Raw genomic sequence first — 115343 nt, 5'->3', positions numbered from 1 at the left:
TACGTTGTATTTCGATCAGGGCACTACGTTTAGTTACGCGCCGTTACGTCCGAGTAAAAATTTGTTATATATGCCAGACGCTTCGGCGGCGTTGTATCTTGATGGTGCTACCTTATTTTCAACGACAACGGGCCTGAGTTTGTCTAATGGAACGTTATATTTGGATAATGATATTACTTTGAGTACCCAAGCCCGTAATTCTGGAGAGGCAATGATTTTAAATAATAATTTAACTATTAATATTTTTAGTGATGCGGTTTTAGATGTTTATGGATTTATTCGCTATTCGTAAGAAAAATTTGCGGTAAATAAAGTGTTTTTTGAAATTAAAGTGAAATTGTTGACCTTGTTTTTAAGAGATCGATATAGTAATTGAAGTTATCTTTTTCACGAAGCTTCGGAAAAGGGGAGAGTAGTGGGTACGTTTTACTTACGTATTTTGACTTTTTTACTTATTTTGTCACACATATCAGAACCGCTTGTTGCGAATATAAATTTTTCTAGCAGATCTTCTACTTTCAGGATTAATACTGGTGGGCGCTTTCGCGTTGATACCGCCTTGACCGGATGGAATGGTACGCTTGACCAGCGTGGCAACGTCCTTGGCTCAACGGTTGGCTTTACCGATGGGATTTTAGAATCTCTCTACACGCCTGCTTATTTGCAAGGTACGTATGATGGTGATGCTACCCAGCAAATTGCGTTGAATGGTAGCAAAATTTTACGCGTGAATCCTGGACAATTTAATAATAAAATTTTGGTTAACAGCACTGGCAATCGCTTGGAAGGCCAGCCACTTTTTCCTGCTGACACAACCGCGGCGCCTAATATTACCTTGCTTAACAATCGAGCGGCACTGACTATTGCAATGCAGGGCAAGTTGAATAGTTTTATTGCGCTGAACAATGGGTCGGTAACGCTTGATGATGATCTTCATTTTACTGACGATAAAACTTTTTCTGGTTCAGGTACCGTCAATTTCAATAATAAACGAGTTACCTTTGGTGGTAGCGATTTTAATTATACGCATTCAGTTTATTGGAATGATGCAACTGACCTTATTTTGCATGGGCGTACTAATCTTTCAGGTCGATGGATTTTTGGTGCGTCAGGGACAGAAAAAGAAGCTCATTTGATTGGGAATGGTAATGTTCTTGACTTGGGAACGACCGGAACTTTGTGGGTTAAAGCGGGTGTAACGCTTTATTTAACCGACATTACGCTCAAGGGTTTGGGAAATGGTAAAGGTAGTATCGTTTTTGAAAATGATAGCTCACGAATTCGTCTTTCAGATTCTACCATTATTCTTTCAAATAATTATTCGGTGACGCAGGGTGGTTTTTATGTTGAAGGTAATACAAAAATTGTTACCGGCAACAATAAAATGTTTTTCTATCTTAATGGTACCATGACGGTCGATGGTGTAACGGCACTTTACGATACGCTTACTTTTAATGATAGTAAAAATATTGTTCCTGCGAATATTGGTGCTTCAACAGCAAATATTACCTTGCTCAATAATGGACAGATTCAAAATATGGTAGGGACGCTTGCTATTAACAATAGTAATGCATTGGTAAGTCTTCAAAGATTTGTGAGAACCGATAGTAATGCGCTAACAAGTCTGCAAACATTTGTGAGAACAGACAGTAATGCATTAATAAATCTTCAAAGATTTGTAAGGACAGGTAGCAACGCGTTGAGCGCGGTATTGCCATTAATTCGCACAACAAGTAATGCGGTTAATGCGCTTAATTTGACGAATTTAACAACATTACTTCGCACAACAAGTAACGCGTTTGTATACAATTTGAGAACAAGTAGCAATGCAATAAATAGTTTGGCAGTATTTGCACGGACAGGCAGTAATGCATTAATAAGTCTTCAAAGGTTTGTAAGAACCGATAGTAACGCGTTGACTGCTTTGTTGCCGCTGATAAAACAAAGCAGTAATGCGATCAATGGTCTTTATCCGTTAGTTAAGCAAAATAGTAGTGCGATAGTAAGTCTGAAAAATTTTGCAAGAACGGATAGTAACGCGTTGGCAAGCCTTGCAACGTTGGTAAGAACAAATAGCAATGCAGCAAATGCATCAAATGTGACAGTAACTACCTTGCTTCGAACGACAAGTAACGTGGTAAATGTGGTAACGCCGCTGGTTAAACAAAACAGCAGCGCAATCATTAGTTTGAAGAACTTTGCAAGAACGGACAGCAATGCGTTGGTAAGCCTTCAAAACTTTGTAAGAACGAGTAGCAACGCGTTGAACGTCAAGTGCAAAGACATTATGAATAATAGCAATGCGATAATAAATATAGAAAATCAAATAAGAACGAATAGCAACGCAGCAAATGCATCTAATGCGACGATAACAACCTTGCTTCGAACGACAAGCAACTTGGTAAATGTGGTAACGCCGCTGGTTAAACAAAACAGCAGCGCAATAATCAGTTTGAAGAACTTTGCAAGAACGGACAGCAATGCGTTGGTAAGCCTTCAAAACTTTGTAAGAACTGGTAGCAACGCATTGAACGTCAAGTGCGAACAAATTATGCAAAATAGCAACGCGATAATAAATATAGAAAATCAAATAAGAACGAATAGCAACGCAGCAAATGCATCGAATGCGGCGGTAACAACATTGCTTCGCACAACAAGCAACTTGGTAAATGTGGTAACGCCGCTGGTTAAAGAAAATAGCAGTGCAATTATTAGCTTGAAGAACTTTGCAAGAACGAGTAGCAACGCGTTGAACGTCAAGTGCAAAGACATTATGAATAATAGCAATGCGATTATAAACATAGAAAATCAAATAAGAACGAATAGCAACGCAGCAAATGCATCGAATGCTAGCCTGTCAGCCTTGGTAGCTCAAAATAGTAACGCCCTGGTTTATGGCATAACCAATAACTCAAGTGCGATTGTAAGTCTGAAGAACTTTGCAAGAACGGACAGTAATGCGTTGGTAAGCCTTCAAAACTTTGTAAGAACGAGTAGCAACGCGTTGAACGTCAAGTGCAAAGACATTATGAACAACAGCAATGCGATAATAAATATAGAAAATCAAATAAGAACAAATAGCAATGCAGCAAATGCTTCTAATGCGACAGTAACTACCTTGCTTCGAACGACAAGTAACGTGGTAAATGTGGTAACGCCGCTGGTTAAACAAAACAGCAGTGCAATTATTAGCTTGAAGAACTTTGCAAGAACGGACAGCAATGCGTTGGTAAGCCTTCAAAACTTTGTAAGAACGAGTAGCAACGCGTTGAACGTCAAGTGCAAAGACATTATGAATAATAGCAATGCGATTATAAACATAGAAAATCAAATAAGAACGAATAGCAACGCAGCAAATGCATCGAATGCGGCGGTAACAACATTGCTTCGCACAACAAGCAACTTGGTAAATGTGGTAACGCCGCTAGTTAAACAAAATAGCAGCGCAATAATCAGTTTGAAGAACTTTGCAAGAACGGACAGCAATGCGTTGGTAAGTCTTCAAAACTTAGTCAGAACCGATAGCAACGCATTGAACGTCAAGTGCAAAGACATTATGAATAATAGCAATGCGATTATAAACATAGAAAATCAAATAAGAACCAACAGTAACGCGGCAAATGCATCAAATGCGACAGTAACTACCTTGCTTCGAACGACAAGTAACTTGGTAAATGTGGTAACGCCGCTAGTTCAACAAAATAGCAGTGCAATTATTAGCTTGAAGAACTTTGCAAGAACGGACAGCAACGCGCTGGTAAGCCTTGCAAACTTAGTCAGAACCGATAGCAACGCATTGAACGTCAAGTGCAAAGACATTATGAATAATAGCAATGCGATTATAAACATAGAAAATCAAATAAGAACCAACAGTAACGCGGCAAATGCATCAAATGCGACAGTAACTACCTTGCTTCGAACGACAAGTAACTTGGTAAATGTGGTAACGCCGCTGGTTAAACAAAACAGCAGCGCAATCATTAGTTTGAAGAACTTTGTAAGAACGAGTAGCAACGCGTTGAATGTTAAGTGCGAACAAATTATGCAAAATAGCAATGCGATAATAAATATAGAAAATCAAATAAGAACCAATAGCAACGCAGTAAATGCTTCTAATGCGGCGGTAACAACATTGCTTCGCACAACAAGTAACGTGGTAAACGTGGTAACGCCGCTAGTTCAACAAAATAGCAGTGCAATTATTAGCTTGAAGAACTTTGCAAGAACGGACAGCAATGCGTTGATAAGTCTTCAAAACTTTGTAAGAACGAGTAGCAACGCGTTGAACGTCAAGTGCGAACAAATTATGAACAATAGCAATGCGATAATAAACATAGAAAATCAAATAAGAACCAATAGTAACGCAGCAAATGCTTCTAATGCGACAGTAACTACCTTGCTTCGCACAACAAGTAACGTGGTAACGTGGTAACGCCGCTAGTTAAACAAAATAGCAGCGCAATAATCAGTTTGAAGAACTTTGCAAGAACGGACAGCAATGCGTTGGTAAGTCTTCAAAACTTTGTAAGAACGAGTAGCAACGCGTTGAACGTCAAGTGCGAACAAATTATGCAAAATAGCAATGCGATAATAAACATAGAAAATCAAATAAGAACCAATAGTAACGCAGCAAATGCATCAAATGCGACAGTAACTACCTTGCTTCGAACGACAAGTAACTTGGTAAATGTGGTAACGCCGCTAGTTCAACAAAATAGCAGTGCAATTATTAGCTTGAAGAACTTTGCAAGAACGGACAGCAATGCGTTGATAAGTCTTCAAAACTTTGTAAGAACGAGTAGCAACGCGTTGAACGTCAAGTGCGAACAAATTATGAACAATAGCAATGCGATAATAAACATAGAAAATCAAATAAGAACCAATAGTAACGCAGCAAATGCTTCTAATGCGACAGTAACTACCTTGCTTCGCACAACAAGTAACGTGGTAAACGTGGTAACGCCGCTAGTTAAACAAAATAGCAGCGCAATAATCAGTTTGAAGAACTTTGCAAGAACGGACAGCAATGCGTTGGTAAGTCTTCAAAACTTTGTAAGAACGAGTAGCAACGCGTTGAACGTCAAGTGCGAACAAATTATGCAAAATAGCAATGCGATAATAAACATAGAAAATCAAATAAGAACCAATAGTAACGCAGCAAATGCATCAAATGCGACAGTAACTACCTTGCTTCGAACGACAAGTAACTTGGTAAATGTGGTAACGCCGCTAGTTCAACAAAATAGCAGTGCAATTATTAGCTTGAAGAACTTTGCAAGAACGGACAGCAACGCGCTGGTAAGCCTTGCAAACTTAGTCAGAACCGATAGCAACGCATTGAACGTCAAGTGCAAAGACATTATGAATAATAGCAATGCGATTATAAACATAGAAAATCAAATAAGAACCAACAGTAACGCGGCAAATGCATCAAATGCGACAGTAACTACCTTGCTTCGAACGACAAGTAACGTGGTAAATGTGGTAACGCCGCTGGTTAAACAAAACAGCAGCGCAATCATTAGTTTGAAGAACTTTGCAAGAACGGACAGTAACGCATTGGTAAGTCTTCAAAACTTTGTAAGAACGAGTAGCAACGCGTTGAATGTTAAGTGCGAACAAATTATGCAAAATAGCAATGCGATAATAAATATAGAAAATCAAATAAGAACCAATAGCAACGCAGTAAATGCTTCTAATGCGGCGGTAACAACATTGCTTCGCACAACAAGTAACGTGGTAAACGTGGTAACGCCGCTAGTTAAACAAAATAGCAGCGCAATAATCAGTTTGAAGAACTTTGCAAGAACGGACAGTAATGCGTTGGTAAGCCTTCAAAACTTTGTAAGAACGAGTAGCAACGCGTTGAACGTCAAGTGCAAAGACATTATGAATAATAGCAGCGCGATAATAAACATAGAAAATCAAATAAGAACGAATAGTAATGCAGTAAATGCTTCTAATGCGGCGGTAACAACATTGCTTCGCACAACAAGTAACGTGGTAAATGTGGTAACGCCGCTAGTTCAACAAAATAGCAACGCGATAATCAGTTTGAAGAACTTTGCAAGAACGGACAGCAACGCGCTGGTCAGCCTTCAAAATTTTGTAAGAACTGGTAGCAACGCATTGAACGTCAAGTGCGAACAAATTATGCAAAATAGCAATGCGATTATAAACATAGAAAATCAAATAAGAACCAATAGTAACGCAGCAAATGCATCAAATGTGACAGTAACTACCTTGCTTCGAACGACAAGTAACGTGGTAAATGTGGTAACGCCGCTGGTTAAACAAAACAGCAGCGCAATAATCAGTTTGAAGAACTTTGCAAGAACGGACAGTAATGCGTTGGTCAACTTGGCAAGCTTGGTAAGAACAACAAGTAATGCATTGGCCGGCGATATGAAGCTTTCAGTTCAAAATAGCAATGCGCTAGTGGTTAAATGCAAAGAAATTATGAATAACAGCAGTGCAATTATTAGCTTGAAGAACTTTGCAAGAACAGATAGTAACGCGTTGGTCAACTTGGCAAGCTTGGTAAGAACAACAAGTAATGCATTGGCCGGCGATATGAAGCTTTCAGTTCAAAATAGCAATGCGCTAGTGGTTAAATGCAAAGAAATTATGAATAACAGCAGTGCAATTATTAGCTTGAAGAACTTTGCAAGAACCGATAGTAATGCGTTGGTAAGCTTGGCAAACCTGGTCAGAGTGACCAGTAATGCTGTTACGAGTGGCTCGGCATCTTCAACATTGTCAATGCAAAATAGTAATGCGATTGTATATGGCTTGCGCACTAGCAGTAATGCACTGTTGGCTAAATGCCAAGAAATTATGAACAACAGCAATGCGATAATAAATATAGAAAATCAAATAAGAACGAATAGCAACGCAGTCAATGCATCAAATGCATCGATAACAACATTGTTACGAACAACAAGTAACGTGGTAAATGTCGTAACGCCGCTGGTAAAACAAAATAGCAGTGCAATTATTAGCTTGAAGAACTTTGCAAGAACGGACAGCAACGCGCTGGTCAACTTGGCAAGCCTGGTCAGAACGACGAGCAATGCATTAGCGGGCGATATGCAGCTATCAGTTCAAAATAGCAATGCGCTTGTAGTTAAATGCAAAGAAATTATGAATAACAGCAGTGCAATTATTAGCTTGAAGAACTTTGCAAGAACAGATAGTAACGCGTTGGTAAGTCTTCAAAACTTTGTGAGAACAGGCAGCAACGCATTGAACGTCAAGTGCCAACAAATTATGCACAACAGCAACGCAATTATAAATATCGAAAATCAAATTAGAACGAATAGCAACGCAGCCAATGCATCAAATGCATCGATAACAACATTGTTACGAACAACAAGTAACGTGGTAAATGTTGTGACGCCGCTGGTAAAACAAAACAGCAGTGCAATTATTAGCTTGAAGAACTTTGCAAGAACAGATAGTAACGCGTTGGTAAGTCTTCAAAACTTTGTGCGAACAGGTAGCAACGCATTGAACGTCAAGTGCCAACAAATTATGAACAACAGCAACGCAATAATAAATATAGAAAATCAAATTAGAACAAATAGTAACGCAGCTGCTGCATCGAATACGACAGTAACAACATTGCTTCGTACAACCAGTAACTTGATAAATGTGGTTACGCCGCTGGTAAAACAAAATAGCAGTGCAATTATTAGCTTGAAGAACTTTGCAAGAACGGACAGCAACGCGCTGGTCAACTTGGCAAGCCTGGTCAGAACGACGAGCAATGCATTAGCGGGCGATATGCAGCTATCAGTTCAAAATAGCAATGCGCTTGTAGTTAAATGCAAAGAAATTATGAATAACAGCAGTGCAATTATTAGCTTGAAGAACTTTGCAAGAACAGATAGTAACGCGTTGGTAAGTCTTCAAAACTTTGTGAGAACAGGCAGCAACGCATTGAACGTCAAGTGCCAACAAATTATGCACAACAGCAACGCAATTATAAATATCGAAAATCAAATTAGAACGAATAGCAACGCAGCCAATGCATCAAATGCATCGATAACAACATTGTTACGAACAACAAGTAACGTGGTAAATGTTGTGACGCCGCTGGTAAAACAAAACAGCAGTGCAATTATTAGCTTGAAGAACTTTGCAAGAACAGATAGTAACGCGTTGGTAAGTCTTCAAAACTTTGTGAGAACAGGCAGCAACGCATTGAACGTCAAGTGCCAACAAATTATGCACAACAGCAACGCAATTATAAATATCGAAAATCAAATTAGAACAAACAGTAACGCAGCTGCTGCATCAAATGCAATGGTAACAACATTGCTGCGCACAACAAGTAACGTGGTAAATGTCGTAACGCCGCTGGTTCAACAAAATAGCAGTGCAATCATCAGTTTGAAGAACTTTGCAAGAACAGATAGCAACGCGTTGGTAAGTCTTCAAAGCTTTGTACGAACAGGTAGCAACGCATTGAACGTCAAGTGCCAACAAATTATGCACAACAGCAACGCAATTATAAATATCGAAAATCAAATTAGAACAAACAGTAACGCAGCTGCTGCATCAAATGCAATGGTAACAACATTGCTGCGCACAACAAGTAACGTGGTAAACGTGGTAACGCCGCTAGTTAAACAAAATAGCAGCGCAATAATCAGTTTGAAGAACTTTGCAAGAACGGACAGTAATGCGTTGGTAAGCCTTCAAAACTTTGTAAGAACGAGTAGCAACGCGTTGAACGTCAAGTGCAAAGACATTATGAATAATAGCAGCGCGATAATAAACATAGAAAATCAAATAAGAACGAATAGTAATGCAGTAAATGCTTCTAATGCGGCGGTAACAACATTGCTTCGCACAACAAGTAACGTGGTAAATGTGGTAACGCCGCTAGTTCAACAAAATAGCAGCGCAATCATTAGTTTGAAGAACTTTGCAAGAACGGACAGTAACGCATTGGTAAGTCTTCAAAACTTTGTAAGAACGAGTAGCAACGCGTTGAATGTTAAGTGCGAACAAATTATGCAAAATAGCAATGCGATAATAAATATAGAAAATCAAATAAGAACCAATAGCAACGCAGTAAATGCTTCTAATGCGGCGGTAACAACATTGCTTCGCACAACAAGTAACGTGGTAAACGTGGTAACGCCGCTAGTTAAACAAAATAGCAGCGCAATAATCAGTTTGAAGAACTTTGCAAGAACGGACAGTAATGCGTTGGTAAGCCTTCAAAACTTTGTAAGAACGAGTAGCAACGCGTTGAACGTCAAGTGCAAAGACATTATGAATAATAGCAGCGCGATAATAAACATAGAAAATCAAATAAGAACGAATAGTAATGCAGTAAATGCTTCTAATGCGGCGGTAACAACATTGCTTCGCACAACAAGTAACGTGGTAAATGTGGTAACGCCGCTAGTTCAACAAAATAGCAACGCGATAATCAGTTTGAAGAACTTTGCAAGAACGGACAGCAACGCGCTGGTCAGCCTTCAAAATTTTGTAAGAACTGGTAGCAACGCATTGAACGTCAAGTGCGAACAAATTATGCAAAATAGCAATGCGATTATAAACATAGAAAATCAAATAAGAACCAATAGTAACGCAGCAAATGCATCAAATGTGACAGTAACTACCTTGCTTCGAACGACAAGTAACGTGGTAAATGTGGTAACGCCGCTGGTTAAACAAAACAGCAGCGCAATAATCAGTTTGAAGAACTTTGCAAGAACGGACAGTAATGCGTTGGTCAACTTGGCAAGCTTGGTAAGAACAACAAGTAATGCATTGGCCGGGATATGAAGCTTTCAGTTCAAAATAGCAATGCGCTAGTGGTTAAATGCAAAGAAATTATGAATAACAGCAGTGCAATTATTAGCTTGAAGAACTTTGCAAGAACAGATAGTAACGCGTTGGTCAACTTGGCAAGCTTGGTAAGAACAACAAGTAATGCATTGGCCGGCGATATGAAGCTTTCAGTTCAAAATAGCAATGCGCTAGTGGTTAAATGCAAAGAAATTATGAATAACAGCAGTGCAATTATTAGCTTGAAGAACTTTGCAAGAACCGATAGTAATGCGTTGGTAAGCTTGCAAACCTGGTCAGAGTGACCAGTAATGCTGTTACGAGTGGCTCGGCATCTTCAACATTGTCAATGCAAAATAGTAATGCGATTGTATATGGCTTGCGCACTAGCAGTAATGCACTGTTGGCTAAATGCCAAGAAATTATGAACAACAGCAATGCGATAATAAATATAGAAAATCAAATAAGAACGAATAGCAACGCAGTCAATGCATCAAATGCATCGATAACAACATTGTTACGAACAACAAGTAACGTGGTAAATGTCGTAACGCCGCTGGTAAAACAAAATAGCAGTGCAATTATTAGCTTGAAGAACTTTGCAAGAACGGACAGCAACGCGCTGGTCAACTTGGCAAGCCTGGTCAGAACGACGAGCAATGCATTAGCGGGCGATATGCAGCTATCAGTTCAAAATAGCAATACACTTGTAATTAAATGCAAAGAAATTATGAATAACAGCAGTGCAATTATTAGCTGAAGAACTTTGCAAGAACAGATAGTAACGCGTTGGTAAGTCTTCAAAACTTTGTGAGAACAGGCAGCAACGCATTGAACGTCAAGTGCCAACAAATTATGCACAACAGCAACGCAATTATAAATATCGAAAATCAAATTAGAACGAATAGCAACGCAGCCAATGCATCAAATGCATCGATAACAACATTGTTACGAACAACAAGTAACGTGGTAAATGTTGTGACGCCGCTGGTAAAACAAAACAGCAGTGCAATTATTAGCTTGAAGAACTTTGCAAGAACAGATAGTAACGCGTTGGTAAGTCTTCAAAACTTTGTGCGAACAGGTAGCAACGCATTGAACGTCAAGTGCCAACAAATTATGAACAACAGCAACGCAATAATAAATATAGAAAATCAAATTAGAACAAATAGTAACGCAGCTGCTGCATCGAATACGACAGTAACAACATTGCTTCGTACAACCAGTAACTTGATAAATGTGGTTACGCCGCTGGTAAAACAAAATAGCAGTGCAATTATTAGCTTGAAGAACTTTGCAAGAACGGACAGCAACGCGCTGGTCAACAAGCCTGGTCAGAACGACGAGCAATGCATTAGCGGGCGATATGCAGCTATCAGTTCAAAATAGCAATGCGCTTGTAGTTAAATGCAAAGAAATTATGAATAACAGCAGTGCAATTATTAGCTTGAAGAACTTTGCAAGAACAGATAGTAACGCGTTGGTAAGTCTTCAAAACTTTGTGAGAACAGGCAGCAACGCATTGAACGTCAAGTGCCAACAAATTATGCACAACAGCAACGCAATTATAAATATCGAAAATCAAATTAGAACGAATAGCAACGCAGCCAATGCATCAAATGCATCGATAACAACATTGTTACGAACAACAAGTAACGTGGTAAATGTTGTGACGCCGCTGGTAAAACAAAACAGCAGTGCAATTATTAGCTTGAAGAACTTTGCAAGAACAGATAGTAACGCGTTGGTAAGTCTTCAAAACTTTGTGAGAACAGGCAGCAACGCATTGAACGTCAAGTGCCAACAAATTATGCACAACAGCAACGCAATTATAAATATCGAAAATCAAATTAGAACAAACAGTAACGCAGCTGCTGCATCAAATGCAATGGTAACAACATTGCTGCGCACAACAAGTAACGTGGTAAATGTCGTAACGCCGCTGGTTCAACAAAATAGCAGTGCAATCATCAGTTTGAAGAACTTTGCAAGAACAGATAGCAACGCGTTGGTAAGTCTTCAAAGCTTTGTACGAACAGGTAGCAACGCATTGAACGTCAAGTGCCAACAAATTATGCACAACAGCAACGCAATTATAAATATCGAAAATCAAATTAGAACAAACAGTAACGCAGCTGCTGCATCAAATGCAATGGTAACAACATTGCTGCGCACAACAAGTAACGTGGTAAATGTCGTAACGCCGCTGGTTCAACAAAATAGCAGTGCAATCATCAGTTTGAAGAACTTTGCAAGAACAGATAGCAACGCGTTGGTAAGTCTTCAAAGCTTTGTACGAACAGGTAGCAACGCATTGAACGTCAAGTGCCAAGACATTATGAATAATAGCAACGCAATAATAAATATAGAAAATCAAATTAGAACGAATAGCAACGCACTGGTATCAAGCATTATGAACAATAGCGTTGCGTTGACTGGTCTTTCTAATTTGGTCAGACAAAATAGTAACGCTTTGGTTTATGGCATAACGAATAACTCAAGTGCAATTGTAAGCCTTCAGAATCTTGTGCGAGCGGATAGTAATGCAATTGTTGCTCTTGCTTCAGTATCAACGCAATTGGTTGTGGAAAATAGTAATGCGATTGTAGCTCTTGCCGGTATGTCAACTCAATTGATTGTAGAAAATAGTAATGCAATTGTAGCTCTTGCTGGTGCTACAACGCAGTTGAGTGTTAACAACAGCAATGCGATTCTTGCATTGATATCACCACAAAATATAACGATTAATATTACCGATTCTGTCATAACGTTCTCGAGCGAAATCTATCTGCATCAACAACGTGATACACGTAGAATTGTTGCGTTTACCAGTGGTACTATTAATGCTGACAATAACGTTATTCGTTTCTCAAGTGATGATAACTTGATAGAAGTTGCTGATGGTGCGACATTAGTTATAGAAAATGCGGTACTTAAAGACTTCTCGCCATCGCATGTCAACCTTAACAGCACGGGTCAATTGATCTTTGGAGCTGGAACACAACTTCGCTTGGCGCCAACGGCCAGTGATTGTTTAGCCAAAGGTATTTACTTGAATGATACCTGGACCTTTGCGGGAGATGGTTGCATGATGATTGATGGTGGCGGTAATGAGTTGATATTAAATAATGTTGATGCATTGAGTTTGAATACGACATCATCATTGACGATCAAAAATATTCGCATTCAAGGTCTTGCTGGCAATAACATACGTTGTCTAAACCGTCTTGGTACAATTTGTGTAAGAAATGCTGACTTGATAATGTCAAGCAATTATAGCTTTACCAACGGTTATATGGGCTTTTTTGATGATGTAACAGTCCAAGGTATTGGCAACACCTTTGCGTATGAATCAGATCGACCAGGTATGGTTAATAATTATGCAGTATTGATGTTTGATTATGGTACGACATTTGCATATAACCCAGTTATTAATTCGAAGACGCTCTTTGGATTGGCAAGTGATGCAACATTATTCTTTAGAGGTTCAGTATTACATTCAGGAACAACAGGCTTACGCTTGACGCAGGGTCATCTTTTTATTGAAGATGAAGTTGTATTTGTGAGTGATGCAATAAATAATACACAAGCACCTGAAATTCAAGATGCCGTTGATGTTCATGTGTTGTCTGGAGCAAACCTTGATCTCTTTGGTATTTGGAGCCTTGTGCCATAAAAATGAGTAAAGATGCCTTACATTTTAGATGGGAGATTGTAGTGAAGATTGGTGTAAAGATAGTAATTTTGGCAATGATGTTGATCAGTAATGTATCAGCTAACATTACCTTCTCTAATCAATCATCAAGTATTACGGTTAACTCGAGTGCCATTTTTAATCTTCATCAGATTGTGCCTGGGTGGTCTGGAACGCTTACGCAAAAAGATGGTGCAACAATTGCGGGGCCTGGTATTGAGTTTGATAATGGTGTTTTAAATTACCAAGATTCTAATTCTGTTGTTACCGGCTTTTATGATGTAACAGTTGGCGCAATTGATTTACAAGGCAACAATAGCGTGCGATTTGAACCTGGGCAGTTTGTTCCTGGTATTAACGTGAGTGGTACTAACAATCTTATTGAAGGGCAGCCGTTTTTGCTCAAGCCTATTGTATTTGATGGTAATCCACTGACTTCGTTAACGATAAGTATACAAAGTCCTTTATCGCAATCAATCAATTTGGCGAGTGGGACTCTCACGTTACAGGATGATCTTGTTTTTTGTGGGACAGGTACTTTTGTGGGGCCTGGTTTAGTTACTGGTCCATCGAAATATATTCGACTTTCGGAACAAAATGCTGTTTTTTCGCAAGAGGTTAGTTTTGATGGTTATGTTGGTATTGAGCTCAATGCAAGCACGCAATTAAAAAATAAGTGGCGTTTTTTAGGCAACAATACTCTTAATGGCAACGGTAATGTTTTTGAGCTTGCTAATAACGGCCGTTTTTCAATTGCTGATGGTGCAACGCTTTATATTTCAGACGCGTATATCAAAGGTTTGACTGAAGATCGGATTAAATTTTTAGGACCAAATGCGACGTTGGTTTTATCAAATGTTACGATTGAATTTGCTGCTGATCTTGGTGTTACGAATGGTAAATTTATTATTAATGGCCCAACGACATTTGTATTATTTGATAAAAACATAACATTTTTAAATCAAGGTCGTTTGACTGTTGATAATACGGTTTTGTGGCTTGATGTGACGAATAACATTCTTAATACGCCGGCAGGGGCATTGGGGGTTCCAAATCCTTATTTTGTAAATCATCAGCCTTCTGGACCTAATATTGCCCAAGGTATCACTCTTGGACATCTTGCTTTGCCAAATAATGGTTTGATTCGAGAAGTTATTGCAGAAGAATTGCAGGCTGGCGCTGGCGATATGGCGCTCACAGGTACTGGTGGGATTTCTGGCGATGTGACTTTGGGGCAAAGTCGTTTTATTCAACCAGGGCAATCAATTCATGTGATTAATGATGCAACGATACACGGTAGTGGTAGCGTTTTAGTTTTTTCAAAAAGTAAAACGCCGCAATTTATTATAGACCCTGGTGTTACGCTGCGCCTTGAAAATCTTACGCTTTCAAGAATTTATGCAAATACCTTTCAATTTGGTGCTGGCTCAATCATTGAAATTGGCAAAAATGTTACCTTTGAATTGGAAGAAGATCAGTCGTGGACGCTGGGACAATTTAATCTTATTGGCTCTATGAGCAATCCACATGTTTTTACCATTCGTGGGCTTGGTGGTGTAAGGCAATTAAATTTAAATCCATTTTCAATAGATGCTGTCATGTTTAATCTTGGTTTACAGACATTGTTGTTACAAGAAATTGAACTAATTGGTTATGAAAATATCAGCGCTGTCAAAAAAATATTGCGTGATGCGGTAGTTTTGGCTGGTGTTATTGCGCTTGGCGGCAATGTGAATATTGAAATTAACAGTGATCCGCAAGTGAGTTTTTTTGTCGAAGATGAGAACAATAAATTGATATTTGTGGAAAACAATTTGACTATCCAATCATCAATTATTTTCGGTGATTTTTTAAATAATAGTTTAAACATCGATGTTCGTATTCTTGGTGATCCGCGCGTTAAGCCATCATTAAAGTTGGCTAACAATGCCATACACTTAACATCAGATCTTGGTCGTGCATCAATGATTTTTGATAATCAATTACTTGATCTTGAAAATTTTAACGCTAGTTCATTTGTTACGGGGCCTCATGCATTGATTGGTGGTAACAATATTCGAGTTCTTACGTTTCCTATCAAGCAGTTAGATCCCGATTTGATCCTTGATTCGTCCATTAATTTACAAAGTAATGTTTCGAATGCACTTGATTTTTCAATGGTGCGCAGTCTACCAGCGCGTCCAATTATTACAGCTTTGCAACGGATTAGAGAAACTCAAAAAGAACAAGCCATTATTGAAAAAAATAAGTACGACGCAATGCAACAAGCGCTGGCAAAAGAAGAAGCACAAAAGCCTAAAAAACCAAATCATGCCGGCAGAATAAAAAAGAAAAAAGATCAGCGTGATATTGAATCCAGCCAAGAAGACAATTACGATTACAAAAAAATGCTTCATGCGTATGAGCTACGCGTAATACCACCAGATTTATTACCAGCTTTTCAAATGCCAGATTGTCCTAATATTTTTGGTTGTCTTCAATTGGCTAGTGCTGGGGGCAGTATCATTGTTAATACAGGCGGCAAAATTACTAATTTTGGCGTTGGTACTGATCAGCTGTATCTTTTTATGCGTGGTAACGCAACGCTTGACCAAGGCAATGCATTTGCTCCAGCGGCAGACAGTATAGCAGCTCAAGACACAACGATTAAAGAAGAAGATACGCTTTTTGTTGATGGCACCAATAACAAGATCATTGTGCTGAAAAATTTTACGATTAATGGTGCATTACGTTTTGATCAAAACGCTGAACTTACCTTTTGTTTTGATGATCGTTTAGGCCAACCGACGGTGTATTTAAATAGTGATATTACACTACCAGCCGGCACGCGGCTTACCTTTCGCGGTAATGGGACCGTTGTTTTTGGAGATGGGCTTAGAATTACGCTTGAAAGCACACCGCCTCAATTCCAATTTATCGATAACTGCACGCCACCAGAAGAAATTAGTGACGAGATGAATCGCTCGTCGTTGCTGTTTACCGATTTGTGTGATGCAACGATTGTTGATGGTGGGATAGTAAGTATGGTGGGGCATGGCGATATTCGTGTTGATGGCGGCGCCGCATTCAGAATTAATAGTGATCAACATTTGATTATTGGTGATTCGATTGATGATGACATTACGCTGACCATTGGCAATGGGCGTCTCAATGTAGAAAGTATTCCATTTTCATTAAAAGGCCCAATATCACAAGCTCGGTTGTCGTGTCAAAAAGCTGCGCTTGATATTACTGTTGGGCAAAATGGTTTTATTCATGTTGGACAAAATGGTGTTTTTGAAATGAATGCATTGAATGGTAGCGTTCAAGCTGGTCAGTTACGGTTGTTTACTATTGGCCGCGGCGGTACGGTTGAGGTGGAAAGTACTGGCGAAATTATTTTTGGTAAAAATCGTGCGGTTGGTACTTATCGCCAACCACTTCTTTCGACCTTTGATTTTTCTGGTGGTTTTTTCCATGGTGATGGTTTTATTACTTTTGCTCAAACAGAACTTTCTGGTCGGTTGCAAGAAGATGCTGTGCTTGAAAATTATTTTACCATCAACGATGATCCATTGACCGGAACAATTACAACTTCACCATTCAATATAGTAAAAATATTGATTAATAAAGTGCCGACACTTACGCAGGCGGTAGTATTTGATGCTCAAAATGGCCATCAAAAAGTGCGCTTCCCTAATGGCAATTTCTTTGAGTTATTTGATACTGATGTCATAACATCCGAAGATGCTGCGGTAGGTACGATTATGGGAACAAATCAAGGTAATTTAGTGGTGATATATCAAGGTGCTGTTGGCGGGATGCCAATTCGTCAGTAAGTGGTTTGTTTGGTTTTTTTAAATTAAAAAGTAAATGTTCCGGGCTTGGGATAAAAAAGGATAAAAAAATGAAAAGAGAGCAAATAGTAATCATAGCAATGAGTATGGTCATTTTAGGGTTGGGTGTTTCTATCTATGCTTACCAAAAAGGTTATTTAAATACCAATATAGGTAAAGGTTTTTTTGAAAAAATTACGAATGTTTTTAAATCGAAACAAGTTGGTGTGTCAAGATCCGGAGTTTCTCAACCTGTTGAAAAAGAAAATCCTGATGTATCGGCAAAGAGTGAAACGTTTAAAGCTTTGCGAGAGCCGGTTAAGCTGGCTAATTTAGATGAGACATTGTACAAGCAAGTGAAAGCACAAGTAGCAGAAGAGGGAGAACGAGTCCGTCAATTTGTTGATAATCAATTGACCATGACGCTTGCCCTTATTAATCGGCAGCTTGACGAACATAAAAAGCATGTAGCTGAAGAAGCGGCGCAGGTAAAAGCGGTGGTGCATCAATCACATAAAAAGACTCTCGATCATGTCGAAGGTGTTATCAAGCAATCTGATACAACCGACGTTATTAATAAAAATATTGATCAAGCAGTTAAAGGTATTGAGAATCGTATTCAGTCTCTCAAACAAGAAACTGAAGAATTGCATCATAAACGTTATAAAGAAAAGAAAGCTCGTTTCAGAAGAAAAATTGCTGCATCGCAAGCGAGCGTAGCGGATCGTATTCGTGATGAAGTAAAAAAACAATTGACGGTTGAATAAAACACGTATTTTAACGTGCTTTATTACGACCTGAAGTTTAATGAGTGGGTGAGAAACATGATGCACACAATGAGACAAAATAAAGATTATAAAGTTTGGTTTTTGAGTTTGTTGATTGCCAGTTTGCCGAGCTTGTTGTTTGGAGGGAGCTTTTTTTCTGAGCAGCCAAAAACTAAAAAACAACAAGATCCGCGTGAGCAACAAATAGAAAGAGATATTCAGCGACGTGTAGCGCGTGAAGTTAAGAAAGAAAAATTTAGACAATCGCAACGGACTATCAAAGATCTGATCTATCCAACTAAAGAACAAGAAGAAAAGCTCAGTAAATTGGCAACTTTTGTGCATAAAGTACCAAGCTGGCCATTTATGTCGTTGTTTTTTGAACAACGAGACTTTTTCCAAGTTGATCTTCATGCTAGTACGGCGTCGCAATCGTATGCTTCGCATGGCGGCTCACGTGATTATTCAAGACTTGTTTTTGGTGAACAAGATATCACCATCGCCGACATCTTGCTGGTGAGTAAGTTGGCGGCAGCGCCAGGTAATATTTTTGTAGCTATGGGTGATCAAGCAGATTTCAAAGCATTGGCGCCGCAGCCGTTGATTTTTGATGCTTCAACGGCGCAGGTTGGTGGCTCAATAAATTATGCTCGTCACTTTTGTCAAGGCGCGGTAGCGCTTGGTTTTCAAATTCCGTTTGTTTTTAAAAAACATTCATTACATTTGACTAATGACATGAAACCTGAAATTCGTGCAATACTTGCTCCCGCTGGTAATTATAAAGATTTGACTTTGCGAGAATTGCTTGACGAAATTTTAGAAGCAAAAGGGACTAATTTTCAAAACAACAGTACAGAAGCTGGGGTTGGGGATTTAAATGCTTTCTTGCATTATGAATTTACAACCAGCGCCATGGAGCGGTTCTTGATTGGTGTGCACGGTGTATTTCCAACTGGTCGTTTGCTGAATACACAAAACTTGTGGTCACCAGAACTTGGTAATGGTGGTTTTACTCAAGTTGGTGGCTTTGCTTCAATGTTGTGGGGTTATTCCTGGTGGTTAAATCCGTATTTGCATACACGCTTTTTATACAGCATTAAAGCAAATGTTAATCGTCGTGTGCCAGAGACCGTAAGTTATGCAACTGGTAAGGCGCCTAAAGATTTAATGGTTTTGGCTCAAAATGTTACCTTTAACGGTACCCCAACTTTTAGTGAACAAGATGCAACGGTGCGTTACTTTGCAGACAATGCGCGCCGCACTAAAATACAACCAGGCCTTGAGTTTGACGTAAAATTTGGTAACGTTTTTGAGCGTGTTATTTGGAATCGTGCATTCTTAGATCTTTATTATGAACTCAAAATTAAAGGTCGTGATTATCTTGGTTTTAGACGCAGTGACGATATTTTTGATGCTTCTATTTGGACACACAATACGCATCAAATGCATCATCGCCTTGGCGCTGAGTATGCCTATCAATTTAATAACTTTTATCGCTTAGCGGTGGGTGTTGATTATATTGTTGCAGGCCGCAATGTTCCTAAAACTTTGGCTGGACGAATTCTGTTTAACGCTGAATTTTAGTGTGTTTGCTTCACCTTCTGGGTTGTTCAGGCTATACTGAGCAAACGGTGTGTTTATTAACTACTTTTTGCCATATGGATAGCTTTGAAGCGTTTGTTTAATGTTGCCAATATTTTAACACTTTTTCGTATCGCACTGACGCCTATCTTTCTGTGGCTTTTTTTTTCCGAGCATGGTTATCTTGGTGTGTCTATCGTAGTTTTTTCAATTGCTGCATTTACTGACTTGTGTGACGGTTATATTGCTCGGCGCTACGACCACACCACAGAGCTGGGCAGCTTTCTAGATCCCATTGCCGATAAGGCATTAATTGGTGCAGTATTTTTTGCTTTTTACCGAGTTGGGTTAGTGCCTCTCTGGTTCTTAGGCGTCTTAGTAGTGCGCGATGTTATGGTTACTGGTTTACGCATGGTGCTTTCGCAACGTCGTCGCTCATTGGTTACTTCTCAGCTCGCCAAATGGAAAACCTTTTTGCAATTTATGACCATTTATGTTTTATTTGCGTACTTGATGGCGTTGCTTAATGATTCAGATTCAACCATTGCTTTAGTGCTCAATTTGTTTATTGATCCGATGCTGTACGCATTGGCCGGATTGACCGTTTATTCTGCCGTTGAGTATGTGATTGATTTGAGTGATTATGCTGCCTATCTTGTTGCAAGTTGTTGCCATCTTGGTGGTGTTGGTATTATGCCGGGGACCGTTGGTAGCATGGCAGCATTGCTCGTTTTTTACGGATTAAACATAGAAAATATTGTTGCTTTGAGCATACTGCTTTTGCTGATTTTTTTTGTTGGGGTGCGCAGTTGTAGTGTACTGATCAGTTCCGCCGTTCGTCCTGAGCTTATCGAAGGATTTGAACGGCACCATGTCGAGCAGTACCAAGATCCATCGTGGATAGTTATTGACGAATTTTTTGGCATGGGCGTTGCGCTTTTTTTATTGCCGCACACATTTATGGCGTATGGTATTGCTTTCGTTCTGTTTCGTTTTTTTGACATAGTGAAACCATTTCCCATCAATCGGATTGACGCGGCGCCATGGGGTGGTTGGAGCGTGATGTTGGATGATTTTCTTGCAGGTATTTTTGCATGTGCATTAACACATGGAATCTTATGGTTTCAAGAAATATTTTTTATCATGTGATATTTTCTGCTTGTGATTTTTTATGACGCTTTTGCCAAAATAAAAGGGCCGATTCTTGCTTTAAAAAGCAAAGCAGAGTATGATTACACAAGGTCTTATTTTGGGACGTTTTAGTCTTGTTAACAATTTCAGATAGTTTTAAAAAATACTTTATCAGGAGGGGTAACGCATGCCTACAAGTAATAATGGTAATGACGGAAAAATTATTCCTGGTGTCTCGCCTCTTTCTATTGAAAAAGAGCTGAAGACGTCATTTCTAGACTATGCAATGTCAGTTATTGTTAGTCGTGCTCTTCCTGACGTTCGTGATGGTTTGAAACCGGTTCATCGTCGTATTTTGTATGCTATGCATAAACTTGGTTACTATAATGATAAACCATATCGTAAATCAGCAACCGTCGTGGGTGAAGTGATGGGTAATTACCATCCACATGGCGACGGTGCAATTTATCAAACCGTTGTTGGTTTAGTGCAAGAATTTTCTAAGCGGTATCCGCTACTTGATGGTCAAGGAAATTGGGGTTCTGTTGACGGTGATAATGCGGCAGCAATGCGTTATACCGAAGTGCGTATGGCAAAAATTGCGCGCGACATCTTAGCAGATATTGAAAAAGAAACCGTACCATTTGTTCCTAACTTTGACGAATCTCGTTTAGAACCAACCTTGTTGCCAGCAAAAATTCCAAGCTTGTTGGTTAACGGTTCATCAGGGATTGCGGTTGGTATGGCAACATCGGTACCGCCCCACAACTTGCGCGAAATTGTTGATGCTTGTATTGAACTTTTAAAAAATCCAGACATGTCTGAAGATCGTTTGTTCCAAATTGTTCCTGCGCCAGATTTTCCAACGGGCGGTATTATTTGTGGTCGAGCTGGCATTGTTAAAGCGTATCGTACTGGTCATGGCCGTGTGGTGGTGCGTGGTGTTGTTGATGTTGAAGAAGATAAGCGCCGCAATGCGTTAATTATCAGAGAAATTCCTTACCAAGTTAACAAAGCTGATTTGATTACCAAAATAGCTGACTTGGTTAAAAATAAAGTTATTGAAAGCATTTCTGATATTCGCGATGAATCTGACCGTACCGGTATGCGGGTGGTTATCGAAATTAAGCGTGGCGAAAATGCGCAAGTCACCTTGAATCAATTGTACAAACACACGGCGTTACAATCTTCAATGTCGATCATTTTGTTGGCGTTGTACCAAAACCGTCCGGTATTGTTTACGTTGCGTGAAATGCTTGATCATTTCATTCTCTTTCGCAAAGAAATTATCACCAAACGTACTGAATTCGATTTATCAAAGAGCAAAGCGCGCGAGCATATTTTGCTTGGCTTACTCTTGGCGCTCGAAAATATCGATCAAGTTGTTGCATTGGTTAAGAGTGCACAAACGGCAAGCGAAGCGATGCTGCTGCTTAATCAAAATTTCAAATTGAGTGAAGAACAGGCTAAGGCGATTCTTGAAATGCGTTTGCAACGCTTGACTGGTCTTGAGCAAGATAAGATTCATTTAGAAATTAGTGAACTTCATAAGTTGATTTCAAAATTGGAATTGATATTAAAAGACGAGCTTGTATTAAAGCAAGAAGTTGTTGAAGAACTTGAAATTATTAAAAAACAGTATGGCGATGAGCGCAGGACAAAGATTGGCCCAGCAATTGATATTTTGAGCGAAGCTGACTTGATTCCAGACGAGGATGTTGTGGTAACGTTGACGCGCAAGGGTTACATTAAACGTGTGCCATTGTCGTTGTACGCAATGCAACATCGTGGCGGTAAGGGTAAGAAAGGCATGGCCGACTTAACCGATGCTGATGATGTGATGGAAGATGCGTACGTAACGCAAACGCATGATGAGTTGTTGTTCTTTACCAACACTGGTCGTTTGTTTACCATGACGGTATTCCAAGTGCCAGAAGGTTCACGTACTGCTCGTGGTCGTGCAATTGTTAACGTGTTAAATCTGCCGCCTGAAGAAAAAGTAGTTAAATTGCTGTGTACCAGAGACATGAAAGATAAATTCATTGTGATGGTAACTAAGCAAGGTAAAATTAAAAAAACTGACGCTATGGCATTTGTTAAAGTGCGTAGTACCGGTATTCGTGCACTCAACCTCAATGAAGGCGATGAGTTGGCATTCTGTGGTATCAGTAACGGGAGCGATTCCATTATTATTGCAACCAACAATGGCCAAGGTATTCACTTCAAAGAAACTGAAGTTCGTCCAATGGGCCGTCAAGCTGCCGGTGTCCGTGGTATTAGTTTGCGTAAGAACGACTTTGTGGTTGGAATGGTTATCATTCACGCTGAAGGAGCGGTCTTGTTTGCAACGTCAATGGGTTATGGTAAGCGCGTTAAAGTTGCCGATTTCCGTGTTGCGCACCGTGGTGGTGTTGGCGTGAGAACAATTCCAACGGGTGGTCGTAACGGCATGGTTATCGGCTTGGTAAGTGTTACCGACCAATCTGAATTGTTGTTGATTGATACTAACGGTAAAGTAATTCGTCTGTCACCACAAGAGGTTCGCACCATGGGGCGTCAAGCCAAGGGCGTGCGCTTAGTTCGTCTTGATGAAGGACAAAATCTTTCAGCATTGTTGGCTTTTGAGCCGCAAGAGGGCGAGCAAGACGATGAGGCCAATGGGCAGCAAAGTCCTGAAGCCGGAGATGCGCCAAAAGTGTCGCATAGCCCTGTGTTAGAAGAAGATGATGTCATGGAAGATGATGGACTTCTTGAAGAGGATTTCCTTGATGATATTGAGGAAGAAGAAGAGCCTGTCATTGACGATGAAGATGACGAAGAGGACAATTAAGTAATTTAACGGTTTGATGGATGTAGGGCTTTTGGGGGCAGACATTGATTCATGAAAAAAATAGGCAGGTGCTTTTGCACCTGCTTTTGCTTTCTGGCATAGGTCCAGTAGGTATTTTAAAAATACTTTCGTATTTTACGCAGCAACAATCGCCTGATCAGTGGTGTGACGATTATATCGATCGCTTGCCAACAACCTTATTTGATTTAGAAAATCTTTATCATTTGAGTGTGGCAGATTTTTTGCATATGGGTTTGTCTGCCAAAGTTGCACACGCGTTGTGTGATGGATTAGCCGACAGAACATTACTCGAAAAAGAACTGCAATCGCTTGAAAAAATCGATGTTCGTTTAATCACGCTGCTCGATGCAGACTATCCAATGTTGCTGCGGCATATTCATGTTCCGCCAACGGTGTTGTATGTTCAAGGCTCTTTGCCTGAGCCAGTAGGCCCACGCCTTGCGTTTGTTGGTGCGCGTTTGGCAGATTCTTATGGCCAGCGTGCTGTGTCGTTGCTCGTGCCGCAATTGGTGCAGACTGGTTTTGAGACGGTGAGCGGTGGTGCGCGCGGTATCGATACGATGGTGCATCAAGAAACATTAAACGCTGGTGGCAAGACGTTTGTTGTTCTTGGTTCAGGGTTGTTAGACTTGTACCCGCAAGAAAACGAACGGCTATTCAAACAAGTGTGTGAGCGCGGTGGGGCACTTATATCGCCATTTCCGTTGCATTCTGGTCCTGATCGTGGCAATTTCCCAGCGCGTAATCGCATTATTGCCGGCATGTCGCAAGGTTGTGTAGTGGTGCAAGCGGCGGAAAAAAGCGGTGCACTTATTACCGCTCATTTTGCGCTTGAGCAAGGCAGGCAAGTTTTTGCAGTGCCGGGTTCAATTTTTAGCGAATTAAGTTTTGGCTGCAACAGGCTCATCGCGCAAGGGGCCAAAAGTGTTCACAACGTTCATGCCATTCTTGAAGAATTTGGGCATGTGCCACAACAAGAAAATCAAGATAAAATTATAGTGCCCGCCAAGCGAGTAGTTGCTGAGCCGCGGATGGGACAAAAAACAATAGAAACAGTTGTGCAAAAAAATCCTGAGCCCGTCGGAGAGCTTGATCCGATTTTGGTCTGTTTGCAAAGGCCGCAGACGCTTGACGAGTTGTGCGTGGCTACCGGTTTATCGTTAGACGAAGTACAAAATAAATTGTTTGAATTGCATCTTGAAGGTAAAGTTAAACAAAATTTTTCAGGAACGTGGCAAGCCGCATAAAATTTTTTAGTGAAAGAGTTTAGTATGAACCGCGATATTTTGTATTTGGCATCACAATCATTTTCTCGCCGTGAGTTATTAAATTATTCAGGTATTAATTATAAAACCATTGAACATTCAAGTGATGAAGTTGTGGCATTGCGAGAATATGATTTTCATGGTTATGTTTTATCAATTGCGCAGCATAAAATGGATGCTGTTGTTTTGCCTGCACCACAAAAAGATGGTGATGTTTGTTTTGTTTTAACAGCTGATTCGTTAGTTTTTACACCTCAAAGTCAGCATGTTTTGGGCAAACCTCTTGATAGGGCTGATGCTTCTCGTATGCTGGCGTTGATGCGTGACGAGCCGGTTGAAGTAGTTACCGCTTGTTGTTTGCACAAAAAAATAGTGCGAGCTGGAGCGTGGGAATTGGCAGAAGAACTTGCATGGACAACATCGGCGGTTATTGAATTTTATGTCGATCAAGATTTAGAAGATTGGTACTTTTTGCAGATGCCGCGTGCATTGCAGGCTTGTGGTGCCGGCATTATTGAAGGCTTTGGGTCAAATTTCCTTAAATCAGTGAGCGGTTCGTATACCGCTGTTCAGGGGCTGCCGTTATTTGAATTGCGACAAGCGCTTAAAAAGCTTGGTTTTAGATTTTAATTAAAAAGGGCTGTTTTTTCCGAGCAGCCCTTTTTAATTGTTATAGTTAAATCTTATTTAATTAATCGATTCGTTGAGCGATGGTTTCCAATTTTTGATAATATTTTTGAGCAAAATGGCGGCCGCTCTTTCAGTATTATCAAAGTCTATATCGTTTGCTTGGGCATTGAGTGTTTGATCAAGATCGGCAGTAGCGTCTTCAGCCGTGGTTGGACTTTTGGCTGACAATTCATCTTTTGTTTGCTGCATGCTGGTTCTGACGGTATTAACGTCTAGTGCGTCAAGGTCTACCTTGCGCAAGGCAGCAAGCATTGCTTTTTCAGTTTTGGTATCAATTTGTAAGTTGTCCATATTATTCAGCAGTGAATCTTCCATGAAATTCAAAAAATCTATGAGCGTGTTATAGAGCTGCTCATTTACTTTTGAATGATCTTGGGGGTTGATTGCATTGAGCTCTTGACCCAGTCCCTTGTTGATGGCGCCTTTGATGAGTGCGTTGAGTGCTTGCTTCTCATTTTTCAAAAGCCAGCCGATGAGATAAATGAGTTCGAACGACAGAGAAAGGCTTGTATTCATGATCATCCTTTCTAAATAATAATGTTTAGCGCATATGTGTTTTTGTCGAATAATAGGAACTTTTCCTATTGAATAACAGTATAAATTATTTTTGATTAAATTTAAAAGAAAAGAAGCATTTTTAGGTATTTTGTAGGTGTATTAATGATTTTTCTGTGTTTGCGATGTCCCAGAATACTGCTGAATGGTGTGCGCAAGGTGGCGAGCAAGTGACTTGTGGTCTTTTTCGGGCAACACGAAATCATGATTATTGTCATGAAAAGTTATAGCAAGATGTAGCAGCATAAAGGGGGTTTTGTGTGGCGATATCAATGAGAACTGGCTCAAAGAGTGCCGCATGTTTTGGTTATGATGAAATGTCCGAGAAATGTTGTGGTGAATAGTTGTTGCAATTTTTTGGCATACCTCGGTGGTAAAAATTGGTAATTCATGTAGCAATGACAAAAAATTGCCTGGTGGCATGTTGAGCGACCAAAAGCCGTGATGTGTTTGTAATGAGATTGGACCGGCGCTATAACTGGTTTGAATAATAGTTTCTGGCTGAACTGCTCTTTTTTGGTGATTAATAGCTACAATAATTAATAAATCAGCGTTTAGTTGTTGTGCCAGATCAACATGCTCGAGCAGTGAAAGTGCTTGGCCATCTTGACGGGCAGCAATAACGCGAAAGCCTGCTTGTGTTAGAAATTTTTGTGCCTGAGTGGTGAGTTGAGTGCTTAAATTGTGCCTGACCTGATGCGAAACGTTTTTCGCCGAGTAGCATGCATTAAGCATTACGCGCAAAGCGCCAGGCTTGGTTGCTGGGCGTTGATCTTTCTGTCGCATGATTAGTGCGCTTGGCGTGCAGTAGGACCGAGTTTTTTGCTTTAATTTTTTCAAGTGATTCAACAGAAAATATATCGAGAATAAGTTGGTTTGGCTCTTCCGTTTGGCTCCATTTAATCAATAATCTGTTTTGTTTTTTATTAGGTATTTGGCTTTCTGTATTGTTTTTGTTGGTGTCATAGTGTGTGCGGAATTCGGTAAATTTAAGTGTGAGCATCACATTTGGGATTGCTTTATCTTTTTCATTAATTTCTATTGTATCGATTAATCCTGTGGTTTTGAGTTGATTGATTTTGTCCATTACGTGTTGTGGATTGAAGTTTTTAAGATTCATACCAGGAAACCACAATTTTAAGGTGCGCTGTGCTTCGTTGAGTTTTTGCTTGAAATAAATTGGTTGTGAAAAATCAAATGTAATTTGAGTTGAGAGCTCATTGTGAGTAACCGCTACCTTCTTGAGTTGGTTAAATGCAGGGCTGATAAGATAGCCAGGTTCGTTCTTTTGTTTGTCTGCTTGCGCAATGGTTGTTAAGAAGGCGATGAGTAAAAAAGAAAGTTTTATTGTTTTCATGGTATTTCCCCCGAAAATGATCCCTTTAAAATTTATCTAACCTATTTGTATTGTAGCAATTTTAATTTCTGTGTGGCAATAATTTTTTAAACAGGTGCCATTAATATAGTCAAATAAGTGATTATTTGAAAATAATTTCTTGTTAGGATTATTGGTAGCGGGTTCATGGCTCGTGGGTAGGGCATGGACGAAGTGACAAAATCTGCCATACTATCCCTCAAATTATTATCATTTTGCAGCAATAGGATTTTTTAATGAAGATTTTGTCCGCCATTTCATTGAGCGATAAAAATTGGTTTCAAACGGGTGGTTGTGCTCAGTATTTTGCCCAGCCCACCACGGCTGAAGAGTTTCAGCAAGCGCTTGCTTTTGCCAACGAGCAGCACCTGCCCATAACCATGTTGGGCCAAGGAGCCAACGTGTTGATTAGCGATCAGGGAGTTGTGGGGCTGGTGATTAGGCCGCGGATTGGTCACTTGATTATTGATTGCGAGCAGGGCCTGGTTACCGCTGGGGCGGGGCTTGATATGCAGGAAGTTATTGATGCGGCTTTAGATCAGGGCTTGCATGGCTTGGAAGATTTTAGTGGTATTCCCGGATCAATTGGTGGGTGTGTTTATATCAACATTCATTATTTTCAGTATTTATTGAGCAACTTTTTGGTCAGCGCGCAGGTAGTGAATCGTATCACGGGAGCACTTGAAATTGTTGATGCGGCATGGTTTTGTTTTGGTTATAACGAATCGATTTTGCAGCAGAGAGATTATTATTTGGTTGAAGCAACATTTAAACTGACGCCGGTCAGTTGCGAGCAAGCTTGGTATCATAAAGGGCGTCGTGATGAAATTGTGCGTCATCGAGCGCAACGCTATCCGCATGCTCGAACCTGTGGTAGTTTTTTTAGAAATTTTCGAGATTACGAACTGTTGCCATTGGTTGCTGGCAAACGCGTGCCATTTGTAGCGTACTATTTAGACAAAATTGGCGTGAAGGGTGCGCTCCAGATTGGTGGAGCTATTGTGTCGTATCAGCATGCTAATATGTTGGTAACGCAGCAGGGCGCCACATCACACGATGTGGTTTTGTTGGCGCGCACCATGCAGATACGTGTCTTTGAAAACTTTGGTGTGCTGATTGAACCAGAATGCCAATTTCTTGGTTTTAGCGAATATCCACTTATTAAATCTGATCACGTAAAATTTGCTCGCGATAGTGTTGCATCAACCGCACCATAAAATGAAGATTGTGAATAGTTGCCAGCGTAAACGCCGTTAATTCATTTGCTTTGAAAAGATGGCTGAGATACGCAAGTGTATAGTTTTGGCAGGTAAAGCACGTGCAATCATCTTCAATTGGTCTGTGTTGTGTAGCATTGCCACTTTTTGCGACGCGGACCATTCCTTTGTTGGTAAATAAAAGGCCATGTCGTGCTGCTTTGGTTGGGTGTGAGCTGTCGAACGTATCAATGCCGAGAGGAATAGATGCTTCAAGTGAAGCCACATCGCCGATCCCGAGCAAGTGATTTGGTTTTTCTATTGGCAAGTGAGGCATTGTTGTTTCGAGCATGATGATCATTTCTTGTAAATTTTTACCAACACTGCCGCCAATTGAGTAACCGTCAAATGGCATGTTTGTTAAAATAGCACAACTTTTTTTTCGCAATACTGGGTCAATGCCGCCATGAATAACGGCGTACAAGGCTTGTTTGTTAACATTTTTTAAATGTTCGTTGAGTGAGCGTTCTTCCCAGCGATGCGTGCGATCGAACGATTCTTTAAGTTTGTACGGCGAAATGTGGTAGGGCGGAAGCTCATCAAAACTGATCATAATGTCGGCGCCAATATCTTTTTGTGCTTGTATTGAACGTTCTGGGGTGAGTAAAATTTTTTGGCCATCGCGATACGACCTAAAAGTTACCCCTTCTTCGGTAATTTTTAAAACGCTGCCGCCGTGTTTTTTTGTGCCTTTGCTTTTAATTTCGCAAGCAACGCCGCCGTAAGTTAAGCTAAAAACTTGAAAGCCTCCAGAGTCGGTGATGATGGGCATTTGGCGGTTGATAAACGAATGCAGGCCGCCTGCTTGTTTAATAATGTCGGTGCCCGGTTGCAACATGAGATGGTAGGTGTTACAAAACATTAATTGCAAACCGATTTCCTGAACCGTTTTGTTGTCGAGTGCTTTGAGTGAGCCATTAGTGCCTACTCCAACAAAATTGGGTGTGTCGATAATGCCGTGTGGTGTGTGAATACGGCCGACGCGTGCGCGAGATTTTTTTGATTGATGAATAATTTCAAATTTAAAGAATGGCATTCTGATTCCTCATGAGTCGGTGAGCAAGAGAGGTAAACGGCGAAGTGAGGGCGATGGTAATAATTTTTATAGCAAGGCTGACTAAGATTATGTTGGTAATAGAGCCAACAATACCATAAAGACCTAGAAAGCTAAACATGACTGTATCAAGCGTTTGGCTGCAGCTGAGCGAAACAAGATTGCGCAGCAATGGATAGCGGCCGTTCATTAATAATTTGAGTGTACTGTAAAGCTGAGCATCAAGAAGTTGTACGATAATATAAGTAAAAATTGAAGCAATAATAATGCGTGGCATTAAGTTGAGTAGTGCTACAAAGTGCTGTTGAGTTGTATCAAAATTGTTAGGCAGGTAAGCAAGGTGGAGCTGTGTCATGAATAAATAAAAAATGACAATAAAAAAGCTAATGGCGATGGTGGTATACACATACTTTTTACCAAAAAATTCTTGCAGCAAGTTGAGACCAAAAAGGGCGCCAACCATGTAAACATCGCTGCAGGTTACATCAAAACCGAAGAGCGTCATCTGTTTGGTAACAAAAAGATTTGCTAAAATACTTTGCACGCAAATAAACGATATGAGCGCTTCTTTGCCAAGTTTAAGAGCGGTCAATGTAAAGAGACTCATCAAAAAAGTGTGAGCAAGAAAAATAACCTCGTTCATAACTATTAGGTCTTTCTTAAGAAATATGGTATTTTAGTTAACCAAACAAATGATGTGAGTTTCGAATTGTAGTGACACGCTGTTCTATAATTGTATACCATAATTATTTATTTTAATCAAACAGAAGTAATATTGCTTGATAATTATTGCTTCTTTTACTATTTGAAAAATTTACTAATAGAGTTGTATGTGTGCATCGGGTTTTATTCAACGGGGATTTTTTATGATCAATCGTATTAAAAGTAGATTTTTGCTGATTAGTGTTGTTACACTCGTGGTAACGTGGGGCGTGACATTATCACATAAAAAAATCATGGAGCGTTGTATGTCGTTTGTAAACAAAAAGCAGGGCACAGCTCAAAGCCAGATGGGCATTGGGAAAGACGTTCAAACGCCGTATGGTATTTTTACCGTACAAGAACAAGTGATTTTGGACATTATTGAAAGTCCGGTTATGCAGCGCATTAAGAAGGTTAATCAGTTTGGGGTACCTCAAATTGTTAAAGGGATGAAGCAATATTCTCGTTATGACCATTGCCTTGGCGTGTGGGCGTTGTTGCGACATTTTGGTGCTGGCATTGAAGAACAAATTGCTGGTCTTTTGCATGATGCTTCTCATACGGTTTTTTCGCACGTTGCCGATTTCATGTTTAATACTGAAGGTAATAAAGATGCTTATCAAGATACGATTCATGAATGGTATCTGACTCAAAGTACTATTCCTTCGGTATTGGCAAAGCATGGCATGGTGTTGGGCGATATTATGCACAAGAGTGGGGATCATGTAGCTCTTGAACAATGTCTCCCGGATTTGTGTGCCGATCGTATTGACTATAATTTGCAAGAAGGCCTCTTGCTGAGCATTATTGACGAGCAAGATGTTAGCGTTATTTTGAATGATTTGGTGTTTAGTGATGGCCATTGGTTCTTTAAGACAGTAAAAACGGCGCGTCTTTTTGCACGCATTCCGTTGTATTTAACCCAACATTCATGGGGTGGGCCAGAAAATTTCTTGGTTAACATTTGGACGGTACAAGCATTACAACGTGCTATGGATATTAAGCTGCTGACCAAAGATGATTTTCATTTTTCAACTGACGATGTTGTGTGGGCAAAATTAGTTTCTTCTGATGATTCAATCATTAAGAATGCTATTAGAAAAATTAGAACATACAAAACATCGTTTACGTTGGTATCAAAAAATGATGATCATGATTATATAATTTGTTCTAAATTCCGCGGTGTTAATCCGCTGGTGAGGGATAAGGGTCAACTTAAACGCTTAACCGAGATTGACAAGACCTATGCGGCTGAGTACGCTCAAGTGCGTCAAGTTATGGCTCAGGGATGGGCGGTCAAACTTGTTGGTTATGCAGCCCAAGATAAACAGGTCAAAGAAGATAAGTAAATCGCTTAAAGTTTGATTATGAAAAAAAGTTGTTCGCTTTTTTCAAAAATGTCTCAAGATCGCCGATGGGTTAATGTGTCTAACGCATTAACCTTTCTGCGTATTATTTTGGCACCGCTGGTGGTGTGTGGCGTGCTTTTTCAGGCATGGCGGGCGACTTTTTTAATTTTTTTAGTTGCATCGGTTAGTGATGTTCTTGACGGTTACTGTGCGCGTTTGTTAAATGAAAAAACAGCACTTGGTGAGATTTTAGATCCCATTGCCGATAAATTTTTTTTATTGTGTAGTTTTGGTTCGCTGGCATTTCTTGCAACTCCATCATTTTCGATTCCAATTTGGTTTGTGATTTTATTTTGTGTTCGCGAACTTATTATTTTGGGCGGCACCTATATTTTGATGCGGATTAATCGGAACTTTCAGGTTGAGCCGACCGTTTGGGGAAAACTTACAACGCTTTTTCAGTTGTTATTTATTGGGTGGCTTTTTGTATGCTACTTTTTACATTGGGCGCCAACGCGAACGTACGCCGTTGTAGTCATTTTATTGGCGTTGTTTTCTGTGCTTTCGTTGATGCAATACATGCGTATTGGTCTTGCCTATTTATGTGGTTTTTCAAAGCGTGATCATAACTAGCGTGAATGTTGTATTTTGCAATTGATCACAAGTTGATTTTTTGGAAAAAATTATCATACTCTATCTCGATCGAGAATTCTTTAGACTAGAAAATAAAAATTGCTTTTTATTTGTTATGGTATTTTGTTGTGAGTAGTTTGTTTTATCGGGAGATTTTTATGTCAAAGAAATTAGTTGCTTTAGCCTTTTCTTTTAGTTTGATTTGTTCAAGCATGAACGTAGCGGCAGAAGTAGTTTCTGCTGATCAATTTGATGTTGTTATTGAAGAGCAGGACGTTGCATTGATTGAAACCGTTGTTCAAGATGTTGTTCAAGAAATTATTGAAAAAGTTGAAAAAATGAAAGAAGCTGGCGCAACTGAAGAAGAAGTTGTTGAACAGGTTACGCAAGAAGTGCAAGCAGTTGCAGACACAATCGCTGAGCATGGTTTTGCTGGTTTGAGAAATAAAGAAAAAGGTCTTTATTTTGCGGCTGGTGTGGCAACAACCTTAATTGTAGCAGGTGTTGTGTTTGGTGTTAAAAAGTATTTCTTCGATAAGAAAAGCACTGGCAATGCTGGTACGGCTGGAACAACTGGTAATGCTGGTGCGGCTACTGGTAATGCGGCAAATGGCGCAAGCTCTACAAGTAATGCATCCACTGCAGATGCAGGTGGTGTTGCTTCAAGTTCTGCTAGCAACTAATTGTTTTAAAGAAATATGAAAAATAAAGGCGTGCCCTTGTGGCGCGCCTTTTTACCATGATAAGGTTTTTTATGATGCAAAAAATTTTAGGTTTTGCTTTAACGCTGACGATTGGTCTTCATGCGGTAACACACGCAGCTGTGCAGCTTGACCAACAAGATATGGTGGCTTTTGCTGCGCGCTACGTTCAAACGCAACGTGAAGCAGGTTTTTCTGATGAACAAATTTTGAAAGCGGCATTTGCTGCAGTTGAAGCACAGAACGCGTTGATAGAAGAAGCACCGGTGACGTTAAGAACTACGCAAGACAATCAACAACGCATTATATATTTTGTTGCTGGGGTTGCTTCAACAATGGTGGCTGGTGTGCTTGTTTATTATATTATTGAGCTTTTGAAAGAAAAACCTGAAGAAGAAAAACCAAAATTGCCAGTTCCTAACTTGCCTACAAAGCCACAAAATGGAACGACATCTGGAAGCGAAAATAATGTTGCTGATCAGCAACCGACTTGCTCGCGTAATGTTGACGCGGTGAGATCCATGGGTTCTGGCGATGACCATGGTAATAGTGCCAATAGTGTTTCTGGTGATGATGATGGTTATAATACTGAAGTTTATCTGGATGGTTATGATGACAAAACGAATAAAGCTCCAAGCGATCCGCATGCATTACCTGCAAATAGAGAACCTATCGTCTTTAGATTTAATGGATCAAAGAATGATAAAATTGCTAAAGAAAGAATGAAAAAAAAGAAAGAAATTGCTAAAAAACTAGGAAATGAAGCTCTTGCTCAAAAGAAAAATTCAGACTTTACCAAGGCAGCAGATCATGAATTGCCAGGTTCGGATGTGTTTTCAAGTGCACCAGAAGCACCAGCGCCACAACTTGTAGCAACGCCAAATTTTGATCAAAGAAGAGCTGAAAACGGCGAATTTATACCAGGGGAAGAAGGCTTTATTTCGGCTTCGGAAAGCGTCGGGCCATCTGAAGATTCTTCATCAATTCAAGTGTCACTATCCGTTGACGCATCTTCATTGACGTCATCGGTGGTAGATTACTCAGATAGCGATAGTGATACAACTGAGAAAGCTGAAAAATCTGAATAGCAAGCGCTTTTTAAGTTTTTAAAAACTCACAAAAAAAGGGGACAGTCGAATGTGCTGCCCCCTTTTTTTGTGAAAAAACGATAGTGCTAATGCAGTAAACCCTTGCTTTGTTTTCTCTTTCTTTTATGCTGCAGCAAGTAAAGAATGAGTTTTTTTTGATGAGCAAAGGGGTTATAGATCATCATGTTAAAAAAAATAATAAAGGTATCTATTTTTTGTATGGGGCTTGCAAGTGTACCTGCTTTGGCTGAATCACAAGATTTTGTTATTAAAAAAGAAGAGCCGGCGTCGCCTTTAATTGGCATGTCAAAAAATGCGCTCAAGGAGCATTTGGGTCAACTTACGCGTCGTGTGTTTGGCCAAACAATATCGTTGGACTGTACGCTTGGTGCGGTGCAGCAACGGTTGGCGCGCTTGTGTGTGACCGTGCGTGAAGAAATAAAAAACAATAACGATGCACACCATTCGCTGACGCTTTCAGCAAAATTGCATGGCGCTATCGGGACGTTGCTGATTGAAAAATCAACGGTTCAGAACAAGTTGTCGGCCGTTGTTGAAAATCTTATTGAAAATCAAGGGCCGTTCAAATCGGCCAGCCGCAAAGATTTGCGCGCGAGTGCGACGATAGTTGAAGACTTGAATAAAAATTTGGCTGATCGCGTGGTGGCACTGGAAAAAATTAATGAAGACATGCAAAAAGATCTTGATGCGGTTGCCTACAAAGCGCTGATTGAGCGGTTAGGCAAAGCGATTAATAACAACGTTTGTTTACTCAAAGAAGTGCGAACGCAATTTTCTAGCGATGGGTGTTTGAAAAAATTATGAAAAAAATCTTTATAGTTGCGGGCGAGCTTTCCGGTGATAAAACAGCAGCGTGGTATATTAATCGTTTACAGCAATCAGATGTTTATTATGAAGCGGTGGGTGGGGATTATCTGCAGCAGGCGGGTGCGCATCTTTTTGAACGATTTGAAAAGCTGAATGTCGTTGGTATTGTTGAAATCGTGCGTCATCTGCGTCGGCTTCTTGCGTTTCTTACAAAAATTACCGACCACATTGTTGAACAAAAATTTGATGAAGTGGTACTGGTAGACTTTCCTGGTTTTAATTTGCGTTTAGCAAAAAAATTAAAAAAACGTTGTTCTGATATTAAAATTACCTATTTGTCCCCGCCGCAGCTGTGGTGCTGGGGGGCATGGCGTATTAAAACGATTCGTCGTTATTGCGACCAGGTTGTGGTGCTGTATCCGTTTGAAGTGGCGTGGTACGAAGCACGTGGCGTGCAGGCTTTTTGGCTTGGTTGTCCTGTTTACGATCGTGTGCAGCCATATTTTGAAAATATGCATGCCAAAAAGCCAACCGTAGCCTTGATTGCCGGTTCGCGTTCAAGTGAGTTGGTAACGTTATTTCCCATAGTTGCCGATGTTGCCGCACGATTAGCTCAACAGTTTCCCGAAATGAAATTTGTTATTCCGCAAGCAGAATCTTTGTCGATGAACGATCTTTGTGTCGCTATTGAGCGCTCGGCGCTTAAAAATTATCAAGCGCGAGTGGTGGTGGTGCCGGGCAATGAAAGCTTGGCGGCCTTGAGTGCTTGTTCGCTTGCTATCAGTAAGCCGGGGACGATTACGCTTGAGCTGGTGCTTTTAAATATTCCAACCGTCGTGCTCTTTAAAATTTCGTGGTTGAGTTATTGGCTGGCGCGTATGGTGGTGAAAGTTAAAAGCATGTCCCTGCCCAATTTGCTGAGTGCTGATATAATTTGTAAAGAATTTATTCAGCAAGATTGTCAGCCAGCTGTCATTGCGCAATATGCCGCACATTTGTACAAAAAGTCAGTGCGTGCAAATTATGCACATCCGCAGCACGATCAAGTTTTTGGCGCGTTGCGGCAACAGTTGTCGCCGCCACAAAGCTGACATTGTGTTTGCTGGGATTTGTGGTAACATCGTTCTTGTTTTAGTAAAAAAATATAGTTGAATTGAAAGGCAAAAAGTTATGGCAAGTTATAATCGAATTATTATGATGGGCAACCTGACGCGCGATCCGGAATACAAACAAGTTGGTTCAGGCCAAGGCGTTTGCCGTTTTGGTTTAGCATCTAATCGCCAATTTAAAAACAAACAAACTGGTACCATGGTTCAAGAAGTTTGTTTTATTGATATTGATGTTTGGGGCGCTCAAGCAGAAAGTTGCAACCAGTACCTTCAAAAAGGTCGTGCGGTTTTGGTTGAAGGCCGTTTAAAACTTGATTCATGGCAAGATCAAGAAGGTAACAAGCGCAGCAAACATTCAATCGTTGCTGATCGTGTTACGTTCTTGGCAGCTGCATCGCAAGCTGAAGATGTTGAGTTTGATGCTGAAGGCATGAGTGCTATTGCGCCAGCGCCAGCAAGCAAAGTAAGTTTTGACGATCAATTTGCACCAGCAAAAGAAGCAGCGCCAAAACGCGCAGCAAAACCAAAAGCTGCGGTTGATTCAGCGCCAAACAGTGGCGAAATTGCTTTTAATGACCAAAAGCCTTTTGAAGACGATTTGCCATTCTAGCGATATAAAAAAATGTAAAAAAGGGCTGTAAGATTTGCGGCCCTTTTTTTGTGTTTATTTTTCATTATTAAAAAGTCAAATAATAAATTATTTATACGTTGTCGTGGTTGATGCGTAATTATTGCGATTGATTAAAGTGCCCGAAGTGAAATTTTGAGGGATGGCGATGGCTGAACTTGTTGAAAAAATAAATCAAGGTTAGCATTTATCATTCATTGTTGTTAAGCTGGCGAGTGAGTTGAGGACTTAGTTTTCTGATTAAGTTTATACGAAGAGATAAGGTTGGCAGTTATGAAGAAACTTTTATTAAAAGCGTGTGTTATTGGTATTTTTGCAACAACGCGGTTGGTCGCTATTGATTTGCCGGTCTTTTATCGAGCACCTCTTTTTCAAGGTACGCCAGATTGGCTTGTGCGCGATAGAGCTTCAAATTTTACCATCAGTTACATGGCTGGTAGTGGTTCGCAAGCTCGCAATAACGACGGTTCACGCGAAGAACTTTTGGGTGTTTATGGTGCGGTAGATATTGAGCGGTTGGGTTTGTATGTTGAAAATCCAGGTGCTACGACAGCCAGCCTATGGTCAGATCCGAGTTTGGCGGGGGGTGGCGCTCCGATGCCAGAATTTAATGGCTCTGTGGTGGATGCCGCAGATAGTCCCAATGGTAAAGTTGTTTATAAAGGCAAAATTAATACTTATCAAGTTGGCTTAACATTCAAGCAATCAATTTTTTCTGGTCTTTATGGCATGGTCCATGCGCCCATTCGTCATGCAAAAATTTATAATGTTACGCATAAAAATTTAGGCAATCCGGAAGTTAATGGAAAGAATGTTGAAGACTTTTTAAATAATGACTTGCCGGTTGTTTTGAAAGAAAATGGCTTTGATAATATTAACGATCAGTTTAGCAAAACCGAAGTGCCAGAAATGTTATTAGCGCTTGGCTGGGAAGGTGCGAGTGCTTTGCTTTTCAGTAAAGATCTTAAATATCTGCGAGGCTTTATACAAATTGGTGGACTTATTCCATTGTCATCTCGTAAACGCGAAGATACGTTAATTGCCATTCCGCTTGGTTACAACAGCCATTGGGCTATTGATGCGCGCACAACAGCTGAACTTGGTGTTTTTGAAAAATTTTCTGTTGGTGTTGGTGCGAGTGCAACGATATTTTTTAACGAAGATCGGGTTGTGCGTTTAAAAACTGATATGAATCAATCAGGTTTTGCGATGATGGGTAAGGCAAATACTGAGGTTGATCAAGCAAATTTGTGGCATATGTTTGGGTACGTAAAAGCTGAAAAAGTTTATCAAGGTTTTTCGGCTTTGGTGGGCTATTCATATACTCACAAAGAAAAAGCACGCTTGCGTGTAAAAGATGAAAAATTTCTTGCAACCTATCAAATGCAGCAAGCAGCGCGTATGCCAGATCCGTTTTACATTTCTAAAGATGAGATTATTAACACCGACCAGCGTTATAAAGGCTGGCAAACCCAGGTTGTGCATTTCTGGGCTGAATATGATTGTAAGGTTCATGTTGCCCAAAATGCGTGGGGACCGGTTGTTGCTTTTGAATATGCCCTGCCAATACAGAGCGAAAGCAAAAATGCCTTTTCGATAAGTATGGTTGGCGGGACCGCCTCGTTCCATGTGGGCTGGGTATTCTAGGGCGGTTTTTTCAGTGCTTTTCAATATTCTTAATCCCTGCTAAACTGGGCATCATTACTGTTTGGCACACACATGTTTTGCGTAACGAGAGTGTAACTCCATGAATATAATTAAGTCGTTAAAAAAAGAAATTATTGCTGTTATTCAAAAGTCTTTGAATTTAAGCCCAGCACAATGTGCGTCGATTGAGGTCACGCTCAATGTGGACAAAGATGCTGCATTTGGAGATATGAGCTGCAATGCGGCCATGGTGTTGGCGCGTGTGTTGCAACAAAACCCACGCCAAGTAGCACAGCGAGTACAACATGATTTGCAAGAAATTAAACAAGGGTTGCTGGCTGAATATTTAGAAAGCGTGACCATTGCTGGTCCTGGTTTCTTGAATATTGCTTTTAAACAACCATTGTGGGAGCTTGTGGCAGCGCAATTACTTGCCGCTCCAAAAGAATTTTTTAAGCTTGTAGAAGAGCCGCTTAAAAAATATTTAGTTGAGTATGTCAGCGCCAACCCGACCGGTCCGCCACATCTTGGTACTGGCCGTGGCGGTATTATTGGCGATGTACTTTCTAACGTTCTTTCGTTTCTTGGGCATACTGTTCATCGTGAATATTATATTAACGATGCCGGTAATCAAATCCATTTGCTGGGCCAATCGTTGCAAGTTCGCTGTAAACAACAGTTGGGCATTGCCGAAGAGCTGCCGGAAGGCGGGTATCAGGGCGAGTATATTAATGATATTGCGCAAGAATGTTTACTAGAATTTGGTGATGATGTTGCGCTTAAGCCCGATGAATTTTTTGAAGACTATGCAAAAAATCATTTACTGCAAATTATTAAAGAAGATTTAATTTTGTACGGCATTCATTTTGATGAATGGTTTTCTGAAAAAAAATTGCATGATAATGGGGCCTTTGATGCGGCGCTTAAAAAATTAATACAGGCCAATCTTGCGTATGAAAAAGATGGTGCTTTGTGGTTTAAGTCAACAGAATTTGGCGATGAAAAAGATCGTGTGGTCAAAAAATCTACCGGCGAAATGACCTACATTGCTGGGGACATTGCCTATCACCAAAATAAATTTGCGCGTGGCTACGACCATTTAATTAATATTTTTGGTCAAGATCATCATGGCTACGTGATGCGTTTGAAAGCAACATTGCAAGCAATGGGTTATGACGCCGACAGGCTTGATGTCATTTTGTATCAATTGGTTAGCATTAAAAACGGCGATGAAGCGGTCAGGATGTCTAAGCGTTCTGGTAATTTTACGACGTTGCGCGATGTTGTTGATGCGGTAGGGACCGACGTTGCGCGTTTCTTTTATTTGAATCGTAAAGCGGAGGCGCACCTTGAGCTTGATTTAAGCATTGCATTGAAAAAGAGCAATGAAAATCCGGTGTTTTATATTCAATATGCCTACGTGCGTATCATGAGTGTTTTGGAAAAAGCGGCACAGGACTCTGCGTTGGCTGTGTTTGTAAAACAGCTTGAAACTGGTGCCAACGGGACAGGCCTTCAGAATATTTTTGAGCATGCGAGTGCAGCAGAAATTGAACTCTTGAAAAAAATAGTTTCGTTGCAAGATATTTTGGCAACGATTGAAAAAAGCTATCAAACGCATTTGTTGGCATATTACTCGTGGGAACTTGCGAATAAGTTTCATAATTTTTATACCAATAATCGTATCATTGAGACAGATAATCACGAAGCGACCCGCAGAAGGTTGTTCTTGATTGTTCTTGTTCGTAACACGTTGCACACTTGTTTGACACTCCTTGGCGTTAGCCGACCAGAGAAGATGTAATTATGGATATCCGTTCGCTTCCTTCTTTTAATCTTGAAAATTTTAAGACTAAACATATTCGCAATTTTTCTATTATTGCGCATATTGACCATGGCAAATCAACGCTTGCTGATCGCTTGCTCGAAATTACCGGGACTATTTCTGATCGTGTAAAACACGAACAAGTGCTTGACAAACTGCAAGTTGAAAAAGAGCGTGGGATTACCGTTAAAGCACAAACCGCATCGCTTTTTTATGAATATCAGGGCGAAGTGTATTTGCTGAATTTGATTGATACGCCCGGTCACGTAGATTTTAGTTACGAAGTTTCACGTTCGTTGGCAGCATGCCAAGGTGCGTTATTGCTCGTTGATGCGGTGCAAGGCGTGCAAGCGCAAACGATGGCCAACTTTTATTTGGCGTTTGATGCCGACCTTTCTATCATTCCGGTCATTAATAAAATTGATATGCAAGCGGCAGATCCAGAGCGTGTGAGCAAGGAAATGGCGAAAGTTTTTGACTTGCAATGGAAAGATACCGTGTTGATTTCAGCTAAAACGGGTCTCAACGTTGATCATCTTTTTCCAGCAATTATCAACAACATTAAGTCGCCAGCTGGTGATGAAAACAAGCATTTCAAAGCGTTGCTGTTTGACTCGTGGTATGACGAATATCGTGGCGTTGTTTGTTTGATTGAAGTACTTGATGGTATGATCCGCAAGGGCGACAACATTGTGGCAGCACATACTGGCCAAGCATACGAAGTGCTTGATATCGGTCTGATGTATCCAAATCCGTTGTCTATGCCAGCGTTGTATACCGGCCAAGTGGGCTATTTAATTAGCGGTATGAAAACGGTGAAAGAAGCGCGGATTGGTGATACGTTCTTTCATAAAAAATATCCTGTCACGCCATTGCCAGGTTTTAAGCCGGCAAAATCAATGGTGTTTGCGGGTATTTATCCGGTTGAAACATCAGAATTTGAAGTGGTGCGCGACGCTATTGAAAAATTAACCTTGAATGATCCGAGCGTGCATGTTGAAAAAGAAAGTTCTGCGGCACTTGGAATTGGGTTTCGTTGCGGCTTTTTGGGCTTGTTGCACATGGACGTTTTTAAACAACGCCTTGAACAAGAACATAATGTTTCAATTATTGCAACGTCGCCAACCGTTTCGTATCGCGTGGTGTTGACTGACGGGGAAGAAGCGGTTATTGATAATCCGTCAAAATTTCCTGAACAAGTTAAAATTGAAGAAATTTTAGAACCAATGATTAAGGCAACTATTATCACGCCAAAAGATTATTTGGGCGGTGTTTTAAAGCTATGCCAAGAGCGTCGTGGTGAGCAAAAGTCGATGACTTATTTGGACGAAAACCGTCTGGTGCTAGTTTACAGTATGCCGCTTAACGAAATCGTTACCGATTTTTATGATAAATTAAAATCGCTCAGTGCGGGCTATGCAAGCTTTGATTATGAAGAAGCGGGCTACCAGCCAGCCGATTTGGTCAAAATGAATATTTTGCTGAACGGTAAGCCGGTTGATGCGCTTTCAGTAATTGTGCACAACGATAAAGCGTTTTATGTTGGGCGTCAATTGACGGCCAAGTTAAAGACCGTTATCCCGCGCCAAATGTTTGATGTGGCAATTCAGGCGGCAATCGGTGCTAAAATTATTGCACGCGAATCTGTTTCTGCGTTGCGTAAAAACGTTACCGCTAAATGTTATGGCGGCGATATAACGCGTAAACGTAAGTTGCTTGAAAAGCAAAAAGAAGGTAAAAAGAAGATGAAGCAAGTTGGTAACGTTGAGTTGCCACAAGAAGCGTTCTTGACCATTCTTGAAAGTGAAACCAGTAAATAAAAAAAAGGAAACCACGCTATGAAGATGAGGTCCCAATGAAGAAAAAGAAGGGATTTTACTCCATATCCGTTGTTGCAGAAATGTTCTCTGTTCATCAGCAGACCATTCGCATGTACGAAAAAGAAGGCTTATTAACGCCTAAACGGTCTGTTGGCAACACACGACTTTTTGCAGAAGAGGATATTGAGCGCTTGGAAGAAATTATCAATTTGACGCACAAGATGGGCGTTAATTTGGCCGGCGTTGAAATCATTTTAAAGTTGCAAAAGAAGATTAAAAAGCTGCAGGGCAACGTTAATAAGTTGTTTGATGAGGCACAAGGCCAGCTTGAAGAGCAGACGACCGCTTATAAAAACGAAACGAAACAACAAGCTCAACGCTTGGTTGAAATGAAAAAAGAAAACGTTAAGCTGACCGAGCGTCAACAAACAATTGACATTGTCGATCCGTTGGAAAAAGAGGCCGATGAAGCTCAAGCCAAGGTTGATGATTGGGAAATTGAGTACGATCAGGATTAAGCTTCTTTTGATATGATTATTAAGTTATCGGTAATTTATTGGCAAGTTTCTTTCTGAACTTATGCCGATAAGTTGCCGATAAACTATCGATAAAATTTTTTATATTCAGCTTTTTCAAAACATATCATCTAAAATATCACTAAAAATTATACCGGAAAGGACTGTGCATGTTTTTAAATTCACTTAAAACTGCTGCACTTTTGGCAGGGCTTAGTAGCATACTGTTGGTGATGGGCCATTGGATTGGTGGCAACAGCGGCGTTGCGTTTGCGTTTATTTTCTCATTGCTCTTAAACTTTTTAACCTACTTTTTTTCAGACAAATTAGTACTAGCCATGTACGGCGCCAAGCCACTTGATCAAGCACGCTTTCAGTATATTTACGACATGGTTGGCGATTTGTGTGAAAACGCTAACATGCCGATGCCAAAATTGTGGTATCTGTCAACCAACATGACCAACGCATTTGCAACTGGCCGCAACCCGCAGCATGCATCGGTGGCGGTTACGCAGGGCATTTTGGATATTTTAACGGAAGATGAATTGCGTGGCGTGCTCGCGCATGAAATTTCTCACATTAAAAATCGCGATATTTTAATTGGCACGATTGCCGCGACCATTGCGACAGCCATCGGCTACCTTGCCAACATGCTTCAATGGGCGGTATTTTTGGGCTATGGCGGTCGTTCTCGTGACGATCGCAACAACGGCCTTGCAGCGCTTGTCGTTGCAATTGTCATGCCATTTGCCGCCATGCTCATTCAGTTGGCGGTCTCGCGATCTCGTGAGTATCAAGCGGACGAATCAGGCGCGCATTATTGCCACGATCCGTTGGCACTTGCTTCCGCACTTGAAAAATTGCATGGCGCTGGCAAGCACCAGCACGCCCAGCCAAGCTCGCCTGCACAAGCGGCATCAGCAAGTTTGTTTATTGTTTATCCGTTTTCGGCAAAAGGCATGTTGAGTTTGTTTTCAACTCATCCGCCAATGGAAAAGCGGATTGAGCGGTTAAGAAAGATGGCGGGAAGACGATAGAGATTTATTAAGAAAAGAGAGCAGGGCGGGTTTGTTTAACAAACCCGCCCTGCTCTTTCTATTTATGGTTTTGCTTCTGTGACAATTGTTTTGAGTTGACCTTTTAATAAATTGAAGAAAGCTTTGTTTTCGTTAAAATGTGCTTTGATGAATTTTTTGAGTGGTTCTGTGTTTGCATCCTGGGCATTTTTTTCCATTAATTTTCTAAGAGCTGGTTCTGCTTTTGCTAGAGCAAACATATTTCCTTGTGCGCTCACCAACGCCGTCCATGCTTTTTCTAGCTCATCATACACCGGATCGTTTGCTGGTTGTCCAGAGCTGCTGTCTGATGGCTCAGAACTGTCGGTTGCTTGTTGGTTAGCTGCAAGTGTTTTTTTCGATATGAGTAAGAAGGTTTTGAAGATCTTTTTTATAAGTTGCTTTGTTTGCTTCTTTTTCAGCTGCAAATGTTCTTAGTCCGTCAAGGCCATTATTATTTGGGTCGGCATATTTATTTATTAAAGTTTTGAGCGGTTTAATTTTTATGCCAATAGCCATGCCTGCGGCGTTTTCTACCTCTGTCCAAGCATCGTTCAACTCATTGTAAACCACTTGTTGATCGGCGGACAAATCGGCGTATGGTGTTGCGGTGCTTGGATTTGGATTTGGGTTGCCTTTAGGTCCATGGTCTCGAGGAGGCGTCATTGGTCCAATTTCCCATGGTGGTTTGCCGTCAATTGCTCTAATTATTTTTTCAATAAGAGTTTTAAGGGCGTCGTTTGTTGGAAATAATTGGTCTGGGCTAAGGGCATTTTTTGCTGCCGGGTCTGTGATTATTTCATCAGAATCGAGTATTCCATTGTACAAATTAGCAAAAAATATTTCCGCGTTTTTGTCTTCATTGTATCCCTGACCGATGAACGTTTTAAGACCTTCATGATCTGCCCGGTTGGCGTATTCTTGCATTTTTTCGGCAAGGCCTTGCGGGCTGCCGCCTTTAGCAAGGCTTTTTAAGATAATAAAATAGGTCTTTTGCCCTGGCGATAATTCATCAACGGGAGTATATTTTTGATTTATTTTTCCAAGCGCTTGAGCAAGCGTTACCAGTTTAGTTTTAAGTACCTCGAGGGAGGTTTGTAACTCGGCAATCGATGCAGCCGCGTGTGTCGGCTCTGTCTGTATGAGCAGAGTAAGCCCAACGAAAAGTATTAGTTTGTTTTTTTTCATCTTACGGTCTCCTTTTTACTTTTATAACGATTCAGTTAATGTCTTCTTCTTTTGAGTGGTTGATTTTTTTGGTGATCCTTTGCCTGTTTTTTTATTTCCTTGAGGGCTGCCTGGTTGTGGAGTTTTTGGCAATGGTCCGCGGGGTTTTTTAACTGGCTGCGGCTTTTGAGTTTTTTCTTTTTTTTCTTTTTCTGGGTTATTTGGTTTGTTTGGGCGTGGTGAGTGTTCATGATCTAATGAATCAATAAACTCTTTGAGAACAGAATCAGAAGAAGAAATTACAGCAAAAAGTTCCTGTATGATTGCTAGATCGATATTTGAGTCAAATCTGAGCGAATATAAAATCTTATTTAAATACTTGCGCAATTTCGTATTACCTAAAAATTCTGGATGTTTTTCGAAAAGCTCTTTGATGTTGACTGTTTTACTAATGGTTTCTGCTGATTCTGACCTACCTGCTTTTTTGTGTGCTTTAATTTGCTTATACATTTTGTACAAGATTATTTTTCGATCCTTGATTTCTGCGGGAGTTAGTTCTTGATGATGAATTTCTTGAGGCCGCGCAGATTCTTTTTGGGGCGCTTGAGATTCGGCTCCGGCCGGTTCTGGCTGTTTGAGCGTTTGCTTGGCCCTGGCTGGGCCGGTAGATCTGGTTTTTGATTTTGAGCTGCAGGCGTTGAAGGTGCACTTGTTGATTCCAGGGCATGCTTAACTTCTTGAATAACTTTAATGATTTCTTCATGCTCTGGCTTATTACCTTCAACGATTTGATCAAACCACACCGCGTTGTCATTGTATTTTTGAAAGATAAACGTTTCAAGGGCTTTGTGAGGGGTCTTTTTTGCCTCGTGCTGCATGCGGCTTATGAGGGCGTCGCCTGGTATTTCCAGTTTGCTTAAATCATCAAATATTTTTTTACCGGCGGTTATTAGTTGATCGTAGCTTAAAATTTTTATAGGTGCTGGTGTTGGTGCTGGTGTTGGTTGTCCAGGTCTGTCTGGCAATGGTGGTTTTTGTGGCGTTACAGAAGCCAACTTCTCAATATGTGTTTTGATTTCTGCTGGAGCTTCGGCAAAAATAGCAGCCAGTTTTTCTTGTGAAAATTTGCCTTTGCCATGTACAAGTTTGGAAAGCTCATCTTGTAAATATTTAAGCAATTCAGGGATCGTTACAATGTCTGAAAGTTGATAGGTTGCTTCAACTTCAGTGGGGTTGTTGAAGAAGTGATGAAGTTCTTCAGGATTTTGTATATTTTCATGGGCAATCCATTCAGCCATTGCATCAATATCAGCTTTTGAATCTATCATCTGTTGTTCAGTTGGTTTTGGTCGTTGAGTTGGTTTTAATTGAGCAATTAGCTTTGATTGTGCATCAATTTTTTCAATGAGTTTTGCGAGTGGCAGTTTTGGCTCAGTAAGTACATTAAGGTCATCGGTGAGGTCTTTTAGTTCTGTGTTAAGTTTTTGAAGTTTTTTTGGATTTGTTTCCTGTACTATATCTTTCTGTATTTCAATAATTTGCTCTTCTAGATCAGGAATTTCTTTCTGTATGCGCTCTAACTGAGTTCTTAGGCTTTTTAACTGCTGCGCATCGGTAATGCCTGAAACCCCAAGGTTTTCCATGCCGACTGATTTATTTTCTGGAAAACTTATTAAGTAAGCGTTTATATCTGTCGGCGTTGCTTGTTTGCTTTTGATTTTGTTCAATAAAATGCTTAAACGGGCGGGGTCCATAATTGAACCTCTGGATACTTTGGGCTCAGATGATGGGGATGATGGTGTGTTGAAAAAGGATTTATCTGGTTTTTTACATTCAAATTCACTTCTTTGGAAATAAAAGTTACTTGGATCATTAAAAAAGAACTGGCGAACTTTGTTTAAAGTATCAGAAATTTGATCTTTAAGTATTCTTTCAAATTTGTTTTTTTCTTTTGCAAAAATATATAAAAATCCTGCTGCATAAATTGGTTCTAGCGCAGCATAAAATTGTTTATAGTTTTGTGCAGTTTGTTTATGAAAATGAGTTAAGGTACGCTTGTAAAAATCTTGAATTTCTTGTGGAGTTGGGTTATCTGGGGTTCCCTTGTTGGCAGTGCTGATTAATGCTTTTATTTTTTTTTGTAGGATTGATTCGTCTTTGTTTATTTGATTCTGAAAAACAAGGCTTTTAGCTATGATCGCCTGATTTTCGCTGTCTGTTGTTATAAGATTTTGCCATATTTCTGGAGCTATTTCTCCTTGGTCTAGCCCTTGAGCTTTGCCTGGTAGTTGCGTAAAAGAATCTAAGGTAGAACTATTAAGCCCATCGCGTTCTAGGTAAAGCATTACCAAGTAAGCTAAATTTTGTGTGATTGTTTGTACGGTACTTGCTTTAAGAGAGGTAATAGTTTGGTTGATTCCTTTTAGTACAGAGTCAATAGTATCTTGAAATTCTTGAGGATTTGTTGCTAAATTAGATGGCGAAACTGCTTTGAAAAAATCACTCGTAGGATACGGAGAGCCTTGTTGTAATGCGTTCTTTGTTTCTGTGATGGCTTTTTCGAGCCCTTGTAATGTCTCAAAATTTAAATTTTGAAGGCTGAAAAAAGGCGCATAGTTTCGTAATAAAGTTGGATCAATTGTTGCGGACGTTTGTATTTCTGATTTTTTAGTCCTAAGTTTTTCGAGTTCAGTTTGTATTGGTCCATATTTTTGATTAAGTGTATCGATTCCTTGCTTAAGTGTATCGATTTCTTGTTTTAATGTGGTAGAGTCGAGTTTTAGTTGACTAATTTTTGAATCGGCTAAATTCTTTTTTGCTAATTCTTCTTGCTTGCGTTGCAATGTGGTCGTCTTGATGGCAATTTCTTTTCTTTTCTCCATGGCTTCTGTATCCAGGCGCGCCTTGTTCTCTTTAAGTTCGAGTATCCTTTTTTCATCTGTCTGCATAAAGTTATCAAGTTTTTTTTGACCTTCCTCAATTTTCTTTTGAAGGTCTTGTTGTGCTTTGATAATAATTGTTGTTGCGTCTTCGCTTTCATGCATCGTTGCATCAGCCGTTATTCTAGCGATCAAAGCAGTTTTAATTTTTTCTAATTTTGATATCTCAGCTGCGGTTAACGGCTGCACAACAGGCGGGTTTGCAAGTTCATGCAATGCCGTTCCTAGTTGGCCGAGTTTGCTTTTTAGGGCTGTAAGGGCATCTTGCAAATTGCCCAAATCGTTGCTTTTAAGCGGGGTAGTAAGGATAACCATAAGCGCAAGCGCATTCAAAAAACGCATCTTTTTCATATCATTTCACCCTGGTAATTTTTTAGACAGAAAGTTCTATTTTTAGTTAGAAACAAGCTAACAAAAGCGTTTTTCTTATTGCAATACTTTTTATAAATTATGCTAAAAAGATGGTGTAAAAAGAAAAAAGTTATTATTGTGGTTAAAAACAGTTGCGAAGATTTGTTTTCTTTGATACCTTATGACTGCAGTTTTGAAATGGAAACTGCTCCAAATGATGAATGTAGGCCGAGATGGCGAAATTGGTAGACGCACTGCTTTAAGGGGGCAGCAGGGGAAACCCTATAGGAGTTCGAGTCTCCTTCTCGGCACCATCAAAAACACAAAGTCGCGCGAGTAGTTTAACCTCTTTAGGAGATAGGTATGAGCACTCAATCAGGGATTGTCAGATTGCTATTTGCCCCAGTTATGTTTTGGCTACTGGTGGTGGGAGCTGGTTCTTATTACATGATTTCTTTCGACGAAAAAATGGCACGTGAAGCAAAACAAGAAGCTTCGTGGACTGGCTATTTTGCAAAAATGGCGAATGCTTTGCGTTTGGCTGGTATCAATAAAGGTATCGACATTGCGGGCGGTACGTACCTTGTTTTGGGTGTAGAAGTTGAAAAAGCGCTTGAAAATCGTTTGGCATTAGAAAATAGATCATTGGATCAATTGTTGATCAGCAAGGGCTTGAAGACGATGCCAACGTCCAAGACGTTTAAAGAAGGCGCGCTTGAGCTTATGTTTGCTGACGAAGAAGTTGCAAAATCTTGCTACAATATTCTGAAAGAAAATCGTGGTACCGTACTAAACGTCAAACGTTCTGGTGTGGTGGTGCGCGCAACGTTGAGCAGTGATGCTGAAAACCAGCTGCGTGTTGGTGCTGTTGAGCAAGCAGTTAGCGTGCTTACAACGCGGCTAGGTAACTATGGCGTTGAAGGCAATTTGGTACAGCAGCATGGCGCACGCCAAGTGGTGGTACAGCTGCCAGGTCTTGATGATCCTGATCGTGTAAAATCTATCGTACAAAAAACAGCGCATCTTGAATTAAAATTAGTTGAAGAAAGTGCTGCAAAAGCAGAAACGCTTCTTGATAAATTTGATGGCGAATTGCCACAAGATAAAATGATTGTTCCTGGTCGTTCAGATGAAGGTGAACCGCGACGTTATTTCTTGGTCTCAGCATTTCCTGACATGACTGGCGAGCATATTACTGACGCGCGTGTTGAGTTTGACGAGTACGGCAAAGCACAAGTTGGTTTTGTACTTGATAGCGTTGGTGCCGATGAGTTTGCTGATATTACGGCAAACAATGTTCATAAACATTTGGGTATTGTGATCGATAACGTTATGTTTTCAGATCCTGTCATTAACGGCGCCATTCCTGGTGGTAAAGCAAGTATTACTAACATTGCTTCACAAAAAGAAGCGCTTGATTTATCGATCGTTTTGCGCTCTGGGTCGCTTGTTGCGCCACTTAAATTTGAACAAGAAAATCGTGTTGGCGCTAAGTTGGGGCAAGATTCTGTTAAAAAAGGTATCTTTTCTTGCTTAGTAGCATTGCTTTTATTGTTTGTTTTTAGTATATTCTACTACAAGATTCCTGGGCTCTTTGCAGTACTTGCGTTGTTGTTGAATTTGTTCTTGATCTTATTGTTCTTGTCATACTTCAATGCGACGTTAACTTTACCTGGTATTGCCGGTATGGTCGTGTCGATTGGGATGGGTATTGACGCTTCGATTTTGATTTACGAAAATATTCGTGAACATATTGCGGCGGGTATTCCAGTTCGGTTGGCAGTAGATCGAGGATTTAAAGGCGTAATGCCGGTGATTCTTGATTCAAACATCACGACGTTTTTAACGGGCGCTGTGTTGTTTTATTTCGGTGGGCCTGCAATTAAAGGCTTTGCCGTAACGCTGATGGCAGGTATTGTTGCGACAATACTTTCCGGCGTTTACTTTTTGAAATCCCTCTTTTCATTTACGTTGGACAGAATCGGTGTTGGTTCATTAAGATTTTAGTTTGACGATTGAAGAGATTTTTACGTTGAAATATTTTAATTGCATGGCGGCGTAGCTCAGTTGGTTAGAGCGGCGGAATCATAATCCGTAGGTCCGGGGTTCGAATCCCTGCGCCGCTACCACAGTTCATGCACTAAAAGGTTTAAAGCCGCACATCGTTTTGATGAGCGGCTTTTTTTTATGGTCTTTTTTTATACAACATGATAACCGTGAGGGTAATGATGATGATGCTTGTTTTGGGTGGTTTATTCCTGCTGTCGTATTTGGTTGGCTCGATTCCTTCGGGCTATATTGTATGTAAATTGTTTTTTAAGATCGATATCACCGCGCATGGCTCCCGCAATATCGGTGCTACCAACGTGGCCCGCGTTTTGGGCAATACGAACTTTTTCTTTTTTATTCTGTTTTTTGATTCCTGCAAGGCCTTTCTTACCTTGTTGGCGGCCGACTATGTGCTGCATGCGCAGGGCGTTATGATGACGCAAGATTATTTGGTGATATGTGCAGCTGCGTTGTTACTTGGCAATGCCTATTCAGTTTTTTTGGGTTTTAAAGGTGGTAAGGGCGTGGCAACTTCGTTGGGTGCGCTGCTGTATCTGGTGCCGCTGTATTTGGTTCTTTTATTTGCATGTGCGTGGGTGGTTTTATTTATGCTGACGCGGCATGCTTTTATTGCGTCGTTGAGCTCGATTTTCATGTTAACGTTGTATTATGGCATTTTAGTAAATATCGATTTGATGTTTTATTTTTTTGTTGCGCTCTGCGTATGGCTTGTGTGGCGGCATAAAAATAATGTGTATGAATTTTTTAATGGCAGTCATCGTTAAGGGATAGTGCGTATGAAATTTCGTGAAGTTGCTGAAGTTTTTGATGCGTTAGAAAATGAATCGTCGCGGTTGGTGATGACTCATGCCATGGCCGATCTGCTTAAAAAAGCGACATCGCACGATGCCGCTACGATTGCGTACTTGTCGCTGGGGAGTTTACAGCCGCCATATTTAAGTACGCAGTTTAATTTTGCACAAAAAAGTGCCATAAAAGTTGTTGCAAAGTTGGTGGGCGAATCTGAGGAAACGGTCAAAAAACAAGCCAGCAATCTTGGTGATGTGGCGGTGGTCGTTGCTCATGCGTACCAAAATTCTCTCTTCAAGCAAGATTTCACGTTGGCTGAAATTGAAAAAAAATTACATCATTTTTTGACGATTACCGGTATTGGCTCACAAGAAGAAAAAGATAAATTTTTACTTGAGCTTTTGCGCACACTCGACCCTATTTCAGGCAAATACGTGATGCGGATTATTCTTGGCAAGCTGCGGCTTGGTTTTTCTGATATGACGCTGATCGATGCTTTTTCGTGGATGCAGGCGGGCGATAAATCGTTGCGCGGCGACCTTGAAGATGCGTACAACGTTTGTGCCGACATTGGCTTTATTATAAAAACACTCAAGGAAGAGGGTATTGCTGGGGTCCGCCACATTGGCATTAAGCCTGGCATTCCTATCAGGCCGGCAGCAGCAGAGCGCCTGGCAACCTCAAAAGATATTGTACAAAAATTAGGTCCGTGCATTGCTCAGCCAAAACTGGATGGTTTTCGTTTGCAGGTTCATTTGCAAAAAAAGGCCAATGGCGGCATGCAGGTTCACTTTTTTTCACGCAATCTGATCGATATGTCCGATATGTTTCCCGATCTTTTTGATGCGGTTAAGCATGTTGATGTTACCAGTTTTGTTGGTGAGGGCGAGGCGATTTGTTATAACGAAGAAACTGATAGTTTTTTGCCATTTCAAGAAACGGTACGTCGCAAGCGTAAGCACGGCATCGAAGAGGCGGCACAAGAGTTTCCATTGCAGTTGCACATGTTTGATGCGCTCTTTTTGAATGGAGAATCGTTGTTGAACAAGCCTCACACGCAGCGCCGGCATATTTTGGAAAAAGTTTTTAGTAGCAAGCAGGTTGAGCGCGAGGGCGTTATTCATTTGGTTGCTGAGCATACAATAGAATCTGTCCAAGATTTAGAACATTATTTTAAACAAACGGTAACGATCGGCCTTGAAGGCGTCGTTGTTAAACGGCCCGACGCCATTTATCAGCCAGGCAAACGTAATTTTAATTGGGTTAAACTAAAACGCGAAGAATCTGGCTCGCTGAGCGATACCTTGGACTGTGTTATTTTGGGTTACTATGCCGGGCACGGTAAACGTTCAAAGTTTGGGATTGGTGCGGTGCTAGTGGGCGTTTATAACCAAAAGAAGGAGTGTTACGAAACGATCGCTAAAATTGGTACTGGCTTGACCGACGACGAATGGCGCGCACAAAAAAAGATGTGCGACGAGGCTGCTGTTGCACATAGGCCCAAAGATGTTGCATGTGCCAAGGAATTGTATCCAGATGTGTGGGTAGCGCCCCGCATGGTTTGCTTGGTGCGCGCTGACGAAATTACCAAGTCTCCCTTGCATCAGGCAGGGGCCGATGATAAAGAATTAGGTTATGCTTTGCGGTTTCCGCGCATTATGGGTTATCGTAGCGATAAAAGCCCCGAAGATGCGACAACGGTCAGCGAAGTTGATGCCTTGTTTAAGATTCAGTTTGCAAAAAAAAAGAAGCCTGACTAATCTGTCTTAAGAATTTTGGCTGCTGTTTTGAAAAAAGGAGTGCGCTATGAAAAAGCTGGTGATATTGGTTCTGAGTCTTGTGTGTGCGAGTCAGTCCGTTGTTGCAACAGAACTTATTTATAGCGCGCAAGATCTCGCGTTGATGCAGCTTGTTGCTGATCTTGTGCAAGAAGGCTGTGCGCCAGAAGATGTGGTGACGGTGCTTGAAGAGCGAGTTAAGCCCAAGAAGCGGAGCTATTTGGCCGCTAGAGAATTGCAATTTGTTATTGGTCTCTCGATTGGTGCTTTTACCACTATTCTGGGCTATATCGGCCGTTGGGTGTTGGCATACAAAAGAAATGGTGGTTGCAATCGCGATTGTTTTATCGAGGGCTTAAAATGTCACTGTTCCCAAAGGTGTTTTAATCATGCTGCCGATTGTTTTGGTTGTCATCACAGCCTGCGATTTGATGTTGAGTCTCAAAATCAAGCAGCAGCAGGCGCTACGGATGAGGTAGAAAGGCATGACTTAATGCCACCAGCAGTGCCAGTGCGCATGCATATTTCAGATAAGAATACTGAGGATCAAGTTTAAGTTTTTTGGTACGTGGGCTTCTGCTTTCAAGGTGTGCGCATAGTCTTTCTGCTGTGTTCGTTTTTTAACTATTTGATCCCGCATGCTTCGACAACGCCGACGCACGAAGTGCTTTGGCGAGTCGCGGCATAGCCCCAAGGGAGCGACGCCTGAGCTTAGCACGAATGGGGTTTATTCAATTTCATATTTATACTTTTCGACTGCTCTGGATCTAGCCTGTCCTGTGTAGCCCCGTTTGCCCTGAGCTTGTCGAAGGGTCGAATGGGTGGGGTGAAGTATGGGCGTATCAACGATGCTTATCTAATAATTCACGAATTTTTTGAGCTTCCTCTGCAGGATTATGTGCGTAAGTAATAGCAGAACCAATTACCACGCCCTCTGGTTTGAGCGGTACAATGTCGCGCAGCACTTGCGCATCAATTTTCCCTTTAATAAAAATGGGTAGATCAGTGTTTTCACGCACACTTGCCCAGTCTTGTTCAAGATCTATCGATTGGTCTGGTGTGCGTGCGCGGTGTAACAAAATACGCGAAGCGCCAAGGTTGGTTGCTTCTGCAGCAACTTGGCCCGGCATTTCAGTACTAATAAAATCGAGCACAATTTCAGCATTATAACTTTTGGCGGTGTTGACGGCATCTTTGATAATGTAATAATAAGTATTCGATAAAACCGAAACAAACGAAGCGCCCGCTTGGCAAAACAATTCAGTAGATTCGGTGCCGCGGTCTGCAATTTTTGCATCTACGTACAAAGGTTTGTTGGGGAAATTTTTTTTGAATTCTTTAACCGCATTAATACCTTCTTTAAAAATGAGCAGAGTGCCTATTTCTACAATGTCGGCATATGTCGCTGTTTGTTGTGCAATCTCGAGGGCGTGAGCAAGATCGGTAAAGTTGTATCTGATTTGTAATTTCATTGATTCTCTCCTTTTTTCTTTTTTGAAATAGGTTATGCTTAAAAACTTCCTAAGCGCAAGAGTTTTTTAAAATAATATCATCAAAGGTGCTTGATAGTGAGGAATATTAATGAAGGATCTTATTAATTTTATTAAGCGTGGCGGTCGTAAGAATGTTATCATCGTGGGCGACCTCATGCTCGATGAATATCTATTTGGTTCTGTTGATCGCATATCGCCAGAAGCGCCGGTACCAATTGTTCGTGAACAGCATCGTGAGTGGCAGCTTGGTGGGGCAGCAAATGTTGCAGCCAATTGCCGCAGCATTGGTTTTGATGTAGCACTTTTTGGTGTTATCAATCCGTACGATCGCAGTGGCAAAAAATTTTGTGAATTACTTGAAAAAAATAATATTAGCAAAGAAAATCTGATTTTTTCTGAAACTCGTTCTACGACCAATAAGTTGCGTGTGATGTCGCGAAACCACCAATGTTTGCGCATTGATCATGAAGATAGAGAACCATTAACAGACAAAGAACGCATGCTTTTAATTGAGCGTGTAAAAAAAAATATTAAACCAGAATCGGTCTTATTGCTTTCAGATTATGCCAAAGGCGTTATAGACCGGTACCTTGTTGATTATATGGTTGGGCTTGCCCGCCAAAACAATTGCATTATCGTGGCCGATCCAAAAGGTCCTGATTTTGATAAGTATCAGGGCATTGATTATATGACGCCAAACTTGTCGGAATTTGCGCAAATCGTGCACTACTTTGGTCTTGATCGGCATCATTCGCTGGTGGACAATGCACGTAAAATTATAAAACAACTGAATATGACCGGTATGATGATAACGATGGGCGAGCAGGGCATTCATTTTGTTTCCGCCGATGCCGACTTTCATTCCCCAGCCTGCAAACGCGAAGTGTTTGATTTATCGGGTGCTGGTGATACCGTTGTTGCTTTTTTAGCGCTTGGTTTTGCGCACAAGTTAGATCTTGTTGTTGTGTTGCGCCTCGCAAATCATGCCGCTTCCATTGCGATATCGCATCTTAAAACGTACAGCGTTAGTTTGGAAGAGCTGATTGATCGCCAAGCTGATGTTGCCGAAAAAATTATGTACGACTGGGCGCGTTTAAAAATTGAGCTTGAATGGTTGCGCAGCGAAGGCAAGCGTATTGTTTTTACTAACGGTTGCTTTGATATTTTGCACTCTGGGCATATTCATCTTCTTAAAGAAGCAAAAAAACGTGGGGATATTCTTGTTGTGGCGTTGAATACCGATGCCTCGGTGCAGCGTTTAAATAAAGGTCCTGAGCGGCCAATTAATTCGTTATCTGAGCGGGCAACCATTATGTCAGCATTAAGTGTTGTTGATTTTGTGACCGCGTTTGATCAAGACACTCCGCGCGAAATTCTTGAATATCTACGGCCCAATGTTTTGGTAAAAGGTGGCGATTACAAGCGCGAAGAGTTGGCGGGGTACGATTTATTAATGTCGTACGGCGGTGAAGTTTTTACCATCGATATGGTGCCTGGCCGTTCAACAACCAGCACGATTCAAAAATTACAGCAAACGGCTAGTAGTCCAGCATGAAGCGCATAGGAATTTTGGGTTTTGGCATTGTTGGCAAATCGGTTATACGTTTTATTAAAACGTATGAGTCTGAGGTTTCGCAGCGCCTGTTTGGTTTTGCAACGCAACTAACGCTTAATGTGTGGGACAAAAAAAACTTAACCGAGCAAGAGTATGATTTGCTGGCTGAGTATCATGCGCAGCATATGTCGCATGTTGATGTTCAGCTTTTTGTGCAGATGCATGATTTTATTGTTGCCAGCCCCGGTTTTGATATCAATACTTATGCTGATCAGTCGCATAAATTTTTGAATGAGCTTGATTTTTTTGCGCCATTTTTTTCTAAGCCAACGATCGGTATTACCGGAACGCTGGGCAAAACAAGCACTACCAAATTGTTAACAAACATGCTCAATCGTGTGACGGTTAATGACTATGCGCTTCGTTTTGTTGAGGGCGGCAATGTTGGCACTGCCATGCTCGATTTAATTGGTAGGCAGCATGATGTTGATGGGGCGGTGCTTGAACTTTCAAGCTGGCAGCTTGAACACAACAAAAGCTTTGCGCCCGACATGGCGATTTGGACGAATGTGTATCCAAACCATTTGGACCGTCATAAAACAATGGCGGCCTACGCGCAGGCAAAATATCAGTTGATGGGTTTGCAACGTGCCTCGCAGCATGCGATTATTGGCGATCAGGTTTTGAGCGATCACGATGCGCGGCCCTTGTTGGCGTCGCTTAAAAGTAGGCCGTGTGTAGTTACTGAAATGGCACGCGAGTCAGTCATGCCGCAACTTTTATGGTCGGCGTGTGATGTGGTTGATCTTCATCATGACCAAGTTCGTTTTTCACGCGTTGAAAATCAGCAGGTTGTTGAAGAAATAATGTTGCTTGATGCAGCCTTGCTCCCGCCAAGCCAGTTTGTTCAAAATTGGCTTTTTGTGTTAGCGGCGCTAAAACTTTTGGGTGTTGACTGGTCTGTGCTGAAAAAAGAGTTGGCGGTTGGTACTGTCAAAGGTGTTGAGCATCGGCTTGAGTGGTGTGCTGCTGTTGGCGGGGTTGATTTTTATAACGATTCAAAATCAACGGTGATTCAGTCTACGCAGGCGGCAGTTCAAAAATTGGCGCTTAGCGGTAGGCCGTTGTTGGTTATTGTTGGCGGGCTTGGCAAAGGTGCCGATCGTTCAGCTCTAGCAACCATGTTGCGTGAAATGCCTGCCATCAAAAAAGCTTACTGCTTTGGGCCGTCGTGTTTTGAGTTTGCTTCGTGCGCGCAATTTGCCACGCTTGATCACCTGTTGGAGCAAGTTTTTATTGATATGAGCGTTGGCGATATTGTCTTATTTTCGCCCAGCGGTTCCAGTTACGATTTATTTGAAAACTATGAGCATCGCGGCCGAGTTTTTAAAGATCTTGTTCAACGCAAGGCAAACGCCGTACACTAGTCCCAGTAAGAAATTTTTGGCGGAGCACAAATTTTTTAGGGATGGGGTGGGGTATGGTGCCAATGCTGGATCGGACGCTTAAGATTGAGCGGCGAATATTTTTGGGTCTTACGTTGTTGCTAACGCTGATCGGCTGTGTGTTTGTCTATTCTGCAAGTTCTGTTTTTGCGTTAGAAAAATTTGGATCAGCACAATATTTCTTAAAAAAGCATCTGCTGTACTTGATTCCCAGTTTCTTTGGTTTTATGTTTTTTGCGTTGGTCCCGGTTTCTTTAATCAAAAAATATGCGCCACTCTTTTTTTTAGTGACGCTTGGTTTGACGGTTCTCACCTTTTTTTCTGGCGGGATTCATATTCACGGCTCAAGCCGCTGGTTGAGTATTGGCGGTAAAAGTTTTCAGCCGAGTGAATTTTTGAAATTGGCGCTCTTTATTTATTTAGGTTCTTTGTTCGACCGAAAAAGCAAATATCTGCAATCGTTTGTGCATAGTTATCTGCCGTTTTTGCTCGTGCTGGGTGTTACGTTTTTGGTCTTGCTCAAGCAGCCAGATTTTGGTTCGGTCGTTACTATTTTAATTACCGCCTTGATGCTTTTTTTTGTTGCTGAGTTTAATTTGATGCATGTCTTTTTGACGGCTGCTTGCGCGCTGCCCGTCTTACTTTTTTTAACGTTTTCTAAATCGTATCGCTTGAATCGTATTTTAATTTTTTTGAATCCATGGTCAGACCCCCAGGGCCGTGGTTTTCAGATTATCCAGTCGCTGATTGCGATTGGCTCGGGGCATGTGTGGGGGCTTGGGATTGCGCAATCAAAACAAAAATTTTTCTATTTGCCGATGCAGCATACCGATTTTATTTTTCCGATTATTGCCGAAGAAATGGGCTTTGTGGGGTGCGTGGGCGTGCTGGCCTGTTACTTTTTGTTTTTGTGGTACGGCCTGCGTCTGACACTGAAAATGAATGATTCATTTGCGTTTTTCACATCGCTTGGTTTTATTATTTTTATCACGCTGCAAGCGGTTATTAATATCATGGTTACGACGGGCTTGTTGCCTACCAAAGGGCTTGGATTGCCTTTTATTAGTTATGGCGGAACATCTCTTTTAAGCTTATTTTGTATGATTGGCTTGATCATGAATTTTTCACGATCAAACCAGCCATAATTTTTTTATTCTTGATTTGGAGGCGTGCTTGAAGCGCTTGCTGCCTCTTCGTCTGCTGCGCCTTCAGGTTCTTTGATTTCTGGAATGTCTTTTTCTTCTAATATTTTTCGATACTCCCCGGCTGGTTGGCCATTTAAATAACGTATTATGGTATAAGATTCTGAAAGATAATGTTGTTTTGCAAGGTCAGCTGCCGTTTCGCCTTTTTTAGTGTTGGCGTAAGGATTGGCACCATTTTCTACCAGTAGTTTTACGCAGTCGAAACGACCATTCCAGGCAGCATAATGAAGCGTTGCCCAGCCGTTCTCGTTATCGCTTTGAATATTGATATCAACACCGTTGTTTATTATTTCTTCAAGTTTTGCGACATTGCCTTTTATTGCCGCGATCTGAAGATCTGTATAACTGGCAAACATAGGTAGAGCGTTGGCGGTAAAAGCGAGCACGATTAAAAATGACGTGAAAAATTTGTTGTTCATGATTTGATCTTTTAAAGATTAATTAAATTTTTTATTCTTGATTCGAAGGCGCGCTTGAAGCGCTTGCAGCTTCTTCGTCTGCGGCGCTTTCTGGTTCTTTGGTTTCTAGAAAGTCTACCCAGTTTTGTAAAACGTTAACGGTTTCTTGAAGGCCATATTTTTGAGCAAGGTTTTTGGCTGTTTGGCCATAATTATTTTTTGTTTCAGGATTGGCCCCATAGTGTAAAAGTAGCCGAACGCATTCGATTTGGTTCCATCTGGCAGCGCTATGCAGCGGGGTCCAGCAAGTGTTGCTTTGTGCATTAATATTGGCGCCCTTTTGTAAAAGTAGTTGAGCACACTCGGTATGACCAAATCTGACAGCTTCATGCAGCGGTGTCCAACCAGAGTTGTTTTGTACATTAACATTGGCGCCGCGTGTTATCAAATTTCTTACTTGTGCGGTATCACCTTTTTTTGCTGCTTGACTAAGTGGCGCATCAGCTGCCGGTAGAGCATTGGCTGCAAAAGCCAAGGCAATGAACAATGATCCTAAAAATTTCTTATTCATGATTTAATCTTTCAACGAAAGTGCGTTTATTAATGTGTAATTTACCAAGCAATGGTACCGATTTATTTTTTTTAAGACAAGATCTTTTTAATCATTATTCGTTCGAATGATAAGGTGATTTTTTTGAAAAAAAAGACAGCGCCAAAGAGCTTGGGCTGCCGTTTATGAGGTATGTGGGACGTCGCTGTTGAGTTTTTTTTGTATGATTGGTTTGATCATGAATTGCTCACGATCAAACCAATCATACACTTTTTATTCTTGATTCGAAGGCGCGCTTGAAGCGCTTGCAGCTTCTTCGTCTGCGGCGTTTTCTGGCTCTTTGATTTCTAGAAGGTTATCCCAATTTTGTAAAATTTTAACGACATCTTCCTGGCTATTTTCTTGTGCAAGGGCTTCTGCTGTTTTGCCCTTGTTTGTCGTGTTGTCAGTATTAGCACCATGCTGTAAAAGTAGTGTAACGATTTCGGTATGACCCCAAAAAGCAGCATGATGAAGTGGCGTTAAGCCGTTGTTGTCTTGTGCATTAACGCAGGCATTATGGAGTAAAAGTAGTTCAGCGTATTTAGTACGGCCTAATATGGTAGCAACATGAAGCGGTGTCCAGCCGTCGTTGTCTTGTGCATGAATATCGGCATTACCTGCTATCAGAATTCTTACCTGTGCGGAGTTGCCAGCCTTTGCTGTTTGATGAAGTGGTGTCCATTCGCCGTTAGCTGCACGCATGACGTTGGCGGTAAAAGCTAAAGCACAAAACAATGCTCCTAAAAATTTTTTATTCATGATTTAATCCCCCAAAAATTACTAAAACTAAAATTACTTAAACGTACTTATTGTTGATTTGACGACGAGCTTTCTGTTTTTGCTTTCTTGCTTACAGGGCCGTTGTTATCATCATCATGCTTTCTTTTTTTGCTTGGTTCTTCGACTTCAACAATTTCTTCTTTGCCATTATTTTCTTCTTCAGGTTCTTTGATGTCAGGAATTTCAGCCCAATATTCTAACAATTCTACAACGTTTTGGTGGCCGTTGAGTCTTGCTCGATCTTTAGCTGTTTGGCCATCGTTATTTGTTGCTTCAAGGTTGGCACCGCTTTCTAGCAAATATTGTACGCAGTCGAGGTGGCCTGAAAGTGCTGCTAAATGAAGGGGGGTGTTGCCATCGATATCTTTGGCATTGCAGAGAGATCCGTGTTTAATAAGAAGAATTGCTTGTTCAAGGTTTCCTGTTTGTACTGCCTCGTGAAGGGGGATTTCATGGTAGCATGTATCGCAAATATTGGGATTGGCGCCTTTTTCTAGTAATAGTTGTGTGCATGCAGTATTGCTGGCGTAATAAAGTGGCGTCATGCCATCTAGTTCAATGGCCTCAAAATCTGCATTGTGTGCTAAGAGTTCTTGTACGCATTCAGACTGACCTCTGGAAGCGGCAATGTGAAGAAGTGTTTCGTCATAGTCGTTTTTAGTATTGACATCGATCCCGTTTCTTAAAAATTCTTGTAAATATTCAATATTACCAGTTTCGACTGCATTAAAAAGTTCTTGGTTTTCGGCCTCATCAGCTGCCTCATCGATTGCTTGATGTGCTGCCGGCATAGCGTTTGCGGCAAAAGCCAACGTAACGAATAGTGTCCCTAAAAATTTCTTATTCATGATGCAATCCCTCTATTTAAATTGTGATTGAATTATTATGGCAAAATGCTCTTTTTTTGACTTGTAATAATCATAATTAATTATTTGCAATTTGTCAAAAATAATCAAATATGAAAGATTTTTTAAGAAAAATGACCATAAATAGCGGTTTCTAGCTTGCGTGTTCAACCTTCTTTAATCGTTTTGCTTTTTTAAAAGTGGTAATTTGAGGTAGCCGATAGGCGGGGACAACGTTTTTAATTACGCTTTTTCTTGGCTTATTGAAGCGCTTTTTTTGAGGTCGGATCAAAACATCTTCCTGTCCTTCAAGCTGAGGGATGACCGATATTTTAGCGCTACCATCTGATGATGGTTCTTGGTAATAAGAAGCCCGATGCTGGATAGCCAGAGAGATTATGTTTGCTGATTGAAAGTTATTATATTCAAGTGCAAGATCAAGGGGCGTTGATTGGCGAATAGTACTTTTTATGGCGTGATTGGCGCCTTCATCCAATAATATTTGCGCGTTTTGGCTCGTATCATAAAGGGCTGCGATATGTAGTGGCGTAAAGTTGTCATCAACACCAGGCAAATCAACATCTGCTCCTGCCTTAATAAGTAGTTGAAGGCATGTTGAGTCTTCCTTCATGGCAGCAATGTGTAATGGTGCGGTATCAAGTGTGTGATTTTTAGTGTCCAATTCTGCTCCGGCAAAGATTAAAGCCGTCATGATGTCTGTGTTGTCAGCTGCGGTAGCGCAATAGAGCGGTGTAAACCCGCCAGCATTGGGAATGTTTACGTCAGCGCGCCATTTAATAAGTTCTTTTATGTATTCGTTGCTGCGGTTGTTTGTGATGGCAATAAGCAAAGGTGTGTTGCCATAATGATCTTGTGTGTTGATAAATTTGTTGCCACATGCGTTGAGAAATATTCTGAGACAAAGACGATCTGAAGTTAAATGGAGTGGGGTGAGGCCATGAACGTTGGTAATTTTTGCGTTGGCCTCAATGCTCAGAAGGGTCTGAATAGTTTTAACTTGATTGTGAAAAGCGGCGACGTGAAGAGCTGAAAAACCTAAAGAATCTTGTTGATTCACCGGTATTGTTTTTGTGAGTTCGAGGATCGTGTTGATATCACCATTTTTTGCAGCCAGATGTAACGGATTGATTATTTGCATCGCTTGAGCATTGTGAATAAACTGCGTGAGTAATGCCAAAAAAAATACTCTAAATTTATAGTTCATGTAGTTAGTTCCATTGATGTTGAGCGTTATTTTTTAGTTTGTGCTAGTTACCTTTTAAATTATAATGAGCGACTTTTTAGGCCGCTCATTATAAAGCTACTGTTTGATTTTGTGAAAAAAATATTCTTAAAAAAAGTTCTAGCGGTTGATCAAGGCTTGCCTACACGCAATTTCGTTAAGTCTTACGGTGTTGGGGTTAATGGTGTCGAGCGGAGTTTCTCCTGAGTCTGCCGCAATGTTTACATTTGCACCAGCGTCGATAAGGGCTTGTAATGCGTTATAGTGGCCGTTCATTGCTGCTTTATGAAGTGGGGTGTCGCCATTAAAATCCTGCGCATTAATGTCTGCGCCTGCCGTAACAAGAACTTGTATTTTTGCTAATTGCTCGTGGTATGAAAGTTGTGCATCATTGCGCAAAGCAAGCCGATGAAGTATGCCAGCTTGATCTTGGTCTTGAGCGTGAATAGCATTTGGATTGAAGTAAAGATAGTCTTGTAGAGTTTGAATATCTGAATTGAGGGCTGCCTCGCTGAGATTTTCTAGGTCTTGATTGTCATCTTGAAGCTCGTTATCAGAATCATCGCCGAAAGAATCGTTATCAGAAGAATCACTATCAGATTCATAGGACAAAATTATTGGGTTACTTGGTCCTTGTAAGTTTTTTGATGATGCCACCAAAATAGGGGTTTTGTTTGTAATCAGTACTAAAAGCATTACCAATGATACAAAAAATTTATTATTCATGAAATTAGCCTTTTCGTTAAAAAATAGTTTATGTTTGTGTTTTTGTGGTGATATTGACTCTTGTTGCACGAGTTAAAAAAATATACGTTTATTTTCTTTCCGTCAATCGCTTGTTTTTTAAATCGTTGCAGGAATTGCGATAAGTTGTTGATGTCGCCTGCAGAATGTGGCAACTTGTCATAAGTTTGAAAGAATGCGTTATTGTACTTGCTTGTAGGGCCGCTTTTGGTTGACAGGCATATTAAAAATGACATACTGGGTTGGCACGAAATTTCGTGCTTCGTGGGTATTTTCTTGTGGGGGATTTTACAAAAAAAGATTGGTTTTACATAATGATAGTAACAAAAACATTGACCCAAAAATTGACCTTTATTCTGAGTATTGCTTTAAGTTTGAATAACACAGTACTGTTGTGTGCTGATGAAGAAGCGGTTGCTTCAGTTTCTGGTCAGGCCATTTCTACGCCAGCGCCTGGGGGTTTTCCTCAGATGACGATGAATTTTGATCCTGAAGAATTGCAAAAAATGTTGATGCAATTATTGGTTCAGCATCGTCAAAATATTGCTGATCGTAAGCAAGCTATGTTTGAGCTTTTGCCCAAAGATGTGCAAGCTTCTATCATGGACGCAACAGATTCGTATGGCGCTTTGATAGAACAATTGAGCATCGGTACAAAAATAATTATGTTATGTCACGATGTTGATACGTTGCTTGAGCAGGCTTATGAAAAAAATCTTATGACCAAGGAAGAAATTACTGCTTTTGTTAGTGGCTTACAACATTTGGAACAGGCAGTAATAACCGGCGAGCTTAACAAATTGATTAAAGGTTCTGTTGAGCATGATCTTGGTATGAGCCTTGAAGCGTTTGCCAATCCTGCTGACGTCCTTGGGTTGCGTGGTTCTGATGAGCCATATACGTATCAGGATATTGCGGCGCTCGAGAAACAACTGGTACACGTTATAACGTTGAGCGAGCAGATGCCTGAATTGCAGACTGGTTGTCGGGACGCTGTTTTATTGCGTGATATTTTGAGTGTCATTGCGACCAAAGATAGCGATGCATTGATTGATTGTGTTTTGGAACCATTGCGTTCAAAATTTGTTTCAGCGCTTGCTTCGTTTAATAAAGTTATTAAAAGCCTGAACCTTCTTGGCAAAGAAATTGAAGCACAAGAAGCTGTTAACTCGCAAGAAGCTCAAGAAAAAAATGCGATTACGCTTAAGCGTGCGGTGATGGTTTGGAAGCGTGATTTGCAGAAATTTAGCGTGAACTTGAGTTCTTTTATGAAGGTTTGGGATAGTGCTGATTTAAAAGAGAGTAGTGCATCAAAGCATGAATTATTTAAATGTGTTGCGTACACGTACGATGTTTGCCGCAGCTTCTTTGATCTTTACAAAGCAGAAATGTACTGGGACAAGCATATTTCTTTATTCAAGCCCGAGACTCGTCACTTGATGCATATGCCTGAGTTTAGCGGTCATGTTGAGGCGTGGACTAAGCGGTTGCTGCCGTTATATACTTTTGATTGGGGTATGTCTGGTGCCTTGTCATTGTGGCATTTCTCTAATGCTCGTTCTGATTTTGCCAAAGGCAATTTGCTTAATATTGTGTTGAATAATCAAATGGAACAAGGAAATTTGTTACAAGAATTGATGGGCGGCGGGGATCTGATTGATGTTAAAAATGAGTTGATACAAAATCTTTTTGCTGGTTTTGGGGCTGTGCGTATTTTAACATCTTCAAATGCTAGTTGTTTGTATAAACAGCCATCTAAAATTTTTCAAGCTGCTGGTAGAGTCTTGGTTGCTTATACGTATTATCAATTAATTTACGATAAACCATTCTATGAAAAAGATTTCTGGCCAAGCGATTATGAGCATATTCGACGTAACGTGTTTAATGCGGTGCGTGAGCTGGGCGATATTATGACTGATGCGTTGGAAGTTAAGATTTATGAACATACCGATCCGCAGGTCATTGAAAGCCTTGAACGAAACACGTGGGGCGTTGTACGACCAGAACTTCTGACGTTCATGATGCGTGTTATGCTGCCGGTAGTATTTATGAAAAAACCATTCGGTCTTAAAAATGTTGCTGATTGTAATCAATGGGATGTGTATGGCTCCTGGTTTATGAAATTGCGTGAAGAACGTGTAGGTCTTTTTACCACAAAATTGGAAAAAAAAGCTTGGTGCAATTATAATGCTGCGGCTATGCAAAAAGTCTTTGAAAAAAATAATATTAATGTTGATGCTTATTTTGTTGAACAACAAATTATGAGTTATGTTTTTTCAAGTATTGGTAAGCATTGGGGTGCCATTGTAGGCCGTCAACATGGTGGCGCGATGGTGCGTGCAGCAAGTAGAGTTGCTGATGGTTGTGCGTACGGCATGGCAGCGGTGGGGCTTATTTCAGACGATGCGCTTGACGTGTTTGAAAAATCTAAAGACGAGATGATTGCCGAGTGGAATGATTATATTGATATGTTAAAAATGTTTTTGAAAACTAACTTTGCCGGTATTCGTGAGTGGGCAGTGCCTTATTTAGTTGAGCATGGTTATTTGGAAGAAGATGAGACAAGTCTTGAGATGCGCGATAAAGCCGTCATTAGCTTTGGCTTAACACAGTTGGCAAAAAATGGATTGATTAGTTACTACGAAGCAGCGTTACTGGTACAACATTTTTCTGGTGACAACGATATTAATATGATTGTTGATAAAGCGATAGAAGCTGTTCGCCGTAACCTTGCTGGTAAAGTTGGCGGCGTTGCCGGCTCTTACTTGATGACACAAATTGCTGAATATCTTTCTTGGCATTATGGTCCTTTTACACCAAAAGTTGGTGCTGAGGCAAAGCATTATGTTACTAAGCTTTGGAATACGGTAAGTGCCTAAATAGTTTTTGAATATTATAATACTAAAGAGCGCGGTTTTTTGTGAGCCGCGCTCTTTTTTTATTGATACGCAACAGTCTGCACCATGCCGTGGTCTTGTGCAGAATATGAATTAACGATATTCTTAGGGCTGCAAATTTTTTTAGTGCAATGCAGATTAGTGCAATGCAGAGAGGTAAGAGCGTGAAGAGATCTTTGGTACTTATTTTTTGTAGTTTTTATATTCAATTGAGTGGTTCTTTACCAGAAACGATGGTTATTGCCCAGCCCATTGTTAATCTTCGGAGTAAGCCTGAAAAACGCGATTCGTCCCTTGCTACGGTGATTTATGAACACGATGATCCGCTACACAAATGTCAGCTTTTACTGGGTGAGCGCGTTTTGGTAACGCAGGAAGTTGATGACTGGTATCAGGTTCAGGTGCTTGATCAAAAAGTGTATGATCTTGAAAAATCAGTTTGGCGTTGCGATAGCGGTTGGATTGAAAAACAACAAGCTGTGGGTATGTCTGTGCCTGTTGATACTTCTTGTGTGATTGTTTGTCAGCCGTGGGCAAATGTTTTTGAAGAGCCGCACATAGAAAGCCGGCAGGTGATGCGCCTTTCGCTTGGCAGTAAATTACGTGCATTTAAATTCAATGAAGTGTGGTGGGTTGTTGTGCTGCCGGATGCTCGTGTGGGCATGATACAAGCTGGCGATGTGTATGAGAGCACGCGTGAAGTTCTTGAAAACGTTGAGCAACTCAGAGCAAATATTCTTGAGACCGCAAAGAAATTTTTGGGTGTGCCCTTTTGTCGCTATGGTCGTTCTTTTCATGATCCACATATGCTGACTGGCATGAGCTGCTGTGGTCTGGTGAGTTTGGCATATCGTGCTCATGGGCTTGATATCCCGTTTTATGTGTATGATCAGTACAAAAGTGGCGTTCCGGTAAATGGCGATCAGCTTAAGCCAGGCGATTTAATTATGTTTGCGCGGTTTAAAGAGCGTTATGATCCGTGTCATGTTGTTATGTATGTTGGCAATGATATGTTGCTTGAAGTAACGTGGTCACGCGCGCCGTTTCCTTATCGAGCTCGTTTGATTTCAGCAAAAGATCGTATTAGCCCGCAGTTATTGAAAACGATGAAAGATGGTCAACGGCTTGAACGATTTTATGTTTATTTTCGTTCGTATTTGGCAAGCTCATGGTGGGTTCAACAGTTACGCAATGCTTCTCGAAAAGGAATTTTTTCTTATTTAGAAGCAACAGAAACAAGTATGATGCCAAGTTCCCGTGCTTGTTGAAAAAATGCTTGTTGCTGGGCAATGAGTGTGTGCGAAGAAAGCCAAGCAATAGCTTTTACATCGCCTTTTTTTAATGATGCCAACGATGCAGGGCCTAGTGTTGGTAAATCAAAACGTGAGTTGTGTTGTGCGTGTGCGGCTTTGCAAATAACCACGTTGCCGTTGCCAAGTGCGATGCCGCGCTTAATGCACTCATCAGTGCCTTCAATGGCTTCAGCGGCTAAAACCATGGCATTTTTTACAACAACTGTTTGGCCAATATCGCACAACGAAAGATGTTTAGCGGTCTGCATCCCCAATTCGATATCGCGTTCGATGTCTGGCGTGAGTCTGCCGGTTAAAACATCTGGCTCAACCAAAAGTGAACTTAAAATATCATCTTGTTTAATAACTTCCATGCCGTAATTGGCAAGTTCGTCAACAACGCGTTGCATTATTGATGCGTCATTTTTATAAAGTAAAGAAGCGAGAATTTTGATGGCAAACCAATCGAGTGAAATTTTTTTTAGCAAGTGTTGCTTGTCGACTTTCCCGATCATTAAAATTTTTTTAGTTTTGCGTTCTTGTAGCAGAGCTATGATAGCGCTTGCTTTGTAACAAGGCTGACAAATGATGTCAGCCTTGTTCTCGGTACTATTTTGTAATGCCGATAAATTATCTTCAGGAAAGAGCGAGACAACAAAGAAATCTTTTTGTTGTGCGCGCAGCGCTTTACACGCTTCAAGTGGTAAAGAACCGGTTCCGGCAATAACCGCGATCACCGAATTCCTAATTGTCTTTCGATGTCAAACGTAATGTTTAATGCGCTCAGATCCTGTTCAGGATTAAACAGGTTTTGTTTGTTTCTGATAGCGTTGATAAAATATTCAACTTCAAGCTTGAGCGGATTATCTTTGTAAACAAAGAGATGCTCTATCATCGATTCTTGTTTGTATTTTAGTGCGTCTGAACCAACGTGCACGCTCGAGCTTGCATGGCGATGAATGGCGATATCTTGCGTGGTAAAGTCCAGCAAGATGTAGGCATTTTCTTGATGAATTTCCATTGTTCTTTTTTTTATTTGCGATACTCGACTTGAAACAAGATTGGCGATAACGCCGTTTTCAAACTGGATTTGCACCGTTGCTAAATCACACGAATTGGTATGAAAAGTGCTGCCGTGGGTATGCAATTTTTTTACCGGAGAATTTACCAAATTTAAAATAATATCAAGATCATGAATCATAAGATCAAGAATTAAGCTATCACCTTGCACGCGTGGTTGAAATGGTCCCATGCGGTGACTTTCAATCAAAAATGGCTTGTCGATAATCTTTTTTAATTCTTGTACGGCGCCATTAAATCGTTCAACATGGCCAACGTGAAGCGCCAAATTTGATTTATATGCCAACGAAAAAAGTTCTTCAGCTTCATCGATGCTTTTAGTCAGTGGTTTTTCAATGAACACATGTTTGCCACGCTGCAAGCAATCTTTGGCGATTGGATAATGAAAATCGGTTGGAACAGCAATAATAACCGCATCAACAAGATCAATCCAATCGTGATAATTGGTCGTTTTTATGGTGTGCTGATTTTTTATTTTTGCCCAATTTTTTTCGTGGGGGTCTGCTATGCCAACGATGTTAACGTGGCTGAGTAAAGAACACACAGAAGCATGATAGCCTCCCATGTGGCCAAGCCCAATAATTCCTACATTGATCATGATGACGCTATCCTCTCGTGTGTTTATTTTTCTAATGATCGTCGAGAGACACCACGCTGACTCGTTCTAACAAATGCAAGAAAATCTTGTATATGTTGGTCGGCTCCCCATGGCTCAAGTGCTATTTTCTTTTCGATATCTTCGAGTAATAATTTTTCTTGAAAAAAAAGCCGCGTGATTGCTTTAATGTTATTTATGTCGTCTGCGGTAAAGCCGGCGCGTCGTAACGCAACACGGTTAAGTCCGGCAAAAGCAGCTGGACCACCGCTGTATAAACAAAATGGGGGTAGATCTTGACGGATGCCGCTAAACGGTGCCAACGCGCTATATTTGCCAATCCGACAAAATTGATGCGTTGCGCTATGGGCCATCATCATGACATTTTTCTCAAGATATGTATGACCGCCAAGACTTACGCCATTAATTAAAATAACATTATCTTCCAGCGTGCCATCGTGCGAAATATGCGCATAATTCATGATGTAACAATTGTTACCGATCGTTGTGGTACCATCTGGGTACTTTGAAGCATGAATGGTTGCAAACTCGCGAATTTCACAATTTTTTTTAATCAAAACGGAACCAAGGCTTTTTTTTGTATTAGTATCTTCTGCCGGCATACCAACCGATACGTTGGCATAGAGCCGCGAACCAGCTTCAATTTTTACGTTGCCGGTGATAATACAAAATGGTCCAATTTTAACGCCATAGTCAAGTTGAACTGTTTTATCAACAATCGCTGTTGGATGGATATAAGTCTCATTTGAAATAAATAAAGCTTCCTGCAAGGAGGAAGCTTTATTGGTAAGATTTTTCATGATTTATAAGCGGCAATTTGTGGTTGGGGCGGGAGGATTCGAACCTCCGCGTGGCAGGACCAAAACCTGCTGCCGTACCACTTGGCTACGCCCCAATGTTAGAATTTGCTTGATAATCAGGCGCCGAAGCAACCTTATTATACTCTTCAATTACTCTTTGTTCTATTAAAGTTCGTGTTTCAGCATTCAATGGATGAACTATATCTTTAAAAGATCCATCTTTTTTTCTGCGGGATGGCATGGAAACGAACAGTCCTTTATCGCTTTTAATAATTTTCATATCGCGAACAATAAAGCAACCATCAAAAACCATGGTAGCATACGCTAAAAGCTTGCCTTCGTTAGCTGGATAAACTTTTATTTCTGTAATTTCCATCGACAATCCCTTTGTTAGTATTAAGGCTCTTTAATAAAACCTTAACACTGTGAAAACACCTTTTCTTACTACTCTGGGTCATTACGTGCCTAAATTTAAAGGTAGGATGAGTGTTTGTCAACAAATTTTGTTACTTTTTATTAAATTTTTGTCGCTGCACGTAGCTTTGCTGATCTAGAAGAGGGGTTTTGGTTTATTTCTTCGTCTGTTGCCTGTACTGGTTTTGGCGTTAAATTTGTCAGCTGGTGCGGCTTTTCACGAAAGAAATTTTTTACTAAACGATCTTCTAGGGAATGAAAACTAATACAAACAAGTGATCCGCCTGCATTTAAGCATCCAACAGCGGTAGGCAAAAAGAGTTTAATATTTTCAAGTTCTTTGTTAACAAAAATGCGCAATGCTTGAAATGTTTTGGTAGCGGGGTGGATAGCGCGTGGGCCGTGAAATGGAATTACTTTTTCAATTACTTGTGCTAGTTGGCCTGATGTTTTGAAAAGATTTGTTTTGCGCGCTTCAACAATTGCGTGTGCAATTTTGCGCGATGCGCGTTCTTCGCCAAGTTCAAAAAATATATTTGCAAGTGCTTGTTCATTAAAATGATTTACAACATCTGCTGCCGTAAGCCGATAGTGTGCGGCAGACATACGCATATCGAGTGGAGAATCTACGCGAAATGAAAAACCATCTCGTTCAAAAATTTGAAATTGAGAGGTCCCAAAGTCTGCCAAGATACCATCAACACTGTTAATTTTTTCTTTTTTTAATAAGCGATGCAGGTTTGCAAAATTGCCCCACAACATGGTAAGGCGGTCTCCATATTCTTCTTCAAGGGCGGGAGCGTGTTGTAAGATACTTGCTTCATCCCAATCTAAACCAATAACGCTGCAGTTTGGTTCATAGTCCAAAATAGCACGACTATGCCCGCCACCACCAAAGGTTGCATCGACATAAACTTTGCCGGGTTGTGGGTTGAGGTATTGAATAACTTCTTGTACTAAAACGCTTTTATGCGTGGTTGGTGTACTCGTTTTTTGTTTCATCGTATTTTTGAGGTGAAAGTGTTAACAATATTTTGTGCCGGGGTTTAAGAGGGTTACCTAGTAAGGCAACCCACGTTAGAACATTAGTAGTATACGTTATTTTGTAATTTTTGTCATGTCAATATGTCTGACAGGTTTGACGACGTACTCAATAAAGTCATCCCCAACCCCATACCGCTTAATGTCTAAAACGATAGTTTTTTGTTTAACTTTAATCAAGTTGCCCAAATTAAGCTTGTTTTTTGGTTCTAAAAGCTCAAAAGTAGATTCAAGTGCCTTTTGTTCCTCGTTTTCTTCAAAAACACCCAAATAACCCCGAACAGAGTTGCGATCGCGTTCTGACAAAATGGTATCGATATCTATTAATACTTTTTCGCCTGGCTTGACGAGTTGAATTTTGGTTTTCTCAAAATGCCATACTGACATGTCGTCCTTATCTTCGATAGCGGCAATCCAACGACCCTTGGCCTTTTTTTCATACGTAAAGCAGCATAGGTACAATGGCTTGCCGGTATTGTTTAATACTGAAAAGTCCAGTTCTGGAGCGTTTTTATGTGCTTCGTTTTTTTTTACAAAATCGTAATCATAAAAAGGTTCTTTAAAGCCGTATTGTTCGATTGTGATAGTGACTTTTTTGCCTTTAAGTTCCGTTAATAAATCAAGATCAAGAATGTGCCGCTCATCCGTGAGTTCGTAGGTTGCTTCATCAGCTTCAAGTTGCGTGTTAAAAATACCCAGCATGCCATAGACGTTGTTACGGTCTTTTTCGTCAGGAACGGTATCAACGTGTACTATTTTTGATTCTTTGGGATCAAGTTTGTAAATATCTGTTTTGAACCAGCGCCAGCGCGTAAACGTGTTTTTTCGCATGTAAATAAAGCCACTAATATAGACAGGCTTCCCTGTTTTGTTTTCAACTTCAAAATTAAGAGAGGAGGCGCCTAGCTCGCTTGCTGTTTCTTTTTGAGGTGTTTTGAGTTCTTTGTTTTGGTGAGTTGTGGTAAGAACGGTATCTAATGTTGGTATGCTTGAGGTAGTTGTTTTGTCTACCAGATTTGTTTCTGTTAATGTTGGTGTTTTTTTTAAATCAAGTTGTAAAGGTGGGGGTGTTGTCTGTTTAAGGGCTGCTGCTACACCTTGCGTTGATGGAGGGGGGGGTGGTGGTGTTGGAGTTGGTTTTCTACGACTAAGCTTATTTTCTTTGTTATATTCAAAAAGATGTTTTTTCCGACAGCATGGCATAAACACCAAGCAGCCGAGTGCTATAAAGATTGTTACGCATGATATACGCTTGTTACTATTCATTGATAATTCTCCCTTTTTGATCAGCTGAGCTTTTGATTAATACATTAGTATTTTTTGTTCAAGCGTTTGAAGTTTTTTCTTGAACGTGGGATCTTTTGCCAGTGTTTCTTCAACTTTATTAATAGCATGAATGACTGTGGAGTGGTCACGCCCACCAATAAAGCTGCCGATGGATTGGAGTGAACAGTGGCTTAATTTTTTCATTAAATAAAAGGCAATTTGGCGTGCGTTAGCAATATTTTTTAAGCGTTTTTTTGATTTAATATCATTGATTGAGACATCATAATCTTTGGCAATAATTTTCATAATGGTATCGAGAACAATACCTTCTGTTTTTTTTTCATTCAGATTCAATAAGACTTTGCGGGCCATTTCTAAGCAAATGGGTTTATTGATTAGCCCGGCAAAGGCGCTGACGCGTATGAGCGCGCCTTCCAGTTCGCGAATATTAGATTGTACGCGAGAGGCAATAAAATCTGCTACATCATCGGGTAGTTCAATAGTGTGTCCAGCAGCCTTCTTTTTTAAAATAGCGATTTTTGTTTCAAGGTCTGGCATTTGAATGTCGGCAACCAGGCCCCATTCCATGCGCGATTTAATGCGGCTTTGGAGGCCTTTAATTTCTTTGGGAAACGTGTCACTTGATAAAATGATCTGCTTATTTTGTTCATACAAAGCGTTGAAAATATGAAAAAACATCTCTTGGGTCTGTTCTTTGTTGGACAAAAATTGGATATCATCAACCAGTAAAAGGTCAATTTTTAAGTATTTTTCGCGAAATTGGTGGGATCGATCAAATCTAATTGAGTTAATAAACTCATTAATAAAATGGTCAGATGTCTCGTATCGCACCACCGAGGCGGGGTTGCGGCGGCGAACTTCATTGCCAATCGCATGCAGCAGGTGTGTTTTGCCAAGGCCGGTCCCACCATAAATAAAGCAGGGATTGTAGACTTTGCCCAAATTTTCACAAATGGCGAAAGCGGCCGCGTGTGCCAATGAATTGCTGGGGCCCACTACAAAGGTACTAAACGTATAATTTTCATTCAGGTTATCCATGGCCGGCTTAATCTTTTTACGTTCCTTAATAATAAGATTGGTCGTTGAAGACAGGCTCTGGGGCTGCACGGTAACGGCCGAGGATGAAGAGGCAGGGTGTTGTTTTATGGGTTCTTGCTTGGGCTGCTGATGATGCATAAGATTCAAATATGACAAAAATGTCGTGTTTTCTCGCTTATCGACTGAGGCTGGAATAATCGTTTCTTTACGTTCGTCGGAGGGGGCGGAGTCTTTGCAGGTAAAAAATATCTTTAAATGATGCGCATGCAAAAGCCTGCCCAGGTGCATTTTGAGCAATGGTTCGTAATGCTCCTGAATCCACGTACGCACAAATTGGTTGGGAGCCTTTAAAATAACCTGCTGAGTGGTCGGATTCCAATCTTGGAGAGTGACCGCCTTGAACCAGGTTTCCACAATTTGGCTACCAGCCTCTTCTTTTATAATTTTTAAAAATTCGTCCCAAATGACCTGCACAAAAGCCTCTTTGTTTTTTTGCTTTAAGAATGGTAAAAACTAAAGCATATGCTTCATGGAGCCAATCATACCAGAAAAGTTAATTTTTAGGTATTATAACCGCACAAGTAGAGGGAATTAATTAGATCATGAAACGATTAATTGTTGTTTTTATCTGTTTGGCTGTGTCTGGCTGCGGCAAAAAGAATACGCAAGTCAAATCCGCTACCCTTGATTATAAGATGGCGCTGCTTGAAATTTCGGAGGGTTCAAGCCAGTCTCTTAAAAAAGCCCTGGTTCTTATTGAGCAAGCCCTCAAAAACGATCCAAACCCCCGTTATATGGCTTTGAAGGCAACCATATTATTGTCATTGCAGCATAAACAAGAAAGTCTGGCTTTATTCAAGCAGACGTTGGCTGCCTGCAAAGACGAGGTTTTACATGCCGAAATTATGAACAATTATGCCTGTGCGTTGGCTCAGACGGGCAAAGAGCAGGAGGCTTTGGGCATATGGCAGCAGCTTGAGAACGACCGGCATTATCTCACGCCTGAGGTTGCCATGGTCAATCAGGCTCGCGTGGTGGTCGGACTTGGTGATTGTGGGCGTGCCAAGAAGCTTTTGATGCAGGCTACCGCTTTGGCGCCTAGTTATATTGATGCACATTATTTTTTGGCTTTGGTTGCCAACAGGCTGGGCGATGGCGGCTTAGCTAAAAATCAGCTCAAAACAGTGCTTTTTCTAGAGCCGGGGCACCGCGGGGCGCAGTACTGGTCCAAGCAGCTTGGCTGCTGATTAAAGGTAGGGATCTCAAAAATAGCCTTAAATGCCTCGATTTATGGGGTGGTTGACAAGTGGTCATTAAAATTATATATTTGTAATAATTAGTTTATATTAAGAAATTTGAGATTTGGAAAAGCTTTAAAACCAACAAAAAGTTAGGTTTTTGGGCGTTTGACAAGCTTGAGGCTCTAAATTACGCTGATTGTAAGGTAAACGGACGTTTATCGGGAAATGTGAGGTTATAAAAGCACCGGGTTGTCTGGTACTTGATGGAAGGTTGTGCTCCCTGCTTAATTCATCATGTTGGTTAGCCGTAAAGGCCGCCTTTCAGTTATTTGTTATTTAGTTTTATCAAAACCATGGAGGTTTCAGATGAATAATTTACGTAAAGTCCTTTTGGGCGCAGCCTTGGCTGCAAGTGTGTTTAACTTTGGTATTTATGCAGCGGCAAATGAAGTTGATGGCAAAGAAGAAGTTGTTGAAATTCAACAGCAAGACCTTCAAGGTAAATTTGTTGCGTTTAAAAAAGCGCTCATCGCAGGTGGAATTACAGAATTTCCAACTACGTTTGAAAATTGGGTAACTTCAGAAGAATTGTCTGCTATCGATACTGATATGCTGAACAAATTTGTTGAAGATCTTGATGTTAATGCATTGATACAAGAAATGGTAAGAAAAAAAGCAATGCACATTGAGCCAATTGAAAATGGATCTTTAAGAGTTGTTTTTAATACCGGTCGAGTAATAATTGTTGCAAGCTGGATTGTACTTGAAGCGATTATTGCTAACGGGTTGTATACTGCAGGTATGGCGCCGATGTTGTCTACTTTGTCACAATACTTTACCATTGGTTCAGTACTTTCTCTTGGTTCTGCTGCGGTACAGGTAGCATTGCCAAAGTCGGGCGAAAAAAGAAAGCGTAGCTAAGCTTATCGCTTATCACTTTACAGAAAACACAACGTGTTGGTTTTTAACCGGTACTTGATAAATAAAAAAGCAGGGCCCCAAAAATTGGGGCTCTGCTTTTTTATTGGTTCATCTTTCCCGACTTCTTTTGTAAGCGTTAAAAGTGTGATACATTTAAACTGATTTAAAAAAATTAACGAGATAGAGAAGGTAGTTTTACATGAAGATTTTGCGCGTGAGCATCATCGCGATGCTGCCTGTTTTTTATGTTAAGTTGTCATAATAATGCAAGGATAGAAGTTCTATGATGATTCCGCACAATCAGCGCAAGGCCAAAAAAGTTGCTCAAAGTGTTCATGAGCTTGGTGCCTTGTTTCCAAAGAATGAGGTAGAAGTTGCCAGTTTTGTTGAGCGTGCCATGGTGCAAGCAACGGAAGAATTTAATGCTATTTTGGCTATTCCGGATGAGCAACGAACGTTTGATAACACCATGCGTGCCCCTTGACACATCACAAGAAAAGTTTGGTCAAGTAGATGCAGCGATTACGTTGATGAACATGACCCATCCTGATAAAAAATGCGTGACGTGTGTCAAGAAGCGAGTGCTCAGTTGAGCAAATTTAGTGTTGATTTATATTTTGATCAGCGTTTATATTTTGCGTTTAAAAAGTATCGCGAGTTATGTGAGGCGGCTGAAACGTTGAGCGAGCAGGAAGTTTATTATCTTGATGAAGCGATGAAAGATTTTCATACCTCTGGATTAGATTTGCCTAAAGATCAGCTTGAAAAAGTAAAAGATATCAAGAAAAAAATTGCCCAAGTTGGCATAGATTTTGATGCAAATATTGCGGCAGACAAAAGCACTATTTTAGTTGAGCGAGATGGCTTGGATGGTCTACGAGAAAGCTTTATTAATGCGCTCAAAAACGATGGGGATAAGTATGTTTTGGGTTGCGATTACCCAACATTTATCGAAGTTATGCAAAATTGTGCTGTGGAAAAAACACGGAAAGATTTGTATTTTGCCTTTCAAAATAGAGCATATCCCGTTAATCAAAAATCAATTGCTCGGTTGATTGCGTATCGCGATGAGTTGGCAGAATTGCTTGGTTTTGAATCATATGCGGCATTAGATACTCATTCTGGTATGGCACACAATGTGGAACGCGTAGAAAAATTCTTAGTTGATTTGATGGCCAAAAGTGAAAAGAAAGAACAAGCAGAATACGATCTTTTAAAGAGTGATTTGCCTGTCGGTATCGCGCTTGATGCTGATGGAAAATTTAACGCCTGGGATATTGCGTTTGTAAAAAATGCCTACAAAAAAAAGCACTATCAACTTGATGAACGAGAGCTGGCTGAGTATTTCCCTGTTGATACTGCCTTGGCGGGCATGCTCAGTATTTATGAACAATTTTTGGGTTTGAAATTTGAAGAAACAACGCCAGATTGGGCGTGGCATGATGAAGTCAAATTGCTTGAAGTTTATGATGCAGTAACGCATCAGTTGATTGGTCATTTGTATCTTGACTTGTATCCACGAGAAGGAAAGTATAGTCATGCGTGCCATTTGACGGTTAGGCATGCTATCAACAACAAAAGGCAGGATGTTGTTGATGTAGCGGTGGTTATTGCTAATTTTCCAAAAGCAACTGCCGATGCTCCTGCTTTATTTAAGCACAGCGATGTTGAAACATTCTTTCATGAGTTTGGGCATGCGATGCACGGTGTGCTTGGCAGAACGGAACTTGCTTCATTTTCTGGCACTAGTACCAAGCGGGACTTTGTAGAATTGCCGTCACAAATGCTTGAAGAATGGATGTATGAAAAAGATATGCTGACGCTCATTAGCGCGCATTATAAAACAGGTAACCCGTTGCCGTCTGAATTAATTGATAAAAAAATTGCGCTTAAGAAATTTGATTCTGGTTTTTTTGTTCGACGACAAGGTGCATTTTCATTGTTTTCTTTGAATTGTTATAAAGCGGGTCAGCATAAAGATCTTGATGCGTTAAACAAGGAGTTAGCCGATAAATACAGTCATAACGTACGCTTTGAACCAGAGACGCACCATTATGCGGCGTTTGGTCATTTGAATGGTTATGGTGCTAAGTATTATGGGTACATGTGGTCAAAAGTATTTGCACTCGATATTTTTTATGAAATCAAAAAAAATGGGTTACTCAATCCGGTAATGGGCCAAAAATATATCAAAGCTATTTTGGCGCATGGTGGTGCTAAAGATCCGAATGAAATGCTGAAAGACTTTTTGGGTAGAGAGCCGAATCAAGATGCATTTTTAGATGCTCTTGGCTTGAATTAAGCTGATAATTTTAAAGTAAAAAAGAGCGCGTCATTTCTAATTTTCAGAGATGACGCGCTCTTTTTGAAGAAGTTTTGTATTAAATAATTTGCCGTGAAGAGAGTGAGGTGTGTATGAAGAGTTTGCGCGTGGGCATCATCGCGATGCTGCCTGTTTTGATGTTAAGTTGTCATAATCATGCAAAAGATAGAAATGCTATGATGATTTCGCATAAGCAGCACAAGGCAAAAAAAATTGCTCAAAGTGTTCATGGGCTTGGTGCCTTGTTTCCAAAGAATGAGGTAGAAGTTGCCAGTTTTGTTGAGCGTGCCATGGTGCAAGCAACGGAAGAATTTAATGCTATTTTGGCTATTCCTGATGAGCAACGAACGTTTGATAACACCATGCGTGCCCTTGACACATCACAAGAAAAGTTTGGTCAAGTAGATGCAGCGATTACGTTGATGAACATGACCCATCCTGATAAAAAAATGCGTGACGTGTGTCAAGAAGCGAGTGCTCAGTTGAGCAAATTTAGTGTTGATTTATATTTTGATCAGCGTTTATATTTTGCGTTTAAAAAGTATCGCGAGTTATGTGAGGCGGCTGAAACGTTGAGCGAGCAGGAAGTTTATTATCTTGATGAAGCGATGAAAGATTTTCATACCTCTGGATTAGATTTGCCTAAAGATCAGCTTGAAAAAGTAAAAGATATCAAGAAAAAAATTGCACAAGTTGGGATTGATTTTGATGCAAATATTGCGGCTGACAAAAGTATCATTTTAGTTGATCGTACTGGTTTGAATGGTCTGCGAGAAAGCTTTATTAATGCGCTCAAGAAAGAGGGTGATCAGTACATTTTGGGATGTGATTACCCAACATTTATCGAAGTTATGCAAAATTGTTCTGTTGAAAAAACACGGAAAGATTTGTATTTTGCCTTTCAAAATAGAGCATATCCCGTTAATCAAAATCAATTGCTCGGTTGATTGCGTATCGCGATGAGTTGGCAGAATTGCTTGGTTTTGAATCATATGCGGCATTAGATACTCATTCTGGTATGGCACACAATGTGGAACGCGTAGAAAAATTCTTAGTTGATTTGATGGCCAAAAGTGAAAAGAAAGAACAAGCAGAATACGATCTTTTAAAGAGTGATTTGCCTGTCGGTATCGCGCTTGATGCTGATGGAAAATTTAACGCCTGGGATATTGCGTTTGTAAAAAATGCCTACAAAAAAAAGCACTATCAACTTGATGAACGAGAGCTGGCTGAGTATTTCCCTGTTGATACTGCCTTGGCTGGCATGCTCAGTATTTATGAGCAATTTTTGGGTCTAAAATTTGAAGAAACAATGCCAGATTGGGCGTGGCATGATGAAGTCAAATTGCTTGAAGTTTATGATGCAGTAACGCATCAGTTGATTGGTCATTTGTATCTAGATTTGTATCCGCGTGAAGGAAAGTATAACCATGCGTGCTACCTACCGTTTAGGCATGCTATTCATAATGAAAAACGGGACGTCGCTGCTCTTGGCATTGTTATTGCTAACTTTCCAAAAGCAACAGCTGATGCACCGGCGTTGTTTAAGCACAGCGATGTTGAAACATTTTTTCATGAGTTTGGGCATGCGATGCATGCCGTGCTTAGCAGAACTGAACTTGCCTCGCCAAGTGTCAAAATAGATTTTGTTGAACTGCCGTCACAAATGCTTGAAGAATGGATGTATAACAAAGATATGCTGACGCTGATTAGTGCTCATTATAAAACGGGCAAGCCGTTTCCTGCTGAATTAATTGAGAAAAAAATAGCCTTGAAAAAGTTTGACTCTGGTCGCTTTGTACGTTGTCAAGGTGTTCTTTCGTTATTTTCATTGGCTTGTTATCAAGCTGGTCAAAATAAAGATCTTGATGCAATAACCAAGGACCTGTCAGCGCGTTATAGTCATAACATACGATTTGAACCTGAAGCGCACCATTATGCGGCGTTTGGTCATTTGAATGGTTATGGTGCTAAGTATTATGGGTACATGTGGTCAAAAGTATTTGCACTCGATATTTTTTATGAAATCAAAAAAAATGGGTTACTCAATCCGGTAATGGGCCAAAAATATATCAAAGCTATTTTGGCGCATGGTGGTGCTAAAGATCCGAATGAAATGCTGAAAGACTTTTTGGGTAGAGAGCCGAATCAAGATGCATTTTTAGATGCTCTTGGCTTGAATTAGACTTATAACCTGAAAAATAAAAAGCGGCCCGTCGTTTCTGAAAATTAGAAACGACGGGCCGCTTTTTATTTTAAAAAAGACTTATTTGCCGAGCGTCCAGCGGTTTTTTGTCTTTTCTTTTTTTGCTGCTTTTTTGTCTTTGCTGTCTTTGGCTCCGCGTGTTTTTTTATCAGCTTTTTGAGCATGTTGTTTGTCGTTATTTTTGTCTTTGTCTTTTTTACCACAACCTGAAACGAGGCCAAGGCTTACTATGGCCAACAAGGCCATCAAACGTACTGCATATTTCATGCTTCTCTCCTTATGGGTTAAACAAAAGAACTACACATTGGTAATCATTTTCTGAATACCTTTCCCTTCATCATCAATACTCTTTTTTCTTATATTAATTGTTTCAAAAAATTGTTTTAAATCAAGCATTTTTAAAAGAATTTTTGTATGATTCAGCGTGCTAATAACATAAATTGGTGGCAATACAAGCTGTGGGTTTTTTGTTGCTAAGCTGTCGCCTTCAACGATTGCGACGTTTTTTGGCTTAGTTAAAAGTACAACGCTAATGGGTGCTATGCGGTTGTTTTTTGGTAGCTTAATTTTTTTTGTGTTCCAGAATGGTTGCTCTTTATCGTCTTCTTTTTTTTCAAGCAGATAAAGTTCTGTTGGATTGTTTTTACCTAAAAATTCATGATGGGAAAATGTTTTATCTTTGACGTTGACCAGCTTAATGTCAGGCGTTACGGCAAGATATATCTTTTCGCTTGCGTGGCGCAAGGGAAACGTGATGAGTCCATCCTGATCTGAAATGTCTAAGTAACCGCCATAAATTGCCATAAATCCGCTCAATGTTGGTCGCACGTACGCTTTGATACCATTCTTCACTAGCTTTTTACTTACCTCGCCAGGAGTCTTTTCGTCAAGAGAATTGATTTTTTTTATTGTTTTGTCCTCGTGTACGTCTTGCTGCGCGCTGTTTATAACATCGTCTGGGGCATGCCTGAGTTGTATAACAATGCGATTATCTGCGTACAAATAGTGGGTTTTTAGGCACAATAGCAGGGTAAAGATGATTTTTACCCATTTTTGTGATAGGTTCATCATACACTTCCTTTTTTGATAACAAGAGTTTATTAACAGTTTTAGGATACCAAAAAAGAATTCATTAAGTTCTAGATTTGAAAAATTTGATTAAAAACATCGTTTTTATTGGAGAAATGTTTATGAGTAAAGCATCACGTTCACCAGAAACTATTTGGGCAGAGTTTGCAAAAACCGAGCAACTTTCAGAGCTTCAGCTCTCTCAATTTCAACGTTATGAAGCGTTGTTGAGTGAGCGCAACAAAGAAACCAATCTTACCGCGATTAAAGATTTATTGGGGATTGTGCGGCAGCATTTTCAAGATTCTTTAATTTTGAGAAAGTTTGTAGATCTTAATGCTCTTACCACTATTGCTGATGTTGGTACCGGCGCTGGTTTTCCCGCTATTCCTCTTAAAATTCTTTTCCCACATTTAAAAGTTGTGTTGATTGAAGTTAACAAAAAAAAACAAGCATATTTGGCAGATTTGATTGCTATTCTTGAACTTGAAAATGTTGAAATCTGTGATCTTGATTGGCGTACTTTTTTACGTAAAACAGAAGAGAAAATTGATCTTTTTGTGACACGTGCTGCCATTGAAGAAGCTGAGCTGTGTCGGATGTTTAAGCCATCATGTGCACATAAAAATGCGACATTGGTTTATTGGGCAGCTGAGCAGTGGGAATGCAATAAATTTGTTGCTCACCTGGTCAAACGAAGTGAAGAATACAAAATGGGTCAAAGAAATAGAAAATTGATTTTTTTTGGTTTATAAAATTTCAGCGTTCTGCTAATGCATCAACTGGGTTAAGTCTTGAGGCTTTGTACGCAGGGTAATAGCCAAAGAAGAGCCCAATTGATGCTGATGTGGCAAGCGATATTGCGAGTGATATTTTGGATATGAAAATTGGCCAACCAAGCCCGAGACCAATGGCAACGGCGCCACCAATACCAATGAGCAAACCAAGTAGTCCACCAATCAAGCAGATGGTAATTGCTTCAAAAATAAATTGATTCAGAATGCTGCGTGTTGTAGCCCCAAGGGCCATGCGAACACCAATTTCTCGCGTGCGTTCAGTTACTGAAACAAGCATGATATTCATAATGCCAATACCGCCAACAACCAGGGAAATAAGGGCGACAAATAAAAGTAAAAGATTCATAATTTTGGTTGCCGCACTTGAAGCTTGTGCAATATCTTCTTGTGTAAACATGGTAAAATCATCATCATCGCATTCAGGAATTTTATGTGTTTGGCGTAAAATGGAGCGTATTTCTTTTGACGTTTGTTGCATGCGCTCTTTATTTTTTGCCGACATTATTAACGCAAAGTAGCGATCTACCCCGCCCATAATTCTTTTGCGCATAGTGGTAGCAGGAATGAGGACGGTATCGTCTTGGTCCATGCCGTCGGCACGTTTACCCATTTCGCTTAAGGAGCCAATGATTAAAAAAGGAATACGTTTAATACGTAATGTTTTGCCGATTGGGTTTTCGTTGCCAAAAATTTCACGTCGTACTGTTAAGCCAATAACGGCAACCTTGCTGCCAGCAAGCATATCGTGATGGGTAAAAAAATCGCCATCAGTTAAGCGCCAATTTCTAATCTCAGTATAATTTTGTCCAACGCCGCCCAAAGTAGTTTCCCATGATTTATTACCAAACATAATTTTTGCTGGTTGTTGAATGCCTGGTGAGATCATGGCAATATTCTCGCATTCATTTTTTATGGTGAGCAAATCTTTTGGTGTGAGCAATGGTTTTAGTGGGGCGCTGCGGCTTGTTAATTTTTTTTGTGATGAAGAAAGAACGATAATAAAATTGCTGCCTAGTTTTTCAATTTCTTGGTTAACGCGATTTTTTGCTCCTTCGCCAATTGACATGACGCATACAATGGCAACAACGCCGATAATAATACCAAGCGTTGTGAGTAGTGAGCGTATTTTGTGGCTTGCCAAAGATTTAAGGGCGGTTCTAAATATAATTGCTATTTTCATGAATTGTTCTTTTTATCTGAAACAATAAGCCCGTCAATTAATTCAACGGTACGTTTGGTATAGTTTGCTATGCGTGGTTCATGCGTTACTAAAATTACCGTAACATTTTGTTCGGCATTGAGTTTTTTGAACATATTGATAATTGTTTCGCCGGTGGCAGAATCTAAATTTCCGGTTGGTTCGTCGGCCAAGATGATGCGTGGTTTATTGATGAGCGAGCGGGCGATGGCTACGCGTTGTTGCTGCCCGCCAGAAAGTTGGTAAGGATAGTGATCCAAGCGATTGCCAAGTTCAACTGATTGTAAAAGTGCGGTTGCTTCCCGAGTTGCCTGTTCTTCAGTTTGGCCAGCATAAAGGCGGGGTAGGGCGACATTTTCAAGCGCTGTTAAATCACTAAGTAAATGAAATTTTTGAAAGACAAAACCAATCTTTTCATTTCTAATTTTGGCAAGTTCATCGCGTGTTGCTTTGGCGACATTTTTTCCTTCAATAAAGTATTCGCCTTCAGTTGGAATATCTAGGCATCCTAACAAATGCATGAGAGTAGATTTGCCTGATCCTGAAGTGCCAATGATGGCTAAAAATTCGCCCTGATCAATAGTCAAATTAATGCCTTTGAGCGCAGCTAAATCGGTGTCGCCCATGCGGTAAATTTTAACAAGATTTTTTGCTTCTAACAGTTTCATTTGGTACCTATCGTTCCTGGTCGAGCACCATATACCGATCGCAACAGTATATTTTCGTGTGGTTGTTCAGTGAATTCTACGATAACGTTACTTTGTTCGCTAAGTCCATCGATTACGTGTGTAAAGCGAACATCGATAACACCAAGTTTAACATCAACTTGTTTGATAGTTTTTTCTTCGAGAATCCACAAGGTATCACGTTGTTGCTGTTTAATTGAGCCAGGTTTTAATTCAAGCTTTTCAATTGTATAGCCGGCTTTTTTAGCAAATTCTTCAAGACGAAATGTGCTTAAGCGCAACGCTTTATTAGGTACCGAGAGGGCATTTTTGTCTTCGTTGACTTTGATTTCAACGTTGGTTGTCATGCCTGGACGCAGCTCTATGGTTGGGTTGCTGACTTTGAGAACGGTGGCGTACGTTATAACATTTTCAACAATTTTTGATTGAAATTGTACTTGCTTGACCGATGAAACAAAAGGCCGTTTTGAAAAGGTATCAACGGTAAAAACTGCTTCCTGGTTTTCTTTAATAAGTCCAATATCTGCTTCATCGACATCAACATAAGCTTCCATATCGGTTAGATCTTTGGCGATAATAAATAAAACTGTTGCATCGAGTTGTGAAGTTATTTGTTGGCCGATATCAATTTTTTTAGCAATGATGGTGCCCGTGTCGGGAGATTTAATGAAAAGGTTAGCATACATTTTTTGTTCGCGCTCCAGCGACGCCTTGAGTTGTTCAACGCGTGCTTGTGTAATCAAAAAATCTCGTTCTTCTTGCTCGAATTTGTTTTGGGCAAGTTGCCCGCTTGCATAAAGTTCTTTTTGGCGTTCGAAAAACTTTTTCTGAAAATCATATGTTGCTTGCGCTTCAGCGCATTGAGCAATCAATTTTTTGATGTCAGTATCGCCAATTCCGTTATCAAGAATAGCAAGTACTTGATCTTTTTTTACGTGATCATTATTGTCGACCAAAATGTTTACGACCTTGCCGGTAACCAAGCTACCAACGGTAAATTGATCTTTAGCCTTCAGTGTGCCCGATGCGGTAACGAATTGTGCGAGGTGTCGGCGTTGTGGTTTTTCCGTTACAATATTGAGTGTTTCTTTTTTTTTACTTAAAAAAAAATATCCAGTTGTACACGTTGTGCAGACAAGAAAGAGCGTAATAATAGCTTTTTTTTTATTCATCATAATTCTTTATTGTTTGAGAAGAGCTTCTACCGGGTTGAGCCGGGCTGCTTTTTGTGCCGGATAAAAGCCAAAAATTAATCCAATTAAAAATATGGTACAGAAAGCAACGATAATCGGTTCGATGCGTATGACGGCAGGTAACTGAAAAGTGTATTGTGCTATGAAAGGGGTGACTAAGCCAAGCACGATACCAATGATGCCGCCAATAAAACACAAAACAACTGATTCAATTAAAAATTGTTGCAAAATGAGTGCATGAGAAGCGCCGAGAGCCATGCGAATGCCGATCTCTTGTGTTCGTTCGGTAACAGAAACAAGCATGATATTCATAACACCAATGCCGCCAACGAGCAAAGAAATTGAGGCGACAATTAAGAGAAAGATGTTAAAAATGGTAGAAGAAGCTTTTGCGGCTTTAAGCATAGATGCTTGGTCTATAATTGAAAAATCATTTGGTTCATCAATGCCTAAATTGTGTCGAGCACGCATAATTTTTTTAATTTGTCGTACAATGGTTGGCATTTTGTCAAGACTTTTGCCAGCAATGACAATGCCGTGAATGGTGCTACTGTTGTGATTTTTGAGATATTTTTTTGCTGAAGTAAAAGGAATAATAACGTCAAGATTTGGATCGCGGTGGCCGGGAGCATTGTCTATTTTTTTAATAACGCCAATAACGGTAAACAAAATATTTTTTACTTTTATCGTGCGGCCAATTGGGTCAACGGTTTTAAAAAGGTCTTTAGCGGTTTGGTCTCCCAGCAGAGCAACGCGCGTTCCTTTTTGAATGTGATGCTGCGTCATATTGGCACCTTTACTGAGCGAGCGGCCCATGACACTGAGCAGTTCATCGTTACCGCCTTTGATATCGCACATAACGGCAGAGCCATGATATTCAATAATGCCGCGATCAAAAATGACGGGCGATATTTTCTTTATGCCCGGGCATTGGTTGTTGAGGCTGGTAACATCCGCCGTTGTCAGTTTTTTTGTTTCTTTTTGCTTGATTGATTTGGTTGCTCCTTCAAGCGTAAAGTTGCCTCGCCAAAGTTCAATATAGTTGTTGCCAATTGCTAAAATTGATTTACGCATTTTTTCTTCAGCGCCGTAGCCGATTGCTAGTGTTGCAATGATTGAAGCAATACCAACAATAATGCCCAAGATAGTCAGGAAAGAGCGTCCTTTGTGGTGGTTGAGAGCGCGCAAAGAACTTTTTATTAAAATGCGTGAGTTCATAGTTTATAAGGTACCTTTGAACCACTTTTTATAGAGTTTTTCCATGTCATCTTTTTCAGCGATATCGGTTATAACTTCTTCGTGCTCGCTCAAGCCTTCTTTAATTTCAAAATAGTTATCATCAGTGATGCCCAGCAAAATACCTTTTTCGATAAATGTTTTATTGGCAACCGTCCATATAAATTTAACGCGTTTGTTGGGATAGGTTTTTTTAAATTCTTTGCGGCTTTTTTTGTCGAGAGGTTTGAATTCGTAGTTCAATTGCTTGGCTATAGTTTTGAGTACTTTAGGATTTGTTTGAAAGCTGATACCTTTTATGCAGAGAGCTTTTTTTATCTTTGATGCTTTGATTTTTGCATTCAGCGTCATGCCTGGCCTAAAGAGGCGGTTGTGGTTGCTGATATCAATAGTTGCTTTGTAAAAGAGACTGTCTTTATTTGTTTTGGGTGAAAAGCCGACCGTTTTTATGGTGGTTTTAATTTCAAGGTCTGGGTAGGTGTTAACAGCCATGGTAACTATTTGTCCTGGTTTTACCGAGCCAATATCGCTTTCGTCAATATCAAGTTTCGCTTCCATTTCGGTAATGTCAGGTGCTATTTCAAACAACGGTGCTGATGAGAAATCGGTACCGGTAACACCGCTGCCTTTATAGACGTTAACGGCAGTGACAAAGCCGTTGCCTGCCGCCAATATTTTACGGTTTTGGAGCGAGAGGCGTTCTTTTTCTAATTTTGTTTTTGCTGATTTTAAATCAATTTTTTTTGTTTCATAATCGCGGTCAAGCATTTCAAATGTATCTTTTGCCAACTGTCCCGTTTCAAAAAGTTCTTTTTTGCGTACATAATTTTTTTCTTGGTATTCAAGTTCTGCTTGAAGTCTCATGACGCGTAGATACGCATCTTGGAAATCTGTTTCGCCCGTTCCTGGGTCAATTTCTGCTAGCAGCTCGCCCTTTTGAACTTGCTGATCTTCTTTAACGTAGAGTTCTTTTATGGTACCAGAAACAACACTGCCAATTTTTACGAGATCTTTTATTTCTAAAATTCCCGAGGCAAGAATGATTTGGCTGATAGACCGGCATTGTGGCTTTTCTGTTTTATAAAATTGTGGTGCCGGTTTTTTTACGTAGCGCTGATAAAGAAGGTATCCGCTTCCTGTAATAATTCCTAGAATTACCAAGTAGGTACATAATTTTTTATACTTCATGAATCTCCCCTGGCGTGAGGTGGTCTCTTTTCGCAAAATTAGTTTAGTATATTGAGTTGGCTTAGGGAAGAATAAATTAAATTGATCAAAAGATGCTGAGATTAATAAGTAGTGTTTGAATTTTGCCGGGGGCTTTGCCAAATTTTTTTTTGACGATTAAGCCCCCAGTAATTTATGAATAGTGAGTTATTTGCATGAGCACTTGGTTTTGCACGTACATGCTTTTTTAACGGGACCATTGCATGGGCATTTGCATTTTTTATCACACTTGCATCTACTTGAGCATGCTTTTTTGCAGGAACAATTACAACCAGCTTTGGATGATTGTGTCATGATATCTTCCTTCCATAAAAATCTTCATAAAAAAACCCTAGAACCATTCATTAGTTCTAGGGTAAAGTTTTTATTTTTTTGAATGCAAGGAATGTGAAAAAAATTTAATTAAAAATCACTGTCGCAGTCATCAAGCGAGAAGCCTTCAAAGATGAGATGTGGCTTGTATGGTTGAGCGAGTTCTTTTTTTTGGCTCATAATTTCTGTAGGAGAGCATTCGGTGGCTGATTGATTAGCTGGTGCTGTTGTATGGACTTTTGCCGGTGCGTTGATCATGATTTCTGTTGGAGAGCATTCTTCTGATGATTTATCTTTCGATGTTGTTGTACTTTCGATGAAAGTTGATTCTTGGTATACTGAGCATGCCGATACCGCATCAAGAACGTAGTTCTCTTCGCAACAGGTGCAATTTGAGTTACATTCCTGTGTGCATGTGTTGTTGTGCCCATCTTTATTTATGAAATCATTATAAACATCGGCGGGGGTTTTTCCGTTCCCGTCTTCAAGGTAGGGACTGGTTCCTGCTTCGATCAAAAGATCGTAAATGTCGTCAATGTTGGTTGTATATTCTAATTTATCACTTGGTTCAAGACCATAAAAAAGATGGTGCAGTGCGTTGCCGCCTGGTGTCTGTGTGCTTTGATTGTTATCATACGCCAGATAGTCTGCGCCAGATTCTAATAAAAATTCTACCATATCATAATTGCCAGAGCGGGCGGCAAATAAAAGTGGCGTCATGCCTCGATAATCGCGGGCATTAACGAGTGCAGGTTCCTGAGAAATCAGATCTTTTACCGTTTTAAGTTCACCTTCCCAGGCAGCAAAATGAATATGTTGTATGCCGTGTCGGTTTGTTTTTGCATCGTCATCAATACAAAAGGCGCATTCGCATGTTGCTGGTGCTAATGGGTTGATGTAGGTTGAGAGGATGGGGCTGGCAGGGCTTTCTAGGCAGGCTGGGTGTACCATTGGTCCTAACCCCATAAAACCAAGAAATAATGCTACGGGTATCTTTTTCATATTTTTCATAATTTTCCCAATCGTAATTTAGTAAAAAATGAATAAATTCTATTGATAGTTATAATATGTCATTTTTATTTCAATCTGGAAAGTTTGGGTGAAAAAGTGGCATAAATGGGCAATTTTGAGTGGTGGGTATAAGAAAAAGGCCCACCACGGCCATTGACCTTGTGGGCCAGTAGTCATGGTGGGCATCATTTAAGAGCAAGTTCTTTTTACAAAGTCAGCTTTTATTTTTGTTCAAAATCAGCGTCAATAGGACCTTGTTCAGCGCCAGTTTGTTGTTGTGCATCGTTTTGAGGTGATTGTTGAGCGTTTTTATCTTTGTAGATTATTTCAGCAACTTTATGGGATGCCTTCATAAGATCGTCGGTTGCTGCTTGTAAAGCTTCGCCGTCGTTTTCTTTTTCTGACAAGACTTTTTTAGCATCTTCTAATGCTTTTTCAACAATGTTAACTTCTGCGATTGGAAGCTTTTCTTTGTTGTCTTTCAACGTCTTTTCGATTTGCATAATCATGTTGTCGAGTGCATTACGCTTTTCGATGACTTCTTTAAGTTTCTTGTCTTCAGCTTCGTGTTGTTGTGCTTCTTGAACAAGTCTTTCGATATCAGCTTTGCTCAAGCCTGAAGAGTTGGTAATCGTGATACTTTGTTCTTTACCGGTTCCCAAGTCTTTTGCAGAAACATGCACAATGCCGTTAGCGTCCAAATTAAAGGAAACTTCAACTTGTGGCATTCCGCGCGGTGCAGCTGGGATACCGTCAAGTTTGAAGCGGCCAAGCGTTTTGTTGTCGCGTGCAAATTCGCGTTCACCTTGAACTACATGAATTTCTACTGCTGTTTGGTTGTCTTCAGCGGTTGAGAACACTTGTGACTTTTTAGCAGGGATGGTGGTGTTACGTTCGATAAGCTTTGTTGCAACGCCCCCCAAGGTTTCAATACCCAAGGAAAGTGGTGTTACGTCCAAGAGCAATACGTCGGTAACGTCACCAGCCAGTACGCCGCCTTGAATTGCAGCACCCAAAGAAACAACTTCGTCAGGGTTTACTGAACGGTTTGGTTCTTTACCAAAGAATTCTTTTACCATTTCTTGAATCTTTGGAATACGGGTTGAGCCGCCAACCAAAATGACTTCGTCGATTTTGCTTACGCTGATATCAGCATCTTTGATAGCTTGTTTGCATGGCTCAAAGAGGCGTTTGAAAATGTCTGCACACAAGTTATCAAGTTTGGCGCGGGAGATTTTTGTTACTAAGTGCTTTGGTCCCGTTGCATCGGCGGTGATGTAAGGCAAATTGACTTCTGTTTCAGTTGCAGCTGAAAGTTCAATCTTAGCTTTTTCAGCAGCTTCTTTGAGGCGTTGAATTGCAACTTTGTCGTTTTTAAGATCGACGCCATTTGATTTCTTAAATTCTTCGATGAGATACTCAATTAACAATTCGTCAACGTTATCACCACCAAGCATGGTGTCACCATTGGTTGATTTAACTTCAACAACGCCATCGCCTACTTCCAAAATGGAGATATCAAAAGTACCGCCACCAAAGTCGAATACCGCAATTGTTTCGTTATTCTTTTTGTCAAGACCATAAGCAAGCGCTGCTGCTGTAGGTTCATTGATAATACGTTTAACGTCTAGCCCTGCAATTTGACCAGCTGTTTTGGTTGCTTGTCGTTGAGCATCGTTAAAATAAGCAGGAACGGTAATAACCGCTTCAGTTACTTTTTCGCCCAAATAATCTTCAGCCGCTTGTTTTAACTTTTGTAACACAGCTGCTGAAATTTCTTCTGGTGCAAGTTTTTTGCCTTGAACTTCGATAGCGATATCGCCATTGCCTGTGCTGACGATGTGGTAAGGAACCAGTTTTTTATCGCGATCGGTTAATACATTAAACTTTTTACCAATGAATCGCTTTGCCGAAAAAACAGTGTTCTCGGGATTGGTTACTGCTTGTCGTTTTGCAACAGCGCCTACCAAGCGTTGGCCGTCTTTGGTAATAGCCACGATGGATGGGGTAGTATTGGCGCCTTCTTGGTTAGGAATAACTTTAGGGCTGCCGCCTTCCATGAATGATACGACTGAGTTTGTAGTACCCAGATCTATGCCGATAATTTTTCCCATAATAATTCCTTTGCTTTTTAAAAAATGTTAACTGCCTGCTGCATTTTTCTACTTTTTATGCTAACATCCATTCCTGAGATTATCTTAGTCAATCTATGAAGATGTGTCAATTATTTTTTAAAATTTCTTAGTCTTACTCACTCAAGTTTATCTGGGCCACAAACTATCTTTATGTCGCATAATTTTAGACATTTTGACACAATTGGGCGTTTTCCTTGGATTTCTCAATCTTTTGGCCATTCAATATTATTCTTGTTTTTGGCGGAGTAGGGTGGCCTTGACGCGCGCTCCCCGGCACTCCGTCCTGTCGCCCCCAGCCTTTTAATTCTAAGTGGGAAAAGGGCTGGGGGCTTTGGACTACGTGAATTAGCAGCGGCGTTGGTTATGGGGGAGGGGAAGGGGGATAGGAGGAAGATGAGGAAAAAGATTTAGCTCGTTAGCTCTCCCGGGCCTATGCTTATACAGAACCCGGGAAAGGCTCCGAGATTTATTAGGGAGGTCGTGTCCAGATAAATCATGATTCGGTAAGTACTTAATAAGAGGCTTAGGACTTATTCAGGATTTAAGATTTATATTTAAATAAAGAGATTAAGAATTTAAAAAAAGAGTAAAAAGTTAAGAATAAAATTTAGAAAGTTTAGAAAAAAGGGCGTATTAAAGAATAATAATAAGACGTGAAAAAAGAACCATTTGGACGAAAAAATAAAAATACTACTAAATTTACCAAAGTACGTTTTAAAAAGTAAAATAGCGAGATTGCAAGCGCGTTGATAATTTTCTAATTTTTAAGACAATCTTTTGTATCTTTTGCAATCGGTTGGATTAAATGGGTTTTAAAAATTGAAAAATTTCTTCTTAAACCTCTAGCTAAATTTTTAGAAAAAGCTTAATTTTCCCCCAAAAAGGGGATAAAGTGGCCCGCCCTGCCAACTGCGAGACCCTCTTTTATACGGGAAAATTGTATGAACAATTATGAACAATAGAGCTTATTTTTTAAAAGATGTTTATTTTTGCAAAATAAATGTAAAGATGTATTCTGTTGTTAAATTACTATAAAAGCTCCGCGTGGTTTCTTTATTGACTTTCTTGCCTTAAATTTTCTAATATAGAATTATACGAGAAGAGTTCTTTATTTTGCCAGGAGATGAGTGTAATGAAAAAATTAATAATAATGCCGGTATTTTTGAAAAGCGTCGCGTGTAGCACTTTTATTTTGTTTGCCTGTCTTGCTTTTTCAAGCTTTCTTCGTGCTAGTGCTGCGGCTCCTGAGCCTATCGATACTGATCTAAAGGCAGCTTCAGATTATAGTGAATGGTTTAAAATTCATCAGATGTGTTATAATAACAAAGATGTTTCTGTTGTTGGTAATTATATTGACAAGCTTAATCTTTCAAAAAATGACTTGGCTTTGCATTTGAATCGACGCGATGAATCTGGTTATAGTGCTCTTGATTATGCGATTATGTCTGGTGATATATTAAAAGTGATGCTTTTACTTGAAAACGGAGCTAATCCTATTCCTTGTTTTATTACCGCCCTTGCTCCATGGTTTAGAGAAAGCATTGCTGAAATGTTGGCTATTCGGTGTTTTATGGGTTCATTTGATATCAGCTATCAAGGTTTTAGTTTGGTTCATCGGGTAGCTCAGCTTAATCGAGGTGGGCAATCTTTAGTTTTTATTGTTAGTGAATTACAAAAAAGAAACATTCTTCCCGCCGAGTCGTTCAATTTTGCCAGTAGTAGTGGTATGACGCCGCTGCACTGTGCAGCAGCAGCAGGCATGTTGGCTAATGTGTATACATTGTCCAGGTATGACGCTGTTATTGATGCGAGAGACCATGTGGGCAATACTCCGCTTCATCTTGCTGCAAAATCTGGTCATGCAGATGTGGTGAGAGCTTTAATTCGTCTTGGTGCTGATGTTGATGTAGTTAATAGTCATGCTAAAACGCCATTGAGTTATGCCAGAATATATGATCGCCAAGATGTTGCTGACATTTTACAGGGTTGTTTTTCTCAACAATCGACTGATCAGTCTGAATCTGATAGCGAAGATAATGAATATGCAGAATCGGTGTTGGAGGATCTGTTTGCATCGTTTGACATAAAACTGCAGAGCACCTCTTTGCATGTTGACGAAGAGATGCCCCTTGTGAAGGATGAGGGTAGCAAAAATAGTGAACCGACGAGTGCTGTTTTTGAGAATAAGCACTTGTTTACATCGTCAGAAATAAAAAAACAGCCGATTCTTGGGGGCATTGATTCGGCGAGTTATCTTTCTGATGATGAGTCATTTATGCTAAAAAGTTATTCTTCTGAAGAAATGTGTGCATCATCTGATAGTGAAAAAAGCGAAAGTTCAGATGCGCTTGAGCGGTTGTTTGCATCGTTCGAGAAACAAGGCACGTGTGCAGTCTCCGAATAGCGATCTTATTTAAGTTGTATGAGATGCTGAATGATTGTCAGGTTGCATAACAATTGGCCCACAAGAAATGAAACAAGTAATGAGATGCCAATTGATCTGCTCAGGTATTTTAGCGTTATTTTGAAGCTTGGTTGAATGCCCCAGCGGTAGTAGGCATTAAGCGATACAATCAAAAAACTTATGCAGCGGATAGTAAGAATTGTTAACAAAGTGATCGTTGGGCTTTGTATTTCCTGTGCTACCACAAAAATATAAAAAAAGATGATTTCGAGAAACTTAAAAATAAAAAGAGAGCTTGCCGCTTCTTCTAAAATGTAAAACTGTTCATATAAAATGAAGAACAGCTCTGAAAAGGTTATCAGTAAATACATTATTGAGAAAGTAACGATCATGCCAGTTGGCTGGTTAATAAAACTGATTGCCAATAATTTGCTGTAATTCAGAAACAGAAAAATAATAATCGGTACAATAATCAAAACAAGCTTGGTGCTTAATGTTTCAAATGCCGATTTTTTTTCTTCCTTGCTACCGTGTTCTTTTAAGGTGGCTAGTAAGGCATTTCCCGGATGGCCAACAGTTGATTTGATGGTGTCGTGGAGTGCTCGAGAAATGGTGCTGGCAAAATAAAACAGCCCCGCCTGCTTAAGGCCAAATTTTATAGCAAATAACGGTGTTACAATATTGCTGGTAAACAGCTGGCGGTTTAAGTGTAGCAAATAATTGAAGAGCCGTATTTTAATCATGCGCTTGAAAAGATTATGCGGAATTGGAAAATACGCGTTGGGCAATTTTTTATACAATTGCCAGATACTGATTATAAAAAAAACAAGTGCGATGAGCGAGTCAGCACAGTACGGTATAAAAATAATATTTGATGACAGCATGCCATCTGTGTAAAAATAAGTCCCCCACACCACCGCCAAATAACCAATAAAAATAAATAACTCGATCAAAATGGTTGGTTTGCTCTTAAAGGCGATGTGTAAAAATTGTCTAAAGACGCAGCGAATTGTTTCGGTAAAAACTAAAAACGGCACAATCAAAAGACTTGGCATGCCGGTAATTTCTGCGCAATGGAGATATAACCAGTACGTTGCGGCTCCAGCTATCAGCAGCGTAAGTGGTATTACAGGAGCCAGATACTGACGCAAAAATATTGTTTTAAATGTTTGCTTACTTTTGACGAAAAAATAAAAAAATGGCGCCAAAGTATAAGCACTGCCAAAATCTGCTAATCGTGAAGCTAGGTAGATTGTTGCAAAAATCATCCCAACGAGGCCGTACACTGAGCCATCAAGTAATCTGATCAGCAAAAGATTGTGTGTAATTTTGAGCGATTCAAATAATAGACTTCCCCATAGATTCCACCTGAATCCATGATGAAATTGATCAATTGGCGACAATTTTTGTGTGCTTAAATTTTTATTCATATTTCTTTTTAAACTAGCCGTGCGAGACCTTTATCAAATCGCGATTGTGGTACAAGGCTAGTATACAAGATATTTTCAAAAAGATAAAAAAACGGGCCCAATTGGCCGTGTAAATACCGTACTATGAGCTCAAAAGACTGGCTATTATTTCAGCCTGAAAAAATTTGAGCGCCAAAAGTAGTATTAGGCCGCAGGCAAAACAGAGCGCAAGGTAGTGTTTTGAGGTCCTAATGCTGGGCGTAATTTGCCATAATGAATAGGCATTGATCGTTATGATAACAAAGCTGATCAATCTAATAATGATAATGCTTATCAAGGTGGTGAGCATGGTTTGTTGTTCGCTAGCAATAATAACGACATAAAAAAGGAAGAACTCTAAAATTTTAAAGAGAAAAAGTTTTCGTGAAGCCTCTTCGATAATATAGAACTGTTCATAGGCCATAAAAAAAAATTCCGTGAAAATAATAATGAGCAAGAGTAACAACAAAGCAAGTGTGACGGCGGTATTATTGTTGGTAAGCCAAAGCTCCATAATACTTTTATAACTTATGATCAACATGATCATGAGTGGTGCTATGACGCGCATGACTTTTTCATTAATAATGCGAAAGGCCTGTTTTTTTGCTGCCTGACTGTTTTCTTTTAAACTTGCAAATAAGGCGTTACCAGAATAGCCAATTGAAACTTTGATGATCGATTGGATGGCAGTTGCAATAATACTTGCAAAATAAAAAAGACCTGCTTGTTTGAAACCAAATTTAATGGCAAAAAAAGGTGTTAAGAAATGGCTGGTAAAAAACTCGCGGCTTATGCGAATGAAATAATTGAAGAGGCGTGCTTTAACAATGCGTTGCCCAAGGTTCTTTGACCAACTATCGACATTTTCTTGGGGCAATTTTTCGTAGTAGCGCCGCATCATGATTATAAATACTGTGGTGACAAATGCTGAATCAACGATATGCGGAACAAAGATAACATTTAAAGATAGTTGAAAATGAAAGTGTAAAATTGCAACCCAAATTGAAGATAAATAACATAAAAATGTTGCTAGTTCGAACAGTACTACTTTCTTACTTTGAAAAGTCATGTGTAAAAGATAACGCAAAAATGAACGTATTGTTTCTAAAAATACAATAGTTGGGATGATGAAGAGACAGGGGGTTGGTTGGTCGGATAAAAATTGCTTCTGAAAAAAAACCATAGCTATCATGCCGGCAGCCATAATTATAGGTAGCTGTGGCCCAAGGTAATAAGAAAAAAGTATTTTTTTGAAGCTTTTTTTATTTTTAGTTATGTCGCAAAAAAAAGGTGCCAAGGCATGACTCATGCCAAAATCAGCAATCTTTGTCGTCATGTAAATTACCGCAAACATACTGCCAATCAGCCCGTAATCAGCAACATTAATAAACTTGAGCAAAAAGAAATGGTGTACTATTTTTACTGCTTCATAAGTTATGCTTCCAAAGAAATTCCATCTAAAGCCACGATGAAATTTCTTTTCTATAACTTTGCAAAAATCGTTTTGTTGAGTTTGCATGTAATCCTTACCGTAAAATGGCTTAGTTTTGAAAAAAAGTATACGTGCTCGTCTTAAAAAAGGCAAAAATTTAACGAATAATGAAAAGCTAAAAGCATTATAAAAAAAGGTTTTTTTTACCAAAACATAAATTACTTACAAAAATTTATTAAGTTTGAGTAACCTTAGATTTAAGGGTTTGGGGGGCGACAATATTTTACGGTGGTTGCATGATACATCAGGCATCTTACGCTGCAACTTCCGTAATGCCCGTATTAACTTGTTTTAAATCATATTCACTTTTTTTGTTCAAAAAAATAATTTCTTGATGAGTTTATTGTTTGTGTTGAAAGCAGCCAAATAGTTCTGGTAATCATAAAAACTAAAATATGATCATGATACATTTTTAAATTGTAAAAATAACCGGTAAAAAAAGATCAAAACATAATATTTTTTTCATTTTTTGATTTTGCGTTCTCTTTTCTGTTATCATGTACAACACCTGGCGTTTTGTTTATACAAAATTGAGGTGAGATAGTATAGTAGTAGTAAACGAAGTAAAAAAAGGGGGTGTTACGGTAATAAACATATTCTCTTGTTATCAAGGTCAAACTGTGGCGAGGAACGGGTAGTATAAAATCCGTCTTTAGATCCCTAAAGGAATCTCTATGGTGTTTAAGATTAGTGACAAGGTAGTTTGTCCAGGACATGGCGTTGCCGTAGTAGAGGATATCATTGAAAAGTTGGTGGTGGGCAAGAGCGTACCATTTATAAAGCTTGTCTTTTTATTTAAAGATATGACAATCTTGGTGCCAACATATAATATTGATGCTGTTGGTATTCGTCTTCCAAGCGATAAGGAAACGGTTCAACAAGCACTTAGTTTGTTGCGTCAGAAGCCACTTAGAAAACTGGCAGGAGTAGATTTTACGCCAAGTGGTTGGAATCGAAGAAATAAATATTATCAGCTAAAAATTCAGGGTGGCAAGCTGGTTGAAATAGCGGAAATTTATCGAGATCTTATGTATGTTTCATTACAAAAAGATCTTTCCTTTGGTGAGCGTTCATTATTACAAATCACTGAAGAATTGCTGGTGCAAGAGTTACAAGTTATTCGAAAGACACCAAAAGAAGATGTTATACAAGAAGTAAGATCGCCGTTTAAGCAGTTTGTATTTCATGAAAAAAATTATAATCATGAGGCTGCTTCTCCCGTTTTGTAGTATTTTAAATCAACTGTGATTGTGCATGAAAAACGATAAGAAATTTATTTTTATAATTACTGGGCCAACCGCTTCAGGAAAAACGGCATGTGCCGATCAACTTGCACATCTGTTAGATTGCGAAGTTATTAATGTTGATGTTGGCCAATTTTATACACCGTTGTCTGTTGGAACGGCAAAGCCCGACTGGAAAAATTTTACTTATCCGTGCCATTTATTTGATATTATCAGCGAACCGAAAGATTTGACTGTTGTTCATTACCGAACGTTAGTGATTGACAAAATTAAAGAAATTCAGGATCGAGGACGTATCCCTATTTTGGTGGGCGGTTCTCTTTTTTACATTAAATCTATTTTTTTCCCACCTCATGAGTTTAATACCATTGATCAGTTTGATGAGACACGGACAAGCGATATTAAGCCAGATGATTTGTGGGATTCTTTATATGTTATAGACCCCGATAGAGCGGCAAAAATTCATAAAAATGATACGTATCGCTTGCAACGCGCCTTGCATATTTGGCAAAAAACTGGACAAAAACCATCATCATTTTTGCCAAAGGTCCATGTTCCCTTTAACACTATCCTTATATCTCTGGTGCCGGAAAAAGAATTTTTGCGCGATCAAATAAAGAAACGTACCATCGAAATGATTACACATGACGGTTGGATTAAGGAAGCAAAAAAGCTTATAGGAACCGAGTGGGAAACGTTTTTAGAGGCAAAGGGACTCATTGGTTATTCAGAAATTTTTGCATGGCTTAAAAATGGTGCGATAGTTTCTGATCTTGACGCATTAATCAATACAATTCAGCTAGAAACCATTCATTATGCCAAGCGTCAATTGACATTTCTTAAGGGGTTCATACAATTAATAAACAAATATCAAGAGCAATATAAACAAGAAGAATACGTGATTATTACAGAAACCATAAAACAAGTAACACGTCAAGAAATTGAACGAATAGCAGCGCTGACAAAACGACTTGGAAAAAATGTGGATCTGCGATAAGCTTCTGGTCAGTAAGTAGGTAGGTAACAGTTTTTGCTTAAACTAAAAGGAGTAGCATGATTCATATTTTTAGGAAGGAGATGAAAAAATGGAGTTCCATATTGTGGGTTGTCTTCGTAGCAATGGCACTCGGCAGTGGGGTTACCCTGATTTTCAAATCCGGTCCAGGGCTCGATAATTTTAAAGTAGCCACTATCAATGGTAAAAAAGTCTCATATGCCCGCTATCGACGTGCAATGCATGATGTTCAAGAGCGCATCAATTCTTTACAAGAGTATGCTCGCATGATTGGTATTTCTGATGAAATGCTGCTCAAGAGCTTGTTTGGAGCTAGCGACCCATATCAAATGGCACTTGATCGCTGTATCAAGGATGAGCTTATTGATCAGGTTAAAGATTCTTTATCAGTTAAAGTTGATGCAGATTATTTTAAAGAAGAGTTTTTGAAATTGTTGCCAAACAAATTTATTGATCAAAATGGTTCATTAAATATGGAGGCTCACCGGGCTTATCTTGAGTCGTTTGTCCACAACACCAGCTGAGTATGAAAAAAGCAAAGAAAATGAAATACAGCGTTCGGTTGTCGAACGTATTATTGGTGCTTCAAATTATACTCCTTTGTATGTATTGCGAGAAGATTTTGAAGAAACTCATGCGCGTAAAAGCTTTAATGTGGCTGAATTTAAACTTGATTCTTTTGTGCGTGAAGCAAAGAAGACGGCGCCAACAGACCAGCAATTAGCAGATTTTTTTGAAAAACGTAAAAATCGTTATCAAGAGCCAGACAAAAAAAAGGCGTGGTATTGTTCAGTTTCTGCTAATGATTACGCCCAAAATATGGAAATTACGGAAGATGCAATTCAAAGTTTTTATGAAAAAAACAAAACTGCACTCTTTCGAATTGCGGCCTAAAATTAAAGTCCGTCGTTTTTTAGTAAAGGTGAGTTCAGACAGTATGGCGCCAGAGGCATTGAAAAAGGCGCAGTCTTTTTATGAGCAAGTCAAGCAAAAACCACAAGGATTTGCTGATTTGGCAAAAGAACATTCTGAAGATAAAGAGTCTGCTAGAAATGGTGGCTTGCTTGATTTCTTCTCAAGCGGTTCTTATGATCGCGATTTTGAGCGCGCTGCCTTCCGTTTGACGGATCCAAATCAAATCTCTGACATAGTTCGTACCGCATCGGGCTATGAAATCGTTCAGTTGGTTGAACGTCTTAAAGCTAGCGAAAAGCCGCTCGAAGATGTTCAAGAAGAGATTGTTAACACACTTAAAGCTAAGCGCTCATTAACTAAATTAAAGAGTGATTTGGAAGTAATGATGCAAAAGGCAAAGTCAGATAACAGCGTGGTTGATCAATTTATCAAAGATTTTAAACTTGATAAAAAAGAAAGCGATTGGCTGACAAAAGATGATGCCGAAGTTAAAAATGTAACTGGTGTGCTGGCAAAGCATCTTTTTTCTCGCAGCGAAAAGCAATCAAAGATTGGCTATTTTTTTAATTCTGGTGTTTATGTCATTTACCATCTTGTTGATGCTCAGAAAAGTTTTGTACCTAAACTTGAAGATATCAAGAGTAAAGTACTTGAGCATTATTATAAAAATACTGCCAAAAACAATCTCAAGGCCGTTATTAAAGAAATTAAATTTACGGTATTTAATAAAAAAATGACCTTCGAAGAAGGCGTTAAAAAGCACAATATAAAGCTTATTTATACTGGTTTTGTTAAAAAAGATGATGTGGTAAGTTCGTTGAAAAACGCTGGCAATCTGAATAAGGAAATGTTTGCTTTAACAAGTCCAGAACAGCTGTTTCAGTATCGTCATGGCGATATGTACTATCTTGTACAAATGCAAGAAGCAAAATCGGCCGACAAAGAAGACTCTGCAAAAATGCAAGCCAAGTCGGGGGCTGAGCATAAAGTTATAAATAATGCGCAACAAATGCGAGCGTTTATTGCATCTTTGCAAAGAAATGCTACAATAGATATTGATAAAACCGTCTTAAAAGGCCATCAAGGCTCATAAGAATACACATTGGAAAAAAGTATGACAACAGCAAGTGGAAATAATACAAACAGGCAAGATAAAGCAAGGGCTTTAGAAGTTGCGATTGCGCAGATTGATAAGCAATTTGGCAAAGGCTCGGTTATGCTTTTAGGCCAAAAACCTGATCTCAAGGTTGATGTTATATCGACTGGTTCGATTTTAATTGATCATGCATTGGGTATAGGCGGGTTGCCGCGCGGTAGAATCATTGAAATTTTTGGGCCAGAAGCTTCTGGTAAAACGACATTGACTCTGCATGCTATTGCGCAAACGCAAAAAGCGGGTGGTACGTGTGCTTTTATCGATGCTGAACATGCTATGGATCCTGACTATGCAGCAAGTATTGGGATTAATATTAATGATCTCATTATTTCGCAGCCAGATTTTGGCGAGCAAGCTTTAGATATCGCCGAAATGCTTATTCGCTCAGGTGCGGTAGATATGTTGGTTATTGACTCGGTTGCCGCATTGGTCCCTAAGGCCGAATTGGAAGGCGATATGGGCGACCATCATGTTGGGCTTCAAGCGCGGTTGATGTCTCAGGCTTTGAGAAAATTGACACCCGTAGTCCATAAATCAAAGACTGTCCTGATTTTTATTAATCAGATCAGAAGCAAAATTGGCAACGTTATGCCGTTTGGCAATAATGAAACAACTACAGGCGGCAATGCTTTGAAGTTTTATGCGTCTATCAGGCTTGATATACGTCGCATTGCGACGTTGAAGCGTCCAGATGGTGCCTTTGGTAATCGTGTTGCGGTCAAAGTTGTAAAAAATAAGATGGCGCCGCCATTTAAGCGGGTTGAGGTTGATCTTATTTTTGGGCAAGGAATTAGCTCAGAGCTTGAAATTATTGACGTTGCTATTGAGCAAGGCGTTATTAAGCAAACTGGTGCATGGTTTACTTATAAGGATGCTAAGATAGCTCAGGGTCGCGATAATTGTTTTAAAAAGTTAGTAGAAGATAAAAAATTGTTTGAAGAAATCTTTGCTTTGGTTCATGACAAAATGAGCCAGCAGGTTGTTGTTGAATAGAGGTTTTAGTGAACGATAAATCCCCAAAGGGAAGAGTACAGAATCAGTTGAGCGATAAATATTGCATCAACAGCAAAATCAAGGGAGATAGCGTTTACGTTATTGACCATGAAGGAAACAACTTGGGCTTACAGCCAAAAAGTAAAGCCTTAAGAATAGCTGAAGATGCTGGGCTTGACTTGGTACAGGTTGGCCAAAAAGAAGAAATTGCTGTAACCAAGGTTATGGATTTTGGCAAATTCTCTTATGAAAAAAAGAAGCAGGTTAATGATTCGAAAAAGAATCAAAAAACTATGCAATTGAAAGAAATTAAGCTGAGGCCCAATATTGGTGATCAAGATTACCATACCAAGCTTAAGCGTGCGGAAGAGTTTTTCCTTGATGGTAAAAAAGTTAAATTTACGCTGCAATTTAGAGGGCGTGAAATTACCATGATGGGAAACCTTGGCCCGAAGATTTTTGAAAGAATTACGACTGATCTTGGTGCTCGTAACGTTGGTACGTTAGTTGAAGAAAAGGATCAGCGTGGTGGGTCTTTTTGGTCAAAAATTTATTTTATAAAAGCTAAGTCATAATCTACAAAGGAATTGTATGCCTAAAGTTAAATCACATTCAGCGTCTAAAAAACGTTTTAAACGTATCGGTAGTGGCAAAATTAAAAGATCCAAAGCATATAAAAGACACCATGCATGGGCTAAAACAGCTAAGCAAGGTAGAAATTTGCGTGGTAGTGCTTACATGAGTCCTTCAGATCAAGGTAACATTTCAAAATTGATACCTTATTAGTAGTCCGTTAGTATTGTATAAGTTACGTCAAAAAATGATTTTTATAAATTGAGAGATATTCGATGAGCAGAGTTAAACGTGGCATGGCCACTAAAAAAAGACATAAACGTTTATTAAAACAAACTAAAGGCTATTGGGGCCAAAGAAGTAATATTTTCAGACGTGCCAGAGAAACCCTCATGCGTGCATTGTCGTTTGCTTTTGCTGGTCGTAAATGCCGTAAGCGTGATTTCCGTTCCCTTTTCATTACTCGTATTAATGCGGCATGTCGCTTACATAATACCGCTTACAACAGATTCATCCATGCATTGAATGAAAACAATGTTAAATTGAACAGAAAATTTTTGTCTCAATTGGCTGTTTTTGAACCAAATGCATTTGAAAACCTTGTAAAACTTACAAAAAAATAAAATCCTTGAAAGTTTATTTCTCATCTCGCTAGGATGGTTGTTAATGAGGGGTAAGCTGAGCGATGTATTTTTTTTGTGAGAAAAAGGAAAAGGATGATATATTTGGAAGAGCTTGAAAAGAAGGTGACTCAAATTATCAATAAAAATAGAGAGTTAATTGGTCGTATTAGTGCACTTGAGGCAGAAAATGTTCTCTTGCGTGAAAAAAGCCAACACATGGAAAATTCTCTGTTGCGAGAAAGTTGTGCAGCTGAAGAGCTAAGGACAGAAAAAGCAACCATGAAAAACTCTATAGAGTTGCTTTTGAGTAGTATTAAAACGCTTGAAGAATTAGCGGATTGATGTACTTATGATGGATATACAAAAAGCTTTAAAGGTATCTATTTTAGGGAAAAGCTACTCGGTTATGGCAACGCATGAAGATTCTGCCGATATTGTTAAAGCAGCAAACTTAGTTGATAATTTGATGAAAACAAAAGTTGAAAAAGCTAACGGTGCCAGCGAAGAAAAAATTGCCGTCACCGTAGCGCTTCAACTTGCTACAGACTTGATAAAAAAACAGCAAAAACTTGATGTTTATGAAAACAAGACTCTTCAATTAGCATCCTCGATTGATGATGTTCTGTAATTAAATTGATGTAGTCAAAACAAGTGTGTTTCTGTTAGATATTGCTTTTGTAGTAACTGTTTTTATTCATGCTTTCATTTATCCAGGTTGCTGGATATTCTTCCTTATTTATTAATTCCTATTTTTATTTCTTGTGATGGTTCTATTCTCACAGATTAAATTATATATTTATCTAATTGAATTAATAAAAAGGAAATAAACTATGCTTAATTTGTTTGAGGTATTAGTTTTTGCAACAGGAGCCCTCTTGGGTACTTTTGTTGTGATGCTATACTTTGTTTTCAAGAAAAAGCAGTTGTTGCAAACAAAAGAAGCGTCGCAGCGCATGCTTAAAAATGTTCAAGATGACATTGAACGCGAGCGTCGTAATGCCACTCTTGACTTAAAGAATGAGCTTTATAAAAAGCGTAGCGAATTTGAACTTGAAATTAAAAAGACCAAAATAGAAATTCAACAGTTACAAAATAAGCATCAAAAGAAAGAAGACACGCTCGATCAGCGCGAAAGTCTTCTTGATGAATTACGCAAGGAATTACAACAAAAAGAACGTGATATATCTCGTCGTCTCGATATGCTTAATCAGAACGAAATGAAAATTAAGAAGCTTTATGATGAGCTGGTAACTAAACTTGAAAAATTAAGTGGCATTAAGCAAGAAGAAGCTATGCGGATTTTGCTTGATTCTTTGCAAAAAGAAGTAACGCTTGCTAACCAAAAATGGGTTGCTAAAGTTGAAGAAGAAGCGCGCGAAGAAGCTAAGCAACGCTCAATTAGTATCATGGCTTCTGCCATGCAGCGCTACTTGACTGAACAAGTTACTCTCCATTCGTCCAGTATTATTCATTTGCCCAATGAAGAAATGAAAGGACGCATTATTGGTAAAGAAGGCCGTAATATTAAAGCGCTTGAAATGGCTACCGGCATGGAGTTTGTTATTGGTGATACGCCTGAAATTATTACAATTTCTGGATTTAATCCAATCAGGCGTGAGGTTGCCAAGCGAGCTCTTGATAAATTAGTTAACGACGGCAGAATCAATCCAACGCGAATTGAAGAAACCGTTGCTAAATGCGAAGAAGAATTAGAAGCAACTATTGAAGAAATAGGCCAACAAACGGTTCTTGAGTTTGGGCTGAGTGGCGTACATCCAGAAATCATTAAGTTATTGGGTCGCTTGCATTTCAGAACCAGCTATACACAAAATCAGCTTACACATAGTAAGGAAGTTGCTTATTTTGCGAAAATGATTGCTTCAGAACTTGGTCTTAATCCCAACATTGCCGCCCGCGGTGGTCTTTTGCATGACATTGGTAAGGCCGTTTCTGCTGAAGTAGAAGGTCCACACGCTTTGATTGGTGCTGATTTGGCAAAAGAATATGGTGAAGATCCATTGGTTGTTAACTGTATTGCTTGCCACCATGAAGAAGTACCGCCTAAATCAGTTTATGGATTTATTGTTCATATTGCTGATGCTATTTCTGCATCCCGTCCTGGTGCGCGTAAAGAAACTCTTTCTACGTACATTAAGCGCCTTGAACAATTGGAAGAAATTGCTGGCAGCTTTGATGGTGTTAAAAAAGCGTACGCATTGCAAGCTGGCCGCGAAATTCGTGTTATCGTTAATGAAGATACGCTTGATGACGAAAAAGCCGCCATGTTGGCACGTGATTTGGTCAAGCGCATTGAAGAAGAAATGGCGTTTCCTGGCGAAATCAAAGTTAACGTTATTCGTGAAAAACGATTTATACAAGCAGCACGATAAAAGGATTATGCTTCATGGCGCATTTACTCAGATTTATATTTATTGGCGATGTTGTAGGAACTCCGGGCGTGAGTGTTTTCCAGAAATGGGTGCCACGGCTTAAGGAGCAGTACAACCTTGATGCTGTTTTTGTAAATGGTGAAAATTCAGCCAAGAATGGTAACGGGATAACGCTCAAAACTATTCAGGCCCTTAAAGACGGTGGCGCGACAATTATCACCACGGGTAATCATGCCTTTGATAGCAAAGATGTTTATAATGCATTTAATGAGCGGGACGATGTCATTCGTCCCGCTAACTATCCCTCAACCTGTCCGGGAAAGGGATATGCGTTGGCCAATGTTAATGGAATGACCGTTGCGGTTATTAACATTCATGGCCGCGTTTTTGTCAACGAGCTTTTAGAGTGTCCGTTCAGGGCCGTTGATTCCCTCATTCAATTTTTACAGCACAAAACAAAGGTTATTTTTGTCGACGTGCACGCTGAAGCTACATCTGAAAAGATGGCTATGGGCTACTATCTTGATGGTAAGGTATCTGGTGTTTATGGAACGCATACTCATATTCAAACGGCTGACGATCGTATATTACCTCGTGGCACCAGCTATATCACAGACTTGGGTTTTTCTGGGTCACTTAACTCGGTTCTTGGTTTCCAATATCAAGGTATTTTAAACCGTTTCGTTATTCAACATCGCTTTGGTAAGGTTCATGTTGAACATAGCAGCCCGTTGGTGTTGAGCGGTATTTTTGTTGAAGTGGATGCCGATACTGGACATGCCGTTCGGTTTGAGCGTATTCGCCTTATCGATCAAGACCTAGAAGTTGCCCCGCCAGAGCCTGAGAACAACAAGAAGTAGTTGATGCTATTTTTCTATTTTTTTTCTCGATTTTTACGTAATTTTTTATTTCTTTTTGCCTCGTTCACTTTTTTATTTGCAGCGACTAATGTTTTTTTACGATTTTCTATGCTGCAATCATTTTCTGTAATTCCCTTAATTTTTGGAACAATGGTTCCGTTGGTAGCTTTGTATGCTATGCCATTTTCTGCCGTATTAGCAGTAAGTTTGGTATTTAATGCCTTGGCGCGTTACGATGAATTATTGTTTTTCTATTTTTTTGCTCAAGGTCGGCGCGCTTTTGTGGCTGCGACGATTGCTTTTTCATGCCTTATTTCTTTGTGTTATCTGCCGCTTATTCTGGAGTGGGCGCCACAAAGTTATATCAAAGGCAAAGAATTGATTGAGCAAGTGGCACGGATGCATTTGCATGATATGCCGTGCAATATTTTGCAAAGTCCGGTTCCTGGTATAGCATTTTATTGCAAAGAAAAGAAAGAAGTTACGTTGGGTATATATCGTTTTGAAGAACTGTTTTTAGTGTTTACTAATAAAAATAATGAACGCTACTTTTTTTGTGCGCAGCATGGGACAATGAGTCAGCATAAACTTGAGCTTGTGCATGGTTCTTTACATATCCAAACGAATGCGCGTATAAATCATGCTTTTTTTGAAAAATCGTTAATCAATATTGCTACGCTCTGGCATAAAGAAAAAGCGCATACGCAAGATTATCATCTTAAATTATGGGATTATAAACGATTGTGGGAAGAGCGTATAAAAAATAAACAGGCATTTATCGAGCTACACAAACGTTTTTCTCAGAGTTTATGGCTTTTTATTATGCCGTTATTAACGTTGTTTTTATTATTTTTTATGCGCAGAAAAAAATATGAAATTGTAAGTGCATTATTATTAAGTGCCGGGTTATTTTTAAGTATGTATTGTTGTACCGCGCTTGGCGGCATTTTTATTACCATGCCGTTACTTTCGCTTGCATGTTTCTATGGAGTCCCCCTCATATTTTTGTTAGGCTGTTATTCCTTGTATCGTACCAGAATGTAAATAACATCTAAGAAAAGGAAAAGAGATGATTTTAGTAGTAATTTTATACGCTATTCTTGCGAGTACTTTTATTCTTGCAAAAGAGGCTGTTGCTTACGCCAAGCCATGTTTCTTAATTGGTTTTCGTATGATTATTGCGGGTAGTTTATTGTGGGGTAGTCAGCTTTTTGTAAAAAATAAAAGTGTTATTCCAAAGCGAGAAGATTGGTTTCTCTTTTTCAAAACGACATTGTTTCATATTTATTTTGCGTTTGTTCTTGAATTTTGGTCATTGCAATATGTTTCCGCTTTAAAAACAACGATTATTTATTCCACAACGCCGTTTATTGCGGCTATTCTGTCGTATTTTTTACTTAAAGAACGATTAAGCCAAAAGAAGATTTTGGGCGTTATGATTGGGATTAGTGGGCTGATTCCAACATTGTTGGCTCAAGCATCTGGCAGCGAAATGTCTATGAATTTATGGCAGCTGTCCTTGCCCGAAGGCGTGCTCATGCTTGCTGTTATTTCTGCGACTTACGCATGGTTTCTGGTGAGCAAGCTTATGAAAAAGGGCTATAGCTTTGGCTTGATTAACGGGATTGCTATGTTTTGGGGTGGTGTTATGAGTATGGCAACGTCAGCCGTTGTCGAAGGTTTTTCTTCACCCGTTAAAGATTTTTGGCCATTTATGATGTGGGTATTTTTACTGATTATTACTGCTAATATTGTTTTTTATAATATGTACTCATGGTTACTTCAACGTTATTCAATAACGTTTCTAACATTTTCTGGTTTTTTATGCCCATGTTTTGGTACATTATATGATTGGCTGTTTATGGGCGGTAAACTTGCATGGCATACGTTTGCTTCGCTTGGCCTTATAACATTTGGTTTGTATGTATTTTATCAAGACGAATTGCGTTTAAAGAAGACTTATAAAAATCTTTAGTGATTTAATTTTTGTCGAATAATAAAAGCAATTTCATCAACCGCTTGTTCAAAATTGTCATTCAAAATATGATGCGTAAAAATCTTATTGATGAGCTCATGCTCCAGTTCAATGTTGGCAAGTTTAAGTCGTGATTCTATTTGTTCTCGCGTTTCGGTTCCGCGTTTTTGAATACGCTCTTTGAGTATTTCAATACTTGGTGGCATGATCCAGAGCAAAACTGGTTGATCTATGAAGTTGCGTATTTTTTTTGCCCCGTCCCAGTCGGTAACCAAAATGAGCGATTTGCCGTTGCGTAGGTCGGTAGTAATTGATGCAGGAGAGCCGTACAGCTCGCCGTTGTATTCGGTTGTTTCTAAAAAAAATCCATCTTCTATTTTTTTCAAAAATTGTGGGCGTGAAACAAAATAATAATCTTTGCCGTTTTGTTCATTAATGCGAGATGGACGCGTCGTGTAAGTAGCTACTTTTTCTAAAGAAATTTGTGGATTAAGTTTTTTGATAACTGCATTGGCAAGAGATGTCTTACCTCCTCCAGAAGGAGCAGAAATGACGAAAAGAATTCCGCGTTGATTTTTGTTAGCCATTGCGTATGCCTTGGTTGTATTTATTTTAAATTACAAAATGATAAGAATGGGTTAAGTAGACTATTTTACCTTATTTTATAAACAATTTGTTTTTTGCTAGATTATTTATTAGATTATTGCACTCATTATAAGCTAATCTAATGGGAAAACAAGGCATAATAAATTTGAAAAGGATTTACATGAAAACAAAAAAAACTATAGTACTTCTTCTTGGTTTTATTATAGCAATGAGTCATCCATTGGTTGCTGATAATGCACAGGCAGCCTCTTATGCTGGGATGTATCCGCGTACGGCACATGCGATTATTGTTGAAGATCTTGATCTTTATAAAATTTTGCAAAAAATTGAGACGTTAGTCGATGTTAATGCAGAAGAGGTTAGCGAAGTTGACAATCAAATTCATCAGAATGTTGTGTTCTTTTTGGAAGAAGCAAAAAAGTTATTTAGCATTATTGTTACCGGTTTTAATGAAGGCCATTTATCAAAAAATCCTGAAATAAAGTATAAATTCGTTAATTTGTGTAATTATTTTAATGGTATCGAGCGTATTAAACCGCGGCACTTACGCGCCTTTGAAGGTCAAATAAAAAAATTCGATAGAGCAATAACTGCTTATTGCCTAAAACGCAAACATGGTTTGAGTATCGATGATTTGAATCTTTTTGATCACATTACGCGTTTCAATCAACAGCTTTTAATGTGCTTGCAAGCCGAAGAACTATTTGAAATAGACCTTATGGACAGTGTAGTTGATTATACGGTGTATCAACCATGGGAGTTTGTTTGTGAGCATAAGTTATTGGTTGGGGCTTCATTGGTCCTAGTAGCTGGCTTGATTACCTATTTCTATATTTTGCCAATATGGGAAGAGCAAAAAAGACTTGAAAATTTAAATAAGTTTTTCGAGGTTAAGCAATTTAAAGTTATTCCGCAATCAGGCATGACCTGCTCGCTTCATGCTTTGCATAATTATCTTATTTTGGCACAAGACGTTACCGAAGAAGAAATGGGAGATAATCTCCAAGATGAAGATCGTTGGGGAAAGAATCGTATACCATGGATGCAATGGATTAAAGATCAAGGTATTAAATCAGAGGCTCTTGATGCGCAATCAGTGGAGGAATTAATTGATCATTTTAATCTCAATCAAAATGGTCTTATCGTTATTCCTGGCTACGAGGCATTACGTAATACCTGTGATTTAGAATTTTTAAGTCAATGGCATGAATTGTTTACCCAGTTGCATGGTCAAGGTGCAAGTAATGTACTTGCTTTTTTGAGATCGGCTGAAAACCTTGATCATTATCAAAATTCTGAGCAATGGCAACAGTTGGTAGATCTTGCTGGCCACAATAGGGTAGCATTTTTAATGCAACCAAACAGTCGTGAACATTTGGCGACATTGCAACAAGCAACCGCTTTGGAAAATCTTGCTCAAACGGATGGTTTATGTGAAAAGTATCAAGCATTCAGGGATCATGGCCAACCAGTTCATATTTTGTTGAATACAGCAAGTAATGATCGAGCTTTTGCATCAAAAGATGGGGGCAAAAAAATGATTGGGCATTGGATTGCAGCTTCGTTTGTTCCAGCTAAGGAAGGTATACGCATCAGAGTTGCTGATTCATTAAATACTAATTTTACCGCGGACCCTGCAATTACGCGTATGGCAGAGCTTTTAACAAATAAAAAATAATGGTATACTGAAAATCAGGTAAGTCTGAACAGTGTTGTTACAAAAAGATATAGTTAGATAATGAAAAAATTACCAAATATTACCGAAAACTTTGCCGAATGGTATCATGAAGTTATTTCAGAAGCTGAGCTGGTTGACCCAGTCAGCCCAACTCGTGGTTCGTTTGTTATCAGACCCTACGGGTATGCTTTGTGGGAGAATATTGTTTCGGTCTTAAATGAAAAAATAAAAGAGAGTGGCACTCAAAATATTTATATGCCACTTTTGTTGCCAGAATCATTTTTGCAACGCGAAGCAAAACATGTTGAGGGGTTTGCACCTGAAGTGGCGGTGGTTACGCATGCCGGTGGCAAAAAACTTGAAGAACCCTTGGTAATTAGACCTACCTCGGAAACTATCGTTTATTTCATGTTTTCCCGCTGGATTAAGTCTTGGCGCGATTTGCCGTTAAAAATTAACCAGTGGGCCAACGTTGTTCGCTGGGAAATGAGGACTCGTCCTTTTTTGCGAACCTGTGAGTTTTTATGGCAAGAAGGACATACCGCTCACGCAACTGAAAATGAAGCGCGTGAAATGGCATTGCATATGCTGGGTGTTTACAAAGAACTTGCGCAAGATTATTTGGCAATTCCTGTCGTTACTGGTCAAAAATCAGAAAGTGAACGTTTTGCTGGAGCAGATGCAACGTATACGTTTGAAGGGCTTATGCAAGATGGCAAAGCACTTCAAATGGGTACGAGCCACATGCTCTCCAGAAGTTTTGTTCAAGCGTTTGATGTTTACTTTCAAGATACTGAAGGCCAGCAACAAGTACCGTTTTGTACTAGTTGGGGTTCAACAACTCGTTTGATTGGTGCGCTTATTATGACACATGGCGATGAAAACGGGCTTATTATGCCACCCAAAATTGCGCCTATCCAAGTGGTCATTGTGCCAATTTTTAAATCTGACGATCAGAAAGTTTTAGTTCTTGAGCGTGCGCAAAAAATTGCCGCTGACTTAAAGAAGCATGGTATTCGCGTCAAGCTTGATGGTGATGAACAACAAACACCTGGTGCTAAATTTTTTCATTGGGAAATTCGTGGTGTGCCTGTTCGGCTTGAAGTTGGACCAAAAGATGTCGAAAACAATCAAGTGGTGTTGGTCAACCGACTTGAACAAGACAGGACAAAGAAGAAATCTTTTGTTTCACTCGATTTGTTGCAAAGCTCAGTAAGTGATTTATTGGTAAAAATACAACACGATCTCTTTGATCGAGCAACTAAAAAACGCGACAGTCAATGGCATCAGGCTGAAACCTTGAATGACTTTGCACAAAAAATGAAAGATTCCAACGGTATGTATCAGGTTGGCTGGTGCGAATCGTCTGAATGTGAACAAACGTTAAAAGAATTTAGTGGAACTATTCGCTGTATTTTGGAACAATCCAAGCATGAAAAATGTTTTTCTTGTGCCAAGCCAAGCAAGAACGATATTCTGGTAGCCAAAGCTTATTAGACTTAGGTATTATTTTAGAGGAGAATAGTTTTGCTATGGCGGTACAAAACATAGATTATCTTGCCACTTTTCATACGTATTTGTTAACTGAAAAACGCGTTTCTGACAATACTTTTCATGCCTATAAGCGGGACATTGAGCAGCTCGAAGGATACTTAAAGAAAAATCGTGTAGCGTTAAGTGATTGTAAAAAAAATCATTTAACGCAATTTCTGAAATACCTCAAAGAAGAGGGCCTTTCGGCAAAGACGATTTCGCGTAAAATATCTACCCTCAAATTGTTATTTAACTTTTTAAATCAGCGGTATCAATTGGTTAATAGCGCTCAAGCATTAATATTTCCCAAAGTTGAAAAAAGCTTGCCTTCCTATCTTACCGAATCTGAAGTTCATAAGTTACTTAATGTTGCTAATAGTGAACGAGGGTATAAAGGCATTCGCAACAAAGTAATGTTGTATTTAATGTACGCTTCTGGTATGCGAGTTTCTGAGCTCGTGAGTTTGACGGTTGATCAAATTCAATTTGATACCGGCTTTGTCAGAATAGCTGGTAAAGGCAATAAAGAACGTATTATTCCTTTGCCAAAAAACATTCTTGAGCTTCTCAATTTTTATCTTGATAATATTTATAAAAAGCTTCTTAAAGATGGCGAGTATGAGCAAAATAATTATCTTTTTTCAACGCGCTATAAAAAAGATATCAAGCCCATTTCGCGGCAATCTTTCTGGATTATCTTAAAACATCTTTTAGCGAAAGCGAATATCAAAAAAAATATTTCGCCACATAGCTTACGTCATTCTTTGGCAACTCATTTGCTCAAAAATGGTGCTGACTTGCGTTCGTTGCAAATGATTCTTGGCCATGAGAGTATTTCAACGGTACAGATATATACGCATCTTGGCGACAATGAACTGCGTAAAATTTATAATAAAAAACACCCCCGCGCATAAAACCTCTTTGCGCATAAATTTCCCTGTTGTATACTAAAGCAATTATTTAAAATTGCTGATACATTCATGGCAGAAAATTAAGGATAAAAACATGGAAAGTAAATTTACGGTAGATCAAAAGGAGTTGTTATCACTCCTTTCTTCGATGCAGCCGATTTGTAATAAGCGTACAACGCTGAATGTAACTGAGTCTATTTTATTTCATGTTGCACCGCGTGAATTAACGCTTAAAGCTACTGATATGGAAATAAGCTTGCAGTCGAATATGTCGATAGATAGTGATGCCGAAGATAGCGGTAGCTTTTTAATATCCGGCAAGCGTATTTTTGAATTGGTTAAAGAGATCGAAGGTGCTATAGAATTCAATATAAAAGATACCCAGTTGCATTTAAAAGCGGGACATGTTGATCTTGCTTTGAATATTAAAGATGCCGATGAATTTCCACCATTTCCAGAACGTATCGAAAATCTTATGGAAATTGAGGGTGTCTTTTTACTTGATTTGCTAAATAAAGTTGCTTTCTTGGTTCCACAAAACAACGCAAACCCTGCATTAAATGGGATGTTATTAGATTTTAATGAAAAAAATATGTCATTAGTCACGACTGATGGCCATTGCTTGGCACAAATCAGTACTGAGAAATATACGCTTGGAACCGATAAAAAGTGGCTTTTGCCAAAACGAGCGGTTCTTGAATTAAAAAAACTTCTAGAAGGTAGTCAGGGGAATGTGTTTTTAGGAACATGCGGCCAGCAGCTTGTTTTTTCAGGAAAAAATTTTAATTTTTTCACACGTTTAATTGCCGAACCATTTCCTCAGTACAAACCAGTTCTTGAAAAAGAAGGTTTTACGCCAGCCCGCTTAGCAAAAGATAGTTTTATAAAAACGCTCAAAAGAACAAGTTGCTTACTATCTGGTCAATTTGTGTCAACGAATTTTTGTTTTCAGCCAGATTCAGTGCGTGTTAATTTGCATAATAAAGATGTCGGCAAACTTGAAGAATCAGTTGCTCTGCAAGATTTTCAGGGTGCTCTTGTTGAGAGCAGATTTTACTCGCCATACTTATTGAACGGTTTACAAGTTTTTTCTGAAAAAGATGTAACGTTTTATATCAAAAATTCGGTTAAGCCAATAATCTTTGAATCACGCGAAAAAGATTATCACTTAACGTACTTGGTAATGCCGGTTTCATTGGCACAAAACTAAAAAACTATTGTGCATATAAAAAGCATCAAGTTACAAAACTTTCGTTGTTTCGATCAGCAGCAGTTTGATGTTGATCGACAATTCGTGATAATTCAGGGGTGTAATGGATCTGGTAAGACAAGTATTTTGGAAGCACTTCATTATAGTTGTTATCTCAGGTCTTTTCGCACCCATCTGAATCGCGATTTGGTTGAACTTGAAAAAAAACATTTTTTTATTCAAGTTGATTTTTCATTGGGACAAGAAGAGGTTGATGAACGCGTTCAAGTTGGTTTTTCTGAAAAAGAGGGAAAGCTAGTTAAACTCAATCAAAAACCTATCCAGTCATACAAAGAATTAATCAGTGCTTATCGGATTGTGAGTCTTACCGCCGAAGATATTTCTTTGGTAAGTGGGTCGCCCGAGCAGCGGCGCGATTTTTTGAATTATTCGCTCATGTTGCAAAAACCTGCCTTTCTCCAAAATCTCAAGCGAGCAAAACAAATCACTGAACAACGAACCAGTATTTTGTGCAATGATCGAATCGGGTCAAGCCAGGATTTACAACAGGAATTGCTGGTTTGGTCTGAAAAATTATGGGAAGAAACTGTTAAGATCCAGCAAGAACGCATAGAATACCTTGCTTTGTTGGAGCGTATGATAAACCAACTCTTGTCTGACTATTTTGTCACCCCACAAGAGGAGCTTAAGGTAAAATTTTCGTACTTGCCAAAAAATATGCAAACAAATTTGCGATTTGATGAATTTTGGCAATGGTTCCAAGGTAAATATTCCAGACAGGAGCATTCTTGGCGTAGAACGCTTTTTGGTTCACATTTGGATGACTTTACCATAATTTTTCAAAATAAAGCTGCCAGAATATTTGCATCACGCGGGCAGCAGAAGCTTATCGTTTTTTTAATCAAAATTGCCCAGCTTTGCCAGACTGCTCAGGAAGGGGAGCCAGGGGTTTTGTTGCTGGACGATTTCTTAACTGATTTTGACCAAGAGCGGGTTAAGCGTTGTTTTATTGCGTTACAAAATTTTAATTTCCAAGTTTTTCTTACCAGTCCAGTTCTGTTTGATGAAGCATTGCGGGGTATCTCGCGTGACAAAATTTGTCACATTAATTTGAAACAAGAGCCTGTTACCTCAATTTTAAAATAATTTTATTTAAGTAAAAA

General features: G+C 39.8%; 99 protein-coding genes and 3 tRNA genes (1 of these 102 cut by a window edge). 66 read left to right on the top strand and 36 right to left on the bottom strand.

What is annotated here, in order from left to right:
- The 14 genes from IPF37_01015 to IPF37_00950 form a co-directional block, all read left to right on the top strand.
- A protein-coding gene (locus IPF37_01015; GenBank protein ID QQR49413.1) for a hypothetical protein crosses the window boundary here: on the top strand, nucleotides 1–292 show its 3' portion. It extends 1772 nt beyond the left edge of the window; 292 of the gene's 2064 nt are visible here — the last part of the coding sequence; the start codon falls outside the window, past its left edge; the stop codon is at nucleotides 290–292.
- A 165-nt stretch (nucleotides 293–457) separates the two neighbouring features.
- Nucleotides 458–4432: a hypothetical protein gene (locus tag IPF37_01010; protein ID QQR49412.1), complete on the top strand. Its 3975-nt coding sequence runs from the start codon at nucleotides 458–460 to the stop codon at nucleotides 4430–4432.
- Nucleotides 4426–9804 (top strand): hypothetical protein, encoded by a 5379-nt coding sequence (locus IPF37_01005; protein ID QQR49411.1) that lies wholly within the window; start codon nucleotides 4426–4428, stop codon nucleotides 9802–9804. Before IPF37_01010 ends, IPF37_01005 begins: the two co-directional genes overlap by 7 nt.
- The gene (locus IPF37_01000; GenBank protein ID QQR49410.1) at nucleotides 9801–10112 is read left to right on the top strand and encodes a hypothetical protein; all 312 of its coding nucleotides are present in this window, start codon (nucleotides 9801–9803) and stop codon (nucleotides 10110–10112) included. The genes IPF37_01005 and IPF37_01000 overlap by 4 nt, the downstream gene beginning before the upstream one ends.
- Nucleotides 10109–10567, top strand: a complete 459-nt coding sequence (locus IPF37_00995; protein ID QQR49409.1) for a hypothetical protein — start codon at nucleotides 10109–10111, stop codon at nucleotides 10565–10567. Before IPF37_01000 ends, IPF37_00995 begins: the two co-directional genes overlap by 4 nt.
- Nucleotides 10568–10596: 29 nt before the next feature.
- On the top strand, nucleotides 10597–11196 hold the full coding sequence (locus IPF37_00990) for a hypothetical protein (GenBank protein QQR49408.1): 600 nt from the start codon (nucleotides 10597–10599) through the stop codon (nucleotides 11194–11196).
- Nucleotides 11102–13483 (top strand): hypothetical protein, encoded by a 2382-nt coding sequence (locus IPF37_00985; GenBank protein ID QQR49407.1) that lies wholly within the window; start codon nucleotides 11102–11104, stop codon nucleotides 13481–13483. Before IPF37_00990 ends, IPF37_00985 begins: the two co-directional genes overlap by 95 nt.
- 41 nt (nucleotides 13484–13524) lie before the next feature.
- Complete coding sequence (locus tag IPF37_00980; protein ID QQR49406.1) at nucleotides 13525–17319, top strand: hypothetical protein; 3795 nt, start codon at nucleotides 13525–13527, stop codon at nucleotides 17317–17319.
- Between the two features lie 68 nt (nucleotides 17320–17387).
- On the top strand, nucleotides 17388–18083 hold the full coding sequence (locus tag IPF37_00975) for a hypothetical protein (protein ID QQR49405.1): 696 nt from the start codon (nucleotides 17388–17390) through the stop codon (nucleotides 18081–18083).
- A gap of 57 nt (nucleotides 18084–18140) precedes the next feature.
- Nucleotides 18141–19667, top strand: coding sequence for a hypothetical protein (locus tag IPF37_00970; protein ID QQR49404.1), 1527 nt, complete (start codon nucleotides 18141–18143; stop codon nucleotides 19665–19667).
- 84 nt (nucleotides 19668–19751) lie between these two features.
- Nucleotides 19752–20813 carry a CDP-diacylglycerol--glycerol-3-phosphate 3-phosphatidyltransferase gene (gene pgsA / locus IPF37_00965; protein ID QQR49403.1) on the top strand — a complete coding sequence of 354 codons (1062 nt, stop codon included), beginning with the start codon at nucleotides 19752–19754 and terminating at the stop codon, nucleotides 20811–20813.
- A 169-nt stretch (nucleotides 20814–20982) separates the two neighbouring features.
- Entirely contained in the window at nucleotides 20983–23625 is a 2643-nt protein-coding gene (gene gyrA / locus IPF37_00960) for a DNA gyrase subunit A (GenBank protein ID QQR49402.1), read from the top strand.
- 44 nt (nucleotides 23626–23669) lie between these two features.
- Nucleotides 23670–24893 (top strand): DNA-protecting protein DprA, encoded by a 1224-nt coding sequence (gene dprA / locus IPF37_00955; protein ID QQR49401.1) that lies wholly within the window; start codon nucleotides 23670–23672, stop codon nucleotides 24891–24893.
- Nucleotides 24894–24917: 24 nt separating this feature from the next.
- Entirely contained in the window at nucleotides 24918–25541 is a 624-nt protein-coding gene (locus tag IPF37_00950; protein ID QQR49400.1) for a Maf family protein, read from the top strand.
- A 57-nt stretch (nucleotides 25542–25598) separates the two neighbouring features.
- Here IPF37_00950 and IPF37_00945 read toward each other — a convergent pair whose 3' ends face one another.
- The 3 genes from IPF37_00945 to IPF37_00935 all read right to left on the bottom strand — a co-directional run bounded on the left by IPF37_00945 (nucleotide 25599) and on the right by IPF37_00935 (nucleotide 27513).
- Nucleotides 25599–26117: a hypothetical protein gene (locus IPF37_00945; GenBank protein ID QQR49399.1), complete on the bottom strand. Its 519-nt coding sequence runs from the start codon at nucleotides 26115–26117 to the stop codon at nucleotides 25599–25601.
- Between the two features lie 141 nt (nucleotides 26118–26258).
- Nucleotides 26259–26942 (bottom strand): N-acetylmuramoyl-L-alanine amidase, encoded by a 684-nt coding sequence (locus IPF37_00940; GenBank protein QQR49398.1) that lies wholly within the window; start codon nucleotides 26940–26942, stop codon nucleotides 26259–26261.
- Entirely contained in the window at nucleotides 26884–27513 is a 630-nt protein-coding gene (locus IPF37_00935) for a hypothetical protein (protein QQR49397.1), read from the bottom strand. The genes IPF37_00940 and IPF37_00935 overlap by 59 nt, the downstream gene beginning before the upstream one ends.
- 254 nt (nucleotides 27514–27767) lie before the next feature.
- Between IPF37_00935 and murB the strand changes: the two genes are divergently transcribed.
- Nucleotides 27768–28748: a UDP-N-acetylmuramate dehydrogenase gene (gene murB, locus IPF37_00930; GenBank protein QQR49396.1), complete on the top strand. Its 981-nt coding sequence runs from the start codon at nucleotides 27768–27770 to the stop codon at nucleotides 28746–28748.
- Here the strand turns inward: murB and IPF37_00925 are convergent.
- Both IPF37_00925 and IPF37_00920 read right to left on the bottom strand, forming a co-directional pair.
- Entirely contained in the window at nucleotides 28693–29823 is a 1131-nt protein-coding gene (locus IPF37_00925; GenBank protein QQR49395.1) for a tRNA-guanosine(34) transglycosylase, read from the bottom strand. The genes murB and IPF37_00925 overlap by 56 nt on opposite strands.
- Nucleotides 29810–30484: a queuosine precursor transporter gene (locus tag IPF37_00920; protein QQR49394.1), complete on the bottom strand. Its 675-nt coding sequence runs from the start codon at nucleotides 30482–30484 to the stop codon at nucleotides 29810–29812. Before IPF37_00920 ends, IPF37_00925 begins: the two co-directional genes overlap by 14 nt.
- Before the next feature lie 223 nt (nucleotides 30485–30707).
- Between IPF37_00920 and IPF37_00915 the strand changes: the two genes are divergently transcribed.
- From IPF37_00915 to IPF37_00860, 12 genes are all read left to right on the top strand, one after another.
- Nucleotides 30708–31892, top strand: coding sequence for an HD domain-containing protein (locus IPF37_00915; GenBank protein ID QQR49393.1), 1185 nt, complete (start codon nucleotides 30708–30710; stop codon nucleotides 31890–31892).
- Nucleotides 31893–31940: 48 nt separating this feature from the next.
- Entirely contained in the window at nucleotides 31941–32525 is a 585-nt protein-coding gene (locus IPF37_00910) for a CDP-alcohol phosphatidyltransferase family protein (protein ID QQR49392.1), read from the top strand.
- Nucleotides 32526–32683: 158 nt separating this feature from the next.
- Nucleotides 32684–33208 carry a hypothetical protein gene (locus IPF37_00905; protein ID QQR49391.1) on the top strand — a complete coding sequence of 175 codons (525 nt, stop codon included), beginning with the start codon at nucleotides 32684–32686 and terminating at the stop codon, nucleotides 33206–33208.
- A 71-nt stretch (nucleotides 33209–33279) separates the two neighbouring features.
- The gene (locus IPF37_00900) at nucleotides 33280–34314 is read left to right on the top strand and encodes a hypothetical protein (GenBank protein ID QQR49390.1); all 1035 of its coding nucleotides are present in this window, start codon (nucleotides 33280–33282) and stop codon (nucleotides 34312–34314) included.
- 183 nt (nucleotides 34315–34497) lie between these two features.
- The gene (locus IPF37_00895; protein ID QQR49389.1) at nucleotides 34498–35139 is read left to right on the top strand and encodes a hypothetical protein; all 642 of its coding nucleotides are present in this window, start codon (nucleotides 34498–34500) and stop codon (nucleotides 35137–35139) included.
- On the top strand, nucleotides 35136–36233 hold the full coding sequence (lpxB, locus tag IPF37_00890; GenBank protein ID QQR49388.1) for a lipid-A-disaccharide synthase: 1098 nt from the start codon (nucleotides 35136–35138) through the stop codon (nucleotides 36231–36233). Before IPF37_00895 ends, lpxB begins: the two co-directional genes overlap by 4 nt.
- Nucleotides 36234–36312: 79 nt before the next feature.
- Nucleotides 36313–36861, top strand: coding sequence for a single-stranded DNA-binding protein (gene ssb / locus IPF37_00885; GenBank protein QQR49387.1), 549 nt, complete (start codon nucleotides 36313–36315; stop codon nucleotides 36859–36861).
- Nucleotides 36862–37152: 291 nt separating this feature from the next.
- The gene (locus tag IPF37_00880) at nucleotides 37153–38526 is read left to right on the top strand and encodes a hypothetical protein (GenBank protein QQR49386.1); all 1374 of its coding nucleotides are present in this window, start codon (nucleotides 37153–37155) and stop codon (nucleotides 38524–38526) included.
- A gap of 100 nt (nucleotides 38527–38626) precedes the next feature.
- The gene (locus IPF37_00875) at nucleotides 38627–40330 is read left to right on the top strand and encodes an arginine--tRNA ligase (GenBank protein QQR49385.1); all 1704 of its coding nucleotides are present in this window, start codon (nucleotides 38627–38629) and stop codon (nucleotides 40328–40330) included.
- A 2-nt stretch (nucleotides 40331–40332) separates the two neighbouring features.
- Nucleotides 40333–42171 carry an elongation factor 4 gene (lepA, locus tag IPF37_00870; protein ID QQR49384.1) on the top strand — a complete coding sequence of 613 codons (1839 nt, stop codon included), beginning with the start codon at nucleotides 40333–40335 and terminating at the stop codon, nucleotides 42169–42171.
- A 35-nt stretch (nucleotides 42172–42206) separates the two neighbouring features.
- Nucleotides 42207–42689: a MerR family transcriptional regulator gene (locus tag IPF37_00865; protein ID QQR49383.1), complete on the top strand. Its 483-nt coding sequence runs from the start codon at nucleotides 42207–42209 to the stop codon at nucleotides 42687–42689.
- A 167-nt stretch (nucleotides 42690–42856) separates the two neighbouring features.
- Nucleotides 42857–43723 carry a zinc metalloprotease HtpX gene (locus IPF37_00860; GenBank protein QQR49382.1) on the top strand — a complete coding sequence of 289 codons (867 nt, stop codon included), beginning with the start codon at nucleotides 42857–42859 and terminating at the stop codon, nucleotides 43721–43723.
- Between the two features lie 62 nt (nucleotides 43724–43785).
- Here IPF37_00860 and IPF37_00855 read toward each other — a convergent pair whose 3' ends face one another.
- The 4 genes from IPF37_00855 to IPF37_00840 are packed head-to-tail and all read right to left on the bottom strand — an operon-like array spanning nucleotide 43786 to nucleotide 48198.
- A complete protein-coding gene (locus tag IPF37_00855) occupies nucleotides 43786–44169 on the bottom strand; it encodes a hypothetical protein (GenBank protein QQR49381.1) in 384 nt (127 codons plus the stop codon).
- A complete protein-coding gene (locus IPF37_00850) occupies nucleotides 44081–44929 on the bottom strand; it encodes a hypothetical protein (GenBank protein QQR49380.1) in 849 nt (282 codons plus the stop codon). The genes IPF37_00855 and IPF37_00850 overlap by 89 nt, the downstream gene beginning before the upstream one ends.
- A 21-nt stretch (nucleotides 44930–44950) precedes the next feature.
- Complete coding sequence (locus tag IPF37_00845; protein ID QQR49379.1) at nucleotides 44951–45418, bottom strand: hypothetical protein; 468 nt, start codon at nucleotides 45416–45418, stop codon at nucleotides 44951–44953.
- 41 nt (nucleotides 45419–45459) lie between these two features.
- On the bottom strand, nucleotides 45460–48198 hold the full coding sequence (locus IPF37_00840; GenBank protein QQR49378.1) for a hypothetical protein: 2739 nt from the start codon (nucleotides 48196–48198) through the stop codon (nucleotides 45460–45462).
- 227 nt (nucleotides 48199–48425) lie between these two features.
- Between IPF37_00840 and IPF37_00835 the strand changes: the two genes are divergently transcribed.
- The 6 genes from IPF37_00835 to IPF37_00810 all read left to right on the top strand — a co-directional run bounded on the left by IPF37_00835 (nucleotide 48426) and on the right by IPF37_00810 (nucleotide 53391).
- A tRNA-Leu gene (locus IPF37_00835) sits at nucleotides 48426–48512 on the top strand.
- A gap of 49 nt (nucleotides 48513–48561) precedes the next feature.
- On the top strand, nucleotides 48562–50205 hold the full coding sequence (secD, locus tag IPF37_00830; protein QQR49377.1) for a protein translocase subunit SecD: 1644 nt from the start codon (nucleotides 48562–48564) through the stop codon (nucleotides 50203–50205).
- Nucleotides 50206–50250: 45 nt separating this feature from the next.
- Nucleotides 50251–50327, top strand: a tRNA-Met gene (locus IPF37_00825).
- A gap of 78 nt (nucleotides 50328–50405) precedes the next feature.
- Nucleotides 50406–51032 (top strand): glycerol-3-phosphate acyltransferase, encoded by a 627-nt coding sequence (locus IPF37_00820; protein QQR49376.1) that lies wholly within the window; start codon nucleotides 50406–50408, stop codon nucleotides 51030–51032.
- Nucleotides 51033–51044: 12 nt separating this feature from the next.
- Nucleotides 51045–52817, top strand: a complete 1773-nt coding sequence (locus IPF37_00815; GenBank protein QQR49375.1) for an ATP-dependent DNA ligase — start codon at nucleotides 51045–51047, stop codon at nucleotides 52815–52817.
- A gap of 46 nt (nucleotides 52818–52863) precedes the next feature.
- Entirely contained in the window at nucleotides 52864–53391 is a 528-nt protein-coding gene (locus IPF37_00810; GenBank protein ID QQR49374.1) for a hypothetical protein, read from the top strand.
- A gap of 286 nt (nucleotides 53392–53677) precedes the next feature.
- Here the strand turns inward: IPF37_00810 and IPF37_00805 are convergent, their stop codons facing one another.
- A complete protein-coding gene (locus tag IPF37_00805) occupies nucleotides 53678–54307 on the bottom strand; it encodes an orotidine 5'-phosphate decarboxylase (GenBank protein QQR49373.1) in 630 nt (209 codons plus the stop codon).
- A gap of 109 nt (nucleotides 54308–54416) precedes the next feature.
- Here IPF37_00805 and rfaE2 point away from each other — a divergent pair, with 109 nt between their 5' ends.
- The 3 genes from rfaE2 to ftsW are packed head-to-tail and all read left to right on the top strand — an operon-like array spanning nucleotide 54417 to nucleotide 58473.
- Complete coding sequence (gene rfaE2, locus IPF37_00800) at nucleotides 54417–55883, top strand: D-glycero-beta-D-manno-heptose 1-phosphate adenylyltransferase (GenBank protein QQR49372.1); 1467 nt, start codon at nucleotides 54417–54419, stop codon at nucleotides 55881–55883.
- Nucleotides 55880–57310, top strand: a complete 1431-nt coding sequence (gene murD, locus IPF37_00795; GenBank protein ID QQR49371.1) for a UDP-N-acetylmuramoyl-L-alanine--D-glutamate ligase — start codon at nucleotides 55880–55882, stop codon at nucleotides 57308–57310. Before rfaE2 ends, murD begins: the two co-directional genes overlap by 4 nt.
- Nucleotides 57311–57363: 53 nt before the next feature.
- Nucleotides 57364–58473 carry a putative lipid II flippase FtsW gene (gene ftsW / locus IPF37_00790; protein ID QQR49370.1) on the top strand — a complete coding sequence of 370 codons (1110 nt, stop codon included), beginning with the start codon at nucleotides 57364–57366 and terminating at the stop codon, nucleotides 58471–58473.
- A gap of 5 nt (nucleotides 58474–58478) precedes the next feature.
- Here the strand turns inward: ftsW and IPF37_00785 are convergent, their stop codons facing one another.
- From IPF37_00785 to IPF37_00760, 6 genes are all read right to left on the bottom strand, one after another.
- Nucleotides 58479–58952: an ankyrin repeat domain-containing protein gene (locus tag IPF37_00785; protein QQR49369.1), complete on the bottom strand. Its 474-nt coding sequence runs from the start codon at nucleotides 58950–58952 to the stop codon at nucleotides 58479–58481.
- 31 nt (nucleotides 58953–58983) lie between these two features.
- Nucleotides 58984–59502 (bottom strand): ankyrin repeat domain-containing protein, encoded by a 519-nt coding sequence (locus IPF37_00780; GenBank protein ID QQR49368.1) that lies wholly within the window; start codon nucleotides 59500–59502, stop codon nucleotides 58984–58986.
- 252 nt (nucleotides 59503–59754) lie between these two features.
- Entirely contained in the window at nucleotides 59755–60282 is a 528-nt protein-coding gene (locus tag IPF37_00775; GenBank protein QQR49367.1) for an ankyrin repeat domain-containing protein, read from the bottom strand.
- Between the two features lie 47 nt (nucleotides 60283–60329).
- Nucleotides 60330–61151 carry an ankyrin repeat domain-containing protein gene (locus IPF37_00770; GenBank protein ID QQR49366.1) on the bottom strand — a complete coding sequence of 274 codons (822 nt, stop codon included), beginning with the start codon at nucleotides 61149–61151 and terminating at the stop codon, nucleotides 60330–60332.
- A 151-nt stretch (nucleotides 61152–61302) separates the two neighbouring features.
- Nucleotides 61303–62373, bottom strand: coding sequence for an ankyrin repeat domain-containing protein (locus IPF37_00765; protein QQR49365.1), 1071 nt, complete (start codon nucleotides 62371–62373; stop codon nucleotides 61303–61305).
- A 138-nt stretch (nucleotides 62374–62511) separates the two neighbouring features.
- Nucleotides 62512–63117, bottom strand: coding sequence for an ankyrin repeat domain-containing protein (locus tag IPF37_00760; GenBank protein ID QQR49364.1), 606 nt, complete (start codon nucleotides 63115–63117; stop codon nucleotides 62512–62514).
- A gap of 332 nt (nucleotides 63118–63449) precedes the next feature.
- Here IPF37_00760 and IPF37_00755 point away from each other — a divergent pair, with 332 nt between their 5' ends.
- Entirely contained in the window at nucleotides 63450–66014 is a 2565-nt protein-coding gene (locus IPF37_00755) for a hypothetical protein (GenBank protein QQR49363.1), read from the top strand.
- A gap of 182 nt (nucleotides 66015–66196) precedes the next feature.
- A complete protein-coding gene (locus IPF37_00750) occupies nucleotides 66197–67300 on the top strand; it encodes a C40 family peptidase (GenBank protein QQR49362.1) in 1104 nt (367 codons plus the stop codon).
- On the opposite strand, the gene lpxI is transcribed toward IPF37_00750, so the two are convergent.
- The 8 genes from lpxI to dnaA all read right to left on the bottom strand — a co-directional run bounded on the left by lpxI (nucleotide 67249) and on the right by dnaA (nucleotide 74074).
- Nucleotides 67249–68061, bottom strand: a complete 813-nt coding sequence (lpxI, locus tag IPF37_00745) for a UDP-2,3-diacylglucosamine diphosphatase LpxI (GenBank protein QQR49361.1) — start codon at nucleotides 68059–68061, stop codon at nucleotides 67249–67251. The two genes, IPF37_00750 and lpxI, sit on opposite strands and share 52 nt — an antisense overlap.
- A complete protein-coding gene (locus tag IPF37_00740; protein ID QQR49360.1) occupies nucleotides 68058–69002 on the bottom strand; it encodes a Gfo/Idh/MocA family oxidoreductase in 945 nt (314 codons plus the stop codon). Before IPF37_00740 ends, lpxI begins: the two co-directional genes overlap by 4 nt.
- A 23-nt stretch (nucleotides 69003–69025) precedes the next feature.
- Entirely contained in the window at nucleotides 69026–69820 is a 795-nt protein-coding gene (locus tag IPF37_00735) for a hypothetical protein (protein QQR49359.1), read from the bottom strand.
- A gap of 20 nt (nucleotides 69821–69840) precedes the next feature.
- Nucleotides 69841–69915, bottom strand: a tRNA-Gln gene (locus tag IPF37_00730).
- Entirely contained in the window at nucleotides 69906–70196 is a 291-nt protein-coding gene (locus IPF37_00725) for a SpoVG family protein (GenBank protein ID QQR49358.1), read from the bottom strand. The genes IPF37_00730 and IPF37_00725 overlap by 10 nt, the downstream gene beginning before the upstream one ends.
- 140 nt (nucleotides 70197–70336) lie before the next feature.
- Nucleotides 70337–71236 (bottom strand): 16S rRNA (cytosine(1402)-N(4))-methyltransferase RsmH, encoded by a 900-nt coding sequence (rsmH, locus tag IPF37_00720; protein ID QQR49357.1) that lies wholly within the window; start codon nucleotides 71234–71236, stop codon nucleotides 70337–70339.
- Between the two features lie 96 nt (nucleotides 71237–71332).
- Complete coding sequence (locus IPF37_00715; protein QQR49356.1) at nucleotides 71333–72541, bottom strand: hypothetical protein; 1209 nt, start codon at nucleotides 72539–72541, stop codon at nucleotides 71333–71335.
- 36 nt (nucleotides 72542–72577) lie between these two features.
- Nucleotides 72578–74074: a chromosomal replication initiator protein DnaA gene (dnaA, locus tag IPF37_00710; protein QQR49355.1), complete on the bottom strand. Its 1497-nt coding sequence runs from the start codon at nucleotides 74072–74074 to the stop codon at nucleotides 72578–72580.
- Between the two features lie 128 nt (nucleotides 74075–74202).
- On the opposite strand from dnaA, the gene IPF37_00705 reads away from it, so the two are divergent.
- The 6 genes from IPF37_00705 (at nucleotide 74203) to IPF37_00680 (ending at nucleotide 80270) form a co-directional block, all read left to right on the top strand.
- Nucleotides 74203–74847, top strand: coding sequence for a tetratricopeptide repeat protein (locus IPF37_00705; GenBank protein ID QQR49354.1), 645 nt, complete (start codon nucleotides 74203–74205; stop codon nucleotides 74845–74847).
- 360 nt (nucleotides 74848–75207) lie between these two features.
- On the top strand, nucleotides 75208–75762 hold the full coding sequence (locus IPF37_00700; protein QQR49353.1) for a hypothetical protein: 555 nt from the start codon (nucleotides 75208–75210) through the stop codon (nucleotides 75760–75762).
- A gap of 283 nt (nucleotides 75763–76045) precedes the next feature.
- Nucleotides 76046–76246 carry a hypothetical protein gene (locus tag IPF37_00695; GenBank protein ID QQR49352.1) on the top strand — a complete coding sequence of 67 codons (201 nt, stop codon included), beginning with the start codon at nucleotides 76046–76048 and terminating at the stop codon, nucleotides 76244–76246.
- A 72-nt stretch (nucleotides 76247–76318) separates the two neighbouring features.
- Nucleotides 76319–78064, top strand: a complete 1746-nt coding sequence (locus tag IPF37_00690) for a Zn-dependent oligopeptidase (GenBank protein QQR49351.1) — start codon at nucleotides 76319–76321, stop codon at nucleotides 78062–78064.
- 113 nt (nucleotides 78065–78177) lie between these two features.
- On the top strand, nucleotides 78178–79032 hold the full coding sequence (locus IPF37_00685; GenBank protein QQR49350.1) for a hypothetical protein: 855 nt from the start codon (nucleotides 78178–78180) through the stop codon (nucleotides 79030–79032).
- Nucleotides 79029–80270: a hypothetical protein gene (locus tag IPF37_00680; protein ID QQR49349.1), complete on the top strand. Its 1242-nt coding sequence runs from the start codon at nucleotides 79029–79031 to the stop codon at nucleotides 80268–80270. Before IPF37_00685 ends, IPF37_00680 begins: the two co-directional genes overlap by 4 nt.
- Nucleotides 80271–80351: 81 nt before the next feature.
- Here the strand turns inward: IPF37_00680 and IPF37_00675 are convergent, their stop codons facing one another.
- Together IPF37_00675 and IPF37_00670 are read right to left on the bottom strand one after the other, a co-directional pair.
- The gene (locus IPF37_00675; protein QQR49348.1) at nucleotides 80352–80558 is read right to left on the bottom strand and encodes a hypothetical protein; all 207 of its coding nucleotides are present in this window, start codon (nucleotides 80556–80558) and stop codon (nucleotides 80352–80354) included.
- Between the two features lie 30 nt (nucleotides 80559–80588).
- Nucleotides 80589–81362: a hypothetical protein gene (locus IPF37_00670; protein QQR49347.1), complete on the bottom strand. Its 774-nt coding sequence runs from the start codon at nucleotides 81360–81362 to the stop codon at nucleotides 80589–80591.
- 119 nt (nucleotides 81363–81481) lie between these two features.
- Here IPF37_00670 and rsmG point away from each other — a divergent pair, with 119 nt between their 5' ends.
- Nucleotides 81482–82114 carry a 16S rRNA (guanine(527)-N(7))-methyltransferase RsmG gene (gene rsmG, locus IPF37_00665; GenBank protein ID QQR49346.1) on the top strand — a complete coding sequence of 211 codons (633 nt, stop codon included), beginning with the start codon at nucleotides 81482–81484 and terminating at the stop codon, nucleotides 82112–82114.
- 4 nt (nucleotides 82115–82118) lie between these two features.
- Here the strand turns inward: rsmG and IPF37_00660 are convergent, their stop codons facing one another.
- The 7 genes from IPF37_00660 to dnaK all read right to left on the bottom strand — a co-directional run bounded on the left by IPF37_00660 (nucleotide 82119) and on the right by dnaK (nucleotide 91133).
- Complete coding sequence (locus IPF37_00660) at nucleotides 82119–83336, bottom strand: ABC transporter permease (protein QQR49345.1); 1218 nt, start codon at nucleotides 83334–83336, stop codon at nucleotides 82119–82121.
- Nucleotides 83333–84022: an ABC transporter ATP-binding protein gene (locus IPF37_00655; GenBank protein QQR49344.1), complete on the bottom strand. Its 690-nt coding sequence runs from the start codon at nucleotides 84020–84022 to the stop codon at nucleotides 83333–83335. Before IPF37_00655 ends, IPF37_00660 begins: the two co-directional genes overlap by 4 nt.
- A complete protein-coding gene (locus IPF37_00650; protein ID QQR49343.1) occupies nucleotides 84019–85212 on the bottom strand; it encodes an efflux RND transporter periplasmic adaptor subunit in 1194 nt (397 codons plus the stop codon). Before IPF37_00650 ends, IPF37_00655 begins: the two co-directional genes overlap by 4 nt.
- A gap of 9 nt (nucleotides 85213–85221) precedes the next feature.
- Nucleotides 85222–86451: an ABC transporter permease gene (locus tag IPF37_00645; GenBank protein ID QQR49342.1), complete on the bottom strand. Its 1230-nt coding sequence runs from the start codon at nucleotides 86449–86451 to the stop codon at nucleotides 85222–85224.
- A 3-nt stretch (nucleotides 86452–86454) separates the two neighbouring features.
- Complete coding sequence (locus IPF37_00640) at nucleotides 86455–87657, bottom strand: efflux RND transporter periplasmic adaptor subunit (protein QQR49341.1); 1203 nt, start codon at nucleotides 87655–87657, stop codon at nucleotides 86455–86457.
- Nucleotides 87658–88098: 441 nt separating this feature from the next.
- Complete coding sequence (locus IPF37_00635) at nucleotides 88099–89010, bottom strand: ankyrin repeat domain-containing protein (protein QQR49340.1); 912 nt, start codon at nucleotides 89008–89010, stop codon at nucleotides 88099–88101.
- 230 nt (nucleotides 89011–89240) lie between these two features.
- Nucleotides 89241–91133, bottom strand: coding sequence for a molecular chaperone DnaK (gene dnaK, locus IPF37_00630; protein ID QQR49339.1), 1893 nt, complete (start codon nucleotides 91131–91133; stop codon nucleotides 89241–89243).
- Nucleotides 91134–92286: 1153 nt separating this feature from the next.
- Between dnaK and IPF37_00625 the strand changes: the two genes are divergently transcribed.
- Entirely contained in the window at nucleotides 92287–93558 is a 1272-nt protein-coding gene (locus tag IPF37_00625) for an ankyrin repeat domain-containing protein (GenBank protein QQR49338.1), read from the top strand.
- Between the two features lie 5 nt (nucleotides 93559–93563).
- Here the strand turns inward: IPF37_00625 and IPF37_00620 are convergent, their stop codons facing one another.
- On the bottom strand, nucleotides 93564–94988 hold the full coding sequence (locus IPF37_00620; GenBank protein QQR49337.1) for a hypothetical protein: 1425 nt from the start codon (nucleotides 94986–94988) through the stop codon (nucleotides 93564–93566).
- Nucleotides 94989–95109: 121 nt separating this feature from the next.
- The gene (locus IPF37_00615; protein ID QQR49336.1) at nucleotides 95110–96525 is read right to left on the bottom strand and encodes a hypothetical protein; all 1416 of its coding nucleotides are present in this window, start codon (nucleotides 96523–96525) and stop codon (nucleotides 95110–95112) included.
- 647 nt (nucleotides 96526–97172) lie between these two features.
- Between IPF37_00615 and IPF37_00610 the strand changes: the two genes are divergently transcribed.
- The 15 genes from IPF37_00610 to IPF37_00540 all read left to right on the top strand — a co-directional run bounded on the left by IPF37_00610 (nucleotide 97173) and on the right by IPF37_00540 (nucleotide 108242).
- Nucleotides 97173–97727, top strand: coding sequence for a hypothetical protein (locus IPF37_00610; protein QQR49335.1), 555 nt, complete (start codon nucleotides 97173–97175; stop codon nucleotides 97725–97727).
- A 25-nt stretch (nucleotides 97728–97752) separates the two neighbouring features.
- The gene (gene miaA, locus IPF37_00605; GenBank protein ID QQR49334.1) at nucleotides 97753–98739 is read left to right on the top strand and encodes a tRNA (adenosine(37)-N6)-dimethylallyltransferase MiaA; all 987 of its coding nucleotides are present in this window, start codon (nucleotides 97753–97755) and stop codon (nucleotides 98737–98739) included.
- Nucleotides 98740–98819: 80 nt separating this feature from the next.
- Nucleotides 98820–99281, top strand: coding sequence for a SurA N-terminal domain-containing protein (locus IPF37_00600; GenBank protein QQR49333.1), 462 nt, complete (start codon nucleotides 98820–98822; stop codon nucleotides 99279–99281).
- Complete coding sequence (locus IPF37_00595; GenBank protein QQR49332.1) at nucleotides 99253–99651, top strand: hypothetical protein; 399 nt, start codon at nucleotides 99253–99255, stop codon at nucleotides 99649–99651. The genes IPF37_00600 and IPF37_00595 overlap by 29 nt, the downstream gene beginning before the upstream one ends.
- Nucleotides 99611–100765 (top strand): peptidylprolyl isomerase, encoded by a 1155-nt coding sequence (locus IPF37_00590; protein QQR49331.1) that lies wholly within the window; start codon nucleotides 99611–99613, stop codon nucleotides 100763–100765. The genes IPF37_00595 and IPF37_00590 overlap by 41 nt, the downstream gene beginning before the upstream one ends.
- Nucleotides 100766–100786: 21 nt before the next feature.
- Nucleotides 100787–101821 carry a recombinase RecA gene (gene recA / locus IPF37_00585; protein ID QQR49330.1) on the top strand — a complete coding sequence of 345 codons (1035 nt, stop codon included), beginning with the start codon at nucleotides 100787–100789 and terminating at the stop codon, nucleotides 101819–101821.
- 8 nt (nucleotides 101822–101829) lie between these two features.
- Complete coding sequence (infC, locus tag IPF37_00580; GenBank protein QQR49329.1) at nucleotides 101830–102396, top strand: translation initiation factor IF-3; 567 nt, start codon at nucleotides 101830–101832, stop codon at nucleotides 102394–102396.
- 16 nt (nucleotides 102397–102412) lie between these two features.
- Nucleotides 102413–102607, top strand: coding sequence for a 50S ribosomal protein L35 (gene rpmI / locus IPF37_00575; protein ID QQR49328.1), 195 nt, complete (start codon nucleotides 102413–102415; stop codon nucleotides 102605–102607).
- Nucleotides 102608–102669: 62 nt separating this feature from the next.
- Nucleotides 102670–103017 (top strand): 50S ribosomal protein L20, encoded by a 348-nt coding sequence (gene rplT, locus IPF37_00570; protein QQR49327.1) that lies wholly within the window; start codon nucleotides 102670–102672, stop codon nucleotides 103015–103017.
- Nucleotides 103018–103119: 102 nt separating this feature from the next.
- Nucleotides 103120–103359 (top strand): hypothetical protein, encoded by a 240-nt coding sequence (locus tag IPF37_00565; protein QQR49326.1) that lies wholly within the window; start codon nucleotides 103120–103122, stop codon nucleotides 103357–103359.
- Between the two features lie 7 nt (nucleotides 103360–103366).
- Nucleotides 103367–103645 (top strand): cell division protein ZapA, encoded by a 279-nt coding sequence (locus IPF37_00560; GenBank protein QQR49325.1) that lies wholly within the window; start codon nucleotides 103367–103369, stop codon nucleotides 103643–103645.
- A gap of 202 nt (nucleotides 103646–103847) precedes the next feature.
- Nucleotides 103848–105407 carry a ribonuclease Y gene (rny, locus tag IPF37_00555; protein QQR49324.1) on the top strand — a complete coding sequence of 520 codons (1560 nt, stop codon included), beginning with the start codon at nucleotides 103848–103850 and terminating at the stop codon, nucleotides 105405–105407.
- Between the two features lie 14 nt (nucleotides 105408–105421).
- Nucleotides 105422–106267, top strand: a complete 846-nt coding sequence (locus IPF37_00550; protein QQR49323.1) for a TIGR00282 family metallophosphoesterase — start codon at nucleotides 105422–105424, stop codon at nucleotides 106265–106267.
- 3 nt (nucleotides 106268–106270) lie between these two features.
- On the top strand, nucleotides 106271–107311 hold the full coding sequence (locus IPF37_00545; GenBank protein QQR49322.1) for an LptF/LptG family permease: 1041 nt from the start codon (nucleotides 106271–106273) through the stop codon (nucleotides 107309–107311).
- Nucleotides 107312–107336: 25 nt separating this feature from the next.
- Entirely contained in the window at nucleotides 107337–108242 is a 906-nt protein-coding gene (locus IPF37_00540) for an EamA family transporter (GenBank protein ID QQR49321.1), read from the top strand.
- Here IPF37_00540 and gmk read toward each other — a convergent pair.
- Entirely contained in the window at nucleotides 108239–108829 is a 591-nt protein-coding gene (gene gmk, locus IPF37_00535; GenBank protein ID QQR49320.1) for a guanylate kinase, read from the bottom strand. The two genes, IPF37_00540 and gmk, sit on opposite strands and share 4 nt — an antisense overlap.
- A 179-nt stretch (nucleotides 108830–109008) precedes the next feature.
- On the opposite strand from gmk, the gene IPF37_00530 reads away from it, so the two are divergent.
- The 5 genes from IPF37_00530 (at nucleotide 109009) to IPF37_00510 (ending at nucleotide 115326) form a co-directional block, all read left to right on the top strand.
- The gene (locus tag IPF37_00530; GenBank protein ID QQR49319.1) at nucleotides 109009–110526 is read left to right on the top strand and encodes a hypothetical protein; all 1518 of its coding nucleotides are present in this window, start codon (nucleotides 109009–109011) and stop codon (nucleotides 110524–110526) included.
- A 60-nt stretch (nucleotides 110527–110586) separates the two neighbouring features.
- Nucleotides 110587–112023 (top strand): proline--tRNA ligase, encoded by a 1437-nt coding sequence (locus IPF37_00525; protein ID QQR49318.1) that lies wholly within the window; start codon nucleotides 110587–110589, stop codon nucleotides 112021–112023.
- Nucleotides 111966–112973, top strand: coding sequence for a tyrosine recombinase (locus IPF37_00520; protein QQR49317.1), 1008 nt, complete (start codon nucleotides 111966–111968; stop codon nucleotides 112971–112973). Before IPF37_00525 ends, IPF37_00520 begins: the two co-directional genes overlap by 58 nt.
- A 91-nt stretch (nucleotides 112974–113064) precedes the next feature.
- The gene (gene dnaN / locus IPF37_00515) at nucleotides 113065–114180 is read left to right on the top strand and encodes a DNA polymerase III subunit beta (GenBank protein QQR49316.1); all 1116 of its coding nucleotides are present in this window, start codon (nucleotides 113065–113067) and stop codon (nucleotides 114178–114180) included.
- Between the two features lie 9 nt (nucleotides 114181–114189).
- Nucleotides 114190–115326 carry a DNA replication/repair protein RecF gene (locus IPF37_00510; protein ID QQR49315.1) on the top strand — a complete coding sequence of 379 codons (1137 nt, stop codon included), beginning with the start codon at nucleotides 114190–114192 and terminating at the stop codon, nucleotides 115324–115326.
- The last annotated feature ends 17 nt before the right edge of the window (nucleotides 115327–115343 follow it).

Source organism: bacterium (genome assembly GCA_016699045.1).
In the GTDB taxonomy this organism is placed as follows: Bacteria; Babelota; Babeliae; order Babelales; family RVW-14; genus AaIE-18.
Note: the sequence above shows the minus strand (reverse complement) of the source record. Positions and strands in the feature narration are given on the sequence as shown.

What these genes read in the sequence shown, in the direction of transcription:
- IPF37_01000 (QQR49410.1), top strand. Translation starts at nt 9,801, where the DNA reads ATGAAGCTTTCAGTTCAAAATAGCAATGCGCTAGTGGTTAAATGCAAA.
- IPF37_00975 (QQR49405.1), top strand. Translation starts at nt 17,388, where the DNA reads ATGAAAAGAGAGCAAATAGTAATCATAGCAATGAGTATGGTCATTTTA.
- IPF37_00970 (QQR49404.1), top strand. Translation starts at nt 18,141, where the DNA reads ATGATGCACACAATGAGACAAAATAAAGATTATAAAGTTTGGTTTTTG.
- gyrA (QQR49402.1), top strand. Translation starts at nt 20,983, where the DNA reads ATGCCTACAAGTAATAATGGTAATGACGGAAAAATTATTCCTGGTGTC.
- IPF37_00950 (QQR49400.1), top strand. Translation starts at nt 24,918, where the DNA reads ATGAACCGCGATATTTTGTATTTGGCATCACAATCATTTTCTCGCCGT.
- IPF37_00945 (QQR49399.1), bottom strand. Translation starts at nt 26,117, where the DNA reads ATGAATACAAGCCTTTCTCTGTCGTTCGAACTCATTTATCTCATCGGC.
- IPF37_00940 (QQR49398.1), bottom strand. Translation starts at nt 26,942, where the DNA reads ATGCGACAGAAAGATCAACGCCCAGCAACCAAGCCTGGCGCTTTGCGC.
- IPF37_00935 (QQR49397.1), bottom strand. Translation starts at nt 27,513, where the DNA reads ATGAAAACAATAAAACTTTCTTTTTTACTCATCGCCTTCTTAACAACC.
- murB (QQR49396.1), top strand. Translation starts at nt 27,768, where the DNA reads ATGAAGATTTTGTCCGCCATTTCATTGAGCGATAAAAATTGGTTTCAA.
- IPF37_00925 (QQR49395.1), bottom strand. Translation starts at nt 29,823, where the DNA reads ATGCCATTCTTTAAATTTGAAATTATTCATCAATCAAAAAAATCTCGC.
- IPF37_00920 (QQR49394.1), bottom strand. Translation starts at nt 30,484, where the DNA reads ATGAACGAGGTTATTTTTCTTGCTCACACTTTTTTGATGAGTCTCTTT.
- IPF37_00915 (QQR49393.1), top strand. Translation starts at nt 30,708, where the DNA reads ATGATCAATCGTATTAAAAGTAGATTTTTGCTGATTAGTGTTGTTACA.
- IPF37_00910 (QQR49392.1), top strand. Translation starts at nt 31,941, where the DNA reads ATGTCTCAAGATCGCCGATGGGTTAATGTGTCTAACGCATTAACCTTT.
- IPF37_00905 (QQR49391.1), top strand. Translation starts at nt 32,684, where the DNA reads ATGTCAAAGAAATTAGTTGCTTTAGCCTTTTCTTTTAGTTTGATTTGT.
- IPF37_00900 (QQR49390.1), top strand. Translation starts at nt 33,280, where the DNA reads ATGATGCAAAAAATTTTAGGTTTTGCTTTAACGCTGACGATTGGTCTT.
- IPF37_00895 (QQR49389.1), top strand. Translation starts at nt 34,498, where the DNA reads ATGTTAAAAAAAATAATAAAGGTATCTATTTTTTGTATGGGGCTTGCA.
- lpxB (QQR49388.1), top strand. Translation starts at nt 35,136, where the DNA reads ATGAAAAAAATCTTTATAGTTGCGGGCGAGCTTTCCGGTGATAAAACA.
- ssb (QQR49387.1), top strand. Translation starts at nt 36,313, where the DNA reads ATGGCAAGTTATAATCGAATTATTATGATGGGCAACCTGACGCGCGAT.
- IPF37_00880 (QQR49386.1), top strand. Translation starts at nt 37,153, where the DNA reads ATGAAGAAACTTTTATTAAAAGCGTGTGTTATTGGTATTTTTGCAACA.
- IPF37_00875 (QQR49385.1), top strand. Translation starts at nt 38,627, where the DNA reads ATGAATATAATTAAGTCGTTAAAAAAAGAAATTATTGCTGTTATTCAA.
- lepA (QQR49384.1), top strand. Translation starts at nt 40,333, where the DNA reads ATGGATATCCGTTCGCTTCCTTCTTTTAATCTTGAAAATTTTAAGACT.
- IPF37_00865 (QQR49383.1), top strand. Translation starts at nt 42,207, where the DNA reads ATGAAGAAAAAGAAGGGATTTTACTCCATATCCGTTGTTGCAGAAATG.
- IPF37_00860 (QQR49382.1), top strand. Translation starts at nt 42,857, where the DNA reads ATGTTTTTAAATTCACTTAAAACTGCTGCACTTTTGGCAGGGCTTAGT.
- IPF37_00850 (QQR49380.1), bottom strand. Translation starts at nt 44,929, where the DNA reads ATGAAAAAAAACAAACTAATACTTTTCGTTGGGCTTACTCTGCTCATA.
- IPF37_00845 (QQR49379.1), bottom strand. Translation starts at nt 45,418, where the DNA reads ATGTATAAGCAAATTAAAGCACACAAAAAAGCAGGTAGGTCAGAATCA.
- IPF37_00840 (QQR49378.1), bottom strand. Translation starts at nt 48,198, where the DNA reads ATGAAAAAGATGCGTTTTTTGAATGCGCTTGCGCTTATGGTTATCCTT.
- secD (QQR49377.1), top strand. Translation starts at nt 48,562, where the DNA reads ATGAGCACTCAATCAGGGATTGTCAGATTGCTATTTGCCCCAGTTATG.
- IPF37_00820 (QQR49376.1), top strand. Translation starts at nt 50,406, where the DNA reads ATGATAACCGTGAGGGTAATGATGATGATGCTTGTTTTGGGTGGTTTA.
- IPF37_00815 (QQR49375.1), top strand. Translation starts at nt 51,045, where the DNA reads ATGAAATTTCGTGAAGTTGCTGAAGTTTTTGATGCGTTAGAAAATGAA.
- IPF37_00810 (QQR49374.1), top strand. Translation starts at nt 52,864, where the DNA reads ATGAAAAAGCTGGTGATATTGGTTCTGAGTCTTGTGTGTGCGAGTCAG.
- IPF37_00805 (QQR49373.1), bottom strand. Translation starts at nt 54,307, where the DNA reads ATGAAATTACAAATCAGATACAACTTTACCGATCTTGCTCACGCCCTC.
- rfaE2 (QQR49372.1), top strand. Translation starts at nt 54,417, where the DNA reads ATGAAGGATCTTATTAATTTTATTAAGCGTGGCGGTCGTAAGAATGTT.
- murD (QQR49371.1), top strand. Translation starts at nt 55,880, where the DNA reads ATGAAGCGCATAGGAATTTTGGGTTTTGGCATTGTTGGCAAATCGGTT.
- ftsW (QQR49370.1), top strand. Translation starts at nt 57,364, where the DNA reads ATGGTGCCAATGCTGGATCGGACGCTTAAGATTGAGCGGCGAATATTT.
- IPF37_00785 (QQR49369.1), bottom strand. Translation starts at nt 58,952, where the DNA reads ATGAACAACAAATTTTTCACGTCATTTTTAATCGTGCTCGCTTTTACC.
- IPF37_00780 (QQR49368.1), bottom strand. Translation starts at nt 59,502, where the DNA reads ATGAATAAGAAATTTTTAGGATCATTGTTCATTGCCTTGGCTTTTGCA.
- IPF37_00775 (QQR49367.1), bottom strand. Translation starts at nt 60,282, where the DNA reads ATGAATAAAAAATTTTTAGGAGCATTGTTTTGTGCTTTAGCTTTTACC.
- IPF37_00770 (QQR49366.1), bottom strand. Translation starts at nt 61,151, where the DNA reads ATGAATAAGAAATTTTTAGGGACACTATTCGTTACGTTGGCTTTTGCC.
- IPF37_00765 (QQR49365.1), bottom strand. Translation starts at nt 62,373, where the DNA reads ATGAACTATAAATTTAGAGTATTTTTTTTGGCATTACTCACGCAGTTT.
- IPF37_00760 (QQR49364.1), bottom strand. Translation starts at nt 63,117, where the DNA reads ATGAATAATAAATTTTTTGTATCATTGGTAATGCTTTTAGTACTGATT.
- IPF37_00755 (QQR49363.1), top strand. Translation starts at nt 63,450, where the DNA reads ATGATAGTAACAAAAACATTGACCCAAAAATTGACCTTTATTCTGAGT.
- IPF37_00740 (QQR49360.1), bottom strand. Translation starts at nt 69,002, where the DNA reads ATGATCAATGTAGGAATTATTGGGCTTGGCCACATGGGAGGCTATCAT.
- IPF37_00735 (QQR49359.1), bottom strand. Translation starts at nt 69,820, where the DNA reads ATGAAAAATCTTACCAATAAAGCTTCCTCCTTGCAGGAAGCTTTATTT.
- IPF37_00725 (QQR49358.1), bottom strand. Translation starts at nt 70,196, where the DNA reads ATGGAAATTACAGAAATAAAAGTTTATCCAGCTAACGAAGGCAAGCTT.
- rsmH (QQR49357.1), bottom strand. Translation starts at nt 71,236, where the DNA reads ATGAAACAAAAAACGAGTACACCAACCACGCATAAAAGCGTTTTAGTA.
- IPF37_00715 (QQR49356.1), bottom strand. Translation starts at nt 72,541, where the DNA reads ATGAATAGTAACAAGCGTATATCATGCGTAACAATCTTTATAGCACTC.
- IPF37_00705 (QQR49354.1), top strand. Translation starts at nt 74,203, where the DNA reads ATGAAACGATTAATTGTTGTTTTTATCTGTTTGGCTGTGTCTGGCTGC.
- IPF37_00700 (QQR49353.1), top strand. Translation starts at nt 75,208, where the DNA reads ATGAATAATTTACGTAAAGTCCTTTTGGGCGCAGCCTTGGCTGCAAGT.
- IPF37_00695 (QQR49352.1), top strand. Translation starts at nt 76,046, where the DNA reads ATGATGATTCCGCACAATCAGCGCAAGGCCAAAAAAGTTGCTCAAAGT.
- IPF37_00690 (QQR49351.1), top strand. Translation starts at nt 76,319, where the DNA reads ATGCGTGACGTGTGTCAAGAAGCGAGTGCTCAGTTGAGCAAATTTAGT.
- IPF37_00685 (QQR49350.1), top strand. Translation starts at nt 78,178, where the DNA reads ATGAAGAGTTTGCGCGTGGGCATCATCGCGATGCTGCCTGTTTTGATG.
- IPF37_00675 (QQR49348.1), bottom strand. Translation starts at nt 80,558, where the DNA reads ATGAAATATGCAGTACGTTTGATGGCCTTGTTGGCCATAGTAAGCCTT.
- IPF37_00670 (QQR49347.1), bottom strand. Translation starts at nt 81,362, where the DNA reads ATGATGAACCTATCACAAAAATGGGTAAAAATCATCTTTACCCTGCTA.
- rsmG (QQR49346.1), top strand. Translation starts at nt 81,482, where the DNA reads ATGAGTAAAGCATCACGTTCACCAGAAACTATTTGGGCAGAGTTTGCA.
- IPF37_00660 (QQR49345.1), bottom strand. Translation starts at nt 83,336, where the DNA reads ATGAAAATAGCAATTATATTTAGAACCGCCCTTAAATCTTTGGCAAGC.
- IPF37_00655 (QQR49344.1), bottom strand. Translation starts at nt 84,022, where the DNA reads ATGAAACTGTTAGAAGCAAAAAATCTTGTTAAAATTTACCGCATGGGC.
- IPF37_00650 (QQR49343.1), bottom strand. Translation starts at nt 85,212, where the DNA reads ATGAATAAAAAAAAAGCTATTATTACGCTCTTTCTTGTCTGCACAACG.
- IPF37_00645 (QQR49342.1), bottom strand. Translation starts at nt 86,451, where the DNA reads ATGAACTCACGCATTTTAATAAAAAGTTCTTTGCGCGCTCTCAACCAC.
- IPF37_00640 (QQR49341.1), bottom strand. Translation starts at nt 87,657, where the DNA reads ATGAAGTATAAAAAATTATGTACCTACTTGGTAATTCTAGGAATTATT.
- IPF37_00635 (QQR49340.1), bottom strand. Translation starts at nt 89,010, where the DNA reads ATGAAAAAGATACCCGTAGCATTATTTCTTGGTTTTATGGGGTTAGGA.
- dnaK (QQR49339.1), bottom strand. Translation starts at nt 91,133, where the DNA reads ATGGGAAAAATTATCGGCATAGATCTGGGTACTACAAACTCAGTCGTA.
- IPF37_00625 (QQR49338.1), top strand. Translation starts at nt 92,287, where the DNA reads ATGAAAAAATTAATAATAATGCCGGTATTTTTGAAAAGCGTCGCGTGT.
- IPF37_00620 (QQR49337.1), bottom strand. Translation starts at nt 94,988, where the DNA reads ATGAATAAAAATTTAAGCACACAAAAATTGTCGCCAATTGATCAATTT.
- IPF37_00615 (QQR49336.1), bottom strand. Translation starts at nt 96,525, where the DNA reads ATGCAAACTCAACAAAACGATTTTTGCAAAGTTATAGAAAAGAAATTT.
- IPF37_00610 (QQR49335.1), top strand. Translation starts at nt 97,173, where the DNA reads ATGGTGTTTAAGATTAGTGACAAGGTAGTTTGTCCAGGACATGGCGTT.
- miaA (QQR49334.1), top strand. Translation starts at nt 97,753, where the DNA reads ATGAAAAACGATAAGAAATTTATTTTTATAATTACTGGGCCAACCGCT.
- IPF37_00600 (QQR49333.1), top strand. Translation starts at nt 98,820, where the DNA reads ATGAAAAAATGGAGTTCCATATTGTGGGTTGTCTTCGTAGCAATGGCA.
- IPF37_00590 (QQR49331.1), top strand. Translation starts at nt 99,611, where the DNA reads ATGAAAAAAACAAAACTGCACTCTTTCGAATTGCGGCCTAAAATTAAA.
- recA (QQR49330.1), top strand. Translation starts at nt 100,787, where the DNA reads ATGACAACAGCAAGTGGAAATAATACAAACAGGCAAGATAAAGCAAGG.
- rpmI (QQR49328.1), top strand. Translation starts at nt 102,413, where the DNA reads ATGCCTAAAGTTAAATCACATTCAGCGTCTAAAAAACGTTTTAAACGT.
- rplT (QQR49327.1), top strand. Translation starts at nt 102,670, where the DNA reads ATGAGCAGAGTTAAACGTGGCATGGCCACTAAAAAAAGACATAAACGT.
- IPF37_00560 (QQR49325.1), top strand. Translation starts at nt 103,367, where the DNA reads ATGATGGATATACAAAAAGCTTTAAAGGTATCTATTTTAGGGAAAAGC.
- rny (QQR49324.1), top strand. Translation starts at nt 103,848, where the DNA reads ATGCTTAATTTGTTTGAGGTATTAGTTTTTGCAACAGGAGCCCTCTTG.
- IPF37_00550 (QQR49323.1), top strand. Translation starts at nt 105,422, where the DNA reads ATGGCGCATTTACTCAGATTTATATTTATTGGCGATGTTGTAGGAACT.
- IPF37_00545 (QQR49322.1), top strand. Translation starts at nt 106,271, where the DNA reads ATGCTATTTTTCTATTTTTTTTCTCGATTTTTACGTAATTTTTTATTT.
- IPF37_00540 (QQR49321.1), top strand. Translation starts at nt 107,337, where the DNA reads ATGATTTTAGTAGTAATTTTATACGCTATTCTTGCGAGTACTTTTATT.
- gmk (QQR49320.1), bottom strand. Translation starts at nt 108,829, where the DNA reads ATGGCTAACAAAAATCAACGCGGAATTCTTTTCGTCATTTCTGCTCCT.
- IPF37_00530 (QQR49319.1), top strand. Translation starts at nt 109,009, where the DNA reads ATGAAAACAAAAAAAACTATAGTACTTCTTCTTGGTTTTATTATAGCA.
- IPF37_00525 (QQR49318.1), top strand. Translation starts at nt 110,587, where the DNA reads ATGAAAAAATTACCAAATATTACCGAAAACTTTGCCGAATGGTATCAT.
- IPF37_00520 (QQR49317.1), top strand. Translation starts at nt 111,966, where the DNA reads ATGTTTTTCTTGTGCCAAGCCAAGCAAGAACGATATTCTGGTAGCCAA.
- dnaN (QQR49316.1), top strand. Translation starts at nt 113,065, where the DNA reads ATGGAAAGTAAATTTACGGTAGATCAAAAGGAGTTGTTATCACTCCTT.